The sequence below is a fragment of the Maribacter aurantiacus genome (assembly GCF_005780245.1).
Taxonomy (GTDB): domain Bacteria; phylum Bacteroidota; class Bacteroidia; order Flavobacteriales; family Flavobacteriaceae; genus Maribacter; species Maribacter flavus.
In genome coordinates, this window is record NZ_VBUK01000005.1 from 1 (window position 1) to 115343 (window position 115343).

General features: G+C 40.8%; 99 protein-coding genes (1 of these 99 running past the window's edge). 49 read left to right on the forward strand and 50 right to left on the reverse strand.

What is annotated here, in order from left to right:
• On the reverse strand, positions 1 to 3837 hold a 3837-nt coding region (locus FEK29_RS09855; protein ID WP_193554888.1), incomplete at its 3' end, for a PQQ-dependent sugar dehydrogenase.
• 492 nt (positions 3838 to 4329) lie between these two features.
• Between FEK29_RS09855 and FEK29_RS09860 the strand changes: the two genes are divergently transcribed.
• A complete protein-coding gene (locus FEK29_RS09860; RefSeq protein WP_138258270.1) occupies positions 4330 to 5430 on the forward strand; it encodes a GNAT family N-acetyltransferase in 1101 nt (366 codons plus the stop codon).
• A 72-nt stretch (positions 5431 to 5502) separates the two neighbouring features.
• Here FEK29_RS09860 and FEK29_RS09865 read toward each other — a convergent pair whose 3' ends face one another.
• The 17 genes from FEK29_RS09865 to FEK29_RS09945 all read right to left on the reverse strand — a co-directional run bounded on the left by FEK29_RS09865 (position 5503) and on the right by FEK29_RS09945 (position 27458).
• Positions 5503 to 6636 (reverse strand): glycosyltransferase family 4 protein, encoded by a 1134-nt coding sequence (locus tag FEK29_RS09865; protein ID WP_161595341.1) that lies wholly within the window; start codon positions 6634 to 6636, stop codon positions 5503 to 5505.
• Between the two features lie 10 nt (positions 6637 to 6646).
• On the reverse strand, positions 6647 to 7285 hold the full coding sequence (locus tag FEK29_RS09870) for a sugar transferase (RefSeq protein ID WP_138258272.1): 639 nt from the start codon (positions 7283 to 7285) through the stop codon (positions 6647 to 6649).
• A complete protein-coding gene (locus FEK29_RS09875; protein ID WP_138258273.1) occupies positions 7278 to 8345 on the reverse strand; it encodes a hypothetical protein in 1068 nt (355 codons plus the stop codon). Before FEK29_RS09875 ends, FEK29_RS09870 begins: the two co-directional genes overlap by 8 nt.
• 282 nt (positions 8346 to 8627) lie before the next feature.
• On the reverse strand, positions 8628 to 9809 hold the full coding sequence (locus tag FEK29_RS09880; RefSeq protein WP_138258274.1) for a glycosyltransferase family 4 protein: 1182 nt from the start codon (positions 9807 to 9809) through the stop codon (positions 8628 to 8630).
• Between the two features lie 9 nt (positions 9810 to 9818).
• Positions 9819 to 10970, reverse strand: coding sequence for a glycosyltransferase (locus tag FEK29_RS09885; protein WP_138258275.1), 1152 nt, complete (start codon positions 10968 to 10970; stop codon positions 9819 to 9821).
• Positions 10971 to 10978: 8 nt separating this feature from the next.
• The gene (locus FEK29_RS09890) at positions 10979 to 12055 is read right to left on the reverse strand and encodes a glycosyltransferase (RefSeq protein WP_138258276.1); all 1077 of its coding nucleotides are present in this window, start codon (positions 12053 to 12055) and stop codon (positions 10979 to 10981) included.
• Positions 12056 to 12104: 49 nt separating this feature from the next.
• Complete coding sequence (gene asnB / locus FEK29_RS09895; protein ID WP_138258277.1) at positions 12105 to 13955, reverse strand: asparagine synthase (glutamine-hydrolyzing); 1851 nt, start codon at positions 13953 to 13955, stop codon at positions 12105 to 12107.
• 84 nt (positions 13956 to 14039) lie between these two features.
• The gene (locus FEK29_RS09900; RefSeq protein WP_138258278.1) at positions 14040 to 15128 is read right to left on the reverse strand and encodes a glycosyltransferase family 4 protein; all 1089 of its coding nucleotides are present in this window, start codon (positions 15126 to 15128) and stop codon (positions 14040 to 14042) included.
• 78 nt (positions 15129 to 15206) lie between these two features.
• Entirely contained in the window at positions 15207 to 16175 is a 969-nt protein-coding gene (locus FEK29_RS09905) for an O-antigen ligase family protein (protein WP_161595342.1), read from the reverse strand.
• Between the two features lie 284 nt (positions 16176 to 16459).
• A complete protein-coding gene (locus tag FEK29_RS09910) occupies positions 16460 to 18208 on the reverse strand; it encodes a hypothetical protein (protein WP_138258280.1) in 1749 nt (582 codons plus the stop codon).
• A gap of 409 nt (positions 18209 to 18617) precedes the next feature.
• The gene (locus FEK29_RS09915) at positions 18618 to 19514 is read right to left on the reverse strand and encodes a glycosyltransferase family 2 protein (protein ID WP_138258281.1); all 897 of its coding nucleotides are present in this window, start codon (positions 19512 to 19514) and stop codon (positions 18618 to 18620) included.
• A 20-nt stretch (positions 19515 to 19534) separates the two neighbouring features.
• Positions 19535 to 20920, reverse strand: coding sequence for a lipopolysaccharide biosynthesis protein (locus FEK29_RS09920; RefSeq protein WP_138258282.1), 1386 nt, complete (start codon positions 20918 to 20920; stop codon positions 19535 to 19537).
• Positions 20921 to 21062: 142 nt separating this feature from the next.
• Entirely contained in the window at positions 21063 to 22085 is a 1023-nt protein-coding gene (locus tag FEK29_RS09925) for a glycosyltransferase (protein ID WP_138258283.1), read from the reverse strand.
• Between the two features lie 66 nt (positions 22086 to 22151).
• Positions 22152 to 23432, reverse strand: coding sequence for a nucleotide sugar dehydrogenase (locus FEK29_RS09930; protein WP_138258284.1), 1281 nt, complete (start codon positions 23430 to 23432; stop codon positions 22152 to 22154).
• 216 nt (positions 23433 to 23648) lie between these two features.
• The gene (locus FEK29_RS09935) at positions 23649 to 24650 is read right to left on the reverse strand and encodes an SDR family oxidoreductase (protein WP_138258285.1); all 1002 of its coding nucleotides are present in this window, start codon (positions 24648 to 24650) and stop codon (positions 23649 to 23651) included.
• Positions 24651 to 24779: 129 nt separating this feature from the next.
• Positions 24780 to 25805, reverse strand: coding sequence for an NAD-dependent epimerase (locus FEK29_RS09940; RefSeq protein ID WP_317129176.1), 1026 nt, complete (start codon positions 25803 to 25805; stop codon positions 24780 to 24782).
• A gap of 258 nt (positions 25806 to 26063) precedes the next feature.
• Entirely contained in the window at positions 26064 to 27458 is a 1395-nt protein-coding gene (locus FEK29_RS09945) for a nucleotide sugar dehydrogenase (RefSeq protein ID WP_138258287.1), read from the reverse strand.
• Between the two features lie 277 nt (positions 27459 to 27735).
• Here FEK29_RS09945 and FEK29_RS09950 point away from each other — a divergent pair, with 277 nt between their 5' ends.
• From FEK29_RS09950 to FEK29_RS09965, 4 genes are read left to right on the forward strand one after another with little or no spacing between them, the layout of a single operon-like run.
• A complete protein-coding gene (locus FEK29_RS09950) occupies positions 27736 to 28824 on the forward strand; it encodes a DegT/DnrJ/EryC1/StrS family aminotransferase (protein WP_138258470.1) in 1089 nt (362 codons plus the stop codon).
• Positions 28821 to 30764 carry a polysaccharide biosynthesis protein gene (locus FEK29_RS09955; RefSeq protein ID WP_138258288.1) on the forward strand — a complete coding sequence of 648 codons (1944 nt, stop codon included), beginning with the start codon at positions 28821 to 28823 and terminating at the stop codon, positions 30762 to 30764. Before FEK29_RS09950 ends, FEK29_RS09955 begins: the two co-directional genes overlap by 4 nt.
• A 44-nt stretch (positions 30765 to 30808) precedes the next feature.
• Complete coding sequence (locus tag FEK29_RS09960; protein ID WP_138258289.1) at positions 30809 to 31612, forward strand: polysaccharide biosynthesis/export family protein; 804 nt, start codon at positions 30809 to 30811, stop codon at positions 31610 to 31612.
• Between the two features lie 31 nt (positions 31613 to 31643).
• Positions 31644 to 34010 (forward strand): GumC family protein, encoded by a 2367-nt coding sequence (locus FEK29_RS09965; protein ID WP_138258290.1) that lies wholly within the window; start codon positions 31644 to 31646, stop codon positions 34008 to 34010.
• A 457-nt stretch (positions 34011 to 34467) separates the two neighbouring features.
• Here FEK29_RS09965 and FEK29_RS09970 read toward each other — a convergent pair whose 3' ends face one another.
• Positions 34468 to 35208 (reverse strand): tyrosine-protein phosphatase, encoded by a 741-nt coding sequence (locus tag FEK29_RS09970; RefSeq protein WP_138258291.1) that lies wholly within the window; start codon positions 35206 to 35208, stop codon positions 34468 to 34470.
• An 866-nt stretch (positions 35209 to 36074) separates the two neighbouring features.
• Here FEK29_RS09970 and FEK29_RS09975 point away from each other — a divergent pair.
• From FEK29_RS09975 to FEK29_RS10035, 13 genes are all read left to right on the forward strand, one after another.
• Positions 36075 to 37637 carry a protein adenylyltransferase SelO gene (locus FEK29_RS09975; protein ID WP_138258471.1) on the forward strand — a complete coding sequence of 521 codons (1563 nt, stop codon included), beginning with the start codon at positions 36075 to 36077 and terminating at the stop codon, positions 37635 to 37637.
• Between the two features lie 13 nt (positions 37638 to 37650).
• Positions 37651 to 37905: a peptide methionine sulfoxide reductase gene (locus FEK29_RS09980; protein ID WP_138258292.1), complete on the forward strand. Its 255-nt coding sequence runs from the start codon at positions 37651 to 37653 to the stop codon at positions 37903 to 37905.
• Positions 37906 to 38011: 106 nt separating this feature from the next.
• Entirely contained in the window at positions 38012 to 38515 is a 504-nt protein-coding gene (gene msrA / locus FEK29_RS09985) for a peptide-methionine (S)-S-oxide reductase MsrA (RefSeq protein WP_138258293.1), read from the forward strand.
• Positions 38516 to 38668: 153 nt separating this feature from the next.
• A complete protein-coding gene (locus tag FEK29_RS09990) occupies positions 38669 to 38878 on the forward strand; it encodes a hypothetical protein (protein ID WP_240042723.1) in 210 nt (69 codons plus the stop codon).
• Between the two features lie 111 nt (positions 38879 to 38989).
• Complete coding sequence (locus tag FEK29_RS09995) at positions 38990 to 39412, forward strand: HYC_CC_PP family protein (protein ID WP_138258295.1); 423 nt, start codon at positions 38990 to 38992, stop codon at positions 39410 to 39412.
• Positions 39413 to 39528: 116 nt separating this feature from the next.
• Positions 39529 to 43359 (forward strand): efflux RND transporter permease subunit, encoded by a 3831-nt coding sequence (locus tag FEK29_RS10000; protein WP_138258296.1) that lies wholly within the window; start codon positions 39529 to 39531, stop codon positions 43357 to 43359.
• Between the two features lie 93 nt (positions 43360 to 43452).
• Positions 43453 to 43797, forward strand: a complete 345-nt coding sequence (locus FEK29_RS10005; protein WP_138258297.1) for a four helix bundle protein — start codon at positions 43453 to 43455, stop codon at positions 43795 to 43797.
• Complete coding sequence (locus FEK29_RS10010; RefSeq protein WP_240042724.1) at positions 43794 to 45107, forward strand: TolC family protein; 1314 nt, start codon at positions 43794 to 43796, stop codon at positions 45105 to 45107. Before FEK29_RS10005 ends, FEK29_RS10010 begins: the two co-directional genes overlap by 4 nt.
• Before the next feature lie 16 nt (positions 45108 to 45123).
• A complete protein-coding gene (locus FEK29_RS10015; RefSeq protein WP_138258299.1) occupies positions 45124 to 45687 on the forward strand; it encodes a DUF3347 domain-containing protein in 564 nt (187 codons plus the stop codon).
• A gap of 7 nt (positions 45688 to 45694) precedes the next feature.
• Positions 45695 to 46924: a permease gene (locus tag FEK29_RS10020; RefSeq protein WP_138258300.1), complete on the forward strand. Its 1230-nt coding sequence runs from the start codon at positions 45695 to 45697 to the stop codon at positions 46922 to 46924.
• A gap of 176 nt (positions 46925 to 47100) precedes the next feature.
• Positions 47101 to 47814 carry a heavy-metal-associated domain-containing protein gene (locus tag FEK29_RS10025; protein ID WP_138258301.1) on the forward strand — a complete coding sequence of 238 codons (714 nt, stop codon included), beginning with the start codon at positions 47101 to 47103 and terminating at the stop codon, positions 47812 to 47814.
• A gap of 243 nt (positions 47815 to 48057) precedes the next feature.
• A complete protein-coding gene (locus tag FEK29_RS10030) occupies positions 48058 to 48405 on the forward strand; it encodes a four helix bundle protein (RefSeq protein ID WP_138258302.1) in 348 nt (115 codons plus the stop codon).
• Positions 48406 to 48507: 102 nt separating this feature from the next.
• A complete protein-coding gene (locus tag FEK29_RS10035) occupies positions 48508 to 50265 on the forward strand; it encodes an efflux RND transporter periplasmic adaptor subunit (RefSeq protein ID WP_138258303.1) in 1758 nt (585 codons plus the stop codon).
• A 300-nt stretch (positions 50266 to 50565) separates the two neighbouring features.
• Here the strand turns inward: FEK29_RS10035 and FEK29_RS10040 are convergent, their stop codons facing one another.
• On the reverse strand, positions 50566 to 50925 hold the full coding sequence (locus tag FEK29_RS10040; protein WP_138258304.1) for a helix-turn-helix domain-containing protein: 360 nt from the start codon (positions 50923 to 50925) through the stop codon (positions 50566 to 50568).
• 6 nt (positions 50926 to 50931) lie between these two features.
• Positions 50932 to 51156 (reverse strand): type II toxin-antitoxin system ParD family antitoxin, encoded by a 225-nt coding sequence (locus FEK29_RS10045; protein WP_138258305.1) that lies wholly within the window; start codon positions 51154 to 51156, stop codon positions 50932 to 50934.
• Positions 51157 to 51623: 467 nt separating this feature from the next.
• Here FEK29_RS10045 and FEK29_RS10050 point away from each other — a divergent pair, with 467 nt between their 5' ends.
• The 3 genes from FEK29_RS10050 to FEK29_RS10060 are packed head-to-tail and all read left to right on the forward strand — an operon-like array spanning position 51624 to position 54681.
• A complete protein-coding gene (locus FEK29_RS10050) occupies positions 51624 to 52355 on the forward strand; it encodes a DUF6088 family protein (protein WP_138258306.1) in 732 nt (243 codons plus the stop codon).
• The gene (locus FEK29_RS10055) at positions 52352 to 53329 is read left to right on the forward strand and encodes a nucleotidyl transferase AbiEii/AbiGii toxin family protein (protein ID WP_138258307.1); all 978 of its coding nucleotides are present in this window, start codon (positions 52352 to 52354) and stop codon (positions 53327 to 53329) included. The genes FEK29_RS10050 and FEK29_RS10055 overlap by 4 nt, the downstream gene beginning before the upstream one ends.
• 38 nt (positions 53330 to 53367) lie before the next feature.
• A complete protein-coding gene (locus FEK29_RS10060; RefSeq protein WP_138258308.1) occupies positions 53368 to 54681 on the forward strand; it encodes a protein kinase family protein in 1314 nt (437 codons plus the stop codon).
• Positions 54682 to 54869: 188 nt separating this feature from the next.
• On the opposite strand, the gene FEK29_RS10065 is transcribed toward FEK29_RS10060, so the two are convergent.
• The 9 genes from FEK29_RS10065 to mnmE form a co-directional block, all read right to left on the reverse strand.
• Entirely contained in the window at positions 54870 to 55325 is a 456-nt protein-coding gene (locus FEK29_RS10065; protein WP_138258309.1) for a DUF6730 family protein, read from the reverse strand.
• 4 nt (positions 55326 to 55329) lie between these two features.
• A complete protein-coding gene (locus FEK29_RS10070; protein ID WP_240042725.1) occupies positions 55330 to 56190 on the reverse strand; it encodes a relaxase/mobilization nuclease domain-containing protein in 861 nt (286 codons plus the stop codon).
• Between the two features lie 206 nt (positions 56191 to 56396).
• Entirely contained in the window at positions 56397 to 56492 is a 96-nt protein-coding gene (locus FEK29_RS18195) for a plasmid mobilization protein (RefSeq protein WP_394347772.1), read from the reverse strand.
• 156 nt (positions 56493 to 56648) lie between these two features.
• On the reverse strand, positions 56649 to 57512 hold the full coding sequence (locus FEK29_RS10080) for a toprim domain-containing protein (protein ID WP_138258311.1): 864 nt from the start codon (positions 57510 to 57512) through the stop codon (positions 56649 to 56651).
• Positions 57509 to 57796, reverse strand: a complete 288-nt coding sequence (locus tag FEK29_RS10085; RefSeq protein ID WP_138258312.1) for a helix-turn-helix transcriptional regulator — start codon at positions 57794 to 57796, stop codon at positions 57509 to 57511. The genes FEK29_RS10080 and FEK29_RS10085 overlap by 4 nt, the downstream gene beginning before the upstream one ends.
• Before the next feature lie 432 nt (positions 57797 to 58228).
• A complete protein-coding gene (locus FEK29_RS10090) occupies positions 58229 to 59065 on the reverse strand; it encodes an SGNH/GDSL hydrolase family protein (protein ID WP_138258313.1) in 837 nt (278 codons plus the stop codon).
• Between the two features lie 73 nt (positions 59066 to 59138).
• Complete coding sequence (locus FEK29_RS10095; RefSeq protein ID WP_138258314.1) at positions 59139 to 60386, reverse strand: hypothetical protein; 1248 nt, start codon at positions 60384 to 60386, stop codon at positions 59139 to 59141.
• Positions 60387 to 60663: 277 nt separating this feature from the next.
• Positions 60664 to 61803, reverse strand: a complete 1140-nt coding sequence (locus FEK29_RS10100; protein ID WP_138258315.1) for a site-specific integrase — start codon at positions 61801 to 61803, stop codon at positions 60664 to 60666.
• Between the two features lie 186 nt (positions 61804 to 61989).
• The gene (mnmE, locus tag FEK29_RS10105; RefSeq protein ID WP_138258316.1) at positions 61990 to 63396 is read right to left on the reverse strand and encodes a tRNA uridine-5-carboxymethylaminomethyl(34) synthesis GTPase MnmE; all 1407 of its coding nucleotides are present in this window, start codon (positions 63394 to 63396) and stop codon (positions 61990 to 61992) included.
• Between the two features lie 268 nt (positions 63397 to 63664).
• Here mnmE and FEK29_RS10110 point away from each other — a divergent pair, with 268 nt between their 5' ends.
• Together FEK29_RS10110 and FEK29_RS10115 are read left to right on the forward strand one after the other, a co-directional pair.
• Positions 63665 to 64099 carry a hypothetical protein gene (locus FEK29_RS10110; protein WP_205123415.1) on the forward strand — a complete coding sequence of 145 codons (435 nt, stop codon included), beginning with the start codon at positions 63665 to 63667 and terminating at the stop codon, positions 64097 to 64099.
• Positions 64100 to 64171: 72 nt separating this feature from the next.
• Positions 64172 to 64537: a DUF4870 domain-containing protein gene (locus FEK29_RS10115; RefSeq protein WP_138258318.1), complete on the forward strand. Its 366-nt coding sequence runs from the start codon at positions 64172 to 64174 to the stop codon at positions 64535 to 64537.
• A 66-nt stretch (positions 64538 to 64603) separates the two neighbouring features.
• On the opposite strand, the gene dnaN is transcribed toward FEK29_RS10115, so the two are convergent.
• Both dnaN and FEK29_RS10125 read right to left on the reverse strand, forming a co-directional pair.
• Positions 64604 to 65722: a DNA polymerase III subunit beta gene (dnaN, locus tag FEK29_RS10120; RefSeq protein WP_138258319.1), complete on the reverse strand. Its 1119-nt coding sequence runs from the start codon at positions 65720 to 65722 to the stop codon at positions 64604 to 64606.
• Between the two features lie 279 nt (positions 65723 to 66001).
• Positions 66002 to 66832, reverse strand: coding sequence for an SAM hydrolase/SAM-dependent halogenase family protein (locus tag FEK29_RS10125; protein WP_138258320.1), 831 nt, complete (start codon positions 66830 to 66832; stop codon positions 66002 to 66004).
• Positions 66833 to 66961: 129 nt separating this feature from the next.
• On the opposite strand from FEK29_RS10125, the gene FEK29_RS10130 reads away from it, so the two are divergent.
• Positions 66962 to 67915 carry a PhoH family protein gene (locus tag FEK29_RS10130; RefSeq protein WP_138258321.1) on the forward strand — a complete coding sequence of 318 codons (954 nt, stop codon included), beginning with the start codon at positions 66962 to 66964 and terminating at the stop codon, positions 67913 to 67915.
• A gap of 5 nt (positions 67916 to 67920) precedes the next feature.
• The gene (locus FEK29_RS10135; RefSeq protein WP_138258322.1) at positions 67921 to 68874 is read left to right on the forward strand and encodes a phosphoribosylaminoimidazolesuccinocarboxamide synthase; all 954 of its coding nucleotides are present in this window, start codon (positions 67921 to 67923) and stop codon (positions 68872 to 68874) included.
• Here the strand turns inward: FEK29_RS10135 and FEK29_RS10140 are convergent, their stop codons facing one another.
• The 3 genes from FEK29_RS10140 to FEK29_RS10150 all read right to left on the reverse strand — a co-directional run bounded on the left by FEK29_RS10140 (position 68875) and on the right by FEK29_RS10150 (position 73127).
• On the reverse strand, positions 68875 to 69525 hold the full coding sequence (locus FEK29_RS10140; RefSeq protein ID WP_138258323.1) for a 3'-5' exonuclease: 651 nt from the start codon (positions 69523 to 69525) through the stop codon (positions 68875 to 68877). It abuts the gene before it with no gap.
• Positions 69525 to 71441: a DUF294 nucleotidyltransferase-like domain-containing protein gene (locus FEK29_RS10145; protein ID WP_138258324.1), complete on the reverse strand. Its 1917-nt coding sequence runs from the start codon at positions 71439 to 71441 to the stop codon at positions 69525 to 69527. The genes FEK29_RS10140 and FEK29_RS10145 overlap by 1 nt, the downstream gene beginning before the upstream one ends.
• A 252-nt stretch (positions 71442 to 71693) precedes the next feature.
• Positions 71694 to 73127 (reverse strand): L-serine ammonia-lyase, encoded by a 1434-nt coding sequence (locus tag FEK29_RS10150; RefSeq protein WP_240042726.1) that lies wholly within the window; start codon positions 73125 to 73127, stop codon positions 71694 to 71696.
• Between the two features lie 201 nt (positions 73128 to 73328).
• On the opposite strand from FEK29_RS10150, the gene dnaK reads away from it, so the two are divergent.
• Positions 73329 to 75245, forward strand: a complete 1917-nt coding sequence (gene dnaK / locus FEK29_RS10155) for a molecular chaperone DnaK (RefSeq protein ID WP_138258325.1) — start codon at positions 73329 to 73331, stop codon at positions 75243 to 75245.
• 159 nt (positions 75246 to 75404) lie between these two features.
• Positions 75405 to 76307 carry a hypothetical protein gene (locus tag FEK29_RS10160; RefSeq protein WP_138258326.1) on the forward strand — a complete coding sequence of 301 codons (903 nt, stop codon included), beginning with the start codon at positions 75405 to 75407 and terminating at the stop codon, positions 76305 to 76307.
• A 13-nt stretch (positions 76308 to 76320) separates the two neighbouring features.
• Here the strand turns inward: FEK29_RS10160 and FEK29_RS10165 are convergent, their stop codons facing one another.
• A complete protein-coding gene (locus FEK29_RS10165) occupies positions 76321 to 76875 on the reverse strand; it encodes a GNAT family N-acetyltransferase (protein WP_138258327.1) in 555 nt (184 codons plus the stop codon).
• 1 nt (position 76876) lies between these two features.
• Positions 76877 to 77524: an alpha/beta hydrolase gene (locus FEK29_RS10170; RefSeq protein WP_138258328.1), complete on the reverse strand. Its 648-nt coding sequence runs from the start codon at positions 77522 to 77524 to the stop codon at positions 76877 to 76879.
• 61 nt (positions 77525 to 77585) lie between these two features.
• Between FEK29_RS10170 and FEK29_RS10175 the strand changes: the two genes are divergently transcribed.
• The 9 genes from FEK29_RS10175 (at position 77586) to FEK29_RS10215 (ending at position 87110) form a co-directional block, all read left to right on the forward strand.
• On the forward strand, positions 77586 to 78008 hold the full coding sequence (locus tag FEK29_RS10175; protein WP_138258329.1) for a PaaI family thioesterase: 423 nt from the start codon (positions 77586 to 77588) through the stop codon (positions 78006 to 78008).
• 1 nt (position 78009) lies between these two features.
• Entirely contained in the window at positions 78010 to 79116 is a 1107-nt protein-coding gene (locus FEK29_RS10180; protein ID WP_138258330.1) for a chorismate-binding protein, read from the forward strand.
• A 49-nt stretch (positions 79117 to 79165) separates the two neighbouring features.
• Entirely contained in the window at positions 79166 to 80926 is a 1761-nt protein-coding gene (menD, locus tag FEK29_RS10185; RefSeq protein ID WP_138258331.1) for a 2-succinyl-5-enolpyruvyl-6-hydroxy-3-cyclohexene-1-carboxylic-acid synthase, read from the forward strand.
• A 27-nt stretch (positions 80927 to 80953) separates the two neighbouring features.
• Positions 80954 to 81292: a DUF2853 family protein gene (locus FEK29_RS10190; RefSeq protein WP_138258332.1), complete on the forward strand. Its 339-nt coding sequence runs from the start codon at positions 80954 to 80956 to the stop codon at positions 81290 to 81292.
• Positions 81293 to 81396: 104 nt separating this feature from the next.
• Entirely contained in the window at positions 81397 to 82230 is an 834-nt protein-coding gene (locus tag FEK29_RS10195) for a CvfB family protein (RefSeq protein WP_138258333.1), read from the forward strand.
• 186 nt (positions 82231 to 82416) lie between these two features.
• Positions 82417 to 83019: an SPOR domain-containing protein gene (locus FEK29_RS10200; protein WP_138258334.1), complete on the forward strand. Its 603-nt coding sequence runs from the start codon at positions 82417 to 82419 to the stop codon at positions 83017 to 83019.
• Position 83020: 1 nt separating this feature from the next.
• Positions 83021 to 83929 carry a 1,4-dihydroxy-2-naphthoate octaprenyltransferase gene (gene menA / locus FEK29_RS10205; RefSeq protein ID WP_138258335.1) on the forward strand — a complete coding sequence of 303 codons (909 nt, stop codon included), beginning with the start codon at positions 83021 to 83023 and terminating at the stop codon, positions 83927 to 83929.
• Between the two features lie 34 nt (positions 83930 to 83963).
• Positions 83964 to 84728 (forward strand): LytR/AlgR family response regulator transcription factor, encoded by a 765-nt coding sequence (locus FEK29_RS10210; protein ID WP_138258336.1) that lies wholly within the window; start codon positions 83964 to 83966, stop codon positions 84726 to 84728.
• Positions 84729 to 85157: 429 nt separating this feature from the next.
• The gene (locus FEK29_RS10215) at positions 85158 to 87110 is read left to right on the forward strand and encodes a sensor histidine kinase (protein ID WP_240042727.1); all 1953 of its coding nucleotides are present in this window, start codon (positions 85158 to 85160) and stop codon (positions 87108 to 87110) included.
• 2 nt (positions 87111 to 87112) lie between these two features.
• Here the strand turns inward: FEK29_RS10215 and FEK29_RS10220 are convergent, their stop codons facing one another.
• A complete protein-coding gene (locus FEK29_RS10220) occupies positions 87113 to 87907 on the reverse strand; it encodes an SDR family oxidoreductase (protein ID WP_138258338.1) in 795 nt (264 codons plus the stop codon).
• A 94-nt stretch (positions 87908 to 88001) separates the two neighbouring features.
• Between FEK29_RS10220 and FEK29_RS10225 the strand changes: the two genes are divergently transcribed.
• From FEK29_RS10225 to FEK29_RS10260, 8 genes are all read left to right on the forward strand, one after another.
• On the forward strand, positions 88002 to 89054 hold the full coding sequence (locus tag FEK29_RS10225; RefSeq protein ID WP_138258339.1) for an o-succinylbenzoate synthase: 1053 nt from the start codon (positions 88002 to 88004) through the stop codon (positions 89052 to 89054).
• A complete protein-coding gene (locus tag FEK29_RS10230) occupies positions 89045 to 89992 on the forward strand; it encodes a CPBP family intramembrane glutamic endopeptidase (protein ID WP_138258340.1) in 948 nt (315 codons plus the stop codon). Before FEK29_RS10225 ends, FEK29_RS10230 begins: the two co-directional genes overlap by 10 nt.
• A 6-nt stretch (positions 89993 to 89998) precedes the next feature.
• Entirely contained in the window at positions 89999 to 91075 is a 1077-nt protein-coding gene (locus FEK29_RS10235) for an AMP-binding protein (RefSeq protein ID WP_138258341.1), read from the forward strand.
• 10 nt (positions 91076 to 91085) lie between these two features.
• Positions 91086 to 92435, forward strand: a complete 1350-nt coding sequence (locus FEK29_RS10240; RefSeq protein WP_138258342.1) for a M24 family metallopeptidase — start codon at positions 91086 to 91088, stop codon at positions 92433 to 92435.
• Positions 92436 to 92606: 171 nt separating this feature from the next.
• Positions 92607 to 94343 (forward strand): carboxypeptidase-like regulatory domain-containing protein, encoded by a 1737-nt coding sequence (locus FEK29_RS10245; protein ID WP_138258343.1) that lies wholly within the window; start codon positions 92607 to 92609, stop codon positions 94341 to 94343.
• Between the two features lie 86 nt (positions 94344 to 94429).
• Positions 94430 to 95305: a SusC/RagA family TonB-linked outer membrane protein gene (locus tag FEK29_RS10250; RefSeq protein WP_138258344.1), complete on the forward strand. Its 876-nt coding sequence runs from the start codon at positions 94430 to 94432 to the stop codon at positions 95303 to 95305.
• A 21-nt stretch (positions 95306 to 95326) separates the two neighbouring features.
• Positions 95327 to 96187, forward strand: a complete 861-nt coding sequence (locus FEK29_RS10255) for a hypothetical protein (protein ID WP_138258345.1) — start codon at positions 95327 to 95329, stop codon at positions 96185 to 96187.
• A gap of 7 nt (positions 96188 to 96194) precedes the next feature.
• On the forward strand, positions 96195 to 97346 hold the full coding sequence (locus FEK29_RS10260; protein WP_138258346.1) for a carboxypeptidase-like regulatory domain-containing protein: 1152 nt from the start codon (positions 96195 to 96197) through the stop codon (positions 97344 to 97346).
• Between the two features lie 9 nt (positions 97347 to 97355).
• Here FEK29_RS10260 and FEK29_RS10265 read toward each other — a convergent pair whose 3' ends face one another.
• Positions 97356 to 98984, reverse strand: coding sequence for an acyl-CoA carboxylase subunit beta (locus tag FEK29_RS10265; RefSeq protein ID WP_138258473.1), 1629 nt, complete (start codon positions 98982 to 98984; stop codon positions 97356 to 97358).
• A gap of 73 nt (positions 98985 to 99057) precedes the next feature.
• Here FEK29_RS10265 and FEK29_RS10270 point away from each other — a divergent pair, with 73 nt between their 5' ends.
• From FEK29_RS10270 to ettA, 3 genes are all read left to right on the forward strand, one after another.
• Positions 99058 to 100032: a Gfo/Idh/MocA family protein gene (locus tag FEK29_RS10270; protein WP_138258347.1), complete on the forward strand. Its 975-nt coding sequence runs from the start codon at positions 99058 to 99060 to the stop codon at positions 100030 to 100032.
• A gap of 78 nt (positions 100033 to 100110) precedes the next feature.
• Positions 100111 to 100287 (forward strand): CAL67264 family membrane protein, encoded by a 177-nt coding sequence (locus FEK29_RS10275; protein WP_240042728.1) that lies wholly within the window; start codon positions 100111 to 100113, stop codon positions 100285 to 100287.
• Positions 100288 to 100460: 173 nt separating this feature from the next.
• Positions 100461 to 102152 carry an energy-dependent translational throttle protein EttA gene (gene ettA / locus FEK29_RS10280; protein WP_138258349.1) on the forward strand — a complete coding sequence of 564 codons (1692 nt, stop codon included), beginning with the start codon at positions 100461 to 100463 and terminating at the stop codon, positions 102150 to 102152.
• A 63-nt stretch (positions 102153 to 102215) separates the two neighbouring features.
• Here the strand turns inward: ettA and FEK29_RS10285 are convergent, their stop codons facing one another.
• The 4 genes from FEK29_RS10285 to FEK29_RS10300 form a co-directional block, all read right to left on the reverse strand.
• Complete coding sequence (locus FEK29_RS10285; RefSeq protein ID WP_138258350.1) at positions 102216 to 103601, reverse strand: M16 family metallopeptidase; 1386 nt, start codon at positions 103599 to 103601, stop codon at positions 102216 to 102218.
• Positions 103601 to 105007: a M16 family metallopeptidase gene (locus FEK29_RS10290; protein ID WP_138258351.1), complete on the reverse strand. Its 1407-nt coding sequence runs from the start codon at positions 105005 to 105007 to the stop codon at positions 103601 to 103603. The genes FEK29_RS10285 and FEK29_RS10290 overlap by 1 nt, the downstream gene beginning before the upstream one ends.
• A 72-nt stretch (positions 105008 to 105079) precedes the next feature.
• Positions 105080 to 105898 (reverse strand): MBL fold metallo-hydrolase, encoded by an 819-nt coding sequence (locus FEK29_RS10295; protein WP_138258352.1) that lies wholly within the window; start codon positions 105896 to 105898, stop codon positions 105080 to 105082.
• Between the two features lie 12 nt (positions 105899 to 105910).
• Positions 105911 to 106369, reverse strand: coding sequence for a GNAT family N-acetyltransferase (locus FEK29_RS10300; RefSeq protein ID WP_138258353.1), 459 nt, complete (start codon positions 106367 to 106369; stop codon positions 105911 to 105913).
• Between the two features lie 169 nt (positions 106370 to 106538).
• Here FEK29_RS10300 and FEK29_RS10305 point away from each other — a divergent pair, with 169 nt between their 5' ends.
• Positions 106539 to 107426 carry a hypothetical protein gene (locus FEK29_RS10305; protein ID WP_138258354.1) on the forward strand — a complete coding sequence of 296 codons (888 nt, stop codon included), beginning with the start codon at positions 106539 to 106541 and terminating at the stop codon, positions 107424 to 107426.
• Between the two features lie 74 nt (positions 107427 to 107500).
• Here the strand turns inward: FEK29_RS10305 and fumC are convergent, their stop codons facing one another.
• Positions 107501 to 108898 (reverse strand): class II fumarate hydratase, encoded by a 1398-nt coding sequence (gene fumC, locus FEK29_RS10310; protein WP_138258355.1) that lies wholly within the window; start codon positions 108896 to 108898, stop codon positions 107501 to 107503.
• Between the two features lie 137 nt (positions 108899 to 109035).
• On the opposite strand from fumC, the gene FEK29_RS18050 reads away from it, so the two are divergent.
• Entirely contained in the window at positions 109036 to 109209 is a 174-nt protein-coding gene (locus FEK29_RS18050; RefSeq protein ID WP_162850213.1) for a hypothetical protein, read from the forward strand.
• Between the two features lie 61 nt (positions 109210 to 109270).
• Here FEK29_RS18050 and FEK29_RS10315 read toward each other — a convergent pair whose 3' ends face one another.
• From FEK29_RS10315 to FEK29_RS10340, 6 genes are all read right to left on the reverse strand, one after another.
• Complete coding sequence (locus FEK29_RS10315; protein ID WP_138258356.1) at positions 109271 to 111757, reverse strand: TonB-dependent receptor domain-containing protein; 2487 nt, start codon at positions 111755 to 111757, stop codon at positions 109271 to 109273.
• Between the two features lie 4 nt (positions 111758 to 111761).
• On the reverse strand, positions 111762 to 112274 hold the full coding sequence (locus FEK29_RS10320; protein ID WP_138258357.1) for a hypothetical protein: 513 nt from the start codon (positions 112272 to 112274) through the stop codon (positions 111762 to 111764).
• Positions 112275 to 112356: 82 nt separating this feature from the next.
• Positions 112357 to 112701: an arsenate reductase (glutaredoxin) gene (gene arsC / locus FEK29_RS10325; RefSeq protein ID WP_138258358.1), complete on the reverse strand. Its 345-nt coding sequence runs from the start codon at positions 112699 to 112701 to the stop codon at positions 112357 to 112359.
• 18 nt (positions 112702 to 112719) lie between these two features.
• Positions 112720 to 113818, reverse strand: a protein-coding gene (gene prfB, locus FEK29_RS10330; protein WP_138258474.1) for a peptide chain release factor 2 whose coding sequence is annotated in 2 segments (ribosomal slippage) — positions 112720 to 113754 and positions 113756 to 113818 — 1098 coding nt in all. Because the reading frame shifts where the segments join, the coding sequence is not laid out codon by codon here.
• Positions 113819 to 113883: 65 nt separating this feature from the next.
• Positions 113884 to 114750: a transglutaminase-like domain-containing protein gene (locus FEK29_RS10335; RefSeq protein WP_138258359.1), complete on the reverse strand. Its 867-nt coding sequence runs from the start codon at positions 114748 to 114750 to the stop codon at positions 113884 to 113886.
• Positions 114751 to 114781: 31 nt separating this feature from the next.
• Positions 114782 to 115343: the 3' portion of an alpha-E domain-containing protein gene (locus tag FEK29_RS10340; RefSeq protein WP_138258360.1), read on the reverse strand. It continues 386 nt past the right edge of the window; only the last 562 of its 948 coding nucleotides appear in the window; its start codon lies off the right edge, out of view; its stop codon occupies positions 114782 to 114784.

A 115343-nucleotide genomic window follows, 5' to 3' on the forward strand; every position in this document is an offset into this window, starting at 1 on the left:
GTCCCCGCCGTTGGAGGCCATGAGCCTGAAGTCCATGGGGTCCCTGCCGTAGTCGTCGTTGGCGCTGGTGATGGTGATCTGTTCCACGCGCCTTGGCTGAGGGAGGGTTATCTGTATCCAGCTCGGGCTTGCGGTGGTGGGTATTCCCCCCGCGTCGAGCCATTTGGAGTGGTCCCCCCGTGTACTTTTGTTGTCGAACGCCTTGTAGCGGTCCTCCGCGGGTATGAAGTCGTTCCTGGAGGTTATGGTGCCGCTTCCCACGGGCTCGGTAACGTCCGAGAGCTGGCCGTTGCAGTCGCCGCCTGAAGATGGTTCCTGCACCAGTACCGTTGCGCTTGCGGTGAAGCCGCCGTCATCGGTGGTCACGGTCACGGTGGTGCTCCCAGGGGCGATGGCCGTTACGTTGCCGTTGCCGTCCACTGTGGCTATGGTCCCGTCCGTGGATGACCAGGTGGCGCCCTTGTCGGTGGCGTTGGAGGGGGAGATGTCGGCAAGTAGCTGCAGGCTTGCCCCGGGCTCCAGTTGGAGGGAGGTGGGGGAGAGGCCTACGCCGGTAACGGCGACCGGCCCTGTTGGCGTGGCGTCGCACCCCAGCAGTTCGATCTCGGCGATCTGTGTCATTTCCACGTTCAGGCCGTTCTTGGTGACCTCCAGCCTGTAGGTCGTGTAGGTTCCCGGAGCGGAAAGGTCGAAGGTCCTTTTTTGGTATCGTTGAGCGAACTCCTCCCCGGACCACGAGCCGACCAGTTGGAAGTCCCCGCCGTTGGAGGCCATGAGCCTGAAGTCCATGGGGTCCCTGCCGTAGTCGTCGTTGGCGCTGGTGATGGTGAGCTGTTCCACGCGCCTTGGCTGAGGGAGGGCTATCTGTATCCAGCTCGGGCTTGCGGTGGTAGGTATTCCCCCGGCGTCGAGCCATTTGGAGTGGTCCCCCCGTGTACTTTTGTTGTCGAACGCCTTGTACCGGTCCTCCGCGGGAACGAAGTCGTTCCTGGAGGTGATGGTGCCGCTTCCCACGGGCTCGGTAACGTCCGAGGGCTGCCCGTTGCAGTCACCATCAGATGAAATGCCCATTGCGGTAAAAACCCATTTTACATCATTACCATTTAAGTTTTCCACAACCGCCACATTTCCATCCGCACCAGTACCAAGATAGTACCCTGAAAGTTTGCTAATAATAAAAAAAGAATCATTCCCGGCGGGAATTAGTTGCCATAACTGAGCATCCGTACCATTACCGGTATATTGCCAAACATTGGTATCAGGAAGGGTTGCTCCCATCGCTACGTCCAGGTATTTATCACTGTGCAAGGCCCTGAACATATAATATCCGTTTCCAGCATCCTCTAAAGCAAAATGCTGATTATCCAACTCGTTGTAACTTCCAATGGCAACATTTGCTTGATTGTTACCTCCACCATCGGGAACCTGTAGCGTCTCATTATTGGAATAATTTACAATTCTATAATCCCCATAATTTGGAGGTGATGAGGATACATCCATTTGGTTTATCCAATCCTCTATCAAAACGACCGCTTCTTCATGAATTTTATTTTTAGCTATTGGGGGCATCATGATTGCAGGATCATCAGAATTTATTCTATGGAACAATATTGATTTTGATGCGTCCCCAGCATATAGTATTTTCTCATCAGAAATTCCAAGTGGGGTATTAATTCCAGAAGTCAATAGTCCTGTCTCCTGCAAGCTATTGAATAACTGTAAATCAAATTGAGCCCTGTCCCCTGTGCCTCCTGGCCTATGACAGTAAGCACAATTGAGATCAAGATAGGATCTTGCTTTTTCATCAAGGGTAGCGCTTACATCATTGAGTGCTTTATAGGTTTGGTAGTTCTGAGTCCTGCTATCATCAATTACTTCGTTTAAGATGCCCAAATGACTAAGGGTAACCAATTGATTTGCGTTTACCCCTGTTTTTTCGTAGGTATAGGATGAGTTTAGGTAGCGTGTTCTTGGACCCAAAGTACCTCCTGTAGCGGGGTTATGACAGGCAACACAGTCTTGTGTGGAAGGATAGGTCCATTTTTGGGTTGAGATAGATCCATTTTCATTCCTAATTTCAATATTTTCGTCCAAACCAGTGGTCAGCAATATGGCGTCCGTTTCTTGGGCATTCCATTTATAAGTAGCGAAGTAAAAAGACCCGTCGCTTGCCCTGATTGAAAATCTAGTTTCCAATCTCTTGGTCAAAGAAGGGTTGTTTTCATCAACGGGAAGTTCAAAGTGTTTGATTAAAACAGTCCCGGTTGGAAATTCCCAATCGCCATTTTCCGAGAACTGCACCTGCTCATTTACTTGGTTATGGGTGCCATCATTTGGAATGACCATCCAGCGTTTCTTTTCGGCTCCATCGGACCAGAAGGGTTCAATGAGATCGTACGGAACAAGTCCTTCATTTGGCTCTAAGGTTTCCAAATTTGAAAAGGCACCGGTTTCCGAAAGAAGTTGCGGTAAATTACCTTGAAATGGCCCTCCTTGTGTTAATTTGTACAGTTTTACATTGTTGCCCTGACTTAATAAATAGAGTTCGCCCTGATGATCTTGTCCAAAGGAAATAATATTAGTTGGAGAAAATTGAGTGATTACTTCGTAGGACCCATCGTTTGGGTCTACGGCCCAAATTTCCTCGCCAACCCCATAATCCGCACATATATATTTTCCAAAGTATTGGGACATGGCTGAGCCTCTGTACACATATCCTCCAATTACTGCATTGGCATCCGTTCTTGGAAAAGTTAAAAGGGGAGATTCATGCGCCATGCCGTCCAAAAGGTTTACACAAGATGTTCCCCTATAATAATCTCCTTCGTAAACTGGCCAACCATAATTTTTTCCGGCAACTACCCTATTGATTTCCTCATGGCGAGCTTCACCTATTTCACCTATATATAAAGATCCAGTAAGCTTGTCCACGGTCATTCTATGGGGATTTCTATGGCCAATGGAATAATATTCCTCAAAGTGACTTCCGTCAGGGCTTGGAAATGGGTTATCATTGGGAATCCAATACCCAACACCGGAGACTTCATCGTCAAATCTTCCATCCGCTGTCAAGGTTCTTATAGGATTGTGGCTTTTATTTACATCCTGGTTCACATCCAGGCGTAGTACGCCTCCATCAAGATTGGTGGTGATATCCTGAGGTTTTGCATAGGCCGATTGATCCCCAGTAGCTAAATATAAAAATCCATCATTACCAAAGGTTAGTCCACCGCCCCTATGCGTAGAGCTGAACATACGTCTCTTTATCATAATTAGGTCATCCCCAGGAACTCGAGTAAGCGTGCCTGGGTCAACGGAAATTCGTTCCAAAATCAAAAAACCTCCCCAATAATCTTCCCTGTTACAGCCGAATCCGGAAACAAATGCATCTGGATAATTCCTTCCTTGTCCATCCTTTGTGGTGTAGTATAGATAAAAATAGTTTTTATTGGATTGCCCAAATTCAGGATGAATCGCCAATCCCAAAAAACCGCCGTCCCAAACAACGCCAACTTTACTCGAAAGGTCGGCCACCATATTTTTTTGAGTAACGTTGTCATTATTATCAAAATGGAATATCATTCCATTCCGTTGTGCTACAACTATAGTGTTTGAATTGGGTACCGTAGAAAAAGTCAATGGAGAATCAAAGGAAATATTTGGGAATGCAACTTGATACTTTTCGTCAGAGGCACTTTTATCTGGAAAGTTTCCGTTCAAAAAGGGTCCTACAGGTTCTGGAATCGTTAGGCCAGGTTCATAGAACAGGGGCGAAAAGCTTATATATAAACCAGAGATTGCCAGTACCGTTAGCATCCCCAAAATGATTTTTTTCATGTTTTTATTATTGTTGTTTTTCATAGCTCAGACCTGCTCCCTGCACCTTTCAGGCAGGTGCAATTATTCACATCATTTTTTCTTTCAAAAGTGTTCATGAATCTTCGATTCCACCATCTCGATAGCTATGTGAACATCTCCATGGGTATCAAGACTTGATATGGCTCATTTTATAGCGTTAGAATTTAGTTGGGGAACAGGGTCAAATTACCATAAATTTATGTTAATAACAATGGAACATAGCAATTAAAGTGAGGTTTATGCAACAGATTATTACTTCTTTTGATTGATAATCTTAGCTGGGAAGTTTTTTTGGCTTTTCCAATTACGGTTTAAAAGGAATTTAGAGATGGATATTGTAGTAATTGGCAACTATAGGTATCAATCTAAAGATCTGGATTGAAAAGATAGTATAAAAAATGGATTACTTTTGTGGGCGCAAGGGGCAATTCTTTTTACCTGTTGGCGTTTTAAAAGCAAAACTTTATTATTATGCAGTCCATAGAGACGTATACACTTCAAAATCATACTTTTAATAATTCAGAATCTATAAACATTTACAAGAACGCCTTAACGTTGTTGGAATGTGATAGTGCCTACTATTGTTATGAATTGTTGAATAGTGGGCAAAATGAGCATCAGGAATTGCAGTTTTTTCTTTTTGAATCAGCAGAACAGGAGACGTTGGCCGTAATGCCTATTTTTTTGAGAAAGGTTCTTATAAACGGTAAGGAAACCAGCTATTATGATGTAAGTAGCCCATGGGGATACAATGGTCCTTTTTTCAAAAGGGATATAAGTAGGGAAGATCGGATTGGTTTCTGGACAACTTTAGATGCTTGGTATAGGGAACACAAGGTAGTCTCTGAATTCCTACGATTTAATTTTTTCCGAAACTATGAGGACTATTCGGGAACCGCTGTACATACCCTTTTGAATGTAAAAGGCAATATTACGGATTGGGAGGCCTTTTGGTCCAATTTAAAATCAAACACAAGGAACCAATTCCGGAAGGCAGAAAAAACTGGCTTGGAGTTCGGATTGTTTTATGAAAACAACGATGAAGAAAAAATAAAGGATTTTTATAAAGTGTATATTGGCACCATGGATCGTAGGGATGCCATTGACTCCTTTTACCATCCGGTATCTTATTTTATCGAATTTTGGAAAGCCAATCCTAAAAAGTGTGCGATAGGATTGGTATATTTTGAAGGAAAACCTATTTCAGGAGAACTTTTTTTAATTTCTGAAAATACAATGTATTCGTTTCTTGGGGGTACGGATTCCGATTATTTCAAGCTAAGACCCAACGAATATTTGAAAATAAATGCCGTAAAATGGGCACACGGTGAAGGTATGGACTTTTATATGATCGGCGGTGGGCTTTCGAATGGCCCGGAGGATAAACTATACCAATACAAGAAAAAGTATTTTCCATTGGATGACGACATAGATTTTTACACAGGCCGAAAAATCATCTTGCCCGAAGCATATAAAGAATTGGTTGAAATGGCGAGTAAGGAGCCCGTGGGAAGTGAATGTCTGGAGCAAATTGAAACAGGTTTCTTTCCTAAGTACCGCTCCGTAAAATAGTCGTTGATACCCTTTTTGGGTATATGAACCTGGTACGGCTAGTTTTGTCTACCGGTAACTTAAAAGCACTATTTATAAGGCAATCAATTCCTCGTAGACTTTTAACGTATTCGAGGTCATTTTTTCTAGGGTAAAACATTCCAAAGCTTTTTCCTTGCCCTTGAGGGCCATGGAATTTCTCAAGGGGTCATTGGTTAGAACCTCGGTGAGTTGCTTGCCAAGCTGTTCCGAATCCTCCATAGGAAATATCATGCCATTCATGCCATGTGTTATTTGGTCCGAAGCTCCGTTTCCGTTAGATCGAATGGTACAGCAGCCACCCATCATGGCTTCTACGGCAACCAGCCCAAACGTATCCGATCTTGAGGGAAGCACGAATACATCGAACAATTGATAGAAGGGTTTGGGATCTTGAAAACCCAGCACTTTGAATTTTCCAGTTAGATGATATTCTTCCAATAGCCCGTCCAGCCAAGGTTTGTGTTTCGGGGTTTGATAATCCCCCACGATGACCACAAAGATTTTTTCCACCAGTTCCTTGGGCATAAAGGCTCCCAAGGCCTTTACCATGATATCCGTTCCCTTTTGTTGGGTAATACGACCAACGAGCCCTATGATGATTTTGTTCTTGGGTATGTCGTGTAATTGCCTCAATCTTTCCAGATTTTCCTTGGTTTCCGTTTCGGAAAAACGTTCGGAAATTCCGTGATAGACCATTCGTATACTTTCTGGGGGGGTATGCATTACGGTCTTTGTAAACTCTTTGGAACCTTCACTTACCGCAATGAGTAGGTTGGGATGTTTATAGCGGGCATTGGGTCTAATGGTATCCGCATGGACCGTAGAGGTGAATTTTTTTCCTAATAGCCAAGGTATGAAGGTTAAGTTGGGAGAATGGCAGTGTATCACATCCGCGTTGATTTTGTAAATCCAAAAGACGATTTGTACCAAGCTTTTTATGGAACCATAACCTTTGGTAAGCATACCTCCTTGAGGCTCTTTAAAATAGTGGAGTTGAATCCCCAAATTTGAAAACCGCTGTCTTAAGGAACTAAAGAAGGTATTGTCCTGGTCTTTTAGTTCCCTAAACCCACCTGTAACAATATGTACTTCATGCCCCTTGTTTACAAGTCCATCGGCCAGCTCGGCAATATTAGTGGCCAAGCCATCCTTACCAAATCGCATGACAATGAACAGTATTTTCATCGGTTTGCTTTTATAGGAGGCCTTTTTCCTTCCAATCATGTCGTTCCACATCCAAGTATTCCATGGCCGGGTTTGCGGTTGGGTCTACTTCAATGTCATCTGATTTTAGGACTTTTAAAATCGTTTTCCAAATAATTTTGGCATCCATGGCGAGGGTAATATTCTCACTATATTCCACGTCCTTCGCAAAGCGGTCTTCCCAGGTGATATAATTCCTTCCAGAAATTTGGGCAAGACCGGTTATGCCAGGGCGAATTGAAAAACGTTTTCGTTCCTCTTGGGTATAGTAGGGTTGGTATCGAATCAATAGGGGTCTTGGTCCAATCAGGCTCATTTCGCCCTTCATCACATTTATCAACTGAGGTAGTTCATCAATGGAGGTTTTTCGGATAAAGATACCCAAGGGGGTAAGCCGCTCCGTGTCGGATAGCAGATTGCCGTCTGCATCCTTTTTACTGTTCATGGTTTTTAATTTGATGACCGAAAAAATGCGTTCAAACCTGCCAGGCCTTGGTTGCAGAAAAAAGGGGTTTTCCCTAAAGCTCAGGGCCAACACGATAATTGTGACAAGCAAGATGGGGGATGCTATGATTAGCCCTAAAAGGGCCAATAAGAAATCCAGGGGTCTTTTAAAAAATTTCCTATACATGGTCACAAATATACTGCCATTCATTGATAGAATCCGCAATATAATCCAAATCATTTGGGCTATATCTAAAATCTACATGAATGTTCAGTAAGTACTTGTGGTTATATTTTATGGGGTTATTGTTCCAAAGTTCTGCGGGATAAATCGATTTTCCGATCAGATGTTTTTTTAACTGATCTAAGGCTTCCCGTTCCTTAAAGATAAAAAGGAGGCCAAAGGGTGTACCTTCCTTATAAGGTAAGCGCTGATAGCCTTTGACGGGGCCCAGCTTCCTGTTCAAATAGGCCAGGTTTTTATGCTTAAAACTGTTTACGTTTTTGAGCAGTAGTGATTTAATAATCTGTGCATGTTCCGTTGCAACAGGTATAATATCAAAATTCTCCCCTAGGTATAGTTCCCCGTTCATATATGTACTTAAAAACTCCGTTTTTTCTTTATGGGAGGTTGCTTTGGACTTTAAATCCATGGCTTTTTCTATGAGCTCCCAAGAAATGTTCATGGAGCTTTTGCTAATGGTGTCCATCGTAGGTGCCACTTTTGGAAATGGCAGATTGGAAAGGCTTTTTTTTGGTTTCCAGGCGATGCCGCCAAGGGGTATGGGAATGGTCTTTCGTAAGGAGGCGATACAGAAATCGGCACGGCTTTCCAAACAGCCTTGCGTAAGCCAACCGTGGGAGTGATCCTCAACGATTATAGGTCTTTTTCCCTTGGGATATATTACTTTTTTTAGGCCCCAATAATTTTGGACCAAAACCAAGTCATTGGAGGAAAATAGCGACCAGTCTAACTGCTCGTTTACATCAAAAGGGTTTATTTCGTAATAGCGAATGGTGCTGAATTCGTTTTCAAGCCATTTTTTTATTAATGGACAATAATAAATGGGTAACCAGATGTTGGAAACTTTATACTTTTCGCAGATGTGTTGGAAAATATACTTTAATGCGTATCTACCGGCATAGAAAAGCTCATGGTCTTCCATAAACGAGCCTTCAATTTGAGGGACTTCATTTAGTTGGGATTTTTGAAAGAAAGAACCGTAGCCTAAAATAGTATTCCGCATTGTGCAAAAAAATAATAAAATTATCCCAAGAACTACAAGAAATCGAGCAAATCCCTAATTTCTAGATGAATGGACATAGCCGTTTTCACTTTCGCAATCCTTCTGTACGTGACTCTACATTTAAAATTTAAGTATAACTCTGTAAATCATTTTCGAATAAAGAACGGGCGTTCGTATTTATCCAGTTTTAAAAAGTCCAGATGCAAAATTTATTTTGTTGAAGATTGAGCAATGGTAAGTCAATGATCTTTACTCCGAATGGAGAAACCCACTAATGTAGAATTACCGCAAGTCTTCCATCTCAATCTTTCGATATTCATTGAGTACTTCCTGCCAAACATATTCTCTGGGATATTTTTCCGCAATATGCTTTCGGCAATTGGTGGCCATTTTTTTCACCATATCCCTTTGTTTCAAAAAAATGCGCATGGCATTTTCTAAGGCAATTGAGTTTTGTGAAGGGATAATGGTTCCATTGAAATTCTCTATTATAATTTCATTACTCCCGTTGATATCGGTTACAATGGACGGCAGGCCCATAGCACCGGCTTCCAGTACCACATTGGGAAAACCCTCTCGATAACTTGGGAAGACAAAGCTATCGGAAGCGGCCAAAAAGGGCCGTACATCCCATTGATGTCCTGCTTCAATGATCTGCTTGTTACTTTTAATGACATTCCAAGTAGCTTTGGGCAGGAAATCAGATTCCCCCTCGTCAGAACCAACCAAGAGCAATTTTGCATCAGGATGTTGTTCGGACACCTTATTAAAAGCTACGACCAATTCGTTAAGGCCTTTATCATTGACCAATCTTCCTACAAATACAAATACAAAATCCCCAGGGAGTACCCCATAGTCCGCTCGCAGTTGTAAATTATCCTTACTTCCGTACATTTTTGGGTCAAAATGCTCAAGGTCCAATCCTCTTATACTGCCGTTGGCAATGACCTTAAGTGGTTTACTAGTCACCTTGTGCTGCTCCAAATCCTTTTTTACGCCTTGCCCTTCTGGGAAAATATGGGTGGCAAACCTACAGATTAAACGATCCGTGGTAATCAGCACTTTTCGCATCATACCCGTTTTTGTTGGAAAAATAAGACCGGTAAAGGAGTGGGCCCTTTTTGGTACCCTTGCTAAATATGCGGCCAACATGGATACTAAGCCTGCCTTTGGGGTCATACTATGGACCAAGAAGGGTTTTTCCTTTTTAAATGTTCTATAGAGCCTGTAAATGGATACTAGGTCCTTAATGGGGCTTATGGTTCTTTCAATTGGTATATACACGGATCGTATGCCTTCCTTTTCCACCAAAGGTTCCACTTCTTTGTTATAGGAACCAATGGTCATCATTTCATAATATTGGTTTAAAAATTTAAGCTGCCCGCCCAAAAAGGCATAGAGCGACCAGGATAGGGAGGCCGTGCGAATTATTTTTTTTCTAGTAGGAGATGGGTTTTTTGTCATAGTGGTTCATTAGGAAAGAATTACATCTGTATACGCCTGCAAAATAGGTTCCCTTTTAAAATCCTGTATACGTTCCTTTACACGGATCCTGCAACGCTCCAAGTATTCAGGATGCTCTAGGCAATAGGCAAGCCCTTTTTTCATGAGCTCCAAATCACCTACAGGTGTTAGGACGCCATAATCCGTAATCATAATATCATTTTTTCTTACATCTTTTAACTCCATAATTTCATCCGGGCCAGATTGGCAATTGGTCGTTAAAATAGGTAGTCCACAACACATGGCTTCCAATAGCACATTGGGGAAACCTTCGTGGTTTGAACCGAACATAAATAAATCTACGCTCTTTAAAAAGCGATAGGGGTTATTGTCAAAGCCTAAAAAGGTAACCCTTTTTTTCAGTTTTAAACTGGACACTAGTTGCTCCAATTTTTGTCTTAAAAAACCGTCGCCAAGAATATATAGGTGAACATCAGGGAATTTCTCAATTGCCCGGATGAGTAATTGATGGTTTTTACCCGCATCCATGCGACCTATAGTAACAATGTTGAAGGTACCGCTGTTAAAAAAATTGCCTTCAGCTGGAACCTTGTCAATCTTTTCAATATCAATAGGGTTATGTACAACCTGTATTATAGAAGCTTCAATATTGTAATTCTGGAATAGGTCATCCATATTGCCCTTGGAATTACAGATTATTCTGTCTGCCTTTGGGTACAATTTTTTTATCAGAATATTGTTGATTTTGGACTGTAGGTTTCCGTACCCATACTGTTGGCTAGGATGGGAACGTTCGCTAATGACCAATTGGTAACGATGATTCGTAAAATATCTGGAAAGTATGTTAATGTAGCTGGGTCTCGTTAATAGCGCGAAAGAGTGGGTAACTTGCAGATGCTTAAGCAATTGAGCATAACGATATGCCAAAAAAGGCAATTTTGCCAGTTTAAATAGACCATGTTCATCGCCTTTGGATTTTTCCAAAAAATGGATGGTTGTGTTTTTGGGTATATCATAGCTAATGGTCGTGTTCATCAACACCAAATGTACCTCAATCCCCTTCTTTTGAAGGTAGGGAAGCAGGTAGGAAACTACACGTTCCGCACCTCCACCGGCAAGAGAATAAATTAGGATGGCAACTATTATATTTTCTTTCTTCAACAAAAAATCTAAGATTCTAAAAGTTTTATAAAATGACTTTCGTATTGTTTAAGAATTAAGGATTTTTCAAACTTATTAAATACTGATTTAGACACTGATTCAGGATTAAATGTGCCTAAATCATTTAAAATTCTCAAAAAATCTTTCTCATCTTCCACTAAATAGCCATTAACGGAATGCTCAATAATTTCCTTTGTGCCTCCGGGAACATCAAATGCAATGGCGGGTGTTCCAACGGCACAGCTTTCTAAAAGGGCATTTGGAAACCCTTCGGTCAAAGATCCTTGAAGGAAAAAATCTGATTGCTCTAAGTAGTCAGAAACTTTATTGGTAAATGGTATGTGGTTTATATTCTTATAAATTCCATAATTCCTTGCCAAATCAAATAACTCATCTTTTAAAGGGCCATCCCCAATAATTGTATAGTTAAAGGGTTTATTGAATTGAGATAAAACTTTTAAAACTCTTTGATGGCCTTTAACTGCTACCAGGCGGCCTACAGTTATGAATCTGTATTTTTGAGATTTTGTCCTATTGTTTGTGACAAGCTCAAAATTGTCTGTAATGGGATTGTTTATAATGTGAATTTTTTCAATGGGAATTTTGAACAATCCCCGACAATCCATTGCCATATCCTCTGATTGACAAATAATGCTGTCCAATTTACTTAAAGCCATTTTTTCGAAATGATGGTACCAATCAAAAACAGGTTTAGATGTGAAAGACTTGTATATATTAACAATGGAAGTTTGTCTACCTACAAATATTATTTTTGGAAAAAGGACTGAAATCACCCCCAATATCACATTCACGTGCGCCAGTGTACCCATGACTATATTTGGTCGTCTTTTTCTTATATGTTTTACCAATTTGGGTATAGATCTGATTACCCTGTCGATTCCTAAAAAAGTAACCGTCATTTGTTCGGTGCTAAAATTTTCTTCTCCAGGACTTCCAATTATAAGAAGCTCGGAATCAAATTTATGTTCATCTATTTTAGCCGCTAAAAATGTTAAAATACGTTCTGCTCCTCCAGGGCTTAGGTTTGGAATTACGAATGTTATTTTAATTTTATTACTTGTCAAAATTTCTGAATAAAGGGAACCAAAAAAGATTCAGGTGATCATTGGGTTATTAAGATATTGAAATTGATTTACCGTTATTTGTTAACCATTGTCTCAAAACCAGTAATTTCCATATCACGGTGTAGTGGTTCCATTTACACTCCATATGCTCTTGTATTAATTTGGAGACTACTTTTGGGCGAATTCCAGGTATTTCGTTGAGATTTTGAATAGATAGTTCGGTGAGGACCAAGTCCTTTAAATCCTTACGAAACCAAACCTCCAAAGGCATACCAAAACCGGATTTGGGACGGTCAAAATACGCCTGGGGTACATGCTTGTACAAAATATCCTTTAAAATGCGTTTTTGTTTTCCGGGTTGGTATTTGAATTCGGTAGGGAGGCTTTGGGCCATTTCCACGACGCGGTAGTCCAAAAACGGTGATCGCGCTTCCAAGGAATAGGCCATGGTGGCTCGATCTACCTTGGTATTAATGTCCCAGGAAAGGTAGGTTTTTAAGTCCAAGTCTCCGGCACGTTCATAAATATCCTTTTTGTTGTGCATCAAATACCTAAGCTCTTTGAAATTATAGGGGTCTTTCTGTTCTTCGAGCCAAATTTCATTAGGTCTAAATAATGAGGTTAAATAAACGAAGTTTTCGTTTTTAGAACTAAAAACTTCCCCTATGGCCTTATGCCTAGAATTCGGGGATAACTTTAAGAGTTCTGAAATAGGTTTTCTAAAGATATAGGGTATTTTAAAGTAACTCTTCATTTTGTCAATCCGGGAATATCTATGATATCCTAGAAAAGCTTCGTCTGCACCATCTCCCGAAAGGGCCACGGTCACCTCTTTTTTGGTGTGTTTGGCCAATAGCATGGAGGGGATGGCCGAGGCATCGGCAAATGGTTCGTCGTAATAATAGCTAAAATTTTCAATAAGACTCAAACCCTCCCTGTAATCACACTCGATTACATGATGGTCTGTACCTAAATGATTAGCCACCTTTTGGGCATACTGACTTTCATCAAAACCGTCTTCATTGAATTTGACTGAAAACGTTTTTACTCTTTTATCGGCTCCTTTGCTAGCCAAAGCGGCAATTAAAGAAGAGTCGACACCTCCAGACAGGAATACCCCAAGCGGAACATCGGCAATCATACGATGTAACACCGCATCCGTCAATAGATTTTCAAGGTCTTTTGTTGCTTGTTCATAAGTGCCAGAATATTGGGGTGCGGTTGGATATGCGATGTCCCAATAGGCCCAAGACTTAAACGATTTGCTGCCTAGAGTATATGTAAAGGCATGGCCATCCTCCAATTTTTTCACCTCATTAAAAATAGAGTTTGGTAAGGGTACACTATTCCATCCCAAGTATTGTTCAATGGCTTCTTGGCTGATGCTTAATTGCTCGTTGAACAATTGTATAGACGAAATTTGACTGGCAAACTCAAATCCTTGTGGGGAAAGTTGGTAGTAAAATGGTTTTTGTCCCAGGCGGTCTTTGGCACCAAATAAGAGTTGTTTTTTTACATCATAGATGACAAAGGCGAACATCCCGTTAAAAAGCCGCACACAGTCTTGACCATATTCCAAGTAAGCCGCAGCAATGACCTCCGTATCACTGGTGGTCCTAAAGGCATATCCTTTATTGGATAAAATGGCCCGTATTTCCTTAAAATTATAGATTTCCCCATTAAAGACCAGGTGTACCTGTTCTTCATAACTGAAAGGTTGATTGGATCGAGCGTCCAAATCGATGATGGATAGGCGGTTATGACCAAAGTGAATTCCTCCATTTTGGGAATCAAAGCTTTGAACTCCCATTTGGTCCGGACCGCGAAACTGGGTGCGTTGCAATTTTTGTTGTATCTGTTCCTTGGTATAAGGGAGGGTAGTGCCGTAAATGCCACACATATATTTCTAATAGTTTAAGTTTTCAATTTGATTATGAAGTATAACGGGGCAACTGGTTTTGGATTGTATGACCTGCCCAAATAATTAAGAAATGGCATTTTGAATGACTTCCATCCAATTCTTGGCAATAGGTTCCATCTCATACTTTTGGGTCGATCTTATGGCATTTTCCCTAAATCTTTTTTGAAGCACATCTGAATGCATTAATTCCTCCATCTTGGTAGCTAAGGTATCCACATCGCCTACAGGTACCAAAAAGCCATTTTCACCGTCGGTAATCATGTCCGCCGGTCCATGGGGGCAATTGGTGGAGATACAGGGAAGTCCGAAATACAGGGCTTCCAATAAGGCGTTGGGAAAGCCTTCGTGCTCGGACGTAAATACAAATAGGGAGGCTTTTTTGTAATAGGAAGCCACATCTTTTTGGGCCCCTTTGAAACATACTTTGTCCTCAATTGCCAGTTCTTTGCTCAAGGCCTTGTATTTTTCCATGTTAGGCCCCTCACCTAAAAAAACGAGCTTCCAACCAGAGGTGTCAATTTTTGCAAAAGCACGAAGTAGAATGTCCTGTGCTTTACCATTCCGAAAAGCTCCAACATTTAAAATTTGATTCTCCCCAGACTTATCCAATTCTGACATTATTCTGTGAAAACCTTTTCCAACGGCATTGGGTATTATTTTAATTTTCTCCGATTTTGTTTTCTTACTGTAGTACTTTTTGTTGCCCGACGTTTGAACCACAAGGCCTTTACAAAAGGAATAACTGAAGTCTCGAAGGATTTCCTGAAATCTGGGCAGGGGATTCAGTTCATGGTTGGCACGTTCACTCACAAGGCAGGGGATATTCAGCCATTTACAGGCCCAAACGGCATAGATATTGGTTTGGGTCATAAAACTGATGACCACATCCGGTTTTTCCCTATTAAGATGTGAAATAAGTATTTTTATACGTTTTAACGCATCTTTTATTGAACTGAACTGATTTGTAGACGATTTGGAATAGGTAAGACAATAGTTGGTTTTTATATTAGGATTTAAAGGATAAAAGGATTCCGATTGGACCATGGTAATAATGGAAACTTCATGGTTCTTGACCCAATAGTTGGCCAAACCACTAACGGCCCGTTCCGCACCCCCAGAACGCAATCCGTAGATTATAAAGGATATTTTCATTTCAGAAATTTGAATAGTCTGGGTTTTAAATAATTCTTATGTTTGAGGGTTTAATTATATTCAGGAAAGGTTTTGATTTTATTTGTCTATTTGTTCTTTTGTTTGAAACTGTAACCACATTGTAAAAAATAAAACATAACCAGAATCAAAATAATTATGATTAGTTAGCAGAAAAAGCGATAGTCCTGTACTCATCAAGAATAAATGTGGCTGATTAAGAAAAATATCGTAAGAATTCTTAATTAGCATAATAAAGATTAAAATAAAGATTAAAAAAGCAAAAATACCCGCTTCGCCTATTACTTTTAAATAGGCATTATGAACACCAGCGGCTCCTCCTACGCCGTTACCACTAAAAGCTCCATAACCGTTACCGAAAATTGGTTGAGAATAAATAAATGGATAAAAATTCGCCCATGTTTCAGTACGGCCTCCTTCTTCTAATTTTGAGGTGTTTTTAGACTTACCTTCAAATATTTTTGTCATTGCATCAAGTCGAGCATTAGAATTTGGTAAAAAAGAATTGTAAGTTATTAAACCAATTAATAAAACTCCGCCAACTAACAGAGTTCTGATATTTTTAATTGATAAACGAATTGCAAGAACATTTATCAAAAGCCAAACAATGATAAATGTTCTTGAGAAAGTTAAAAAACCTACAATAGTAAATATAATTTGACCAATTAACTTCCAATTTTTATCCATACTAAAAGTAAGTCCGTATCCCATAATACAGATAAAACCAAGAGAATTGGGGTTTAAATAAAATCCACTGTAACGACTACCATCGGTTAATGGATTGTAAAAAATAAAAATCTGAAGGAACACGGTTAAGCAACCAATAATTAATATCAATAACAATTCAGATTTGCTGGTATCTCTTAAAACCTGGTAACCTCCAATTATTGTAATAAAATATTTGACAATTAATATGAGATAAGTCAGCGTGCTTTCTGTTATGAAAGTCTGATTTACTAGACTTCCGATGCCAAAATAAAATATTCCTAATATAAGTAGCCAACTATTGAATACTAAATTTCTCCTCAAGGTGAAATAAATTAGCATAAGTACATAAGAAAGGTAGCTAAGTGCACTTGAATATATGGGACTAATTTTTTCATATACCCAACCCGGTATATTGAGCATAATTAATAAGAGGGTGAGGTATTTTACTATTTTTAGAAGCACTATAAATGATATTAATTATTCAAATTTAAGCAATAGCCTCTCAAAGAAGAATGCATTTCAGATAAAATACCTAGATTACCATTCAAGACACAAAAAAAAGCTAAGATGTTAGTCTTAGCTTTTTTTTGTGTCTTGAAATAATTCTATTGAGTAAGATAATAAAAGAACGATTCAATATTCGAATATCCATTACCGTCTTCATCCCCATTAGAACTTTTTGATAAGTCACCGAAAACACTACGCTCCCATTCGTCTGCCATTCCATCATTATCGGTGTCGTAATTTGCAGGTCGAGCGGAGTTTTGTTTAGGAGGTACGCTCGTAAAACCAAAAACTCCATTTTTGTTAATATAAGAGTTAATCCAATTTTCATCTAGGCTGTCCCTATAAAGGCTATTGCCTACCTTGCTTAATACTTTATTTTCAATGGCTTGCTTTTCTTTTTCCCAATTAGAAATATAACTATTTCCTAAAACTCTTTGACTACTCTTAAAATCAAGTAATTCTTGATTATAATGATGTGCATTCGTTTCCATGGGTCCGGATATAAAGTTTCCTTCCACATAAATGGCTCCTGTATTTATGGGGTTATTATAGCCTTGACTGCCAAGTGTAATTACGTTGTAGTGATTTGGGTTTGACCCGAATGATTCATAAATGTTGGAAATTGCATCTACACGATTTCCCCAAGAAATAGCTAGACCACCTTCAAAACCATATATAATATTATTTATGAATTCTAAGGACTCTCCATTTGAGCCATAGCCAACCAAAATATTTCTATCTGTACATTCGGTTAAGAAATTATTTAAAAAAGATAAATTGAATACTCCTGGTCCTCGTAGACTGTTTTTATTTTGTTGGGTATTTTCACCTAATAGACAATTTTGTATAGTAATATTCTCAATTCTAATATCTTTTCCCTCACTAGAACAACTAATGTCCAAATTTTCATCTGATCCATGTGAAATTGAGCAATGGTCAATAATAATATTTCTTATATTGTAACCATTAGTTCCCCAATTTCGAATTCTAATTGCATCATCCGATTCAACTTGTGGTATATTAGTTCTAATTGTAAGATACCTAACAATTACATTTGAAGAATATATATCCAAAACTCCTCCCTTAATGGTTATTCCGGGATAAGGTGCTGTTTCGCCTGCAATAGTTATGTTTTCACGGGCTACATTTTCAGAATATTGGGTACTTCCAATCTGTAAATAAGAGTTCAATTGTATTGTGCCACCCACGTCAAAAACAACAATCCGTGGACCTTTGGTCAATAAAGCTTCTCGTAGACTGCCTGGACCACTATCATTAAGATTAGTCACATGGATTACTTGGCCTCCACGTCCTCCAGTGGTATATTTTCCAAAGCCTTCGGCTCCTGGAAAGGCTAATAATTCGCCCATATCGCTTGTGGAAATGGTTACTGTGGCTTCCTCTCTTGAAACTTCATTGTCAGATGTAATAACCTCCGTGGTATAGGTGAAGGAATCTTCAACCAAGACTTCTGCACTTTCTGAAGCAGTGGTTGTTTCTTCTGTTGTAGTTGTTTCCGGGTTCGTATCCACCGTTTGCGGAATGTAGGTCAAAGTATTATCGGCGTTGATAATGACCTCCCCATTTTTGGGTGTAGAGGTTTCAACAATGGTTACCTGGGCATCTCCGTTAAAATTGTCATTGTTCAAGACATCCATAACAATACTGGTCTGGCCGCTTCCAAGAAAAAAACGATCATCGACCAACAGCGCTATACTTTGCAGGTCGCCATCTTTGGCGATAACGTAATCCGATAAAAGGTCTGCATCTTTGGAGCAAGCTGTAACTAATAGAAGTAAAGAACTAAGCAAGCTCATCTTTTTTTGGGTGGGGTTTAAAAGAATCATAAGTAGGTTTAGAAAAAAGAGTTTATTATTGGGTTATACTATTTGGGACACAATGATAACGTTTAATTTTATCCAATCGTTTAAAAGCACTTTTTTTTCGATGAACTGCACTTTTTTTCCTTTTTCGATAAAATTTTTGATTCGAATGATCACTGGAAATCCATTTTAAAAAATCCAAGTAGCTACGCAAGTCAACGATGTCTTGGATCTTTACATCGAGGGATTTAACATTTTCTTTTCAATTTATTCGATGAAGTGCATACTTTTTTAAGTTTGAGGTTTTTTGGGATATCAAATCTTCGATTAAAACACATAGGTTTTTACAATAATGCGTAAATAAATTGAAATTTGTTTTTTACTGTTGAGAAGTGATCAAATTTTATAGAACTGATATATCTTATTCTTAAAATCAAATCACTTTTCGTAAAAGCCTTGGAAAGAAGAGAAGAAGAAAAATTAGGAGGCAGATCGTTTTTTTCGAAGTCCCCAGTTTGATGTTCGAATCTTTAACAAAAAAGGATGACCGGATAAAATTAAAGGCAATGTTACGGTAATGCGTTGTTGTTATAATTTCTTTTGTAGGTGCCTCTTTTAAATGATAATAGGACGTGTAAAAAATTACCTTTTGAATCTGTTTATAGGATTTTTTCTGGTGAATCATTCCAGTTTCAGAATACCAATAACGCCTATGGACCATGTTTACGCACAAAAAGTCGTATTCTGAATTGATTTTGTTCCAAGTCGCCGCTTCACTGATAAAACTGTTGGGATGCACATACATTTTAAATTCCTTAAGGACTTCGGTCCGCCAACAATGCCATTTTTCTCCCCCAATAGGCCGTTTTCTGTTTAAAACACGTTCTTCAAAACCAACCTGCCACATGTTTTTGGGCCAAGCCTCACCTACTAATTTTCCTGACTCATCTTCTACCAAGGTCCAAATAGCTCCAATAGATTTAGCGTCTCTTGTGCTCTCAATGGATTTCCATAATATATTTAAATCATGTAAAGTGTTCTTGCTAAAAGTATCATCGCTATCCGCAATTATGGTATAGGGGAGTCTACAAAGCATAAAACCTTCATTCACTGCATTAGACTTGCCTTTGTTTTGAGGCATTAGATGATATATGATTTTAAAATCCAATCCTTGGTTTTGCCATTGCTCAACTAGTTCCAAAGTGCCATCAGTGCTACCATCATCTACTATAATCCATTCAAAGCCCCTAAAGGTTTGCGCCTTTAAGGAATCATATACACGGGGCAGTTCCTTTATACGATTATATGTAGGGGTTAATACACTAAACATGCCTTTATTAATACATAATCTTAATTAAAAAATTGGTTTTGGAGTCTTTTTATAACATCCCTAAAATAAGAACTTGTCAAATAGAATGTGCCAAAATAAAAGATACCGGTTCCAACAATTATTTTTAGAGCGTACCAGAAAAAATTCAAGTAATTGATTGAGTTCATCTTAAATAAGTATTCTAATAAATATTTATTGGCGTATAAAGCCAATCCTGTCATAACCAATAGTTTTATGAAGCCTTTCAAATATTGACTAAAGGGTTTTTTAAAACCGCTATGGTAAACATAAATTGGACGCCATATTGCCACTATTAAAAGTATACTTACATTGGTACCTAAAAGTATCCCTGCAAGACCAAATTTTAAAGCAAAAATTATGGAAACTACAATATTTAGAATACCCTCTGTTATTGGGGCCCAGGTATCACTGTAAAGACCGTAGGCCTGTTTAAAAGCTTCGATTGGGTTTACTATCTGTCGCAAAAAGAAAATAGAGCAGAACAAGGCCACCACAAGCGAATCCAAAATATACTCTTGGCCCAACCACAATCCAATAAAGGGATTTATCAAAAGTAATATACAACTTACGCTAAATCCACCAATAAAAAAGCGTAGGGCCATCATTTCCCAAAGCACCTGATGGATGGATTTTTCATTGTTTTCGGCAACTAAATTGCCAATACTGGCCTTGCTCCCACCAAACAATTTCTCTATAAGAATTCCAATATTTAAAACTACCAATTCATAATTTCCAAAGAAGGCAACGCTTTGGGCATTAATAAAATAAAAAATCAAAATGTTGTCGGTACCTGAATTTAAGAACCCTCCCAATTTGTGTACACTTATTTGCTTTACCTTGGTTAGCAGCAAGGAACGTCTTTCAAATTCCTGTGGTTTCTGGAATAAGGAATCCTCCAATTTAAGCCATGGATATCTTTTATTAATAACCTTCCTTATTAGAAAGGCGAAGACAACTCCAGTAATCCACTCCAAGGTAATCCACATCCAAAAGTTATCAAGAAAAAAAACTACTGCCGATTGTAGTAGAATTTTGCAAATAGTAATGGTCTGGGAATACTTGGCAACGATATAATCCTTTTGGTCTGCCTGTACCAAGAAAATGTGATAATTAAAAAAATACCCAATCAGGGAACTGGCCAAAAAGGAAAAAAAGGCATAATAAATTAGCGCCAAATTGATACCTGTATCTTCAAAAATAAAGGGAAAAAAGAAGGAAAGTAGCACCCCTGCCAATAGTATCAATAAGCCAATTTTTTTATACAGGTTTCCTACAAAATTGATTATTTGGTTTACCTCCCTATGGTTATTGTTAAAAAGAGGCTTATAGAGTGCAAAACCAATGGCGGTGCCTATACCCAGTTCTGCAAGGTTCAAAAATGTCAAGAAGCTTCTTAAAGTGGCCGTTGTTCCTATAAACTCATCCCCGAGACCGTCTAAAAAAATTTTTCTAGAAAAAAATTGGACTAAGACAAAAAGCCCATGGAAAAAGAACCCAACTTTGGCATTTTTAATTGTGTGTGAGAGTCTAGACATGAAAAACCCTTAATAGTCGTAGTTGCAATTGGATTCTATGGTAATTGAAAACTCTAAAGACACCATAGATTCTTAGGGGGAGTTTTAAAACAAAAAACTTTTCAAAATTTGAAAAGTCTGTTGGAATAGTTAAAGACTCCATTTCCTTTGTTTGTTGCCTGATTTCTTGCCTAAGTGCCCTTCTAATTCTAAACTTGGGGTCAAGATGCGCATGAAGAAACAAAGGATTGAAGTGATTTATCAAACCACGAAGCAAATACTGTTGTGCTTTGGTACGTACCAAAGTATTATAGTGTTTTGTCTCGTTAACAATATGGTACAAGGCATCTTTCGCGTCCAATTTTTTTAGGGAATAGGCACTTCGGGTAATGCTTTCGTTTTCCGTATTGTACACATACAAAGATTCATTTAAGTATCCTTGTCTAGAGACCCTATTTATGGTATCAATGGTAAAAAAGACATCCTCGTTAATTTTACCGGGAATAAATTTTCTGTTTGCAATAAGGTTTCGGGAATAAAACCTTCTCCAGACAGAAAAGTTATTTGTGTTCAACAATCTTAGCATGGCATCAGGTTGCGACTCAACAAAGGAAATGGTTTTGATTTCTTTGCTCTTTTTATTTAAATCTCGACTATTTACAATACCACATTCAACAAGGTCTAGTTTATTTTCTATGCTAAAACCCAATAGGGTTTCTACCATTTTTGGCTTGATCCAATCATCGCTATCGACAAAAAGAACATAATCACCTTTAATGTTTTCTAGCCCTGTATTTCTAGCTTCGCTTTGACCTTTATTGGTTTGATGAAAAACTTTTATTCTATTATCATTTTTGGCTAATTTAATGCAAATTTCACCGCTTTCATCTGTGGATCCGTCATTGATCAACAGAATTTCCAAATTCGCATAGGTCTGTTCGATAATGCTCTTTACACAACGCTCCAGAAACTCGGAAACGTTGTAGACCGGCACAATGACAGAAACCAATGGATTCGTTATGTTTTTATCATCCATAAACTACATCTTTTTATCTGCCAACCCGATTCAAATTTGAAATGGGCAAAATTGTAAATGCTTGATTTAGAGTCTTCCGTCTACATGTTCCTTCAAAATACCCTTTACATCATAGACTACCCCATTGGGATTTAACAACCCTTTCAAATCCAGGTTCAAAAACTCCTTGTGGGCGACTGTCAAAACCACGGCGTCAAATTTCTCGTTGGGTAGGGTATTTGAAATATCCATTCCATATTCATGTACTACTTCCTCTGGGGAAGCCCAAGGGTCAAAAACCGTGACATCCGTGCCATAGCTTTTTAAGTTATTTATAACGTCTACTGCCTTGGTATTCCGTACATCGGGGCAATTTTCCTTAAAGGTGATGCCCAATACCAATATCTTGCTTTCCTTGATACGGATGTCCTTTTGTACCATCAGTTTTATAATTTCTGAGGCCACGTATTTACCCATGGTATCGTTCATACGTCGACCTGCCAAAATGATTTCAGGGTGGTAACCGTATTCCTGGGCCTTCTGGGCCAAATAATAAGGGTCAACGCCAATACAGTGGCCCCCCACCAAACCGGGTTTGAAGGGCAAAAAGTTCCATTTGGTCCCCGCAGCTTCCAAGACCTGATGGGTGTCAATGCCCATAAGATTGAAAATCTTCGCCAATTCATTCACGAAAGCAATGTTGATATCCCTTTGCGAGTTTTCAATCACCTTTGCCGCTTCCGCTACCTTGATGGTAGGCGCCAAATGCGTACCTGCCGTAATCACCGAGGCATAAAGGGCATCCACTTTCTTCCCTACCTCTGGGGTTGATCCAGAAGTAACCTTTAAGATTTTCTCCACCGTGTGTTCCTTATCGCCCGGATTGATCCGTTCCGGGGAGTAGCCGGCAAAGAAATCCGTATTGAAAACCAGGCCGCTTTCCTTTTCCAAAACGGGAATACACTCGTCTTCCGTAACCCCTGGGTACACGGTAGATTCATAGATGACCGTGTCCCCTTTTTTTAGCACTTTACCTACGGTTTCACTGGCCTTGTACAATGGTGTGAGAATGGGTCGGTTCGTGCGGTCCACCGGTGTAGGAACCGTTACAATGTAGTAGTTGCAATCTGCAATGTCCTCCGGTTTATTGGAGCAATAGAGACCGGTATCCATCGTTGGTTGCGCCACCAACACCTCCTGAAGAATATCGTCTTCCACCTCCAGGGTGCTGTCGTGACCGTTCATTAATTCCTTCACACGACCGGCATTGATATCAAACCCAACGACCGGGTATTTGGTGGCAAACAATCGGGCCAAGGGTAATCCTACGTAGCCCAGTCCTATAATGGCAATTTTAGTGTTGTTCATCTTTTGTCTATTTAGCTTTTAGCCATTGGCAGTTAGCTCTTGGCTTCTTTTCTTTGTTTATAAATAGCTATTGGCTGCTGGCCTTTAGCAATCCGTTTTTAGTTTTAACTATTGGTTATTCGTTGTTCCCTTCGCTTTCACTTCGACTCCGCTCAGTGACCGCGTTATACTCATTACACTATTTTTTATTTAAAACTAATTACTAAATACTAACATCTAGTTCCTTAAATTCTCCCAATACCAAGCCACAGCTTCCTTAAGTCCGGAATTGATGTCGTATTCCGGAGCGTAGCCTAATAGGTTTTTGGCTTTGTCTATGGAAGCCAGAGAGTGGGGAACATCCCCTTTCCGTTCCGGGCCATAGATGGTTTCCACATTTTTTATTTCTGCATCGTAGTCACTCAGGTATTCCTTTAAAAGGCTTACCAGTTCCTTTAAATCCGTACGTTCCCCAAAGGCGACATTGTAAACGGTATTGATCGCTTCGGGCTTGGTGCCCAGAATGGCGCGAATGTTCATCTGTACCACATTGTCTATATACGTAAAATCCCTGGAAAAAGACCCATCCCCATTGATTACGGGGGATTCGTGCTGCATCAATTGCATCACAAATTTAGGGATAACCGCGGCATAGGCGCCATTGGGATCTTGTCTACGACCAAAAACGTTGAAATAGCGGAGCCCAATGGTTTCCAACCCGTAGGTTTTGGCAAAGACATCGGCATACAGTTCGTTTACATATTTGGTAATGGCATAGGGGGACAATGGTTTTCCTATGATGTCCTCCACCTTGGGCATATTGGTAGAATCTCCGTAGGTAGAGGAACTGGCGGCATAGACCAAACGTTTTACTTGTTGGTCTCGGGCAGCTACCAACATATTCAAAAACCCGGACACATTGACCTCGTTACTGGTAATGGGGTCATTGATGGATCTTGGGACAGAACCCAAGGCAGCTTGATGCAGTACATAATCCATCCCCTTACAAGCCGTTTGACAGGTGTCCAAATCCCGGATATCACCTTCCAAAAGACTAAAATTTGAATTTTTTAGAAAGGGTTCAATATTTTCCCGTTTTCCAGTCGCAAAATTATCCAAACAACGAACCATATTGCCATTGTTTAACAAGGCTTCGCAGAGGTTGGAACCGATAAAACCGGCCCCACCGGTAACTAATATACGTAAAGAGGGGTCAACATTCAGGGATGTATGATTCATAAGGTAATTTTTTGTGGTGCAAAGATGTCATAACTTGTTAATAGCATCCTAATTTATTACTGTTAAATGAAGGAATTTTCGTTTAATCGATTTGAAAATGTATTATTTGTATCGGCAGCTAATCTAAAATCAACCTTTATAAAACTTCAGATACCAGTCAACAAAACGTTGTACTCCCAATTTTATTGGGGTATTGGGGCTATAATCGTAATCTTTAATTAAATCATCTACATTGGCCCACGTCTTTTCGACGTCCCCAGGCTGCATGGGCATCATTTCTTTTTGGGCTTCTTTTCCCAAGGTCTCCTCAATCGACATAATGAATTCCATTAATTTTACGGATTTACTGTTGCCTATATTATAGACTTTGTAACGTTCTTTTGGGGATATCTTCCTATCCAAGGAAGTTTCCAAGATACGAACCACAGCTTCCGTTATATCGTCGATATAGGTAAAGTCCCGTTCCAGTTTGCCATGGTTGAAGACTTTGATGGGTCTGTTGTTCCTGATGGCATCCGTAAACAAAAACATGGCCATATCCGGCCGGCCCCATGGGCCATAGACCGTAAAAAAGCGCAATCCTGTAGATTTGAATCCATACAAATGACTATAGGCATGGGCCAAAAGCTCATTGCTCTTTTTTGTGGCGGCATACAGACTCACGGGATGGTCCACGGCATCCGTGGTTTCAAAAGGAATTTTTTCGTTCAAACCATACACACTGGAACTGCTGGCATAGACCAAATGGTTTATGCCGTAATTCCTGCAGCATTCCAAAATGTTTAGGAAGCCCACGAGATTGCTGTCAACATACGCTTCTGGGTTTTCCAGGCTATAGCGTACCCCGGCCTGGGCGGCCAGGTTGCAAACAGTGTCAAATGCGTGCTTTTCAAATAAATGGGGCAGCCCTTCCCGATCTTCCAAGGCCATACGAACAAAGGAAAAATTGGGCTCATTGCTGCTTTGCATTTCATTTCCAAAGATTTCGGCCTCACTTCTTGCAATACCCAATTGTTCCAAACGGGCATATTTCAATCCCACATCATAGTAATCATTGATATTGTCCAAGCCTACAACGCTATGTCCTTTTTCCAATAGGGATTTCGACACAAAAAAACCTATAAACCCAGCGGCACCTGTAACTAAAATTTTCACACGTATAAATATTAATAATTATTTTACTCCTTATCTTTTTCGATCACCGCTTATAATCAATTGAAGCCCCTTATTCTTCCTTCCATTGGACATAAGCCTTGAGTTTTTTGGACCAAACCGTTTAGGAATGAGGTCTCTATCTTGGTTTGTCCTGAGCGTGGCCGAAGGACTGGACCTAACATTCCCAACTGAGGACGACCTAACATATCCTTTATCTTCATTGACTAAGGGATGAAAAATGGCTTAAGGTCTTCTTCATTATTCACCTATCTTGTAGTAGTTAAAACCTATTTCATTCATTAGGGCAGTGTCCAGGATTCTTCTGCCGTCAAATACGAAGGCCGGTTTTAGCATTTGATCATAAATTTTCTGCCAGTCGTAGGCTGTAAACTCGTCCCACTCCGTAAGTAGGGCAATGGCATGGGCCTCTTTGGTGGCAACGATAGGGTCTGAGGTTACCTTTAACAATCTTCTGTTTTCTTCAGGGGACCGGGTACCCAAATAGTCCAAATCGGCATAAATCCTATCTTCCTTGACCTTCGGGTCATAGACCAATAGTTCCGCATGTTCTTCCAGAAGGGCATCCGCGATGGCGATGGCGGGAGATTCTCGGGTATCGTTCGTATCCTTTTTAAAGGCCCAGCCATACAAAACGATTTTCTTTCCAGATACGGTGTTATATAATGTTGAAATGATTTTTCCCGCAAACCTTCTTTTTTGGTAGTCGTTGGCGATGATTACCTGCTCCCAATAATCGGCCACTTCGTTTAGGCCGTAGGAGCGTGCAATGTAGACCAGGTTTAGAATGTCCTTTTGAAAACAGGAGCCGCCAAAGCCCACGGAGGCATTCAAAAACTTGGGGCCTATCCTACTGTCAAAGCCAATGGCCCTGGAGATTTCCTGAACATTGGCATCCGTTTTCTCGCACAAGGCAGATATGGTGTTGATGGAGGATACCCGTTGCGCCAAAAAGGCATTGGCCACCAGTTTGGAAAGTTCCGAAGACCATACGTTAGTCTGTAAAATACGTTCCTTGGGCAGCCAGTGTTCATATACGGCACTTAAAGCATCCTTGGCTTCCTGTCCGGAGGGCGTGTCATTGCCACCAATGAGTACCCTATCCGCATGTAAAAGGTCTTCAATGGCCGTACCTTCCGCCAAAAATTCCGGGTTGGATAAAATTTCAAAGTGTACATCATTTCCTGTATTTTCCAGGATATTCTGTATGGCCTGCGCCGTACGTACCGGTAAGGTAGATTTTTCCACAACGATCTTGTCATCCTTGGCCACCTTGGCGATATTACGGGCACAAAGTTCTATATATTTTAAATCGGCCGCTTGGCCTTTGCCCTTACCATAGGTTTTGGTGGGTGTATTTACCGATATAAAGATCATTTGGGCCTCGTCTATGGCGGTATCGACATCCGTAGAGAAGAAGAGGTTCTTTCCCCGGCTTTCCGCTACGATTTCCTTAAGTCCCGGTTCATATATAGGTAAAGTATCCAGGTTTTCCGTGTTCCATTGGTCGATACGGTCCTTATTGATATCTACGACCGTTACCTGTATTTCTGGGCATTTGTTGGCAATTACGGACATGGTGGGTCCGCCCACATAGCCTGCTCCGATACAACAGATTTTTGTAATCGTTTTCATTTCCTGGTTTAGGGATTAAAAGACAAAGATGAAAAATAAAACAGGTTTTAAAAAGGGAAGACGTGCGAAAGAGACCAAATATCCCTTCACTTCGTTGAAAGGAAGGGTATATGGTTTTTAACCGATGAATTGTAAGCCTTAGACGAATTATGTCCTTAATTATCTTGATTGAGCACGATAATAGTTAATTTTGAAATCTATATTTGCAACCCTAAATTGTAACAACCATTTGAAAACCATTGCAACACCTACTAAAATTTGGCTTTCCTCTCCACATATGGGCGGAGACGAGTTGAATTATGTGCATGAAGCCTTTGAAACCAATTGGGTCGCCCCCTTGGGTCCCAATGTGGACGCTTTTGAGAGGTCCATTGAAAAGGAACTTGGAAACGCGGTTCACGTTGCCGCCCTAAGTTCAGGAACCGCTGCCATCCACCTTGGGTTGGAGCTGTTGGGCGTAGGTCCGGGGGATGAGGTGCTTTGTCAAAGCTTTACCTTTTCCGCTTCCGCCAATCCTATTTTATATCTAGGGGCACAACCTGTTTTTGTGGACAGTGAAACGGATACTTGGAACATGAGTCCGGAACTGCTGCGCGAAGCAATAGAAGACCGAATAAAGAATCACAGAAAACCAAAGGCCATTATAGCCGTCCATTTGTACGGCATGCCCTATAAAATTGAAAAGATTCGTTCCATTGCCGATGCCTTCGAAATCCCAATTTTAGAGGACAGCGCGGAGGCACTGGGTAGTTGGTATAAAGGTACTTCCTGTGGAACTTTTGGGGATGTAGGCATTCTATCCTTTAATGGCAACAAAATCATTACGACATCTGGGGGTGGCGCACTGGTCACAAGAAACAAAACCCTTAGGGACAAGGCCGTATTCTTGGCTACCCAGGCCCGGGACGAGGCTCCCCATTACCAACATAGCCATGTTGGGTATAATTACCGTATGAGCAATGTACTTGCAGGCATTGGCCGTGGCCAAATGGAGGTCTTGAAGGACCGGGTTTCGGCCAGGCGAAAGAATTATGAGTTTTACCTAAATTCATTGAGCTCACAAAATGAACTTTCTTTTTTACCGGAACCGAAAGATTATTTTTCCAATCGGTGGTTAAGTTGTATCTTAACATCCTGTTATGATATGCGAGAAACTTTGAGAATGGCGCTATTAGAGCAAAATATTGAATCTAGGCCATTATGGAAACCTCTTCATTTGCAACCCGTATTTAAGGATTCCAAGCAATATTTGGATGGTACTTCCGAAGTACTGTTCCAAAGAGGATTATGTCTTCCAAGCGGTTCCAATCTTTCCCAAGAGGATTTGGAGCGGGTATCGGAAACAATTAAAAACGCTTTATCATGATACAAAAATACATTACCTACAGTGCAGAGCGCTATGCTTCCAAGTGGTTGGTCCTGGCCATCGATTTGGCAACGATTGCCTTCGCGTTTGTATTGTCCTATCTGATCAGGTTCAATCTTACCTTGGATTTTCAGGTAGAGAACCTTCTCGTACAACTTCCCTTGGTATTGCTAACCGGTCTCATATCCTTTTTAATTGTTGGGTCTTACAAAGGGGTGGTACGGCATACGGGGGTCCGGGATGTCTACAATATTTTTAACGCTGTCTGCCTTTCCAGTATTCTGGTCATTTTTATAGTATTGGCGAACAGGGTTTTTGGTGTATTGAACCTATTCACCATACCCCTTTCCATTATTATCATCAATAGTCTGTTGACCTTTATTGGCCTTACGGCTTCCAGATTCGTTTTTAAATCCATTTATAGTACTATGAACCAAGGCACCAAGGCCTTTAAAAAAGTACTGATTTATGGTGCAGGAGACTCTGGGGTGTTGACCCACGGTGCCATTACCAACCACTCCCAAAGTGAATACAAGGTGGTGGGCTATATTGACCGCGATGTCAAAAAAATTGGAAAAAATATCAATGGCGTACCTGTTTTTGCCCGAAAGACGGTAACAAAGGACTTCATTGAAAAAAATAGCATTTCAGAAATCATCTTCTCCATACAGAATATCGATTCCTTAAAATTGAGAAAAACCGTGGAGGGATTGATGGATTTACCCGTGGTGGTTAAAATCGTTCCTCCCATTGAGAATTGGATCAATGGTGAATTGAAGGTTTCCCAAATCAAGCAGGTACAGATAGAGGATTTGTTGGATCGGGCACCCATAAAAATCAAGAATAGCAAAATTGAAATGGAATTGTTGAACAAAAGCATCATGGTTACCGGTGGTGCCGGTTCCATTGGTAGCGAGATCGTTCGTCAGATTTGTGCCTATTCCCCAAAGTCCCTCATCATAATCGATTCGGCGGAATCCGCCTTGTATGACCTACAGCAGGAGCTAAAGCAAAATGGCCATCATAATTTTATACCCATCGTAAGCGATATTCGAGACAAGAACCGGATGAACGCCCTTTTCTCGGAACACAAGCCCAATATGGTCTTTCATGCGGCCGCCTACAAACATGTGCCCTTGATGGAATACAATTCCTATGAGGCCATAAAAATCAATATTGCGGGTACTAAGACCATTGCCGATCTTTCCTTGATCCACGGCGTTGAAAAATTCGTATTTGTTTCTACGGATAAGGCAGTAAACCCCACGAACGTTATGGGAGCTTCCAAACGGATTGCGGAAATGTACATTAGTTGCATGCAAAAAGAGGAAAAGACCAAATTCATTACTACCCGATTTGGCAACGTTCTGGGATCCAATGGTTCCGTAATCCCATTATTTAGAAAACAGATAGAAATGGGAGGTCCCTTGACCCTTACCCACAAGGATATTACCCGATACTTTATGACCATACCGGAAGCATCCCAATTGGTATTGGAAGCCGGTGCCATGGGCGAAGGTGGGGAGATCTTTATCTTTGACATGGGTGAATCCGTCAAGATATACGACTTGGCCAAAAACATGATCAAACTTTCCGGTTTGCGCTACCCAGAAGATATCGATATCAAAATTACAGGATTAAGGCCCGGTGAAAAATTGTACGAGGAATTGTTGGCCAATGGTGAGAATACCATGCCTACCTATCATCAAAAAATCAAAATAAGCAAAGTACGGGAATTGGATTATGCCAAGGTACGTTCCCAGATTGACGAGTTGTGTATTACCAACATGTTCTTTAACGGAAATACCATTCAATTGATGAAGGAAATCGTCCCCGAATATGTATCCAAGAATTCCACCCTCTGTGAGTTTGATAAGAAACCTAAGGCCGAAGGAGAAAAGGAAAAAGCGAATCCAAACCTTAAAATTGTACAACCCTAACCTGCCGTTTTATTTACGGTTTATAAATTCACTTCACTTACATTATGTCAAAAATCTTTAATTTTTTTAGAGTCCCATTATGGTTCATTTTATCAGGGGCATTGATAACTTCCTGTGGTTCCAGAAAGGATATCGTTTATTTTCAGGACGCCCAGAATTACGAAACCATTGTTAGTGATAACAATCACAATTATAGCTTTAAGGTAGACGATATTGTACGTATCAACGTGTCTACTTTAGATCAGGCCGCAAGCGCCCCGTTCAACATTTTTATGGGGGTACAACCAGAAAGTGTTCTTCGCGGAAACAATGTAGGAGGCGTACAACCTAACCAGTTGGACTATATTGTAGACAAGAATGGTGAAATTGATTTCCCAGTACTTGGTCGGATCAAAATTTTGGGATTGACCCCTGAGGAAACCAGGGAATTGTTAAAGGAAAAATTGAAGCCCTATTTGAAAGATCCCATTATAAATATCCGCTTGGTCAATTTCACAGTTACCCTTTTAGGGGAGGTAAATAGACCGGGAACGTATCAGATAATTGGGGAGCAGGTGACCGTTTTGGAGGCTATCGGTTTAGCGGGAGACTTGACGATTAAGGGCAAAAGGGATAATGTTATGGTCGTTAGGGATTTCAATGGCACCAAAGTTTATACGCGCATCGATTTGACAAAAAAAGAGGCCTTAAACTCGCCGGTGTATTACTTGACCCAAAACGATGTGGTATACATAGAGCCCAACAGATCAGCGGTATCGCAATCCACCTTGGATAATAGGGCAGGGCTTGCCGTTTCCATTGCTTCCCTTCTAATAACTACCACCGTCATTATATTAACCAGAAATTAGAGCGTCCATTTAATAGCTTTCAAAGGAAACTATGACTTTTTCAAACAAAACCGAGGATTTAAAAAAAATAGTAACCACCTATACCAAGCATTGGAAGTGGTTTGTGCTCTGCGGTATTTTGGCATTGGTTATCGCCTATTTAAAAATACGATATACCATTCCCGAATATGCCGTGCAGTCCCAGATACAGATTGTTCAGGATAAGAATTCTACCAACGAGTTGAGCGTATTTCAAGACCTTGATATCATGGGTGGGAGTTCCAAGCAAGTGGAGGACGAGATTGAAATCCTGGCATCCCGTTCCAACTTTATTGAAGTAGTCAAGGAATTGGGTATCAACATGCAAGTAACGGCCTTAGGGAGTATCATAAATTCCGAGATTTACGGTAATCCGCCGTTTAAATTGAATTTTATAGCCGCGGACTCAATTGTTCATAATGCCCAATACGGATTTTTTATTGAACCTACCTCAGAAACGAATTTTTCCTTTAAAGAGCAGGAGGATGCACCTTCAAAAGTTTATTCCTATGGAAATGCAGTTCCTACACCCATAGGGGATATGATCATTACTCCCAATGTGAAGGACCCCAAAGGGATTATAGACAATGATTACTATGTTTCCATATCACCGGTGGAAAATGTAGCCCGTTCCTTAAAAGCGGCCGTTACGGTTGCCGCCACGGAAGAATTTTCCAATATATTGGACATTTCCATGATCAGTCCCATTCCTCAAAAAGCAAAGGATATTATTGATAAGTTGATTGAAATTTACAACCGAAACGATGTAGAGGAAAAAAAGCGAATTGCAGATGCCACCTCTGAGTTTATTAATAATAGGATCCAAATGATATCTGGGACGCTCACGTCCGTTGATGAAGATGCCCAGCAACTTTTAACCCAAAAGGGGATGACGGGTTCCGGTCTGGAAGTTGGGGCGGCCGTGCAGGTAAGTGCGGGTAGCCGGCAGAACTTGGAAAATGCCCGTGTTCAACTACAAATGGTCAGTGGGTTAAAGGAATATGTGGAAGGAGAAACAGGTTATGAGGAAATGCCTGTGGTAGATGTAGGCAATGGGGCTATTTCCCAAGCCACCATGCAGTACAATCAGTTGGTAGCGGAACGGAAGCGCTTGTTAAAAAGTGCGGATGAGCAAAACCCAATGATCGTTAATTTGGACGAACAATTAGATGGTCTCAAAAGTACCATGCAATCCAGTCTTTCCTCTTTGGAAAGGAACGTGGGAATGAACGTAAGTACCTTGCAAAGTCAGTTGGGAAGGATACAGGGAACAATTTATTCAGCACCCGAAAATCAACGGGAGTTGCGCAATATAACCCGTAAACAGGAAACTACGGAGTCGCTATACCTGTATCTGTTGCAGAAAAGGGAAGAATCACAGATTGCCTTTGCCTCTGCGGAGCCCAAATCAAATGTAATCGACAAGGCCTATATTGCCAGCCCTACTCCTGTAAAGCCCAAAACCACGATTACCTATTTAGCGGCATTAATGTTGGGAATGTTGGTTCCTTTTGGTGTCATTTATGGCAAGGACTTATTGGATACTAAAATCCACAATAAACACAATTTGGAGGATGTCACCAAGGATGTACCGGTATTGGGCGAACTCCCAAGATTGGGTAAAAAAGATGAAAAACTAATTGTAAAGGATGATCGATCCGTTTTGGCCGAGGCCTTGCGAATCTTAAGGACCAATTTGGATTACCTAATAAAATCAAAAACTGCGGTTGACAGTAAAAAGAACAATCGGATATTCATTAGTTCCAGTGTACCCGGTGAGGGAAAAACCTTTATTTCCACGAATTTGGCCATGATATTGGCGAGCACGAATAAAAAGGTATTGTTGATTGGTGCGGATATTCGAAACCCAAAGTTCTATTCCTTTTTTACTGGGGACTCCATCGATAAAATGAAAAGTACCAGTAAACATAAGGATGCCGGTCTTACCGAGTTTATTTTCAATGATAAAATTGAGATTAACGATATTATCAATCCTATGTTGGTACACCATAGTACCATCGATGTTATCTATTCTGGAAAGATTCCCCCCAACCCTGCGGAACTTTTAATGAGTTCCAGGGTAGGGGAACTTTTCGATACCGTTTCAGATATGTATGACTATGTTATTGTGGATACGGCTCCCTTAATGGTAGTGAGCGATACCTTGCTGATAACCCCGTATTCTGATTTCTTGATTTACGTAACCCGTGCGGGCATAACCGACAAAAATGCCGTTGAGTTTCCATTACAACTCAAAGCGGAAGGCAAATTGAAAAACCTTTCCTTTGTGGTGAACGATGTTAGCTTGGACAATCTGGGATATGGTGGAAAATATGGCTATGGCTATAGCAAGACCACAAAAAAATGGTGGAAGTTTTAAGTCGGTCTAGTTTTATAAATCGCCTAGCTCAGCTTAATAAGTATTGAAGAAATGAAAACACCCCGTTTTGAGGACTTAGTCCTCAAAACGGGGTGTTTTTTTATTGAAACTTGGAACTTTGAACTTGAAACTTTGAATTTGGTGCTTGAAATTTAGATTCCAATTGTCCGTTATTAGTCATGAGATGATTGTACCCTCGAGCGCAGTCGAGAGGTCATTAATCCTAATGTGCTCAAATTTACGTCTCAACTTTAGTTTATCTTGAGCATTGGGTGAAAAGAAAACATGTTTTCTTTGAACGCACCTTGCGCAGCAAAACGAAAGGCTCGAGGCGACATTGTTTTCAGTACAATTTGGGATTTGGGATTTGGAACTTGTTACTTGAATTTTAAAATTAATGAATATTGAATTTTATATCAATTTCTCCCTTTCATTAAAACTCCCAAAATTTCTGCTGTCATTTAAAATTGTAAGTAGTCCTTTCGATGATTGGCAATACTAAATCAATTGTTTGCTGCTTCAGTTCCATTTCCTTGAGCACTTTTAATTGTCTGGTGTTATGGATATCCGTCGCTATAAAGTCCAATAGGTTGTGGTTCAGTAACAACATGGCGGTTTTTTGGACCTCCTTGCCATAATACCCGGATAGGGACAAAATATTCAATTGCAAAAGCATGCCTTTATTTTTTAATTCCTCAAAGGACTTCTGTTTCCCATGGAGAAAATTATAGCGTTCCGGGTGGGCCAGAATGGTGTAAAGGCTCCTTGCGGAGATTTTCTCGACCATATCGAACAAATTCAAGGAAGGCTGTAAATAGGACATTTCAATAAGGATATAACTAGATGCCAAGGGCATGATGCGATTGTCCTCCAATTTACTCTCAAACCCGGCATCGATCATATGCTCTGCGGCAGCTTCTACACGAACGTGGTTGAAATCGTTCATTTTTAGACCATTTTTTAAAAGCACCAATGAATTATGGATGGTATCCGGCGTATTGGGATAATAATTTTCCATAATATGGGGTGTGCAGATAAAATCCGACACACCAAACTCACCAAAGCCTTTAATGAGCTCCAAGGAATCTTCCACTGTTTTTGCCCCGTCATCAATGCCTGGCAGTATGTGGTTGTGGATGTCCACAAAACCATTTAAATGGTCGATCAAAAAGTGCTTCTTTGTAAAAAAACTGAACATCTAACAGGTTAAGGATTTTTTTAAGGAATCGTTTTCTATTATTTATAATCGGTCCTTTAAATGTTTTAAGGGTCGAAGATATTTTATTTCTGGCAGCTAGTACAAAGAATCTTGTAGATTTTTAACCCGAAATATGCGTTAGGGGAGCGTCGTGAAGGTGAAAAGCGCAAAAAAGTAAACTACCACGGGGCAAGCCCACCAGGCATTCGCAGGAAGCAAATTTTTAATTTCGAGGCAAGCCTCGAAGTATTATACCCTTTTGCGGTGCCAATAAAGTAGTTTGGAAATTTTAGCACAGCACCGCTATGGTGAAATTGAAAACACAGCGTAGCTTTTTATTTTGAAGGGATTATTAGCTATAACAGCTTTTCTACTGCATAATGCGGGTTTAACTTCGTTTACGGACCTACAAATATTTAATCCATGTATTTGGTCATTGAAGTGGTTTAAACTTTTTCAAATTGGCTAAAAAATTGCAGAATTGCACCCATATTTTGTCTTTTTTTTGCTCCGTAGCCCTGCTATGCAGCTAAAAAAAGCCTTCCTCTGGGCATAATTCATTCAATTTTCGCTTCAATCCAAAAAGTTTAAATCACTTCATTTTTCTGTTGAGTTTTTAGCGTTTGCATAGTTAGAATCACGTACTAGATATTTAAAATTTGTAAATGCGATTCGAACTTTTATGTCCTAGGAAAATAAGGTCCTACCGAATTCGGTTCTGGATAATTTAAAAACATCGATTAATATCCTAACCGTACATTGTAAGTTTTTGTAATCCCTTAAGTCTAATCAAAAGTGCCATGCGGATATGTTTGCCAGCCTTGGTAATTTTGGTATATTGAGAATAGCATAGAATCATGATCGACATCAAACTGAATATACGGGATAAATTCAACAAAGAACTACCTTCAGACCCAAGGACAGATACGGCTCGACGTCAGGTAACGGAAGCTTGTTTTTCCTTTGTAAGGCCCAAGGAGCCCGGCAATCCTACGTTGCTTCATGTTAGTCCGGAAATGTTGGAGGCCATGGGACTGGATAGTTCCACAGCGGCTTCGGAAAAATTCTTAAAAGTGTTTTCAGGAGCAGAGGTACTCAAAAATACCCATCCGTACGCCATGTGCTATGGAGGGCATCAGTTTGGTAATTGGGCCGGACAGCTGGGCGATGGTAGGGCTATTAATCTCTGTGAGGTAGAAAGCGAAGAAAAGAAATGGGCTTTGCAACTAAAGGGAGCGGGGGAGACCCCGTACTCCAGATCGGCGGATGGGCTGGCCGTGCTACGTTCCTCCATTCGGGAATATTTGTGCAGTGAGGCCATGCATCATTTGGGAATTCCTACGACAAGGGCCTTATCGCTCATGCTAAGTGGCGACCAGGTCCTGCGGGATATGCTGTATGATGGTAACCCCCAATACGAAAAAGGCGCCATTGTCTGTCGGGTTGCGGAATCGTTTATTCGGTTCGGGAATTTTGAGATATTCACTTCCCGAGGAGATCATGACACCCTTAAAAAATTGGTCGATTTTACCATTACGCACCATTTTCCGCATTTGGGAGTGCCTTCTAAGGAAACCTATTTAAAATTTTTCCAAGAAGTGGTACATCGGAGTCTTGAAATGGTCATCCATTGGCAACGCGTAGGTTTTGTACATGGGGTGATGAATACGGATAATATGTCCATTCTGGGGCTTACCATCGATTATGGCCCTTACGGTTGGCTAGAGGGGTATGATCATGGTTGGACCCCCAATACTACGGACCGCACGTACAAGCGGTACCGCTTTGGGACACAACCACAAATCGTATTATGGAACCTTTTGCAATTGGCGAATGCCCTATATCCCTTGATCGAGGAGGCAGAACCCTTGGAAGATATTTTAATGGGGTATAGGAACGACCTTCCGCAAGCGTATCAAAACATGATGCAACAAAAACTGGGACTAACCACGGAACAGGAGGCAGATTCCCAATTGATAACCGATTTGGAAGCCGTGCTACAGGCTTCCGAAACCGATATGACCATATTCTTTCGGCAATTGGCGAACTATAAAGGGGAGGGAAGTATCCCGGGAATTGAAGTAGTACAGGAAGCCTTTTATTCCCCCAAGGAAATAGATGGCAAGATAAAGGAGCAATGGGACCAATGGTTTTTGAACTATTCCGAAAGGCTGAAAAATGAAAATTCGGCCAATGACAAACGAAAAAAAGCCATGGACAAGGTGAATCCAAAGTTTGTCTTGCGCAATTATATGGCCCAATTGGCCATTGATGCTGCAGATACGGGAGATTATTCCTTGATAGACGAGTTGTTTCAATTGCTAAAAAGGCCCTACGATGAACAACCCGAAAAGGAAAAATGGTTCGCCAAAAGACCGGATTGGGCCCGACATAAAGTCGGTTGTTCGATGCTCTCCTGCAGTTCCTAAAAAAAAACAGGCAATGGATTTCCAAAAATTTCCAGAGGGATACTCTACAGGAATGTATCAGTGTAAAAAATATGGTATAAGCAAGACTACCTTCAATAATGGAAAGTCCATTAAGCTATATGCCGAGGAATTGGGGGGAAGCGATTTTATAAGTATGAATTTCTATAGCACAAAGGAAAAAGAGTTGTTGAAACCTTGTGAAATGTCCAAAGCAAAGGTGGTAGATTTTTTAATTAAAGTAAAGCTTCTGAACACAATGGAATCATGAAAAAGGGGAAATCCTTTTCATATTGCCCAACAATTCTAAGAGGTATAAAATTTCAATATGGGACGTATCTTTGAGGGTAACCCGTAGTATCATAAAATAAAAATCAATGAACGAGTATAAAAAAGCGTATATAGCCGGAGGTTGTTTTTGGGGCATGGAGGATCTTTTCAGGAAGCGTCCCGGGGTAGTGGATACCGAGGTGGGCTATCAGGGAGGCGAGAACGAAAACCCCACTTATCATAATCATCCAGGCCATGCCGAAGGTATTGAGATTATCTATGATCCGGAGAAAACTTCGTTCAAGGAGTTGTTGGATTTTTTCTTTCGGATGCATGATCCCACCACGGTAAACAGGCAGGGCAACGATCGCGGTTCCAGTTACCGGTCGGCTATTTTCTATCAAAACGATACCGAAAAACAGAAAGCGGAGGAAGTCATTAAATTAGTGGATGAGTCGGGTAAATGGCCATCCAAAGTAGTGACCACCTTGGAGCCATGGACCACTTTTTGGCCTGCCGAAGAGTACCATCAAGACTATTTGGTAAAGAACCCCAATGGGTATACCTGTCATTTTGTTCGATTTGAGGATGGCGAGGCATTTTTAAAATAGCGAAACTGTGCGGTACGATTTCATGAAAAATTGGTTGAAAGGAACTGTTTTTCTTGCGTAATAGCTTAGTGATCCTAAATTCTAATATTTGGAAGTGGATATTTTGAAGAAAGTGATTATTTTTACTTTCAAAGTATGCTACATCACCTCATTGTGAATTGTACAAAAACCAACTTTGTTCTACTCACCGAATCCGGCTCCTACTTTGTAGAGTATCTTTTGGGCGAATTGGTGCTGTCCCCGTCCATATCCGAAGCATGGATTTTTAACGATGCTGATATTGCCAGAAAATTCCAGAATCGCTTGTTCGATACATTTAAGCTGTATACCTCTGTCAATAGTTTTATCGATATTGAAAATTAGAAAGTGCCTTCCCAAAAAAGGGACACTTTTTTCGATATCAATGCGTTATGGAACTAAACATTTCTTAAAGTCCGATTTCAAATTGGAAATTTTATAACTTTGCATTCGGTAATGAAAGCAAGCATTCATAAAATAGCGGCGATTGCAATGGCACTTTTGGTGTTTTTCTCCACAATGTCCTTCACGGTGGACATGCACTATTGTGGGGACCACTTGGTGGATTTCAGCTTGTCCAGTAATGTGGATACTTGCTTAATGAATGCCAAAATGACCAAGTCGCCCAGTGATTGTCCCATGATGGAAATGAAAATGGACTGCTGTTCTGACGTGGAAGTTGTCTTCGAAGGCCATGATGACTTAAAGTTGTCATTGGACCATTATTCCTTTGACCAACACGTATTCGTTGTTTCCTTTGTATATGCTTACATAAACCTATTTGAAGGTTTTGAGGCCGATGAGGTATATTTCAAGGATTATTCTCCACCCCCTTTAATACGGGATGTGCAGGTGCTGCACCAGACTTTTTTAATTTGATGTATTAGACGGTAGTCTACTGTTCTGGTAGACCGCAAGCCCAATGATAGCAATTCATTTGGGCCTAACGTGTTTTTTATCCGCACGTTTGAATCACTGTTTAATAATCAAATCGTATGCTGAACAAAGCAATAAAATTTCTGATTGAAAATAAGTTGGTAGCAACCTTGCTATTGATACTTTTTACAGGCTGGGGTATTGTCCATGCACCGTTTAATTGGAATATGGACCGGTTAGGTATCGGGATACCTAATAACCCTGTCGCGGTGGACGCTATCCCCGATATCGGCGAAAACCAACAAATCGTTTTCACCAGATGGGACGGTCGTTCCCCCCAGGATATCGAAGATCAGATTACCTATCCGTTGACCACTTCTTTATTGGGTATTCCGGGTGTTAGGACCATCCGGAGTTCGTCCATGTTCGGGTTTTCGAGCATCTATATCATTTTTGAGGAGGACATCGAGTTTTATTGGTCTCGGAGTAGGATTCTGGAAAAATTGAATTCCCTTCCCAACGGCCTATTGCCCGATGGAGTCAACCCTACCTTGGGACCGGATGCCACTGGTTTGGGGCAGATTTTTTGGTACACCTTGGAAGGTAGGGACAAGGACGGTAATGTTACGGGCGGATGGGATTTGCAGGAACTTCGCAGCATACAGGATTACTACGTAAAATATGCGCTGTCCTCTGCAAACGGAGTCAGCGAAGTGGCATCCATAGGCGGATATGTTCAGGAATATCAAGTGGATGTAGACCCGGAAAAAATGCGCCAGTACAATATTGGCCTGGCCGATGTTGTAAAAGCGGTCAAGGAAAACAATCAGGATATTGGTGCACAAACCTTGGAAATGAACAATGCGGAATACCTCATACGCGGTCTGGGCTATGTAAAATCCATTTCCGATATAGAAAATGCGGTGGTGGATTCCAAAGATTTTACATCCATCCGAATCAAGGATGTGGCCAGGGTGAGCCTGGGGCCTGCGCCTAGGCGCGGTATCCTGGACAAGGAAGGGGCCGAGGTCGTTGGGGGCGTAGTGGTAGCCCGCTATGGTGCCAATCCATTGAAGGTGATCAACAATGTCAAGGATCAAATTGCCGAATTAAGTACAGGTTTACCTTCAAAACAATTGGCGGATGGGCGCACCTCGCAAGTGACCATCGTCCCATTTTACGATCGTACGGAGCTCATTCTGGAAACTTTGGGTACGCTCAACGAAGCCCTTACCATGGAAATCCTGATAACCATTTTGGTCATCATCATTATGGTGTTCAACCTCAGGGCTTCCGTATTGATTTCGGGATTATTGCCCGTAGCGGTTTTGATGGTTTTCATTGCAATGAAGCTTTTCAATGTGGATGCCAACATCGTGGCACTTTCAGGTATTGCCATTGCCATTGGTACGATGGTGGATGTGGGTGTAATCTTGGCGGAGAACATGATCCGCCATATGGATGACAAGGACCTGCGGTTGAATTTGGATGGTAGACCCTATACATCAAATGAATTGATTTACAACGCCACGTCCGAAGTATCCGGTGCCATTGTCACGGCGGTAATGACCACTATAATTAGTTTCCTTCCTGTATTTACCATGGTAGGTGCAGAGGGTAAACTCTTCAGTCCCTTGGCTTTTACCAAAACAATGGCCCTTGCTGCGGCACTCGTAATCGCATTGTTTCTAATACCGCCTTTCGCGGCCACCTTTTTTAGAAAAAGAGAAGTGCAGGCGCGGTTAAAATATATTTTGAACGGCCTAGGTATCTGTTTTGGAATCATGGCCATCCTCTTTGGCTATTGGGTGGGATTGGCGCTTGTAGCTTTTGGCGGAATAGGACTGTATTATTTAGCAGGTAAAAAGGAAGATGTCCGTTTCAATTTTTTTAATCGGGATTTTTTACTCACCAAGAATTTGCTGAACACCTTGGTTGCCGTAATTGCCGTAGTGTTCCTTTTGGCCGAATACTGGCGACCGCTTGGTTTCGACCGCAGTTTGGTCATGAACTTAATTTTCGTTGGTGTGATTTGTTTTGGGGTGTTGGGTATTTTTTCATTACTCCGAAAATATTACGATCGTATCTTGAACTGGGCTTTGGAGAATAGGATGCCATTTTTAGCCATCCCTTCAACACTGCTGGTGCTTGGTTTCCTGATTATGCGGAATACGGGCAAGGAATTCATGCCCGCGCTCAACGAGGGTTCCTTCCTCTTAATGCCCACATCTTTGCCCCATGCGGGCGTTGCCGAAAACAAACGGGTATTACAACAGTTGGATATGGCCGTAGCGACTATCCCTGAAATAGAAACCGTGGTGGGGAAAGCCGGCCGTACCGAATCTGCCTTGGATCCTGCACCGCTTTCCATGTACGAGAACGTGATTCAGTACAAATCGGAATATATGCGAAACGCCTCTGGGGAACGCCAACGCTACAAAATAGATGATAATGACCGCTTTGTTTTAAGAGATGTGCGGATTAGTGGATTTGAAGATGCACAAATTGTTTATGATTGGGAGGAAGGGGTCTATTATAAAATGAACTCTGATGAAAAACTACCATCATCCGCACATCCTCACATCAATACATCAGATAATCTAATTCCCGATGCCGATGGTGAATATTTTCGCAATTGGCGATCTGAAATTCAAAGTCCGGATGACATCTGGAATGAAATCGTTCGGGTTACAAAATTCCCGGGAGTTACATCCGCACCAAAACTACAGCCCATAGAAACCCGCTTGGTCATGTTGCAAACGGGAATGCGTGCACCCATGGGCATTAAGGTAAAGGGACAGGACCTTCGGGAAATCGAAGCATTTGGCCTTCAGCTTGAAGAAATACTAAAACAGGCTGTAGGGGTGAAGCAACAGGCCGTATTCGCCGACCGAATTGTGGGGAAACCTTATTTGTTGGTAGATATTAAACGCGAGCAACTCGCCCGTTACGGTGCATCGATCATGGACGTTCAGGAAGTCCTACAAGTGGCCGTTGGCGGCATGCCCCTTACCCAAACGGTAGAAGGACGGGAACGCTACGCCGTTAGAGTTCGCTATCCGCGTGAGTTAAGGGGTAATCCAACAGATTTGGGCAATATTTATGTCCCTGTTGAAAATGGGAGTCCGGTTCCGATTGGCGAACTGGTGGACATTCGCTTTGAGCAAGGGCCACAGGTCATAAAGAGCGAGGACACGTTTTTGGTAGGCTACGTATTGTTCGACAAACTGGACGGTTTTGCGGAAGTGGATGTCGTGGAAAATGCCCAGACCTTGATTCAGGACAAAATAGAAAGTGGTGACCTGACCGTTCCCAAGGGCATCAGCTATAAATTTACGGGAACCTATGAAAATCAGTTGCGAGCCGAGAAAACCCTATCTATCGTGATTCCCTTGTGTTTGTTGATTATATTCCTTATCCTATACTTTCAGTTTAGATCGGTGACCACCTCATTGATGGTATTTACGGGTATTGCGATTGCCTTTGCCGGTGGTTTTGTCATGATTTGGCTCTATGGTCAGGATTGGTTTTTAAATTTCAGTTTTTTCGGTGAGAGCCTCCGTGAACTGTTCAACATCAAGACCATCAACCTGAGTGTTGCAGTATGGGTTGGGTTTATTGCACTCTTTGGAATCGCTACAGATGATGGTGTCGTAATGGCTACCTATCTTGACCAGTCTTTTGAAAAGGAAAGGCCCAGTGATATAAAGGGTGTGCGTAAAGCTACTTTGCAAGCTGCTGGAAAACGTATCCGCCCTTGTTTGATGACTACCGTAACGACCGTACTTGCATTATTGCCCGTGCTGACATCCACTGGAAAAGGAAGTGATATTATGATCCCGATGGCTATTCCCATCATGGGTGGGATGCTCATTGATGTAACCTCTTATTTCTTGTTACCGGTTCTTTATAGCTGGCGGGAGGAGGTGAAAGTGAAAAATGAAGTATAAAGAGTGAAGAATGAAAAATGAAAAATGAAAAATGAAAAATGAAAAATGAAAAGTGAATAATTTAAATGAAAACATAAAATCAAAACCTAGCGGATGGGAAAGAATGTTATAAAAGAAAAGAGTTTCGAATTTGGGGTGAAAATTGTGCGATTGTCCAAAGCACTTAATTCCCAAAGCGAACTTGTTATTTCCCGCCAACTGCTACGTAGTGGTACTGCGGTTGGGGCCTTGATTCGCGAAGCTGAGTTTGGCGAGAGCAAGGCAGACTTTGCCCATAAAATGAATATTTCACTAAAACAGGCCAATGAAACGTTGTACTGGCTTGATTTGCTTGTAGCGGCTGAATTACTAAATGAGGACAACGTTTGTGTGGAGAAATCCCTTTCCAAGGAAATCATTCCAATGTTGGTTTCCACTTTAAAAACGATTAGAAAATGAGTTCGGTAATTTTACAAAATTCAAAAATGACTGTTTCAAAAGGACTTAAGGGTACACTCACTTTTTGTCTGTCATTTTCACCCGTAAGCTTGAAACGGACCTTAGTTTTTAGCTTTTCACTTTTCCTTTTTCATTCAATAGTTGCACAGGATTTGCAATTCTATATTTTGGAAGCCGAAAGGAACAATCCCAATATTCAGGCTTTTGAGCTTAGGTATGACATTGCCAAGGAAAAGATCCGTGAGGTCAATGCATTGCCCAACACCTCTCTTAGTGCCGGATATTTTGTGAGTGAACCCGAAACAAGGACGGGCGCGCAACGGGCACGTTTTTCCATTTCCCAGATGTTACCTTGGTTCGGGACAATAACGGCACGTTCAAGCTATGCAAGCTCCATGGCGGAAACGGAATTTGTGGAAAAAGCCATTGCCAAACGGAAATTGGCCCTTTCGGTCGCACAATCCTACTATCAATTATATGCCATACAGGCGAAGCAGGAAATTTTGGACGAGAACATCCAATTGTTACAAACCTATGAACGATTGGCTTTGACATCAGTTGAAGTTGGCAAAGCATCTGCCGTGGATGTCCTGAAATTGCAGATGAGGCAAAATGAATTGCAGCAGGAAAAGGTAATACTAAAGGAAAATTATACGGCGGAGCAGGCAAGCTTTAATAGCCTTTTGAATCGGAAAGAGACCATCGCCGTGGAAGTCGTCCCGGAAATGACAATTCCCTTGGAAGATCCTATGTATGCTACGGAAAGTTTGACTCTCAATCCGGAATTGCTCAAATATGATAGGCTTTACGAATCTGTTGAACAATCGGAACTATTGAACCAGAAGGAAAGTGCACCAAATATTGGTTTTGGGTTGGATTACGTACCCGTTTCGGAACGGCCCGACATGACATTTAACGATAACGGTAAGGATATCATTATGCCCATGGTATCACTTTCGATACCTATTTTTAACAACCGTTTTACCTCGGTATCAAAACAGAACGAACTACGCCAAAAGGAAATCGAATTTCAGAGAACGGAACGATTGAACCTTCTGGAAGCGGCTTTGGCAAAGGCAACATCGGAACAAAATCAGGCACGGATAAAATTCAATACCCAAGAAAAAAACCTGGAACAGGCCCGCGATGCCGAGGAGATTCTGATAAAGAATTATGAAGCCGGAACAATCGATTTTAACGATGTGCTGGACATACAGGAATTACAGTTAAAATTTCAAATGAATCAGATTGAGTCGGTTCGTGCGTACTACCTTCAATCGGCCATCATCAACTATTTAATAAATCAATGATCTAAATTCAAAATCTATGAAATCAATACGTATTGAAAACGCAAAATCAAGAAAACCCATGGTAAATAGAACATTTTTCAAGACATTTTCGGCAATAGTGTCCTTAGCAGCGCTTGTTGCCTGCAAAAACGAACCAAAATCCAATGGTGAGACCCAGGTCAAAGAAGAGGCGAGTCAGGAGACGTCAGCGTTGTCGTTTAATGATAGCAAAGTGGGCAACCAATTTCAGCATTATATCCATCTTAAGACGGCACTTGTAAATTCGGATGCTGTGGAAGCACAATCGGGTGCCAAAATGCTGATGGAAAATACTGTGGATGCCGCTCTAAAGGAAATGTTGGCAAAAATTGCAGCATCGAACGAGATTGAGGATCAACGTGTCGTATTTTCAGAGGTAACCAAGAAAATCACGGAGATAGTGGATGCATCCATTTCTTCCGGCGAAGTCTATATGCAGTACTGCCCGATGGCATTTAACAATGAAGGAGGCTATTGGTTATCGACCGAAAAGGAGATTCGTAACCCTTATTTTGGGGATAGGATGCTCACATGTGGGAAGGTGACGGAAATTATCAAGTAACTTTTCAATGGATGATTTTTTACATAAGTGGGGCGAAGCCGCCTATACATCGACAGGGTTTTTCTGGATGGCTCTTTGGGCGTTTATCCTAGGATACATCATTAGCAGTATGATACAAATTTTTGTTACAGAAAAACGTATGCAGGAAACGATGGGGGAGAGCGAAGGCAAAGGCGTTTTGCTGGGCACATTCTTTGGTTTCATAAGTAGTTCGTGCAGTTTTGCCGCCTTGGCCAGTACAAAATCAATTTTTAAAAAAGGTGCCAGTTTTATTGCGTCCATTGCGTTTCTGCTAGCTTCTACCAATTTGGTCATAGAGCTGGGAATCATTATATCCATTTTTTTGGGATGGCAATTTGTAGTTGGGGAATATGTTGGCGGTTTGCTGTTGATTGCGATTAGTTGGATTCTAATCAAATTGATCAACCCCAAAAAACTCATTTCCAACGCAAGAAGGAATTTGGAGAGCATTGAGGATAAAGATGATAGTGACACTTCCAAGGATTGGAAAAAACAGATTCAAAAAGAGGATAGCTGGGCGCGGGTAGGTAAAAAATACAAAATGGAATGGCAGATGGTGTGGAAGGACGTGACCGTAGGTTTCACTATTGCAGGAATCGTAGCGGCCTTTATCCCAGATTCATTCTTCGAGACCCTTTTCATTAATAGTGGTCAAGGAAATAAGAAACTTTCATTTCTCGTAATTCTGGAACATATCGTAGTAGGACCCGTAGCGGCATTCCTCACATTTATTGGATCTATGGGCAACATACCTTTGGCAGCCCTATTATATGGAAAGGGTGTTAGCTTTGCAGGAGTCATGGCCTTTATTTTCAGTGATTTGGTTGTTTTTCCAGTATTGCGCATCAATGCAAAATACTATGGATGGAAAATGTCGTTTTTTATCCTGTTTTTATTGTTTACCGCGTTGATCGGCACCTCGTTGGCCCTATACTATGGTTTCGATGTATTGGGCATGCTGCCAGATCCGTCACAGGTAAAGATTCAGGATGCCGAGCATTTTAAAATAGATTACACCTTCTATTTGAACATCGCTTTTTTGGCCATTTCCGCCTATCTCATTTATTTGGGATTCTTTAAGAAAAAGGATGTGGAACATTCCATGAGCGAAATGGCACCCAAAAGCCCCTTGTTCGAAAAGACTTTGAAATATGCGGCCTTTATCTGCTATGCATGGCTTGCGGGGGGATTGATTATAAAATTTTTAATAACATAAAATGAAATGTGCCATAACAGGTCTTGATGTCCACTAAGATGTCCCGATAGCTATGGGGATGGCGAATTCGAAGATTATGAACATCCGTGTAAACAAACCAAAATGATGACAATAATTGCAATCCTGTGCTGAGCGTAGCCCAAGCATAACCTATGACCAACAATAAAAATAAATAGATGAAACATACGTACCATATACAAGGAATGACCTGTAACGGTTGCAGGACCCATGTTGAGGAGACGCTTTCAAAAATAGAAGGTGTTAGGAACGCTTCCGTCGATTTGGAAAAGGCCGAAGCAATTATTGAGATGGAGCATCATATCGATGTAAACACCTTACAAAAGTCACTTCCGGATAAATATAGCATTTCAGAAAGGCCAATGATAACGATGGCTGAAACAAGAATGGAAACAAAATCGAAACTGGAGCAGCTACGGCCGTTGTTTTTAATCTTGGGATATATAACCGTAGCCTCGATTCTACTCAATTACAATAGACCCAATTGGGAAGGGGCGATGCTTGATTTTATGGGGCTTTTCTACATTGTGTTCAGCTTTTTTAAGATGCTCGATCTTAAAGGGTTTCCCGATAGTTTTCGAATGTACGACCCCTTGGCAAAGGCCGTACCTTTTTATGCTTGGGTATACCCCTTTATAGAGACCATTTTAGGAGTATTGTTCTTGATGAGACTCTATGTGCCTTTTGCATTGATTGCCACACTGGTCGTTCTGGGAATTACAACGATAGGGGTCACGAGGACACTTTTGGATAAGAAATCCATACAATGCGCCTGTTTGGGAACGGCACTCAAATTGCCAATGACAGAGGCAACATTTATTGAAAATACCATTATGATCGTAATGGCCATAAGTATGTTAATCGGTCTTTAAAAAAGGATGGTTTGATGTGCGGATGGTTTGATTTGCGGATGGTTTGATGTGTGGATGGGTTTGATGTGTGGATGGTTTGATGGGGGGATTGTTTGATGTGTGGATTGTTTGATGTGCGGATGGTTGGATGTGCGGATGGGTTTGATGTGCGGATGGTTTGATGTGCGGATTGTTTGATGTGTGGATTGTTTGATGTGTGGATGGGTTTGATGTTATGATTGAAGGTTTAAGAATTATATAGGTATGAGAAAGAACGAGTTATTGGAAGTCACTTTTAAACTTGCTTTATTAATAATAGCCTATTCGGAGGAATTGGAGAAAGCTGGGAAGTACGTAATTGCCCGCCAGATTATGCGGTCTGGAACCTCCATAGGGGCCAACTCCAGGGAATCACAAGGTGCTGAAAGTAGAGCCGATTTCATTCATAAACTCAAAATTGCATATAAGGAAGCACAGGAAACGGAATATTGGTTATTACTATGCCAGGAATCCCAAACATATCCAAACCCGGATGAGGACCTGGTTTCCCATTTGAAATCCAGTTTAAAACTGATAGGTAAAATAATTTCAACTTCAAAAAAATCAAAATGAAACATCCATGGCATTTATTGACAACGATAAAATGATTGCATGGATGTTACATGCCTTTACGAATCGTAGCCGAAGTTTTGCCATTGAAAAACAATAAAAAACATGAAAAAATATGTCATTTATCTACTGATCTTGATATTGGGAATTGTTGCTGGGGGGTACTTTTTCTCCAATAGTAAGGAAAATACATCCGCCCATCCACCCATCAACGCATCAATTAATCAAGAAATGTGGACTTGCTCCATGCATCCCCAGATAATGCAACCGGAGCCGGGAGACTGTCCCATTTGTGGTATGGAACTCATACCGGCCGAAACAGGGCAAGATGGTCTGGCAGCCGGTCAATTTACCATGACCGCCAATGCCCTGGCCTTGGCCAATGTTCAGACTATGGTCATAGGCGCGACTTCTACGAATGTTAGCGGTACCATCAATCTGTCCGGCAACATAGCTGTCAATGAGGAGGCCATTGCCGTTCAGGCCAGTTATTTTGATGGAAGAATCGAAAAGTTGCATGTCAACTATGAAGGACAGGACATGGGCAAAGGAGAATTGTTGGCATCCATTTATGCTCCAGAATTGGTGGCTGCCCAACAGGAACTGTTGACCGCGGCATCCCTGAAAGGCTCACAGCCCCAACTATATCAGGCGGTCAGAAATAAGTTGAAGCTTTGGAAATTGACCGAAAAACAAATCGACGGTATTGAAAGTTCTGGAAAAGTAACGGAGTCTTTTCCCGTGTATGCAACGGTCTCGGGAACGGTTTCAGAAGTTATGAGTGCCGAAGGCGATTATGTCAAAAAGGGACAGCCCATTGTAAAATTGAGTGACTTAAGTACGGTCTGGGCAGAATTTGATGCGTATGAAAGTCAACTGTCAGTATTCAAAAAAGGGCAGAATATACGTATTACCACAAATGCATATCCAAATAAATCCTTTGATGGTAAAATAGCCTTTATAGATCCTATTTTGGACAATGCTACGAGAACAGTAACGGTTAGGGCCACTCTAAAGAATGAGGAGGACATTTTTAAACCTGGGATGTTCGTTTCGGGCGCAATCGAAGGTATTCATGGTGGAGAAAGTGAAACAGAACTATTGGTTCCAACATCCGCCATTATGTGGACCGGGGAACGCTCATTGGTCTATGTAAAGGTGAAAAAGGACGAACCCGTATTTGAGATGCGTGAAGTGATGTTGGGAACTAGAATCGGTGAGCAAATTCAAGTGACTTCTGGGTTGGAAGCTGGCGAGGAAATTGTCACCAACGGCACCTTTACGGTAGATGCCGCAGCCCAATTGCAGGGTAAAAGAAGTATGATGAACAAATTGGGCGGAAAATCAATGACGGGACATGAAGGCCATGCTGGAATGCAACAAAACATGGTTTTAAATAATCATAATGCCATGATGCCAATGAAATTTTCCGAGTCCTTTGAGAAAAATTTTAAAGAAGTTCTACCAATATACTTTAGGCTGAAGGACGCTCTTGTTGCCGGTAATACCGAACGGAGTTCCCTTGAAGCAAAAGCGATGAAAGACGCATTGCAGAATATCGATAATTCGGAATTGGGGAATATGGAAAAGGACCGTTTCGGCAAAATTACTGAAATGATAAAGGCAATTACCGTAAATCAGGATATAGAAAATCAACGAAGCCATTTCGTAATTCTAAATGAAAATATGGTAGCTATTGCTAGTAGCTTTAATTCCTTCGAAAAAACGCTTTACATCCAGCAATGTCCTATGGCGAATAGCAACAGGGGCGCTGTATGGTTGAGTATGGATAAGGATATTAAAAACCCCTATTTTGGGGATGCCATGTTGACCTGTGGAGCTGTAATAGATTCCCTAAAATAATTCAAGGGTAACCTATTTTTTTGAGGTGTTTGTTGATTTAAAAAGAGTACTTAGCTTATTTCCCGATACAGTATTTTTTGAACCCTTATAGCATCGGGCTTTAGAAGGGAAAGGTGTACCCGAGGTGTACTTATTTTTTAATCTTTTCCCGCGACTATTCGAAAATATTCCCGAGTAAAACTTTAACATTTTAAAGGTATGAAAATTGTCCGATTTTGAACCAAAAAGAGCCTTTATTTGAAATTGTAAATTTTGAATATGATGGATAAGTCAATGTTAGAAATTGGAAATACAAAACACTCATTGTAGAATAATATCGCCGTCAATGTTCAATTTTTGATGAAGGATTCTCGCATGCTTAAGAGTTATTTCTTTTTTGTCTTTTAAATAAGCACTTATTTTAGATTCGCTTGTGTTTAGAAGAGTGGCTAAATCTTTTCTTTTAAGGTTCATTTCCAGCATTCGCAACTCGATTACTTCTACCAAGCTTGACAATCCGATAGAGTAGTGGACTTCTTCATATTGTTCGATGATATTGCTGACCTCTAGAAATTCTTTGGTCAGTGGGTTTTCAAATGGGGTGTTATCATCTACAACTTTTATCAATTCCTCTAAGCGGAGGTTCGCCTTGACGTATTCTTTATGTGATGCTGTTGTCATAGGGAATTATGATTTTTTCTTGGAAGCGATAATAGCTTTTATAGTCTTTTCACTATCAGGACCTTCCCAGCCTTTTTTGATTTCTTTTCTTAAATTTTTGATTAGTGTTTCACGGTGAATACGGTGTAATCTGACAGCATCCCTTACCACTTCGCTCTTATTTTGATATTCACCAGACTTGATTAGATTGGTTATATAGTCCTGTTGTTTTTTATTGATAGTGATCTTCATTGCTATAGCTTTGAGGCATAAAGATACAATCAAATTCAATTTCCGATTTCATCTCTAAAACGTCTATTGATTATAATAAACGGGCGTTGGCAAGGTAAGGGCATGGAGCGTTTTTCTCGTTCCATGCGGTTATGCGCGGTGCCGAGGGTGTTGGAAAACCACAGGTTTTTCAGCTTCCGGAGGAACATGGATTTGCATGACGATTGCCTTTTTAATGTCAAGTTTTCTGCGCAAAAAACTTGACTTGTCGGCATTTATTTAAGTTTCGGAAGAAAGAATTGAATGGGTAGTTTGCGAATAAACTTAACTATACCCTAACCCTTTTACCTTGCGAGCGTTTTTTATAGCTCGCAAGGTAAAAGGGTTATATAAACAATGCAATTAAAGTTATCAGCACTTATTAAATATGTCCAGTTTTTTATTAAATAAACTGGACATTTTAAATACCTTTGTATAAATAGTTTCCAATGAAAACCTCTGAATACATTGAAGATAAGATTAATAAGTTGCCCAAAGGGTATGTATTCACCTATATGGATTTTATGAACGAGGTGACTAGGAGGGAAGCCATCATTAAACATCTGAATAGAATGGCTGCTGCTGGTAAGATAAACAAGCTATCCAAAGGTAAATACTTCAAGCCGCAAGAAACCGTATTTGGTACTTTGTTGCCAGACCAACACCAAATTGTAAAAGACTTGTTGGAGGAAGATGACAAACTTGTCGGATATATTACGGGGTATAGCGTTTACAATTCCCTGGGGCTTACCACGCAAGTAAGTAGCACGATACAGATAGGCAAACGGGAGATACGCCCCTCATTTAAAAGAGGTCGTTTTAGAATCTCGTTCATCAAACAAAAGAACACCATCAATAAGGAGAATATTCCTTTATTACGATTGTTGGATGCCATACGCCACATCAAGAAAATACCCGATACCACCATTGAGAAAAGTTGTATTCGATTAATGGCATTATTGCGGGAATTGAAAACTGACGAACAGATAAAACTGATGAAATTAGCTTTTAAGTATTCCCCTGCAACCAGAGCTTTATTAGGTGCATTGTTAAGCGAAATCAGTTGCAAGGCGGAGTCTGAACTAAGAGACCTTCAAGATAGTTTAAATCCAATAACGGTTTATAATCTCAATATTTCTGAAAAGGTGTTGTCAAATGCTAAATACTGGAATATAAAATGAAGCTGCACGAGAACGAACAACTTTTCAGGCAAGCGGTACAAGCAACCTCACAACGGATGGGTATTTTGGATATCTACATTGAAAAGGACTATTGGGTATGCTATGCCTTAAAACTAATATTTAATAGTGCAATCAAAGATGAAGTCATATTTAAGGGAGGTACGGCCTTGTCAAAGTGTTATAACTTCATAGAACGTTTTTCCGAGGATATTGATTTAGTCGTACTGCGCAGAGAAGGAGAAACAGGAAACCAACTAAAGACAAAGCTTAAAAAAATTACCAAGGAAATTACTGCGCCATTCGTAGAGGAGGAAATGGAAGGGATTACCAATAAATTGGGAATGATTCGAAAGATAGCCTATAACTACCCTAAAATATTCAAAGGGAATTACGGACAGGTACGGGATGCCATTGTCATAGAGGCCACATGGTTGGGATATTTTGAACCACATACAAAACGAGTCTTAAATACCTATATCTATGATATGATGAATGCTACTAATCAAAGGGCATTAGCAGAAGAATACGATCTATTACCCTTTGAAGCACTTGTTTTGGATTCTCGTAGGACACTTTGTGAAAAGATAATGAGCTTGGTACGGTTCTCACATACGGAAAACCCCATTACCGACTTGAATGCCAAAATTAGGCATGTGTACGATATTCATCAATTGTTGAAAGATGAAACGGTCCAAAATTTTTTCAATTCAGAAGATTTTGATACGATGCTCCTAAAAGTTGCCCATGATGATGTACAAAGTTTTAAGAACAACAATGAATGGTTACAATACCATCCGAAGGAAGCCTTGATTTTTAAAGAACCCGAAGAAACTTGGAACCAACTTAAAGATACCTATCAGAATGATTTTAAGTTTTTAGTTTATGGGGAGTTGCCAAAAGAAGAGGGTGTACTGGCCACGATTATTAATGTATCTAAACGATTGGTTCTTTTAAACTGGACTATTTCGCTTTAGAAATCCATAGATTTACTCAAAATATTACAACTAATTAGATGGAGTTACATACACATAAGAGATTAAATATTCTTTTCAAAAATCCATTTAGGACACTACTTCAAGTAAAAACGGGCCGAATTGTCAAGCAAATTAAAGATATGCCTGATAATTTGTTTTCGTCGCAAAGTGTTGATTATATTGTCAATGACCTTTTTGATGATTATAAAATTGGCGATTTACCAATCATTTTCTGGGAAAAAGGAACTACCAAAATATCTAACGTAAAGTTGACTTCACAAGATTTACCAAGTTCTTTTGATAGAGGTTTTAATGGCACGATTGAGCGTAAAAAAATCGACTTCTTTATACCAATTAGTGATGGCAGACACGACATAATGGTCTACAGGGGAGACAAGATAGACTATAATAAGCCCTTCGCGGGAGGTATGAGCTATTCTACCAAGTCTTTTAATCCAGTCGGAGTGCCTTACGTAATTGATGGCAACAAACTTCAATTTACATACATAGACCTTTGGCAAAATCCAGAAAAAACCAATGAAACCTTTTTTGATGACAAGAAAATTTTCAATGAATTTTATTTAGAGTTAAAAACTACAATTGAAGAGTATAATTTTAATTTGCCGAATGTTTTACGTTCACTTGTAAATCAAAGAATTGAAAAGTTAAAACGAGATCAGGAATATGAATCAAAGCTTGTCTTTCCTATAGTTAGTGACCCAAATTTAACCGATTTCTTTATTCCAAAAAAGGTTCTTAAGTCAAAGAAGATTCAACCTAAACCTAAAAAGATAACTCCGAATACTCCCACTTATGAGTGGTATATTACCGAAGATGACTTCACCCATATTCTAAAAATACTACATGATTGCGGCAAGATGTGGGAAAAATATCCAAGATTGTATATAGGTAGAGATGAAGAAACCTTAAGGGATCAATTGTTGTTTGTATTAGTTCCAAACATTATTGCTGTAGTTGCAGGGGAAGCCTATAATAAGAAAGGTAAAACAGACATTTCTATTAAGCATGAGAATACAAACCTATTCATAGGAGAATGCAAGATTTGGAAAGGACCTAAAACTCTTATTGAAACAATCAACCAAATTTTGAAATATTTGACATGGAGAGATTCCAAATCTGCTGTGCTCAACTTTGTGCCCAATGAGGATTTTTCTAATGTTTTAGATAGTGCTGAAAAAACAATTCTGCAACATCCAAATTATATTGGAAAGAATAAAGAGTATGAAAAAGGATGGTCTAATTATAGTTTTCGTTTATCAGAGAAATCTGATGTAATTATTACTATAGCTTTTCAATTTATACACACCCCAGAGCTTTATAGTAAGGAATAAATAATATTCATTTGAAGATTAGCTGTTTAGTTTAAAACGATGGACTTTTATTGGGACGTTAATTAATTCTAATTTCAAGCAAACATTGTGTCCCAAATCTTACCTAAAAACTTTGCGCATGGATCCTGTCCGGTTTTTGTAGTGATTCCGGCAGATTAGCGTAAAGCAAAAACCGGATAGGGCGCACCCTACTTTTTGCTTTGGGGTTCTAGCCATTTTTGGTAGAGTTCGCTGGCCTCTGGGCTGGCCTCGAAAAATGCCCTGAAATGCCCTACTGCTTTTTCCTCTCCCTGTCCATAAGCTTCTAGTTTTATATCTGAGATTCGAGAGACTTTATAAACGGAGAATCCAAATACCAGAAAGATAATTACCAAAAGACCCCAAAACAGCTTTATGGCCCATATCGGAAAGGTTATGGACTTTTTGATATAGTAGACCACATTGTCCATCAACTTATATTGATTTTCAATGACTTTCTTTTGGTCCTCATTATATCTCCTTAAGACAAAGTCAATATCCTTGGTGTCGGGTTTGATTTTATAGGTCATCAAAAAAGCTTTCATCTCTTCCAGACGACTGACCGAGTTTTCGAATTCCTTGATTTCTTCGGTCAACAACTCTGCTATTTCATCTAATTTTGCCATAGTTTTATATTTCAATTCCTAATCCTATTGTTTTTTTAACGGCTATCCTGAATGCTTTTTTAGTGATTGTTGTGACCAAGTTAGGCAATAAGCCTACGGTCTTTCCAAGCATCGCTACCGTGTTTTCTTTAGCTATTTTTTTGGCAATATTTTTATCAAACCCGATTCGCTCCGCTATTCGCCCCATTGACATGGAACGATGTACTTCACTTCCTTTCAGGTTTTGTCCTTTGTATTCAAAGCGGAAGCCCCGTAGCTGATTTGATTTACTTATGCTTGGAACAACCTTTACATCATTTTGTTTCATATACCTTATATATTGATCAAAATCCTTGGGCTTCATTTCGGTAATAACCTTTTCATGGATTTGCTTTATTTCTTGGCGTACATTCTTCACTTCATTAAGTTTTTCTTGTTGCACTTCCCTTACCGTGGTCAAACCCATTTGTTGGGCAACCTTTTCGGCGGCCTGTTGGCTCCGTTTCCCGATATAGTTGTCTTTGTATGCTTTCCCATCAAAACCGATGCGGTTTACGTATAAATGGATATGCCGATGACTTTTATCCTGATGTACAAAGGCAATTGCCTGTCGTTCCTTTAGTTTCATTTCCTTGATGAACCTTTCCGTAATTTCCTTTAGTTCTTTTTCTTTTAATTCCTTTCCATCCTCTATGGTGGGACTAAGCACGAAACTCAAGGTGTTCTTTTTGCATCGATGGTTTTGAGTTTGAATAAGTTTGAATTCCTGTGTTAGCTCTTTGGGGTTGTCCCCTGCCAGATGTTCACGATAGACCACCTTGGCATCTTTCTCCTCGTTCCACCCATAACCCAAGGAAGCTCCCGTATGAGATATGGATTTTCCCATGCCTATCATTTCTTGAAATTGTATAGATGTTTCCGTATTTCACTTGCTAATTCTATTACTTCATCAGCTAATTTCGGATTCCGTTTTCGGTACATATTCCCGATACGTTTAAAGTTGACCTGATATTTTACGAGTAATTTGTACACATCGATTTGTTCATCGGAAAACCGTTCGACAATCCTATGGTCAAATGCGGCACGCCGGCATTATTCACTTATGGAAAGTCCGCTCTTTTTCGCCTTGATCTTGAGCAGCTTCTTCTCATAAATGGAACATCGAAATTGTACAAACTCCTTTTTCACTTAGGGTTTTATTTAGTCTTTTTCAATCGAAATACCTTTTACTAAAGCATATATTGGAAACTCATTTAACAGTTTCTACCCTTTTGCGACCAACGGGAGCAAAAGCAAGATTTGTCATGACAATGACACATCTTGAATTCTCACTCAGACGCATTTCTACAACTTCTTTCCGATTTCTATATTTCTTCGTATCCACATCTCATTTATATCTTTGAAATCTTTATAGAAATAAGATTTATCGATGCATCCTTTATGGTTTTGCATCAACCAATTTGTCGCTTCTTTTCCTGCATTATCATTGTCGAGATACAGTTTCACATACTTGAACATTTCTATGTGTTTCATGGCTTTTTTAAGAAAGGAAAGCGAGTTTAAAATGAGAAAGGACATGTTCCCGTGACAGAAGTTGGTGACCGTTAAAAAATCGAACATTCCCTCCGTCACCACTAACTGCATACCTCCGTTTGAAAAAGAGGTAATGTCCTTTGGGGAAGACGAACTCTTGTAGTACCTATTTCGAAGTTCCCAACCCCCGGAATCGTTCTGCAACCCGATACCGAAATAGTGGTTTCCTTTTCGGGAGTAATGGACTTCCTTACAGTATTTATTTGCGGTGTCCAGTGTTATATTCCGCTCTTTTAAATAAACTTTAAGTCCATAGTGCCAAATAGGATTGGCACTTTTGACAATCAATTTATCGTTTGATGGCGGGACAAAAGGTTGCGGGTGAAAAGAAAGAGAGGTCGGTACGTCCGACAAAAAGTCCAGGGCTTCCCGAAGACGGCAGTCGTAAAACCGGACGACTAAATCGAGAACATTTCCCCCAAAACCTGCTCCATGGTCGAACCATAGGTTCTTGATTTTCGACACCTTGAAAGAGGCATGGGTTTCTGGCCGGAACGGACTTAGAAACCAAGCTTCTTTCTCCGTCTCCCTTTTCGGAAAGTGTCCGGCCTTTGCCATCGTTTTTACGACACAAATGGCACGAACCTTTTCCCAGCGTATCTGTTCCCTTTTCATCTGCGCCTATTTTTAAAAGTGTAGTTGAGGGCTTCGGTCTCGATTTCCGAATTTGACTTTCTTCCGTTCTGTAAGAGCCATGCATTGAGTTTGGCCTTTTCAAAGAACAGCATCTTTCCATTGGGTTTTGAGTGCGGTATGTTTCCAGAGGCCGTTAATTTATACAGATAGCTTCTTGATATTCCGGTATAATCACAGGTTTCCTCAAAGGTGAGTACTTCCTTATTGGCTATTAAAAGCCGTTCCAAGCGATCGAGTCGTTCAAGGATTAAAAAATTGTCCATTGTTTTCCTATTTAGGGTTGCTAAATGAACAAAAGCGCTTTTGTTTTCTATTGAAGAATTCTTGTGATAAAGGTAAAATAAAGGAAGAGGGAGGGCTAGACTTTTCGATTTAAGTTATTCACAAAAATCTGATATGCAATAAGTTATATAAAATTAATTCAAATGAAACTATATGTAATGTAGTATTTCAGATTTGGTTTCAAATGGCTTCAAATGGTATCATTTGATTTTTTTCGAAAATGGCAGAATTTTGAGTTATTAACAATTAAAGATTGCTCAATGTGAAAAACCTGGTTTTAAAAGGGTAGATTATATTGTTTTAGGAGCAGTACACTACAAAATAGTTGTTTGAAGAAACTTTGCATTCTTCTATTGAATGATGTCTTATAAATGATCTAATTCAAAGAACCTGCCAAATTAAATAAACATGTTTTACTTAGGTTTTTCAATATGAAAATATCCACCAGCTTCGTTTAGTTTTTCGATATTCTTAAATACAATACCACTTATAAATCGAGATTTTGAGGTATCCATATTTATCAAACTGACTATGGAGTCTTTCTGTACGAATCCATCGAAGTCTTCAATTAAAGGTCCAAAAATTTCCTTGTCCAGAGGTTTACTCTTTTTTTTGGTTATTGTAGAAAAAAGTACACTTGCCGTAATATATGAGCCGAGTGGTGTAGGATGTAAATTATCTTCTCGATAAAGTTCCCAACCTGTCCTTTCATTGGAAACAGCTTTCCATGTTTCGCTCACTGGGGCTAATAAAATCTTGAGTTCTCTGGCAATTTTCATGTATGAGTAGTCCAGCATTAGGCCATCTTGCTTTGGGGCATTTTTTCTTGGATACAGTGAAATAATTATGGTTTGGGCACCAGTTTTTCTAATTAGTGAATCGAATTCCCTAACGCTGTTGTAGAATGAAAAACTTTCCCTTACTCTTGGAAAACCATTGATTGAATAATTTTCCCCTAATGTACTCTGTTCATTAAGCACTACGAAATCCCAGTCCATGGAATTTAGGATTTGCACTATTCTGCCATCGTTCAAATGATCCTGCAGGGTATAACCGCCATATGCTAATAGTTTAGTTTTTAATCTAAAGCCATTTTCAGAGGCGATAAACTCAAGCATTTTTGGCATGTTGTTAAAATAGATACTACTGTTACCAATTAGTAGAATGTTGAAGCTTTCTTTTTGAGACTGATTACAACATATTAGGAGAGAAGTAACGGCCAATGTAAATGCTAACTTTATTTTTTTCATCTTGGATTCTTTCCTGAATTGGAACGTGTCGAAATGAATTAAGGCACCCTAATTATAATTAGCTTTGAACTAATCATTCTACGCTAATTTCAAATTTTCGTGCGTTGTTCTTTTTGTCCTCTAATACTACCTCGTAGATTCCGGATTTCAAAGCGAGATTAGTTAGATCTGTTCTATTTTCAATTTCAACTATATCAATGGGAATAGCATTATTGATATCTTCACCTTTTTTATAGGCTAGAACCATAACAGGAAAAGATAAATCTACGTCCCTGATATCCAAGGATATTGGTTTATTACCATTTTTAAATAACCAGTTGGGCCTTCCTTTCACAATTTTAGTTCTCGGATGGAAAACCGCCAAGTCTGTCCATCGTTTTGAACGCTCGTTTCTCAACGGCTTTCTGTTTTTATCGATTATCACCGACGGCTCATCAATATCTAGTATGTTTATAATAGGATGGTTTAATTCAGGTAAACTTTTTTCGCTGTACTTTACCTGGTCAATAGTTAAGGGGTCTATTCCAGTATATTCCTTTAAACGAGCCGCCATTGCTTTTTCCCAACGATCATGAACTCCTTCGTAAACATGGTCGAAACCACAATGAATCAGAAATTTTTCATTAGGTCTTTTTTGAATCTCTTTTTGAATGTTTTTCGCCTGCTCGATTTCTCTGGGTTTCCCATCAGAATCAGTGGTCTGTTCGTACGGGAATATATAGAAACCTATTTCGAGGGCTCTACGAACTAAATCTCCAAACTGTGGATCTTTTGTATAATAACCCGTTTCTTGCGTTGGATACCCTCTTTTCATTAATAAGGAATCCATGTATTCTCCATTCCCTAAAGTCTCAAAACCTATGTTAGTGTAACCGATATCAAATAATTCTTTAAGAAGTGATTTGGTGAACACTCTATGTGACGAATTGTGGTGCGCTTCGTTAATGATGACAACTTGATTTGATTTTGCTGACTCAGTTATATAATTAACAGCATCAAGAACATTTGAGCTTTCGCTGATGTAAAGTTTCTTTATAGAATCCAACTGCATTTCTGTATAGCGTTTCTCGGAAGTGCCCATTGCCAAGTCCCAATGTTTTAAGGCGTTTTGATAATCTCCTTTGCTGGCAAATGATTGGGACGACATTTGATATTTCCAAGGTGTAGTGTCATTTTCGATGTCATTCTTGATTTCCGAACTAAAGAGGTAAGGGTTTTCAAATGTAATTTTTTCGAAAGTTCTATTATCTTTTTTACAGCCTACAAACAAAATTAGTAGTAGGCCAACAAAGTTTAGATGTAAAATATTTTTGGTTAACATAACTTATCTACCTATTTAATCCAAATATAACTAAATATTTAGTTAAAACTAATTGTTTAGTTCAAAATTTGGAGAATAAATGATTAAGGGAATCCCATTTCAAATTTTATGGATCTTGTCATCAATCCCTTTCAATTTATTTGCAGAGATGTAGCATTAAACAGCCGTTTTAATTACTCACTAGAAGATGTTAAGAAATTATTTTAATTGGTCTTATTTTTAGTCTCATAATTGAAAGTTTTATAAAACTCCTTATATAGCCAATAGGCATGCCGTTTTATGCTGTAATGTTCATCTCCAATTCAGGAATCATGTTAGCCGCTGCTTTCATTTTCTCATCTATAATTTTGGTATAGATTTCGGTTGTGCGAATTTCCCTATGACCCAATCGTTTGGAAACGGTGTAAATATCCGCTCCGTTTTCTAACAGCAATACGGCATTCGTGTGTCTTGCACTATGGAAAGTAATATGTTTAGTTATTCCAGCCCGCATGCACCAAGAAAGGATTTGCGCATTGAAATGTGCACCATATTTAAGGCCTTTAAATACCTTGTCGTTAGGGTTTTTTCGGTAACCGAGCAATTTTCTTGCCTGTGCAGAAATATAAAGGTATTCCAATCCGTCGGTTTTCTTCTGGCGGAAAATAACCCGTGCGCCTTGGTCTTCGTCCCTGACTTCAGACCATTTTAATTTGGCAATGTCGCTCCATCGCAGTCCGGTAAGACAACTAAAAATAAAAGCATTTTTTAAAACAGGGTATTTACAGTAGGCGTGAGACAATGCCTGTAATTCAGAATGGGTAAGATATTCTCGTACTGATTCCGCTTGCTCAAAGCTTTTAATAGACTTGACCACATCATGCTGTACATAGCTTTCCGTATAGGCCTCCCGCAATGCCGCCCTGAATTTATTGAAATAGGTGTATTTTGAATTTTGGGATAGGGGAGTGCCTCCTTTTGTTTTGGCTTTGGTATCTAAATATTTCTTGAAGTCTTTCACGAAATCGGAATCTACGTCTTTAAGTTGTACATGCTCGGAGCAAAATTTTTCGATATGTTTTAATGCAGCATCCCAATTGCCATAATTGGCATTACTTTCGTAACGTTCATCTTTCATGCGCCGGAAGAAGTCTAAAAAGGTAATCTGCCCTTTCTTTTCATTCTTCATTTGGTATTTGCCTTTTATGAAATCTGCTCTTCGGATAGTAAGGATATTTTCTGCCAATTGCAGTGCTTCCTTGTTCTTTCTTTTCTCCTCTGCATTTTGAGGCTTTTCAAAAACATATAGCTTTAAATATTCAAAAGTTCTGATGTGCTTTTTAGTCCCGTTTTTGCCCATTCGGCTTCCGCCATAGAATTCAAGATAAAGACTTGCTCTTCCATTTTTCAGTTTCTTTTGTCTCAATGTGATTTTCATACCGTTCAATTTTAGTGAGGTGTACTTTTGGTACACCTTTTTGTTAAAATCGGTTACGAGGTGTACCAGAGGTGTACTAAAAGTATGAAAATGGGTAGAAAACGGAAAATAAACGGAGATAAAAAATTTTGTAACTATTTGATTTGCAATCAAATGAAATCATATGAGACCAAATGAAACCAGGACTTACTTACCGATACAGAAATTGGCAAAAATATTTCCCAATAACTCGTCATTGGTTACTTCCCCGGTTATTTCCCCAAGGTGATAAAGGGTTTCCTTTACATCGATGGCCATAAGGTCGCTTGAGAGCTCCTCCGTTAGGCCCATCTGGACTTTTTCGATGGACTCCAAGGCCCTTAATAGGGAGTCGTAATGGCGGCTATTGGTTATGATGGTCTCATTGTTTCGTAAAGCCCCGGTATTTACAAAATTCAACAATCGGTTTTGCAAATCCTCTACTCCTTTTCCCGTTTTTGCCGATATAAAATGGACTTCCTGCAATGTTTCGCCAATACTGGAAATTTCATTCTCCGTTAGCATATCGGATTTATTAAGCAACAGCAAAAAGGGTTTCGAAGGACTTTTACTTCGGATTTTTTCTGCTTCGGCCTGGATTTGTCGGAGTTTTTCATCCAAGGAAGTACCTGAATGTAAAGTGCTACCGTCCACTAGAAGAATTACGACCTGTGACTGTTCAATTTTTTCGAACGTCTTTTTAATGCCTATACTCTCTACGATATCCTCTGTTTCACGTATGCCTGCCGTATCGATAAACCGAAAACCTATTCCGCCAATATTGATTTCATCCTCTATACTATCCCTCGTAGTACCCGCAATATCCGAAACGATCGCTCGCTCCTCGTTGAGCAGTGCATTCAACAACGTAGATTTGCCCACGTTCGGTTCCCCTACAATGGCCACGGGGATGCCATTTTTGATAACATTGCCCACGGCAAAGGAATTTACGAGTCTTTTCAATACTTCCTGAATCCTGTTCACCAAGGATTTGAATTGGGTACGGTCTGCAAACTCAACATCCTCTTCGGCAAAGTCGAGTTCCAATTCTATCAAGGAAGCAAAGTTCAACAGTTGTTCGCGTAATTTCTGGATTTCGTTACTGAACCCGCCCCGCATCTGTTGCATGGCGATATGATGGTTGGCTTCATTGTCGGAGGCAATAAGGTCGGCCACGGCTTCGGCCTGACTCAAATCCATTTTGCCGTTCAAAAAGGCCTGTAAGGTGAACTCTCCTGCTTCTGCCATTCGGCAGCCGTTTCGTAAAAAAAGCTGAATGATTTCCTGCTGAATGTAGGGCGACCCGTGACAGGATATTTCAGCAACGTTTTCGCCGGTGTAGGAATTGGGACCTTTAAAGACGGAAACAAGGACTTCATCCAGAATCTTGTTGCCATCAACAATGTGCCCCAAATGAATGGTATGAGTTTTTTGTGTCTCCAGGTTTTTACCGCTAACGGATTTGAATAGCTTGGAGGTAATGGTAATCGCTTCTTTTCCTGAAACCCTAATAACGGCAATGGCTCCAGCCCCTGAGGCGGTCGCTAACGCTACTATGGTCTCATCTCTTTTCATTCGTTTAAAATTAGGTCAATGGACTGATTATTAAATACTTAATTTTGTAAAAGTACTAAACTTGCTATACCAAATCCCTGGCTAAGGGTTTCATGCCGCAAAAATAATCAATTAAAAAGTAGTCTTGCCTTGATTTTTAAATGACGCTTTTTATTAGTACATTCAAATAACGGCATTAATGAACACAACTATGAAATGAGCCATAACAAGTCTTGATACCCATCGAGATGTCCCGATAGCTATCGGGATGGCTAATTAAAGCTGACCTATGAAAAACAAAAAAAATAAACAGATGAAAATCGGATTTACATGCATTCTCTTAGTATTTACCTCCCTATTTTCCGTGTACGCGCAGGAGGCAACAATGCCAACCGAATCCGTTTTGGAAAGGGAGCGGCAAAAGGAATTAAAGGAAGTTAAGCGAAAGGTCGATAAAAGGGAAAAAAAGGAAAAAAAGGAAGCGCGTCTTGAAAAAGAGGCGGAAGAAGCGGAAAAGCTAAAGAAAAAAATAGCATCCACGGAAAAGGGTATTTCCAAAATGGAAAAACAGCTGCAATCCATTCAGGAGAAAATGGAAAAGGACCTACAAAAAGGGAAGCTCTCCCCAAATGATATTGAAAAACTGAACAAGAAAATAGAAAAGTTGAATACGAAGCTCCTGAAGGAGGGCAAAAAACTGGAAAAGCTGGAACGGAAGAAATAGGGACACGCATTGTAACAAATCCGCTTTTTAAGCGTCCTATAGGTAATTATCCATCTTAAAATCAATCAAAAAATGGAAGTAGTAAATCAAAATATAGCTTTACGGGAGGATAGGAACCTTTTGGTGGTTGCACATCTAAGTCAGTATCTGGATTACATTACAGGTTTTGGCGGACTCATTGTTCCTTTGGTATTATGGTTAAGTACAAAGGATTCCGTTATTGGAATGAACGAACATGGTAAGGCCATTATCAATCTGCAGCTCAGTCTAATTCTTTATGTTATCATTGGAATACCAGCTATTTTGCTTTTAGGGGCCGGTATCCTACTTTTGGTCTTTGCTGGAATCCTATCTTTTGTAATGCCGATAGTAAATGCGGTCAAAGCTGCCAACGGCGAAGCCCCCAGTCATTTTGGGACGATACGAATTATATCATAATAAAATAAAAAGAATAAAAAAGGGAGCCAAACTTGGCTCCCTTTTTAGTTTCCATGTTTTTTGGAATCAGTTGTTCAGCATCACCGGCATGACCAACATGGTTACATTCTCACCTTCGTCCAAACCGTCAATAGGCGTTAAGATTCCAGCGCGATTCGGTAAGCTCATTTCAAGGGCAACCTCATCCGAGCCCAGATTGTTCAACATCTCTATCAAAAATCGGGAATTGAACCCTATCTGCATATCGTCTCCCTGATAGGAACAGGTCAACCGTTCTTCGGCCTTATTGGAATAATCGAGGTCCTCTGCGGAAATATTCAATTCGGCCCCGGCAATCTTAAGCCTGATTTGGTGCGTTGTCTTATTTGAGAATATGGAAACCCTTTTGACCGAGCTCAAAAACTGGTTTCTTGCTATGGTCAATTTGTTAGGGTTTTCCTTGGGGATTACCGCTTCGTAATTGGGGTATTTACCATCGATCAAACGACAAATCAGTTCCGTATCGTCAAACGTAAATTTGGCATTGCTTTCGTTGTATTCGATAAGGACATCGGATTCGCTTCCTGCCAAAATTCCCTTTAATAGGGTAAGCGGCTTTTTGGGCATGATGAATTCCGCAACTTCGGAAGCCGAAACGTCTTCCCGTTGGTATTTTACCAATTTATGGGCATCAGTGGCCACAAAGGTTAGGTTCTCCGTAGAAAACTGAAAAAATACCCCGCTCATAACCGGACGTAAATCGTCGTTGCCCGCTGCAAAAATCGTTTTATTGATGGCGGTTGCAAGAATATCGCCCAACAAGGTAGTTGAACTTGGGTTTGTAAGCTCTACGGCTTTTGGGAACTCGGCACCATCGGCATAGGCCAAGGCATATTTACCGTGGTTGGAACTGATTTCCACCGTGTTGTTATCCGCCACGATAAAGGTCAGCGGTTGTTCCGGAAAGGTCTTTAAAGTTTCCAATAGCAATCTTGCCGGAACCGCTATGGTTCCTTCATTGTCTGAATCCACGTTCAAAACGGAACTCATGGTGGTCTCCAGGTCCGAGGCAGAAACCGTTAGTTTATCCTTGTTCAAATCGAACAGGAAATTGTCCAAAATAGGCAGGGTATTGCTATTGTTTATTACACCACCCAATATTTGAAGTTGCTTTAATAAATACGTACTGGAGACAATAAATTTCATTGGTCGTTCTATGTTTTGTTTCAATCCGAAAAGCCCTATAAACCTAAAGGAAAATGCCGATTAGGTTGGCGCTTTTGCTATCAAACAAAGATATTTTAAATGCTTATTTATCGGAAACAAACTTATCAACAGTCGGGCAAGGCTACCTATAACTTTATTTTCCCGTTTTATGGGGGTTGACTAGGCGTTTTGGCTAAAAATGGGGACGGAGTTATTAACTAAATACATCTATGAAAGGCCGATTAAGAAAATCTTTGGGCAAGACGTCGGCTTATCGGATTATAAAAAATCGATCATGATAGTGTCCCTATAATCAAGCCCCAAAAGGGTGGATGCCCCACCCACCGTTTTAAGGTTGCTTTTGTAAATGGCGAGTTCTATATAATCCGATGAATTGAAAAGCGCCAACAAATCGCCGTCACCCTTTTGTTTGCTTTTTTCAACGGAAAAATCAATGATGTCGTTATAGGCCTTGTGTATTTTTTTGATTTTGTGGTTCCGTACCAAAAGCTCAAACTCACGTCCTTTTCTATAGGCCTCAAAAAGATGTTTTTGGATATTGGTCACAACGTTGCCGTAGTTGTCTATATAAATGACACTTCCAATAATTTTCTTGCCATCGTCCACGATTCGCGGCATGAATTCCCGCAAATCCTTGAGATCGTTGAAAGGCTTGCCCACGACCTCCAATGTGCCGCCCCGGGCGATATGGCACGCTACCTGAACGAAGACACTTAGCACCGGAAAGGAACCGTGCAAGGAATCGGGAATTTTGATCTCTACGACTTTATCCGGTTTGATTTCTGAAGTTATAAGTCCAATGACACCTGTATTCGCACTGACAAAATAGTGGCCGTTGATTAGAACCACAATGTGCTGGTTTTCTTGGGTGGCCTCTGAGTCTACGCCCACTATATGAATGGAGCCTTTGGGAAAACTATTGTAGGAGTTTTTTAGGATGTAGGCGCATTCCTGAATATTGAACGGTGCAACGTCATGGGAAATATCAACAATTTTGGCATCGGGCAATTCGCTGTAAATAGAACCTTTTAACACCCCAACAAAGTGGTCTTTCAGTCCAAAATCGGTTGTAAGGGTAATGATTGCCATGCAGCAATGTTGATATGTTTTTGGTTAGCCAAACTTAATTTTTGCTTAAATTTGATATACAAAATTAAACAAAAAAATAGCCGAGCGAAATTAAACTTGGCCCAATTAAAATCTTCAAAATCCCACTGTTTGAACGAAATCATATTAGAACTCACAGAAGTAAGTCCAAGAGAGTTTTTTGGGCAACAAAATGAAAATATAGAACTACTTAAAAAGTATTTTCCCAAATTAAAAATAGTTGCCCGTGGCAACAAAATAAAGGCCTACGGGGACGAGGACCAACTTGAGGAATTCGATAAGCGTTTTGATATGCTTACGGAGCATTTCATCAAGTACAATAAACTGGACGAAAATAGCATTGAGCGCGTACTTACCAGTGGCGATTCCAAGGATTACACAGGGCCGGAGAACAGCGGTGAAACGCTGGTACACGGTGTAAGTGGCAGGTTGATCAAGGCACAGACTGTCAATCAGCGTAGGTTGGTGGATGCGGCCAGAAAGAACGATATGGTTTTTGCCATTGGGCCTGCCGGAACAGGGAAAACCTACACCGGAGTGGCACTTGCGGTAAAGGCATTGAAGGAAAAGCAGGTACGTAGGATCATCCTGACCAGACCTGCGGTGGAAGCAGGGGAGAACCTTGGGTTTTTACCGGGTGACCTAAAGGAAAAACTGGATCCCTACATGCAGCCCTTGTATGATGCGCTCAGGGATATGATCCCGGCGGAAAAGTTGGCCCATTACATCGAAAACGGTACCATACAGATTGCTCCCATGGCCTTTATGCGCGGGCGGACCTTGGATGATGCCTTTGTAATTTTGGACGAGGCCCAGAACACCACGCACGCACAGATGAAAATGTTCTTGACGCGTATGGGTCGTAATGCCAAATTTTTGTTGACCGGTGATCCAGGGCAGATAGACTTGCCCAGAAGGACCATATCCGGATTAAAGGAGGCTTTATTGATTCTGCAAAATGTAGAAGGCATAGAAATTATTTATTTGGACGATAAGGACGTCATTCGCCATAAATTGGTCAAGAAGGTCATTGAGGCGTACAAAACCATTGAACATCAAAATTAAAGGGCATGCAGAATACCATTTTTGATACCAATTTCAAATTCCCCGGACAAAAAAGTGTTTACAAAGGAAAGGTGCGGGAAGTCTATGCCCTTGAGGACGACCGATTGATTATGATCGCCACGGACAGACTGTCCGCCTTTGATGTGGTAATGCCCAAAGGTATTCCCTTCAAGGGTCAGATTCTGAACCAAATAGCTACCAAAATGATGGCGTCAACAGCGGATATTGTACCAAATTGGCTGACCGCTACCCCTGATCCAAATGTAGCCATTGGCCATGCCTGTGAGCCTTTCAAGGTAGAAATGGTCATAAGGGGCTACATGTCCGGTCACGCGGCCAGGGAATACAAAGCTGGTAAAAGAATGCTTTGTGGGGTCCCCATGCCAGAAGGTCTTAAGGAAAACGATCCGTTTCCCAAGCCGATAATAACTCCGGCCACCAAGGCCGAAATGGGCGATCATGATGAGGATATTTCCAAGGAGGATATTATAAAAAGGGGCATCGTTTCCAAAGCCGATTACGAAGTACTTGAAAAATATACCCAGGCACTTTTTCAACGGGGAACGGAAATAGCTGCCAAAAGAGGTCTAATTTTGGTGGATACCAAATACGAATTCGGAAAGACCAAGGATGGCACTATTGTGCTTATTGATGAGATACACACCCCAGATTCTTCCCGGTACTTTTATGCGGAAGGATATCAGGAAAGACAGGATAAAAATGAGCCCCAAAAGCAATTGTCCAAGGAATTTGTAAGGCAGTGGCTTATTTCCAATGGTTTTCAAGGGTTGGAGGGGCAAAAAGTTCCTGAAATGTCGGACGAATATATTACCTCAGTTTCTGAAAGGTATATCGAACTTTACGAAAACATTACGGGCGAGTCCTTTCAAAAGGCCGATACTTCCAATATCCACGAACGGATTGAAGGAAATATTTTGGACTATTTGAAAAATTCCTAATCATTTCAAATTCCTTAAGGACAGTTCCTTTTTTTCCTTGATTTTTACAAGGATTTTTAGAAATGCTAGAGCGGTTATATAGGCATCGCCCAAAGCCGTGTGTCTATCCTTTTTGGATATCAAGAATTTCTCGGCCAAATCATCCAGGGAATAGTGCTCCTTCGGTTGTACGAGATAGGATTTTAGGAGCGTTTTTTTATACAAAACGCCTGTATCCAAAGGGGTGTTTTTTAATTTGGGAAGTCCCAATCTTTTGAGCGCGCTATTGATCATGCCTATGTCAAAACCCGCGTGATGTGCCACAATAATATGGTTTTCCACATAGCCCAGAAATTTTTTCATCGCCACTTCCTCTGAAATGCAATCTTGCTGTCCATTCCTAAGGATACCATGGATAGGGACGCTTTCTTTATTGAAGGTTTCCTGTGATATGTACACATCTAGGATATCGTCGACATTGATACGATTGCCCTGTATTTTCAAGGCACCAATGGAAAGGATACGGTCGTTTGTCTTGTCAAAGCCTGTGGTTTCCGTATCCAAAACCACAAAGGTGAGCTTGTTGAAGTCCTTCTCCAAGGGCCGTTTGAAGGACTTTACGTACACCTGCCAGTAGTCAGGGTATTTTGAGGAACGATCAAATATGCCCATCAGCCCAAAATATTGGAAACCTTAAAGCGAATGGAAATTACATCCTGTATTTCCTTGATGGCCTTAAAGGTTCGTTTTAACTTCATTTTTTCCTCCTTTGTCAAGGATTCCAACTCGATATACCTGCCGGAGTCGTGGTGGAGCAAGCCCTGTTTTGTTCTAAATTTCAAAAGTGCTTTGGTGGCGTAGGAACAGGCCAAATAGAGGTCTTGATTGTTCGGTTCCAACTCTGCCAATTTTTCATAGCGTTCCCACGTATTGCTGATTCCTTTGACAGAATGTGAAAGGATGAGTACGCGTGCCGCATCGATGAGCGGTCGTAACGCCCTGTTCTTTAAGTCGAAGAAGTCCTTGTGCTGTCCGTCCTGTTCCACTAAAAAAGACCTAAAAAAACCGGATGGGGATGGACTCTGTAAGGCCCCGTTGGCAATATGAACCAAGAAAATCGGGTATTTCTTGACGTTCGAAAAAATATAGTCGGACATTTCGTTCAACAATTCCCTGTGCCCATATGCCAAACTATAATCAAAAAAAATGGAGGACATCAAAACCTCGTTGGGGCCGGGATTAATGATCCAATAGGATATTTTGTTCTTCCATTCCTTGAGGCTCAGGCACCATTTGGGATTGGATGCCATCATATCCGCCGGGCAATACTCATATCCAATTTTGTTAAGTCCTTTGGTCACTTTTTTGGAAAGTTCCAAAAAATAGGTCGTAGTCTTTGGCAATGCTTCTTCGGGCACATCTTCAAAAACCAGTGCATTGTCCTGATCGGTATGGAGCAATTGTTCGCCTCGTCCCTGACTGCCCAATGCCAGCCACGCAAACTGTACCGGTGGCGGTGTCTTCATTTTCTCCAAGGAAAGCCTTATTACCTGTTTGATACAGGTATCGTTCAGTTCAGAAATAATCTTGGAGGTCAGTGCCATGGGTAGGTTTTGGTCCAAATAGCCTCTTAAAAGCATCATGATACTTTTACGAAGTTCCTTTACTTGGTTTATTTTTTTGGCCCTTTTGATGGCCTTTACGATTACGGCCGGATTGTCTCCCAGCGATACCATTATGTCGTTTTTCGAAATAATTCCTACGGATTTACTGTTGGAAGTTCCATCCTTGGTCAAAATAAGGTGGCTTATATCATTTTTCATCATGGCCATTTGGGCCTGTGCAATCGTCATTTTCTCTGGATAGGTAATTAGCGGAGCGGACATAATGTTCCTAACGCTGGCGGTAATGGGAAACGTTCCCGTCACAACCTTGTTTCTTAAATCCTTATCCGTAACGATGCCCACGGGAAGATTGTTCTCGCAGACCAATATGGATCCGATGCGGTTTTTTGTCATTCGTTCCGCAGCCTTTTGTATGGTGGTGTTAGGTCCGCAGGTTATTAATTTTTTGGAATAGCGGATGGGCTGAAAATCATCGATGACCAAGTTTCCTTGGGCATTGAGGCTTGTCGATATTCCCGATTTTTCCAGTTTACGCGATTGGTAGGGATTTCGTAGATTGGATGCAAAACTTTCGGTAAGAAAATTGGAAACCCGCTGGTTGGATTCTGATATGGGCCTAAAAACGGCGATGGGTATCGCATAGAGAATCGATTCTTCGTAGGCCCGGGCCTCCAGTTTGTAATTCTCCTTGGCAATAAGGGGTCTAAGACCAAAAATATCGCCTTCGTCACAATAATCGGTAATGGATTTTACATTTGGATTCGTGAGCTCTATGGCCCCTTTATGCACCACATAGAAATGGGGATGTGCTTCCTCTTCAAAGGAGAACACCAAACTTCCCTTTTCCTTATAAATGATGGAAACCTGTTGGGATAGTTCCCCCAAAAGATCTGTATCCATGATATTAAATGGCGGATAGTTTTTTAGAAAATCGGCAACCCGTTCAGAAATTAAGTTTTTCATCTGTTTATTTTTATGATTTGTCATAGGTCAGAAGTAATTCGCCAATGACCATTTACTCACGAAGGTTGTCTATTTTCAAAACAAGTGTTCGTGAACCCTGGGTTTCAGGGGGTATCAAGAATTGTTATGGCTCATTTCAATCGTTTAAAATAAGGTTAACAGATGGATTTTTAAATATTTCCTTTTGTAGAGGTATTTAATTTGTCATAATAAATACCTCGATGAGGGTTTCATGTCCCGCATAATTTGTTTTTAACAATCGCTTAGGAATACACCAACGGCCAATCCGCCTTCGGAGGTTTCCTTGTATTTGGAACTCATATCCTTGGCGGTTTCCCACATGGTCTGGACTACTTTGTCCAAGGGGACCTTGGCTTCGGCCGGATCGGAACCCAAGGCCAATTCCGCGGCATTTATGGCCTTGATGGCCCCCATAGAGTTTCGTTCTATACAGGGGATTTGAACCAATCCGCCAATTGGGTCACATGTTAGACCTAGGTGATGTTCCATGGCAATTTCCGCGGCCATCAAAACTTGTTCCGGAGTTCCACCTAGTAGTTCGGTAAGAGCACCAGCGGCCATTGCCGAGGAAACCCCAATTTCCGCCTGGCAACCGCCCATGGCTGCAGAAATGGTCGCCCCTTTTTTGAAGATGCTGCCTATTTCCCCCGCAACCAACAAGAACTGTTTTATATGTTCAAAATTCCCCGCGTGGTTTTCAATGACCATATAATACATAAGGACTGCGGGGATTACCCCAGCACTGCCGTTGGTAGGTGCGGTAACCACCCTTCCCAAGGAGGCGTTTACTTCATTGACGCTCAAGGCGAAACAACTTACCCATTGCAGGATTTGCCTGAATTTTACCTCTGTCTGTCGGATGGATTGCAGCCATTCTTCCGGATTGGAGTAGGGCAGGTCCCCTTTCAGGTTTTCATGCAGTTCGAAGGCCCTTCGTTTTACATTGAGACCCCCGGGCAGTTTTCCTTCGGTGTGGCAGCCAAGGTACATACACTCCAGCATGGTGTTCCAAACCCGATTTATCTGATGGTCGATTTCATCATCGGATCGTAAGGACCGTTCATTCTCCAAAACAATTTGGGAGATGGATTTTGATTCTTTTTGGCAGATTAGCAATAATTCCTGTCCATTTTCCATGGGATAGGGAAAGCTGTTAAAAACACTGTTCTTTCTTTTGGCATTTTTACGTTCCTCCACGACAACGAAACCTCCACCAATGGAATAATAGGTTTTGGCGGTCTTTTTTCCATCGGCCAAAATCGCCTCAAACTTTAAACCGTTCGCATGGAAGGGAAGGAACTTTTTATGGAAAACGATGTCTTTTTCCGGGTCAAAATCCAAAGTTTTACTTCCCCCAAAATTCAACTTTCGGGTACTTTTTACATCTTGGACATATGTCTGAATGTTTTCTATGGCAATCGTTTCCGGATCGGTGCCCAATAGCCCTAAAATAATGGCATAATCCGTGGCATGGCCTTTCCCTGTTAACGAAAGGGAACCATAGAAATGGACAGAAATGGAAGCTACTTTTTCAAATTTGCCTTCTTCCCTTAGCTCCAGGATCCAACGTTCCGCGGCTCGCCAAGGTCCCAAGGTATGGGAGCTGGATGGGCCTATGCCTATTTTGAGCATGTCAAAAATGCTTATGCTTTCTCTTTGTTCCATTATCTTTTAAAAAGTCGAATACTAATGTACAAAGTTAGATCGAGGTGTAAATTGTTTTTCCATTTTGAATTCACTCCAAACCCAATCATTCGGGTTCAAAAACAAATAAATGACATCCTGTCAGTTTTTGTCCCTTGGCATATTGTTTGTCATTTAAAGGTTGATTGAAAAATTAAGCACTTAAATTTTAAAACATATACAATGAGTAAGATTATTGGAATAGATTTGGGTACTACCAACTCCTGTGTCTCCGTGATGGAGGGTAATGAGCCAGTAGTAATTCCAAACGCAGAAGGAAAAAGAACAACACCGTCGGTCATAGCTTTTGTGGAGGGCGGTGAAATCAAGGTTGGAGACCCTGCAAAAAGGCAGGCAGTAACCAATCCGCATAAGACCATTTACTCCATAAAGCGTTTTATGGGGAACAAGTTCTCCGAATCTGAGAAAGAAGCTAAAAGGGTCCCTTACAAAGTAACCAAAGGTGATAACGATACGCCCAGGGTAGATATCGATGGTCGTTTGTATACGCCTCAGGAACTATCGGCCATGATTCTTCAAAAAATGAAGAAAACCGCCGAGGATTATTTGGGTCAGGATGTTACAAGGGCCGTTATTACGGTACCTGCTTACTTTAACGATTCCCAAAGACAGGCCACCAAAGAAGCGGGAGAAATTGCCGGACTTACCGTGGAGCGAATCATTAACGAACCTACGGCTGCCTCTTTGGCCTATGGTCTTGACAAAAAGGACACCGACCAGAAAATTGTGGTTTTCGACTTTGGAGGTGGAACACATGACGTTTCCATACTAGAACTGGGTGATGGCGTTTTTGAAGTTTTGGCTACCGATGGGGATACCCACTTGGGTGGTGATGACGTGGACCAAAAGATAATCGATTGGTTGGCAGAGGAATTCAAGGCCGAAGAAGGCTTGGACCTACGTGACGACTCCATGGCACTTCAAAGATTGCGTGAGGCAGCGGAGAAAGCCAAAATTGAATTGTCCTCCTCTTCCCAAACGGAAATCAACTTGCCATACGTAACCGCCACGGCTACGGGACCTAAGCACTTGGTGCGTACCTTGACAAAATCCAAATTTGAGCAATTGATAGCGGATTTGGTCAAAAGAACCATTGAGCCATGTGAAAAGGCATTGAAATCTGCCGGACTTTCAAAAAGCGATATCGATGAAATCATTTTGGTAGGTGGTTCCACAAGGATACCGGCCGTTCAGGAAGCTGTGGAAAAATTCTTTGGAAAGAAACCTTCCAAAGGGGTAAACCCAGATGAGGTGGTTGCCATTGGTGCCGCAATTCAAGGTGGTGTATTGACAGGAGACGTAAAAGATGTGTTGTTGTTGGATGTTACGCCATTATCCCTAGGTATCGAGACCATGGGTAGCGTTATGACAAAATTGATAGAGGCGAATACTACGATTCCTACCAAGAAATCCCAAGTGTTCTCCACCGCCGCTGATAATCAGCCATCCGTTGAAATACACGTGTTACAAGGGGAAAGACCCATGGCGGCCGATAACAAGACCATTGGTAAGTTCCATTTGGACGGGATACCACCTGCACCAAGGGGAACTCCTCAAATAGAAGTAACCTTTGACATAGATGCCAATGGTATCATCAAGGTTTCCGCGACCGACAAGGCCACAGGAAAATCACAAGATATAAGAATTGAGGCATCTTCCGGATTGACAGAGGAGGAAATCAAAAAGATGAAGGCCGAAGCTGAGGCGAATGCCGAAAGCGATAAAAAAGCGAAGGAAAAGGCCGATAAATTGAACGAGGCCGATGGCATGATTTTCCAGACCGAAAAGCAGTTGGCCGAGTTTGGCGATAAACTGTCCGCGGACAAGAAAAAACCGATCGAGGATGCGTTGGCGGAGTTAAAAACGGCTTATGAATCCAAAGATTTGGCCGTAATCACACCGGCTTTGGATAAAATCAACGAGGCTTGGAAAGTAGCTTCTGAAGAGATGTACAAGGCACAGGCCGAAGCGCAACAAGGTGGAGGAAGTGCTGCCCAAGGCGAACCTACTGCTGATAGTAGCGGTAGCGCAACCGAAGGCGATAACGTTGAGGACGTAGACTTCGAAGAAGTCAAGTAGCCTGTCCTGAGCGTAGCCGAAGGGTAGACTTCGAAGAAGTCAAGTAACGTAGATATATTTTTTAATATCATACTATCAAGAAAAGGAGCGATAATCATCGCTCCTTTTTTATTTTGGAATGTAATTTGTTTGGGGAGGTAATTGAGTTAATTTTGTACTATGGTAAAAAACTATCCCCATATATTCTTTTTGGTTTTATTGGCTTTGCCCACCACTTCCTTTACCCAGGAGATACGAATCTTTACGGTATCGGATTTTGATTTGAAGGATAGCGTCAAAACCTGTCTTGTCAGTACAAAATATGGTAAGGAGGAGTATGATTTCAATCAGAGGGGGTTGCTTACCAAATCGGTTACCAGATATAATGAATCGGACTATGACGTAGTCTATTACAAATATCAGGACAGCCTTTTGGTCGAAAAACGGTCCGAAACCTACCGGGACAATAAATTCGACCCAGGAACTTCCATAGCGCACTTTTTTAAACTGGATACCATCGGGCAAACAAAGATTACAGAGAACATCATCTCTTATGATAAGGAGTTTTTGGACCAATATATCTACACCTATGACGATAAGGGCGATCTGACCAAAATTGTTAGGACCAACGATGAAGGCACGGATGAAACACAGGTGGAATACAAGAAATACAAAGGCGAGTATACCATCACCTATTTACTGAACGATGTACCCTTAAAATCGATACGGACTTCCTTTCAGACAAAAAATGGGGAGAAGCAAAAAATCTTACTTACCAAGGAATTTTTAAAAGGAGAGGCCACCAAGGCCTACGAGGAAGTATTTGGACCCAATGGGAAATTGTTGGCCAAACAGGAGTTTGAATATGATTTGGAGACCAAAAAGTTCGTCCCTACCGTAAGGACCACCTTTGAATATGATACAAACGGTATGTTGGTACAGGAAATTAAAAGGGGCGAAACTATTTTGGATAAAAAGGAGTATATCTATCAATACGATAGGGAGGGGGAAGGTAATTGGGTGAAGCAAATCGTAACCCCAGAAAATACCTATACAACCCGGAAAATCACCTATTACGAATGAGGTGTCCGGGAATCTACAAAACCTTACGCTGTTCCCATTCCTCCCTCAAAAGCCCGTAACAGCAGGTGTTTCTTTTAAACCCGTCCAATAGGTAGACATCCTTTCTAAGAATACCTTCCAGTTTGCATCCCAATTTTTCGACCGCTCTTCTGGATTTTAAGTTTCTTTCGTCTACCCGAAACTCTACTTTCTCAAAATCCATGTCCACAAAGGCATGGTGTAGCATGAGCCGTTTCATTTCCCTGTTCAGACCCGTTCCTTGAAATTCGTTCCCGATCCATGTGGAACCAATATGAAGAACTTTGTTTTTCCAATGTATATTCATATACCGGGTACTGCCCGCGTATCTGTGTACGGCCTTATCAAAAATGATAAAGGGAATGCCCAACTTTTGTGCCTGTTGCTCCAAGGCCATAAGCACGTAATTCTTGAGGGCTTCCGGGGTTTCGATATCGGAAGGGGAGTATTGGACCAGTTTCTTTTGGGAAGCAATGGGAAGGAGGTTTTCATAGTTCTCCAAAGTCAATGGGGATAGTTTCACCCGGTCGTTTTCCAAAACAATCTCCATATTAATAGGCAAAGGAATTAATGATTTCTTTTTTCAGTTCGTGGCCACCGTTAAAAGTAATTTGTTTTGCGGTACCCTGAAAAAGTTGGCCTAATTTTTCGGTTTCCTCTTCCAGTCTTTTGGCGTTGATGTATTCGTCTTCTGTACCAACCACGGAATACACGGCTGTAGCATCCGTTATCAATCTTTCAAAATCGGTCGCTTTCAATTCATCGGGGATACCCCCCGCGTATAAAATCAACTTGGAACATTTTAGGTTTGTTTTTGCCAAAAGTCGTGTTGCAACGGATACCCCTTGCGAAAACCCGAAGACGATTAATTGGCAATGACTCGGGATGTTTTCGGATTCCAAAACCTTGCCTACATAATTGAGGACATTTTGGGTTTCTTGCTCCTTGTCCACCCGTGTCAACCAACTTGCTCCCACATGCCTATATTTTCCGTTCAAATAATACTTTGAAGGCGCCTGGGGCGCGATTATATAGTTTTGGTCACTATCCAAATCCTCGAAATATCTCAAAAAGTATTTGCTTAGAAAACCTATGCCATGAAAGGCCAACCAAACATTTTTGGTTTTGGGCCCCAGATCATTCAGGGTTTCATAGGAATTGGTATGTTGGTATTGGACATTTTTTATTGTGGTCTGCATAAATCCATGGTGTCTATTCCTGCCTCTTGGTGTTCTATTGCTTAATTTTACAAAAAAAAGCATGGGCGAACACAAAGATAAGATACTTGAGGTCTGCAACAACTCCTCAAAGAATACCCTCATGGAAACCTTGAACATTTCGTATGTAGATGTAGGGGAGGATTTTCTAATTGCTAAAATGCCGGTAAACCCAAGGGTGCATCAACCGGACGGGGTACTCCACGGAGGTGCTATGGTAGCATTGGCCGAAAGTGTAGGGAGTATGGCCTCCTATATATTTTTGAATGCAGCGGAGTTCTTTGTTAGGGGAATCGAGATTTCCGCCAACCACGTTAAAAGTGTGAAGGAGGGCTTTGTGTATGCGAAGGCTTCATTTATCCATAAGGGGAGGACTACGCAGGTTTGGGATATTCGCATAACGAACGAGGAGGACCAATTGATATCGGTCTGTAAACTCACCACGATTGCCCTTCCAAAGAAGTAAGATGGCGTATCCAATTTTAAAAAGGGCCCAAGGTCAATTGGAGCAAGGTCTCCCTTTCGTGATTTATAAAAAACCGAAAGAATTTGAAATTAAGGGTGTTTTTCAGCGGGATACACAACTCCATTCCGTTACCGATTTTACCGAAAGTGGTTTTGTATTTGCCCCATTCGATACTGTGCAAAGTCCGATTCTAATACAATGCGATGAAGTCCTTTCCGAAGTTTTTGGCACCGGGAATATGAGTACGACTAAAACCCCTCTGAAAAAGGAAGTTGGAGCATCCGAATCCTATGAAAGAATGGTTTCCAGGGCCATCGAAGCTATAAAATCAGGCCAACTGGAAAAGGTGGTGCTTTCAAGAAAAAAGGAGGTGCGTGTTGTCGCCTCCGCACTGGCCATTTTTCAACGTCTGGTACATGCTTATGAAAATGCCCTTTGCTATTTATGGCATCACCCAAAAATCGGGACATGGTTGGGCGCTACCCCGGAAATTCTATTAAAGAGTAGGGGAAATTCCTTTGTAACCATGTCCTTGGCGGGAACGCAAATGGTACGGGAGGAAGTGGGAATGCCCAAATGGGGCAAGAAGGAACTGCACGAACAGCAGTTGGTGACGGATTATATAGCGACGGCTTTACAGGACACTACTACCGACTTAAAAATTGGGGATTTGGAGTCCGTCCGGGCGGGGCAACTATGGCATTTAAGGACCAAGATTTCGGGTCGTTTCGAAAGGGAAAAGCTTAGCACCTTGATAAGGGCGTTACATCCTACACCTGCGGTTTGTGGCATTCCAACCGAAAGGGCAAAAAAATTCATTTTGGAGAACGAGCATTATGACCGAATGTTCTATACGGGATACTTGGGGGAACTCAACCTGAAAAATGAAGTGGAACGAAGCACAAACCCTCGGAATACGGAACAAAAAGCATATCGTTCCGTGTTGGAATCGACGGAACTTTTTGTCAATCTGCGCTGCATGCAACTGGACGGCACGGCTGCAAGTATTTTTGTTGGGGGTGGAATAACCTCAGATTCAGATCCTTGGAAGGAATGGGAGGAGACAGAAAATAAAAGCCAGACCATTTTAAAGGTACTCTTGGATTAAGTGCTTCACAATTGGTTTTTGAAGCCCATAGGTCTTAATTTTGTAGTTGATGAAGTACTCCAACATACCCGTGGCCCAATCAATTGTTGGGCATTGTAAAGTCAATGGGATTAATAATATAATCATTTCGCCCGGTTCCAGAAATGCACCGTTAACCTTATCTTTTACAGAGAATCCTTTTTTTGATTGTTTTAGCATCGTTGATGAGCGATGTGCCGCATTTTTCGCATTGGGTATGGCCCAGAATTTGCAACGGCCCGTGGCTTTGGTCTGTACTTCGGGGAGTGCGCTGTTGAATTACTATCCTGCCATTGCCGAAGCTTTCTACAGTGAAATTCCCCTAGTGGTTATTTCGGCGGATAGGCCCTCCTATAAAATTGATATTGGCGATGGTCAGACCATCCGTCAGGACCATGTATATGACAGGCACATTGGCTATTCGGCAAATCTAAAGCAAGACCTTATCCACGCGACGGGAAGAATTACAAGATACCGACCCGAGTGGTTGGAGGGTAAGGATTTAAAGACGGAACAGGAACTTGTGGATACCTTTAATCATGGCGAACTGAACAAGGCATTTTCCATAGCGATCCAAAATAAGCTTCCCGTACATGTGAACGTTCCGTTTGAGGAACCTTTGTACGATCTTGAAGAAATGGATTTGATGCTTCCCGATGTCATTCCGGCTCCTATGCAAAATCCATTGAACCTTCCTGATGAGGTTTTGAATAGCTGGAACAATGCCGAAAAAAAGATGGTATTGGTGGGAGTAAACCATCCAAATTCCATTTCAAAGGATGTGTTGGATACCTTGGGAAAAGACGCGTCAGTCTTGGTTTTTACCGAAACGACCTCCAATATCCATCACCCAAATTTTTTTAACAGCATTGATTCCATTTTAGCGCCCATTGAATTAAGTGGTTCAAAGCATATCTTATTCGAAGACCTAAGACCTGATGTGCTGATCACAGTCGGTGGACATGTAGTCTCCAAAAAAATAAAAGCGTTTTTAAGGGAATATACCCCAAAGTACCATTGGCATGTAGGTGCCACCAAGGCAAATGATACCTTCTTTTGTTTGGGTAAACACTTTGAATTTTCGGTGAATGATTTTTTCGGCAAATTATACGACCAGAATGGTAAAAAGTCTTCTCCTTATTTTGAAAAATGGAACCGCGTAAAGTTGCAGTATATGAAAGGGCGGAAATCGTATTTGAATAAGATTCCTTATTCGGATTTTCTTGTATTTGATAAGCTATTACATTCAATTCCTAAATACTATCAGTTGCAGTTGGCGAACAGCTCAACCATACGGTATACGCAGCTTTTTGAATTGGACCCTACGCTACAGGTGTTTTGTAACAGGGGTACCAGTGGTATTGACGGCAGTACGTCCACGGCAATGGGTGCATCGGTATATAATGAATCGCCCACGTTATTGATAACGGGCGACCTTAGTTTTTTCTATGATAGCAATGCCCTATGGAATGACTATGTAAGGTCAGATTTTAGAATTATACTGATAAACAATGGGGGAGCAGGAATCTTTCGGATACTCCCTGGCAGGAAGGATACCGAGGCGTACGAACGTTTTTTTGAGACCAAGCATGCGCTGAAAGCTTCCCATTTGTGTGAAATGTTCCATGTTGGTTATAGTACCGCGGACGACGGGAACAGTTTGGAACAGGCGTTGGAGGATTTCTACAAACCTTCCGACTTTCCAAAGCTTTTGGAAGTACATACCCCTAGACTTATCAATAATAAAATTTTGACGGATTATTTTCATTTCATATCTTGTAGGGAATATTAACTATTAATTAAATAAGACACTAAAATTATGAGTAAAAGAGACGAGCTTATTGAAAAATATGCAGCCGACATCAAGGATAAATTCGGTGAGACTGCAGACATGGATTTGCTTACCAAAGTAACCGTTGGTTTAGGGCCATCAATTTACAACCTTGACGCCTCCAAAGTGTCTGGAGGTGACGAAAAGGAACTTGAAACGGTAAAGAACAACTACCTGATAAAGAAATTGGGACTAAGTGACGGTCCTCAATTAATGGAGGCCATCAAATCCGTTTTGGATAAATATGGTTCATCCAATAAGAACAAGCATAGAGCTGTTGTATATTACATGCTATGTAAGCATTTCAATAAGGCATCCGTTTATTAATAGATAGAATAGTAAAGTATTAAAAAAGCTGCTTCCTTTGGGGCAGCTTTTTTATTTACGACATTGTTTAATTGCCCCGTTATTTATTGTACTAACTTTGCAACATGATAGAAATAGGAAGAAAAAATGTCTTAAAAATTCTTAGGGATACCAGTGTAGGACTGTTTCTTGGAGACGATGAAGGCAATGATGTATTGTTGCCAAATAAATATGTGCCTGAATCCTACGAGATCGGAGAACAAATAGAGGTGTTCTGTTATTTGGATTATGATGAAAGACCCATAGCCACTACCTTGGAGCCGGATATTATGTTAGGGGAGTTTCGATTGCTTCAGGTTGCCGAAGTCAATGAATTTGGTGCCTTTATGGATTGGGGCTTGGAGAAACACCTGTTAGTGCCTTTTAGGGAACAACGAAGCAAAATGAAGCAAGGCCAGTGGTACGTGGTACATTGTTATTTAGACGAAAAGACGGGCCGTTTGGTCGCATCCAATAAACTGGATAAATTTTTGAACAATGAAAACCTAAATCTAAAGGAGTGGGAGGAAGTGGATTTGGTCATTATACGTCAAACCGAGTTAGGCTGGGAAGTCATTGTGAACGAAAAGCACAAAGGTTTGGTATATTTCAACGAAGTCTTCAAATCGGTCAATATTGGGGACGTGATACCGGGTTGCGTGAAAAAAATAAGGAAGGACAATAAATTGGATATATCCTTACAGCCCCTTGGGACAAAGGTTCTTGAGCCGGCCGCCAATAAAATCTACAGTGTATTGAAGGAAAAGGGAGGCTTTTTGCCCTTGCACGATAAATCAGACCCAGAAGATATTATGGACATGTTTCAAATGAGCAAGAAAACCTTTAAGAAGGGTTTGGGGACCTTGTATAAGGAAAGAAAGGTTGCCTTGGAGAAGGACGGTATACGTTTGGCCCAATAGGCTGTAATTGTGGGTTGTAGTAAGTAAACGCTTGGTGTTCAATTTTTTATCAGAAAATTGTCACCTTATTTTTTGTGTAGTTTGCCGTTAGTCCTATTTTTGTTCCATTACAGAGTTAGAAGTATAATTCGAACTCTTTTATTTGTTAAATTTAAGGTAGTTTTTTAGACCAAAATACTTCATCATATGCCCTTTATCGAAGAAAGCGATCTTTTAGAGTTGCATAAAGACATAGATAAGGCCCAAATAATCAATGAGCGCCTTCTAGATCAAATAAAATTTAAAAACAAGGAGCTTAAACGCAGTAAAATACAGCGAAATATTTTCGCGGGGATTACGGCTTTTTTCTTGATAGGAGGGTTGGCCCTTACTTCTTTTACGGCTGGTCTAAATACCTCAAATTCGTTGGACAAACAAAACAATAATTTATTGGTATCCATAGATAGTTTGGATGCTATAAAAACCCGTATCGACAATTTAAAAGCTCAAAATGATGAGCTAAGCTTGGTAAAGGAGTTTTATTTGGCGAAACAATTCCTAGAGAAGGAAAAAATATATTCGGTGCAGGTTAAGTCCTTTGTAGACAACAATGTAACACTAGCTTCTGAAGCCTTGACCAATACCTTATTTGTAAAAACGAATCCTTTTTATTCCTATTCCTTGGGAACTTTCGAGACTTTGGAAGAGGCCAGATCGTTTAGGCAGCAACTGGTAAACCTTGGTTTTGAGGACGCCTTTGTGGCATCTTACAAAGAAGGGAAAAGAATTCAAATAGAAGATCCATATTAGAGTGACCCAGTTTAAGGCGTGGATAAACGCCGCAAGGTTAAGAACCCTTCCATTATCGGTGTCAGGTATATTAGTTGGTGCTACCTTGGCCTCGTACTTTGGCCACTCCAGCCCACTTATTTTTTGGTTGGCCATTTTGACCACCATAGGTTTTCAGATTACTTCAAACTTTGCCAACGATTATGGTGATGGCGTAAAAGGCACGGACAACGAAAATAGGATCGGTCCCAAGCGTGCACTACAAAGCGGGCTATTGACCCAAGGTTCTTTGAAAAAAGGAATCCTTATATCCATTATAATTGATTTATTATTAATATTGGCATTGCTTTATTTTTCATTTGGCATTAAGGAAATAGTATGGGGACTGCTTTTTCTACTTTTGGGTGTGCTGAGTATTTGGGCAGCGGTGAGATATACCGTTGGTAAAAATGCATATGGCTATCAGGGATTGGGAGATGTTTTTGTATTCCTCTTTTTTGGATTATTGTCTGTTATAGGTAGCATGTTTTTGTTCGTCAAGACTATTTTTTGGATTTCCTTTCTGCCCGCGATTACGGTAGGCCTTTTAAGCGTTGGAGTCCTAAACCTGAATAATTTGAGGGACCATGCGTCTGATGAGGATTCCGGCAAGATTACGATGATCGTTAAGATTGGCTTTAAAAAAGGGAAATTTTACCATTTTACCATTTTAATACTAGCTTTCATTTCATGGTCGGCCTTTATACTAGTGACCGCTACGGAATGGAAACATGGGATAAGTTTATTGGCCTTTGTTCCAATTTTTATTCATATGGTCACGGTGTGGTACAATAAATCTCCTGCAATGTTGGACCCGGAACTCAAGAAGGTCGCCTTGAGTACCTTTGCGCTGGCATTGCTCTTTTATTTTAGTTATTACAATTTTTTGTAGTTTTGAACGTTAACCCACTAAACAATTTACAATTTTGGAACAACCTATTAAAATACTAATCGTAGAGGACAACGTAATCATCGCAGATGATATGCAGTCCATGTTGGAGGAAATTGGGTATGAAATTGTAGATAATGTTATCGTTTATGAGCAAGCTGTTGAGGTTCTTAAGACAAAACAGGTAGACCTTGTCCTGATTGACATTATTCTTGCCTCCGATAAAACAGGAATCGACCTAGGGAAACATATTAGAGAAAACTATGACATCCCTTTTATTTTCGTAACCTCAAACTCGGACAGGGCTACTGTAGAAAACGCCAAAACGGTTAAACCCAATGGTTATTTGGTAAAACCCTTTGAGCAGCAAGATTTGTACACTTCCATAGAAATAGCCCTTTCGAATTTTATCTATGGTAAACAGGCTTCAGGTAAGACTACCAATAATTTGGAAGAATCCAACGAGGATGTCCCCATGAGCAATTCGATTCTAAAGGATTCCATTTTTGTTAAAAAACAGCATCTTTATTATAGAATTCAATTTGGTGATATCCAATTTATAAAGGCCGATAATGTCTATTTAGAGGTAAATACTGCGGACAAAAAGTTCTTGGTACGCTCTCCCCTTAAGGATTATTTGGAAAAATTACCTCAGAACAAGTTTTACAGAGCTCATAAATCGTATATCGTAAATGTAGACCATATAGATGCTATCAATTCAAAGGATATTATGATAAACAATACCTTGATTCCTATTTCAAAGGATTTTAAGGAGCTTATCATTTCAGCTATGAATTCTTAGAATTTTCATTAGGATTTAATCATATTCATAGTTCCGTTTATCGATAAAGTGTATAAAAAATCGGTTGAAATGGCATGATTGTCGTTTAACTGCATCTTCACAACAAAAAATCGACATTATACAACATTAAATCAGGACCGGCCCTTCTAAGTAATATTTTTGTAATAATAAGATATTCCGCAATACGATTTTTCTAATGATTGTTGGGAAATAGTTATTGTGAATTCTCTTTGGGATATAGATTTATGTCTTTGGTGGGATTTTTAAACATGCGGATATCTACTAAAATTACTTGAATTGATGGGGTTTACGGCGTAAATTGTTAGGACAGAAATAAAAATTATTTCAGTTGCATTTGTATAGATTAGCAGAACGAATATCGCAATACGTCTATTACCTTCTTTTGAGCATGATATGAAAAGAGGTTTTTTGGTACTATTATTAGGTGTATTTTTTCTTCTGTTTACCTCTTTGGAGGTAAACGCACAGGATGTACCATTACAAGGCGAGAATTATTTTGAGCAGTTCAAGCAACTTCCGGATTCCGATAGCCGAATCGATTTTTTCTTTGATACTTCCAACAGGTATAACCAAAATTCCGCTTACGACTGGTTGGATGCCGTTAATGTTTATTTGAACAGTTCCCAAAAGACCAGCGATAGTACTTCCGTGTCCGATTATCAATTGATCCAGTCGAAAATATACTATGATTTGGGTGATTATGACAAGAGTTTGGCCATTGTCAAAGAATTGTTCGATGACATGGAAGAATATCCCATGGAAAAGAAAGCGCACATTCTCAATATCATGGACGATGACTATTCCAAGTTGGAACTTTATGATAAACAGATTGAAATCAGAAGGTTTAAAAGGGAATTTGGACTCACCGACAATGTTTCGTTTTATGATATCTATTCAAGTCTAGGTCAGCATAGAAAGGCTATGGAAGACTATATGACCGAGGAAAAAAAGAACTTGGAAGATGGCGATTTTTATGCCCAGGCGGTCTACAACAATAACATTGGAAATTACCTGCGACTGGATAAATCTACCCCCACGGCATTGGGTTATTTTAAAAAGGCAAAGGCTTTGATAGATGTCTATTTTAGCGATATCATCAACACAAAGACTGAAAATCAAATAAACGAGGGCAATCATTTAAAGGGCGTAATCGTTGGAAATATTGGAAAATGTTATGTGCAACTAAAGGAATATCAAAAGGCTATCCCTTATTTGGAAGAGAGTATTGAGCTTATCAATAAATACAATACGGGGAAGGTTTCCACAGAACTGGTAGAAAACACCTTGGAAATTGCAGAATGTTACCTTCAATTGAACAATTTCGAAAAAGCCACGGACTACCTAAGTAATGACCTCGCCCCAAAAAAGATTAGGAACGTCATCAAAAGAAATAGACTTTACGCTTCCTATTATGACAGGACCGGAGACTATAAAAGCGCCAACGAGTATTTAAAGCAGAATAATAGGATACGAGATTCCTTGGACGATAATGACACCAACATCAAAAGTCAGCAATTGGAGTCGGTTCTAAAGCAGGACTTGGAGAATTCCAGAAAGATGGTGGAAGCCCAAAAGGCCGACTTGGAGAAATCCAGAAACGAGATTATCGAAAAGGACGAGAAAATCAGTCTTGTTTTTATTTCCTTGATTTTTACCCTTTTAGGATTTTCAGGGCTGGTATATGCCTACTTGAAAAGTATAAAGAACCAGCGATTGATTGCGGAGCAAAAACATTTTATAGAAAATTCCCTCATTGAAAAGGATTCGCTCTTAAAAGAGATACATCACAGGGTAAAGAACAATCTTCAAATGGTATCCAGCTTGTTGAGCCTACAGACCAAGAATACAAAAAGCAAGGCGGCCATTGAGGCTTTGGAAGAAGGAAAAAGTAGGGTAAAGGCCATGGCCTTGATACATCAAAAACTATATCAGAACGAAGATCTTTCCGTTATTGAAATGCAGGGCTATATTGAAAGTCTGATCAATAGCGTACAATCGGTCTATAAAAAAGGTGGGCATAATATTAATATCACAATCGATGCGGAAGGTGTAGAGCTGGATATTGACCGGGCCATACCCTTTGGACTCATGTTGAACGAATTGGTGTCCAATTCGTTCAAATATGCCTTTCCGAACGATGAGGAGAACGGTAAAATCTACATTCACGTGCGTAAGACGCAAGGGCAGGAAGGATTTTTTGAATATACCGATAACGGTGTGGGCTTACCGGAAGATTCAGAAGAAAGGGCGAATTCCTCCATGGGTATCCGTTTGATGAATCGTTTGGCCAATCAGCTGCAGACGACCCTAAATACCGACCGAACCGCCAAAGGGGTTCGTTTTTGGTTTCACTTCAAGTAGGATTACCTTACCTTACTTTTCAAAACGAGTTTGTGCAATAATTTTGGGAAAAACCGTTTCAAGTATACTCCAAATCTTTCTTTTCCCCCAATATAGACTTCGAATTTTTCAGCAATGATCGCCTCGATTATTTTTTGCGCACATACCGTTGGGGAAATCCCGTTTTTGGTGGCATCATCCTCCGTATTGGAAGAACTTCCATCACCAACCAAAGCATTTTTCGCTACGTTGGTCTGTACGAAACCAGGGCAAATCAATGTTACCAAGATTCCGTCTTTTGCATGTTCCATTCGTAAGGCATCGAAGAAACCATGCAAGGCATGTTTCGCCCCGCAATAACCGGATCGGTAGGGTGAGGAAAATTTGCCCATTAAACTTGTTACGGTGGCAAAATGACCCGACTTTTTCTCTGTAAAGTGGGGGAGCAAGCATCGGGTTAACTGTATCGTTCCCAGATAGTTGATATTGATTAGGTTCTGATATACTTTAAAGGCGGTGTCTTTTATCAAAGAACGTTGACTGATGCCCCCGTTATTTATCAAAATATCTATTTTGTCGAAGCACGAAATCGCTTTTTTGGGCATGGTTTCCAGTTCGGCCAAGTTTGCCAAATCCAACGGGAGAACGGCAACGTTTTCGGGAAATTTGCAATTCTTTTTGACGCGTTCCAGTTCAGTTTCCCTTCGGGCCGATAGGATCGTTTTGGCCCCAAGATCATTCAACTGGTACGCCAACGCTTCCCCAATACCGGAAGAGGCACCCGTAATCCAGACAACTTTATTTTTTATACCGCCCATACAACTTTATTGAAAGTCAAAATATAGCTAAATTTGAAGAATTCGACTAGGATACCTATGGGGTATTTTATGTTGGAAAGTTTCAAGAACCCCCATGAAGGCCACCTTTAAAAAATACGTACTCAATTTTAAGACTCCTAGCGGGACGTCCAGAGGGGTTTTAAGGACCAAGGAGACATGGTTCGTGGTGCTGGAACACGGGGAAAAAAAGGGAATAGGGGAGTGCGGATTATTTAAGGGCCTAAGTTACGACGATGTTCCGGGCTATGAGGAAAAGTGTAAATGGGTGGAGCGGAACATTCAAATGGGCAAGTCGGCCTTATTGACGGAACTTAGGGATTTTCCCAGTATCCAATTTGGTTTGGAACAAGCTTTTATTTCCTTGGAAAGGAAAAATCCGTTTACCCTTTTTAATACACCATTTCTACTTGAAAATAAACCAATTCCAATCAATGGGCTTATTTGGATGGGTGATGCCGATTACATGAAGGCTCAGATCAGCGAGAAATTGGAACAAGGTTTTTCCTGTATAAAAATGAAAATTGGGGCCATCGATTTTGAGGTCGAATTGGCACTATTGGAAACTATACGAAAGGATTTTTCTTCCGATGAAATTGAGCTCAGGGTAGACGCCAATGGCGCTTTTACTCCTGACGAGGCCTTAAAGAAACTCGGGGCCCTAGCGGAGTTTCAGTTGCACTCCATTGAGCAACCCATTAAACAGGGAAATTGGAGGGCCATGCGGGAGCTCTGTAAGCGAACCCCGTTGCCCATTGCGTTGGACGAGGAACTGATCGGTATTACTGAGATTTCGAAAAAAAAGGAACTTTTGGACACCATTAAGCCCCAATATATAATTTTAAAACCTAGTTTGGTAGGTGGGTTTGCGGGTAGCCAGGAATGGATAGATTTGGCCGAAAAGGGGGGAATTGGGTGGTGGATTACCAGTGCCTTGGAGAGCAATATTGGATTGAACGCCATTGCGCAATGGACCGCTTCCTTAGAGAACAAAATGCCCCAGGGCTTGGGAACGGGGTCCCTGTTCACTAATAATTTTGAGAGTCCGCTGGTCGTAAAAAATGGCGGATTGTATTACGAAAAACATAAAAATTGGGAAGCAAATTTAATTGAACAAATATGTACATAGAACAGGCGTATAAGGGTTTAAGTGAAAGTTGGAGGTTTATACTAGGGGTGTTTGTGGTATTTGGGGCTTGGCAGATTTTTGGCGGCATTCCTTTACTAGTAGCTCTTATTGCATCCGATGCAGCAGGGACGCTGGTGACGGGGGATTTGGGAAGTATGTCCGAAGCCTTGGGTTCCAATACCTTTTTGTTTTTGATGTTGCTCACTTTTGCTATTGGATTGGTTTGTTTGTTGGCCTACGTAGCACTGGTACACAAACAGTCGGTTACTTCTTTAACGACTTCCCGAAAGAAAATAGATTGGAGCCGAATTTTTTACGCATTCGGACTTTGGGCATCCATTTCCATAGCATTGATATTTCTCGATATATGGTTGGCACCAGAAGATTATGCCTTTAATTTCAAATTGGTTCCATTTCTAATTTTGGCTGCTATTTCAATCATTTTTATTCCGATACAGACCAGTATGGAAGAATATTTTATGCGTGGCTATTTGATGCAGGGACTTGGAATCTTGACCAAAAATAGATGGTTTCCCCTAGTTTTTACCTCGCTACTATTTGGAATGTTACATATCTTCAATCCAGAAGTTGAAAAGCTGGGATACGGTATTCTCGTATTCTATATCGGGACAGGGTTTTTTCTGGGCATTCTTACCCTAATGGATGAAGGTTTGGAATTGGCCCTTGGTTTTCATGCTGCTAATAATTTAACGGCTGCCTTGTTGGTCACCGCGGATTGGACGGCTTTTCAGACAGATTCCGTTTATCGGGATATTTCTAATCCGGTATTGGGATGGGACGTTTTGGTGCCTGTATTTGTAATATTTCCCTTGTTGCTATGGTTGTTTTCAAAAAAATACAAATGGAGGAATTGGAAAGAGCGCTTGACAGGCAAGGTGTTGACACGTGAGGAATTTTTGTCCCAAGAAAATGGGTAGATTTATATGACCGAGTCCTTGGTACATCCTAATTTTAAATTAAACGGGAAAGCAGTTTCCGGAGATGGACTATGGGAAGTTGCACATCGTTTTATCAAGGAAGGGCAGGCGTATCAGGAAAGTGTTGGTCGGTTTCTATTGGATTGGCTATCGGCATCGGCAAAAATCCATGTAAACACATCGGGTTCCACAGGAAAACCAAAAAAAATAGAGCTCCTAAAAAACCACATGCGAAACAGTGCACTTGCCACAGGGGCGTTTTTCAATTTAAAATCGGGAGATACCTGTTTGTTGTGTTTGTCCTGTGACTATATTGCCGGCAAAATGATGCTCGTACGCGCTATGTTATTGGGGCTGGATGTTTATATAGCAGAGCCCACTGCCACACCTTTACAACACATTGGTTATCCTCAAACATTTCGTTTTTGCGCTATGGTACCCTTACAGGTGCAAGCTTCGCTGGACGCTTTGGAGCGCATAGAGACCTTGATTATCGGGGGTGCATCGGTGTCGAACGCACTTAAGAAAGAACTGCTTCCCAAGAAAACACGTTGTTTTGAAACCTATGGAATGACGGAAACTATTACCCACGTGGCCATAAGGGAATTATCGGAAGCATCCAGGAACCCCTTTCGGGCATTGCCAAATGTACATTTCTCTTTGGATGATAGGGAATGTTTGGTGATAGACGCGCCTAAAATCGCTTCGAACAAAATAGTCACCAATGATCAGGTGGCATTGGTATCGGACACCGAATTTCTTTGGTTGGGCCGATTTGACAATGTCATAAATTCCGGTGGGGTAAAATTGTTTCCGGAAGCCATAGAGGAGAAATTGAGCACGTATCTGCAAGATGCCTGTATCGTTGCTGGAATTGAGGATGAACGTCTGGGGCAAAAATTGGTATTGGTCATGGAATCGGATTCCACACAAAAAATTGATTTGGACCTCTTCAAGGAAATAAAAACGCTGGCGCCCTACGAACGACCAAAAGAAATCTATTATCTTCCTACTTTTATAAGAACCAAGAACGGGAAAATTCAGAGAGAATTCACCCTTCAAAAAGCAATTAATAATCAATAATCCATTTTTTATGCGAAGCATTTTATTCCTTTTAGTATTCACTTTCGTTATAAGAGTTCAAGCACAATATATCCTGCCAGAAAGAGAACGAGCGACCGTAATCGACGAACTGTTGGATGAGCGATTTAATAACCTTTTGCCAAAACTCATGGACGAGGCCAATATTGATATGTGGGTGGTCATCTCAAGGGAATACAATGAGGATCCTGTCCTACGGACGATGTTGCCCGCCACTTGGCTCAATGCCAGGAGACGAACGATTCTACTGTTCTATAGAGATAAGGCCAACAATAAAATTGAAAAATTGGCGGTAGCCCGATACAACGTAGGGAAAAATATTGAATCGGCATGGGACAAGGAGACCCAGCCGGACCAATGGAAACGATTGATGGAATTGATTTCGGAACGAAACCCAAAGCAAATAGGCCTTAACTATTCCAAGGATCATAATATTGCGGACGGACTGGACAAGACCGATTATGATGAATTCATAGCCAATTTGCCAAAGAAGTTTCATTCAAAAGTAGTATCCGCGGAACAATTGGCCGTACGCTGGATCGAAACTAGAACGGAACGCGAAATGGTCATTTACAATCAGTTGGTGGACATTACCCACGATATCATCGCTGAAGCCTTTTCTGAAAAAGTAATTACCCCGGGTATAACCACGACTTCTGATGTTGTCTGGTGGATGCGCCAAAAGGTTACGGATCTAGGTTTGGAAACATGGTTTCATCCTACGGTGGACGTGCAAAGGAGCAATAACACAGGTGAAAATTCCGAATTTTATTCGTTTTCCAATAAACCGGACGAAATGGCCATCTTGCCCGGAGATTTATTACATTGTGATTTTGGAATAACATATCTGAGATTAAATACGGATTGTCAGGAATTGGCCTATGTACTAAAACCGGAAGAAAAGCAGGCTCCCGATTTTCTGGTCAATGGTTTAAAGGATGGCAATAGGGTACAGGATTTCCTGACCCAAAATATGATTGCCGGGAGAACCGGAAATGAGATTCTTATGAAATCACTTGCCGAAGCAAAGGCAGCCGGATTAAGACCATCCATTTATACACATCCTTTGGGAATGTATGGACATTCGGCCGGTACAACGATAGGAATGTGGGATGCCCAGGGCGGTGTGATGAAGGATGATGGGGAAAACTATCCCTTGAATCCCAATACAGTGTATGCCATTGAACTCAATACGACCATTACGATTCCAGAATGGAAACGGGACATACGCATCATGTTGGAGGAAGCAGGATTCTATGGAAAGGATGGTTTCAGATATGTTAATGGTAGGCAAACCGAACTTTTACTCATTCCCAGGGTAAAAGGGCATCAAGGGAATTGATGCTACATTACTATTTTCACTGGGCAAAAAAATACAAAGTAGAATATCGATTGATTTAATAGTAATACTATTGATATTGGGATTATTGCTGTTAACAATGTGTTAATAGTTAAATCTTTTCATCGGCTGTATTGATTTATTAGTAACTTTTATACACTAAATCAATACATTATGAAAAAATTGCTTCTTTTTTTCTGCATTATTCCATTGATGTCATTTGCGCAACAAGTGGATTCTAAAATTATTAAGGGAATTGTAAAAGATAATTCCGCTCCAATGGCAAACGTTGCCATAACGACATCGGCTACGCAAAACGCGGTGTACACGGATAAGGATGGTAAGTACAGTATAGGAGTTGTTTCAGGTGAGACCTTGACTTTTTCCTATACCGGCATGGAACCGGTAGAAATCATGGTCGAGGATGTAACCCGTATCCTGAATATTACCATGTATCCGAAAATAGAGCAGCTAGAAGAGGTGACGGTCACAAAAAGTGGTCGAAAATCACAAGAAGACTTACAAAAGGAATATGCCACGAACAAACGTTTGATTAAAACGGCTTATGGAATCTTGGATGCGGATAGGGCCCCAGGTCGTATCATGATGCTTAACGAGAATGATATAATGCCTATTGGAATCTGTATCCTGGATGTTGTTAGAAACGAATTTCCAGGTGTTATTGTAAATGGAGACTGTTATAATGGAGGTGACATTATTATTCGGGGTGTGGGGTCTATATCATTTGATGCGGCGGCAATCTATGATATAGATGGGCAAATTTTCACAAACACCCCAATTTGGGTGGACGTGAACAACATCAAGAGGCTGGCCATCCTTAACAATTTCGCTACGGCCACAAAGTATGGCGGACTTGCCTCTGGCGGGGTAGTGGTTATCAACACGGTCTCCGGTACACAGTACCCCAAAACCCTAGTGGACCAGGCCAGGCTACGCAACAACTTTTATGACCACGGAGCTGTTAGTCAGCAAAGTCTTATGAAAAATGCTCCGGAATACCTAAAGGAGCTCCATGCCAGTACGACGGATGATGCGGCGGAAACGGTTTTCGGGAACTACCTGTCCAAATATTCCGGGTCGTACTATTTTTTGGTGGATAGTTACCGGTTCTTCATGGAGCGTGGAAACGAAACCTTTGCGGAGGCTTTAATCCGGGAGAATTTTGGGCGTTTCAATGATAACTCCGTGGCCCTGAAATCCCTGGCCTATGTCCATGACAGTTTCGAGGAATATGGAAAGGCCAATGAGCTATATAAGGAAGTTTTTATATTACGGCCGCATTATGCACAGTCCTACCTTGATTTGGCCAAGAGCTACAGGCATATTGGCGACTATCAAAAAGCGATGGGCCTTCACACACGCTATGAATATCTGTTGGAGAACGGATTCATGAGCGATGAGCAAGGGGAATTTACAGGTCTTATGGACAGGGAGCTGAATAACCTCATTGCCCTAAAGGGCGGGGATTTGATTTCCAAGAAGAACCTAAGGAAGTATGCCCTGGAGGACGATTTCAAGGGAACGCGCCTGGTATTCGAATGGGCGGATGGCGAGGCGGAGTTCGACCTTCAGTTCGTGAACCCGGAGAACCAATATTTCAAGTGGCAACACAGCCTTAAGGACGATGCCGATCGCATAAGGGACGAAAAGAAGGTGGGATACTCCGTTACGGAATATTTGATAGACGATTCGTTGCCCGGCACCTGGAAGGTGAACCTGAACTATTTGGGCAACAAGAGCCTTACGCCTACCTATCTGAAGGCGACGGTCTACCATAATTATGGCAGCGCCTCCCAACGTATGGAAACAAAGGTGTTCAAGTTGTCGACAAGGGAAGTGAACCAGGAATTGTTCGCCCTAAACATTAGCTCTGATATTGTATCAAGGTAAGATTTGATTTGAACATTAAACAACCTTTTTATATTACAAGTACTATCATAGATGTAACACATGTGGATAATTTTAAAACTACGGTCATGAAAAACGCTAAGCTTACTACATTATTTCTGTTATTATTGTCCTGTTCATTGGGCTGGGCACAAAACCTTCGGGAAATTTCTGGTAAAGTATCAGATAGTTCGGGCCCTTTGGAAGATGTTAGGATAAGCATTAAGGATAAGGTTGATTCCAAAACATTTTCAAGTTTGGACGGGAGCTATACCATAAAAGCTCAAACTGGCGATATACTCTTGTTTACATATGCAGGAATGAAGACCGTTTCTATTCAAATCGAGGATGTTACACGTTTTATTAATCCTATCATGTACCCATATGTGAATCAATTGGATGAGGTAATCGTGGAAAGCAGTAACAGAATATCTGCAAATGTGATGGCCCAAAGATATTTTGAGCGCAGAAATGGTATCCAAAGTGCCTACGGCTTTATTGATGGGGATAGGACCGCAGGAAACATACTATTTTTGGAGCAAGAAGATATAATGCCGGTAAACCTTGGGTTGGCAAATCTTTTGCAAAACAGGTTTCCAGGAGTTTCAACAGGTATTTTACAAAATCTTGCAAGCGGGGTGCCCGTATTTTTGATGAGAGGAGCCTCAATGACCGCTGCGCCGCAACCTGCGATATTTGATGTTGATGGCCAAGTTTTTACAAATTTTCCCAATTGGCTTGACATAGGAAACATTAAACGTATTGCCATAATTACAAGTTTGTCCATGACCGTTAAATACGGGTCTTTGGGCTCTGGTGGTGTCGTTGTTATCAATACATTTTCGGGACCACCGACTCCTGAATCCCATTCAAAAAAATATTTGGGTAATAGCGAGTTTTATGAGGGGGATGCCGTAGGTATGGACGTTATACAAAATAATTGGCCTGAATACAAAAAGTCATAATATGCAAGTACATCATTGGAAATGGCAAAATCCTTGTATGGAGAATGGTCACAAACATATGGCAGTGCACCTTATTTTATTCTAAATGCCCAACACTTTTTTGCAACTGAAATGAATGATCCGGAATTTGCACAACAAATAGTTAATGAGCATTATACTGAGTTTCAAAATAATCCGGTTCTTTTAAAAGCTTTGGCTTATCAATACGAAGTGCAAGGTGAAAGGAAGAAAGCAAATGACATTTATAAGGAAATTTTCCTGTTAAGGCCTCATTATGCACAAAGCTACTTGGATATGGCAAGGAGTTATAGGGATTTGGGCCAATTTAATCAAGCGGCGGCCATTCATGCCAGATACAACTACCTATTGGATGAAGGTTTTATGGAAGCGGATATTCAAAGTGTACAAGAGATTATGTCCACGGAATTCAATAATCTTTTATCCATGGAGAATGTTTTGGTTGAGAGACAATTAAACAATGAGTCTAATTTGGAAAAACCTCTAAAAAAAGGTAAGCGGCTGGTATTTGAATGGAACGATGGTGAGGCTGAATTTGAACTGCAATTTGTTAGTCCAGTGGGACAATCCCATGTTTGGAAACATACTTTACAGGACAATGGTGACCTTATAGAAAGGGAGAAAAAATATGGTTTTTCCACTATGAAAGTTACTATAGATGAGGATTTGCCCGGTACTTGGGTGGTGAATGCAAAATATTTAGGAAATAAAAGTTTGACACCAACATACTTGAAGGCAACTATCTACAGTGAATATGGTAATGATAAGCAGCAAAAGGAAGTAAAACTGTTTCCCCTTCAGTTAAAAGAGGTAAATCAAACACTGTTTAGTGTTTCTAATGCCAAAGGAGTTGCTCTAAATTAATTGAAATTTGGATATTATTTGTTTTAAAAAATTGTCCCTTGTCCTTTTTTTCGCCCTGTTTCATGCAGGTTTTGCGCAAAGAGATTACAAGGGACAAACGTTTGACGCAAAAACAGGAGAACCCGTTCCTTATGTGAATATTGGTATTTTGGATAAGGGCGTAGGTACCGTATCGGATGAAAATGGGATTTTTCATCTTCCCTTGGAGACTTCAAAATATGGTAATGGGGATTACATCCAAATATCTTGTTTGGGTTATGAAACAATTCGGATACCCGTATCAAAAATTGAGTTTGAATACAACGAATATCCAAAACTAATCTTGAATCCAGCAGAAATTAGTTTGGATGAGGTTGAGGTAACAAATACTACCTTGGTTCCAATAAAGGAATATATTGGCTATCAAAACAACGGTTCTCCAAGTTTGGGTTATTGGAAGGATAATGTGGCATTGGGAGGGGAATTGGCCACTAAAATTAGAACTTCAAAAGGACCGAGGCAATTGAATTCCCTTGAATTTGAAGTGTGGAGTAATCCATCTGATAGTATCTTAATCCGTATTAACGTATATGATAGTGACGGTCCACTGGGACGGCCGTTAACCAATTTGAACAAATCCGGCAAGGATATCCTCAAGGCACTTAAAAAAGGTCGGGGATTTAAGGATGTAGATTTGGAACCCTTTGCTATTCATGTAACCGATGACTTTTACATATCGCTGGAACTATTAAAAGTATATGGCGACAATGAAATTGATTTGGTTTTGGCCGCTGCGGACAGTGATTATGGTTCCTATCGGAAATACACTAGTCAGGACAAATGGCAAAAGGTAAGCGATGTCAATATGGCCTATTATTTGGAAACATCCCCATATGTTTCCCAAGAAAAGGCGAAGCGATATGAAGTCAAGGTAGAGAAAGCTAGAAGAAAATTACGCATGTTATCAGGTTTTGCGATTCACAATGGGTCCATGCTTGCCGATGTAACCGTTAAAAACCAGCGTACTAGGGAAACCACAAAAACGGATGATTCGGGTAGATATGTCATCCATGCAGAAAAAAAGGATGTCATTATGTTTTCCAAGGAAGGTTATAAAAATATGATTCTGGAGGTAAGCGAACAGCAATTTGCCAATGCTCTCATGCGCCAAATTGATTGAATTATATCCTTAAACCTGCAACAAACCCATATTAAATGGTTTTTCAATAGGCGCATGATTGGCAGCCTCAATGCCCATGGATATCCATTTACGTGTGTCTTTTGGGTCTATAACGGCATCGGTCCAGAGACGTGAAGCAGCGTAATACGGTGACACCTGATCATCATAGCGCTTCTTTATTTTGTCGAATAAGGCTTTCTCCTTTTTCTCGGTGATTGTTTCGCCTTTCTTTTTTAAGGAGGCCGTTTCAATTTGCAGTAATACCTTTGCTGCCGAATTACCGCTCATTACCGCCAATTCCGCACTGGGCCAGGCTACGATCAATCTGGGGTCGTAAGCTTTTCCGCACATGGCATAATTACCGGCACCGTAGCTGTTTCCAATAACGACCGTAAATTTTGGTACGATGGAATTACTGACGGCATTCACCATTTTTGCCCCGTCCTTTATAATGCCTCCGTGCTCACTCTTGCTGCCCACCATAAATCCGGTAACATCCTGTAGAAACACCAAGGGTATTTTTTTCTGGTTGCAATTGGCGATAAATCGGGTGGCTTTATCTGCAGAATCGGAATAGATGACGCCCCCAAACTGCATTTCACCCTTTCCGTTTTTCACCACCTTGCGTTGGTTGGCAACAATACCTACGGCCCACCCGTCAATTCGGGCATAGCCTGTAATAATGGTCTGTCCGTAGCCATCCTTGTACGGTTCAAATTGAGAATCGTCCACCAATCGCTTGATGATTTCCATCATATCATATTGCTCGGTTCTGGAACCGGGTAGTATTCCATAAATATCTTCAGGGTTTTCTTTTGGTTTTATAGCTTTGGAACGGTTGAATCCGGCCAGTGGAAAATCCCCAATTTTGTCCATGATGTTCTTGATGGTATCCAAGGCATCCTTATCGTCCTTGGATTTGTAATCGGTAACCCCACTAATTTCGCAATGTGTCGTAGCACCTCCCAAGGTTTCGTTATCGATACTCTCCCCAATGGCCGCCTTTACCAAGTAACTACCGGCTAGAAAAATACTTCCTGTTTTGTCAACAATTAAGGCTTCATCGCTCATGATGGGCAAATACGCGCCACCGGCCACACAGCTGCCCATAACGGCCGATATCTGGGTAATACCCATGCTGCTCATGATCGCATTGTTCCTGAAGATGCGCCCAAAGTGTTCTTTATCGGGAAAAATTTCATCCTGCATGGGCAAATAAACCCCTGCGCTATCTACCAAATAAATAATAGGAAGTTTATTCTCTATGGCTATTTCCTGAGCCCGAAGGTTTTTCTTGGCAGTAATGGGAAACCATGCTCCGGCCTTTACCGTTGCATCATTGGCGACCACGATGCATAGTATCTTCTTTATATATCCGATGGTGACTATGACCCCACCTGAAGGGCATCCTCCATGTTCCTCGTACATGCCTTCCCCGGCAAATGCTCCAATTTCAATCTGTTCGGATTTTGGATCTAATAAATAGGCAATTCGCTCTCGAGCGGTTAATTTTCCCTGTTCGTGTTGTTTTGCAATTTTCGCATTTCCGCCGCCAAGTTGAACCTGGGCAAGCTTTTTCCGTAATTCGGATAATAGGAGTTTATTTTTATCCTCGTTTTGATTGAATTTAAGGTCCATTCTGTCCGTTTTCATTTCTTAGGCTAAAGATAAGGAGTTAAATTTGGGTAAATTGTAAACAAAATATAAAAGTATGGTAAGATGGGGTATTGTAGGTGCCGGTAAAATAGCACATTCGTTTTCAAAGGATTTAGCCTTGGTTTCCGGAGGTAAACTTACAGCTGTAGGTTCTAGAAGTCTTGAAAGGGCTAAGAAATTTGCTGAGGAATATGGGGCTCCCCATGTATTTGGGAGTTATGATGCTCTTTTTGAAAGTGATACGGTTGACGTTATATATATCGCTACGCCGCATACGTATCATGCCGAGGTGGCCATCAGTGCAATGGAGGCAGGTAAACATGTACTTTGTGAAAAGCCTATGGGTGTTAACAAGTCGGAAGTAGAGCGAATGATAGAAGCTGCCAAAAAGAACAAGGTATTCTTAATGGAGGCCCTTTGGTCCCGATTCAACCCCACTATAAATGCCGTTAAGGAACTTGTTGACTCAGGTGAGATAGGGGATGTTGGATACCTATATTCAGATTTTGCATTTTATGCCTTAGATCGCGATGAAAAGGGACGATTGCTCAATCCTGAATTGGCCGGCGGTTCTTTATTGGATATAGGCATATACCCAATTTTTTTAGCATATTTAATGCTTGGAATGCCTGCCGATATCTTGGCGAAAGTTCATTTTCATGAAACGGGTGTAGAAAAACAATGTAGTATGATTTTCGACTATCACAATGCACACGCTATGTTATATAGCGGACTAACTTCCGACTCAGAAATGAAAAGTGAAATTTCGGGAAACAAAGGGTCGGTTTTTATCAATCCAAGGTGGCACGAAGCTACCAGTTACACGTTGGTCAAGGATGGGGAAACAAAGACCTTGGAATTACCTAAAATAGGGAAGGGATATGCACATGAAATCGAAGAAGTACATAAGTGTTTACAAGCCGGCAAGTTGGAAAGCGATTTATGGAGCCATCAAAATAGTTTGGACCTGATTTATTTGATGGATACCATACGACAGAAAACAGACATTAAATTCCCTTTTGAATTATAATAATCAGATTTAAAATTGGAAAGGCATATTAAAAATTACGATATTTGATGTTCGCTTAAAACTTAAGGAAAGATGGGAATGAACAAGAACACTGTGTTGGCATGGGCCACTTTTATCATGATTTTGGTCGGGTTGATTTTAATAGCTCTTGGAGCTTTTCGATATAATGAAGTTGCAGGATGGGGCTTTGCTTCGGTCGGCATAGGATTTTTTGCCATTGCCTGGGTTTTTAATGCCCTAAAAGGAAGGGTTTAGGTTTACATGTGATGAGTTAAGAGTTCAAAGTTCTGAGTTTTATTTTTTTTGAAAAAAGCAAAAAGCTAATGTATACAACTGTTTTTTCTTTAGCCAACAACCAACAACCAACAACCAACAACCAACAACCAACAACGACTTACTATTCACTAACAACTAACTTATAGATTTTTATGTCTGACGATAAGAAGGTCATTTTCTCAATGTCCGGTGTGACCAAAACGTTCAAAACGGCCAATACTCCTGTTTTAAAGGATATTTACTTGAGTTTCTTTTACGGTGCCAAAATCGGGATTTTGGGACTTAATGGTTCCGGAAAATCCACGTTGCTTAAAATCATCGCCGGCAAGGACAAGAATTTCCAGGGGGATGTGGTCTTTTCACCAGGTTACAATGTGGGTTATTTGGAACAGGAACCTGAATTGGACGATAACAAGACCGTCTTGGAAGTGGTAAAGGAAGGTGTAGCGGAAACGGTGGCTATTCTGGATGAATATAATAAAATCAACGACATGTTCGGCCTTCCAGAGGTGTATGAGGACGCCGATAAAATGCAGAAGTTGATGGACAAGCAGGCCGCACTTCAGGATAAGATAGATGCTTCCAACGCTTGGGAATTGGACACCAAGCTGGAGATTGCCATGGATGCACTCAGAACCCCTGAGGGCGATAAGAAAATAGGAGTATTGTCAGGAGGGGAAAGAAGAAGGGTAGCGCTGTGCCGATTGCTGCTTCAGGAACCCGAAATTCTTTTGTTGGATGAGCCTACCAACCATTTGGATGCAGAATCCGTACACTGGTTGGAACATCATTTGGCCCAATATAAAGGTACGGTCATTGCCGTGACCCACGACCGATATTTCTTGGACAATGTGGCCGGTTGGATCTTGGAATTGGATAGGGGGGAAGGTATCCCTTGGAAAGGAAACTATTCCTCTTGGTTGGATCAAAAATCAAAACGCTTGGCCCAAGAAAGCAAAACGGCCTCCAAACGCCAGAAGACCCTGGAGCGAGAGTTGGAATGGGTACGGCAAGGTGTTAAGGGCAGACAGACCAAACAGAAGGCCCGACTCAATAATTACGATAAGTTGATGAGCCAGGACCAAAAACAACTGGACGAGAAACTAGAAATCTATATTCCCAATGGCCCTCGTTTGGGAACGAATGTGATTGAAGCAAAAGGTGTTAGCAAGGCATATGGCGACAAACTATTATATGAAGATCTAAACTTTAGGTTACCGCAAGCCGGAATTGTGGGAATCATAGGTCCCAACGGAGCAGGTAAGACCACCATTTTTAGGATGATAATGGGTGAGGAAACCCCTGATAAAGGTGAATTTGTGGTTGGCGATACTGCAAAGATTGCCTACGTGGATCAAAGTCATTCCAATATTGACCCCGAAAAAACTATCTGGCAAAATTTCAGTGACGAGCAGGAATTGATCATGATGGGGGGAAGACAGGTAAATTCTAGGGCCTATTTAAGTCGGTTCAACTTTTCCGGAAGCGAACAGAACAAAAAGGTAAACATGTTGTCCGGTGGGGAACGAAACCGACTGCACTTGGCCATGACCCTCAAAGAGGAAGGAAACGTGCTGTTGTTGGATGAACCTACGAACGATTTGGATGTAAATACCTTAAGGGCCTTGGAAGAAGGTTTGGAGAACTTTGCAGGTTGTGCCGTGGTGATATCCCACGATAGGTGGTTCCTAGACCGTATCTGTACCCACATCCTGGCCTTTGAAGGGAACTCACAGGTTTATTTCTTTGAAGGTTCCTTTTCTGATTATGAGGAAAATAAGAAGAAACGACTTGGAGGTGATTTAATGCCGAAGCGAATCAAGTATAAAAAATTGATTCGTTAGAACTCTCATTGACATACTTATTTAAGACCTGTCAGGTTTTCAAAACCTGACAGGTCTATTTTGTTACTTCTTCAACGGTTTTTGAACCGTTTCCATCACTTGGTCCTGTATTTTGGCCTTATCTCCTACGACGATCAAGGTCATATTTTCCGGCTTGATATACTTTTGGGTCATTTCCTGTACCTTTTCAGGGGTAATGGCATGCATGTTCTGAACTTTATTGGTCAAAAAGGACTCGTCAAGATCGTGCGTATCCAAAAATATCAATTGGCCAATGATACCATTGGGTGTTGAGTTCTGAAGCACGTAGATACCGGACTCATAATTAATGATACCATCCAATTCTTCCTGGGTTGGGGGTTCATCCTGCAAGCGTTTGATTTCTTTTTGTATTTCGGCCAAGGAAGCACCTGTGTGTTCGGTAGTTACATCCGCGGATTCGTACCAAACGCCACTCTTGTAATTGGTGTCCAAACTACTATAAGGTGAATACGTATATCCCTTGTCCTCACGGATATTGCTTGTTATCCTGGAAGCAAAGGAACCTCCCAGAATGGAATTGGTAACATCCAATGCCACAAAATCGGCATCCGAAGGGCCAACCGTGGGGAGTCCATAGTATATGGTAGATTGGGGAGCATCGGGTCTGTCAATGATTTTTATCTCATTGGCGGTTACGGGTTCCGCCACGTTGTATTGGGCCTCCGTACCTTTTTTCCAATCGCCCAAGGCACTTTCCACCGCTGTTTTGACTTCATCGGCGTTAAAATTACCGGCCACATAGACCGTAGTCCTCAAGGCACCAAAATGGTTGTCATAAAAGGACTTAATATCGGCAACGGTATAGGAATCTATCAATTCATCCGTTGGATATATCCTTCCGTACGGATGGTTAGGGTAAATTGTAGCGTAAAAGTCCCTGTTTGCCTGTGCCTGGGGTCGGGATAATTGTACCGAAAGGTCCCGTTTCATGTTATCCTTTAACCTGTCCAGTTCACTTTCCGGGAATTTAGGGTTTCGAAGGACATCGGCCATTACTTTTATCGCTTCCGGGGCGAATTCATACAGTACGGAACTGCTTATGGACGAAGTGTGTAACCCAACGCCAATGTTCAGGTTTCCACCCATTCCAGCCATTTCGTCGGCAATTTGCTTGCTCGTTTTCGTGATGCTTCCCTCCTCCAGCAAATCGGCCAAAAGATCGCTCAACCAGACCTGGTTTTCGTTCTCATCGATATTCCCAGTCTTTATACTGAAGCGGATCGTAGCTTTTGGAATAGATCCGTATGGAATCATTACCAATTCTAGTCCGTTGTCAAAGGAAACAATTTCTTTTTTAGGTAAGGTGAAATTTTTAGGTTCGCCTCCTTTTGGGGGCATCTCTTTTTCCTGTGCCCAAACTCCCATGGAGAATGTTAATGCAACAATAAATAAAATGGAACGCTTCATTAGGATTGTGTTTTATCGTTATCTGCCAAAAGGGGATTTACCCTTAGCACGGTTCTATTTGTTTTGGTCAAAAATTCGTCAATGGTTTTCTTGACGATTTCTGGGGTAATTTCCTTAAAGGAATCCTCCAAGGTATTTATCCTTTGAGGGTTGTCATCAAATAATGCAAAGGAAGCAAGTAGGTCTGCACGGCCCAAACCAAAAGTTCCGCCAATGTCATCATAGAGTTGTGACCTGATTTTAACGATGGCCCGATCTATTGTGGGTTGGTCTATGGAATCCTTTAGTCCGTTCATGACTTCATCAATGGCCATCAAAATTTCTTCTTCCGATGTATCCGTATCATAGGTAAGGTCGTACATCCAAAGCATGGGACCTTGGTAATTGAACATATTGCCCAAGTAGTTGATGCCGCCGCTCACGTTTGACGTAAACCCTTTTTCCTTTTCCAGTTTTTGGGCCAAAAGGCTGTTGTCTCCCTGAACCAAAATTTGGTCCAAAAGGCCCATGGCAAAATATTCCGGCGAGTTTCTTTCCGGCATATGATAGGCTAGGGCTATGGCCGGTTTATTGGCCAAGGGATCATCCTTTACAAAGGTTTTTTCCTCCGTTTGTTTTGGCTCTGAAATATCCGGTTTTGCTGGTAGATCCGATGCAGGAATATCTCCAAAATATTTTTGAATCCAAGCCTTGGTCTCTTCTGTTTCAAAATCACCCACCACGGAAAGTGCCGCATTGTTGGGAGCGTAATAGGTCTTAAAGAAACTCGATACATCTTCCAGATTGGCGGCGTCCAAATCTTCCAGGTCCCCATAAAAGTTGTGTGCATTGTACCAATTCGAATTGGCATATTGTGGCATATCCAACCATGGGAATCCGCCATACGGCTGATTTAGAACGTTTACTTTCACCTCGTTTTTTACCACACCTTGTTGGTTGGTCAGGTTTTCCTGGGTGATGTCCAAACCTCGCATTCGGTCCGCTTCTGCCCATAGCATGGTCTCCAATTTATGGGAAGGGACAATTTCAAAGTAGTTGGTAAAGTCAAATCTGGTTGAACCGTTAAGGACGCCTCCGTTTTCCTGAACGAGTTTTATGAATTCCATTTTCCCCAAATTTTTGGAGCCTTGGAACATCATGTGTTCAAAAAGGTGGGCGAATCCGGTCCTATCCTTCGGTTCTATCCGAAACCCGATGTTGTAGTACACCGCCACGATGGCCGTTGGCGAGGTTTTGTCCTGCGAAAGGATTACCTTGAGTCCGTTGTCCAAGGTGTAATATTCTACGGGTACCTTGAATTGTGCCATTTTCTGACTATCGGCATCCTTCTTTTCTTCTTGATTTTGACAACCAAGTATGCAAAGAAATAATACAGGAAGTAGAAACATTCCGAATTTTAATTTCATACAGTTTTATTTTAGTCGATTAAACAATTTTCATTTAGTAAGACTCATTTCTTACTGTGATGTTACATTTTATCAATATTCTTCATTTGGGTACCAATCCAATTGGACCACTTCAATATCGGCATTGCCGGCGTTTACCAGTTCCTTGAATTTTGAAACATCGCTTACATCTGGTCTGCCCCTGTAATGATAAGGGTAAACTTCTGCTGGTTTAAAATCCAAAACGGCCGAGGCGGCATTCTCCACCGTCATCGTATACGGCAGGTTCATACAAACAAAGGCCTTATCTATATTTTGAAGGTTTCGCATTTCAGGAATGTCCTCAGTGTCCCCGGAAAAATAAACGCGTTCATCCCCCAAGGTGAGGACATAACCGTTGCCCCTACCTTTTACATGAAAATCCTTGGCCTCTTCTCGCAAGTTGTACATGGGGATTGCCTCAATTTTTATACCTTCCAGCGCTGCAGTTTCACCGTTATTCAAAATTTTCAACTGTGGATGGAATGCTTCCGGAAGTTGGTCGGCTACGGCTTGCGGGACTACGATGGCAACATTGTCCGTATTCAGTTCCTGTAAGGTTTCCACATTGAGATGGTCGCCATGGATATCGGTTATTAATAGTAGATTAGGCTCATTTTGACCTTCAAAAGCTTTCGCCCCTCCGGTAGGGTCCACATAAATGGTGACACCGTTCCATTCGAGTACTGTTGTGGCGTGTTCAATAGGGACAACCTTTAAATTGTCCAATACTTGGGATGGAGATTGGGGTGGAATGTTTGCTTCAGAATTATATGCTGGTACAGCATCAACATCTTTCCCTTTCTTGTCCTTACAAGAAAACAAAAGGGTTGCCGAAAAAAATAGTATCGTAAGTAAATTTCTCTTTTTCATAATATGATTTAATTAAAGTAATAGTTCCATTTTTATATCGGATCGTGCATAGGGAGAATTGTTTTCCAGAATCACTTCCCTAAACCCAAACTTTCTGTATATGTGAAGCGCCGGATTCAGTTTGGTGCTGGAATATAGTTCAATACGCTCCCATTGGTTACGCTTTCCCAAAGCGATGGCGTGCGCCAACATCCGTTGGCCGATTTTTAAACTTTGGTATTCCATATCCACCGCCATTTTTCCCAATTCGTAGATTCCGGTCCCCTTTTTCAATAGGGAGTAGCAGCTCACGGGTTTTTGGTTCCAAAGACCTATGAATATGAGTCCTCCTTTATCCAGGATATGTGTCTGACAATCGTTGAGAAGTTCATGGTCTTTATCCTCCACATAAAAAAATCGCTCTAGCCATGCCAGATTTAAGTCCCTAAAAATATCCTTGTATTTCGGCTCAAAAGCAATGATTTCCAGCATTATATTTGAAATCGTGGTATGCTTAAAAGTATTAAAAGTACATAGTCTTTGAAAACGGATTTAAAATTATTTAACATTAAAAAATCTAAAATCCGCATCCGTACGTATATAGAGTGATACAAACAAACACTTTAGTTGAAAATCAACAAGATTAATTAAATATTACATTATGACCGAAACAAAAAATAACAATGGTTTGAAAGTCCTAGCGGCTTTATTGGGTGTAGTGCTCTTAGGTACTATTATCTACACTGTAAGTCTTTATCAGGATAAGAAAAAGACTGAAACCGTTCTAACCAAGGAGAAGGAATTGGTGGTTGAGGACTTGAATAGCTTAAAATCCGAATACGATAAGGCTATTTTAGAAAGTAACGCTACCAATGAGGAATTGGTTACGGCTAGGGATAATATTGCAAAATATATCGATTCCGTAAAAACAATGAAAGCCGATATTTCCGCTTTGTCAAGATATAGAAGACAAGTGGATGTACTTAAGGCCGAAAGAGAGCAGTTGTTGAAACAAGTGGATTCTTTAACCCGATCCAACACGATGATTGCCATGCAACGTGACAGTACGTATGTTGAGTTAGAAAAACAAACAGTTTTCAATGATTCTTTGGTTGTGCAGAACACGCAACTGGCCGATGCCGTTGCCAAAGGTTCCGCTTTGAATCTTTCAAAATTTAATGTAGATGCCGTAAAAGAGCGTAATAGTGGTAAATTGGTCTCAACGCAAAGAGCCAGGGCTACTGATAAATTTAAGATCTGTTTCACGGTTGCCGATAACGTTATCGCCCAAGCCGGTGATAGGGAATTTTATTTAGAGGTATTGGATCCCCAAGGAAATGTTATGGGCGAAAGTTTCTCCAAGACAAACGATGAAGGTGCTTCCATTACTTACAGTAAGGCTACGGAATTCTATTACGAAAACAAGGCTTTGGATGTTTGTGATTACATTAACAAACCAGCTAGTGATTTCCAAGATGGAAACTATATGGTGAATGTGTATGATGATAAGCTTAAATTATTGGGAACTTCCAAGTTCGCTTTAAAATAATAGAACACTATCCATTACATATATAAAAAGGGCGGTCTTTCGTAGACCGCCCTTTTCATTTTCTACAACAATTTTTATTTAAGACTTCCTACCATATCTTCAGGTTTTACCCATTCATCATATTCTTCGGCGGTTACATAACCTAGATTCACGGCTTCCTCTTTTAAGGTGGTTCCGTTTTTGTGGGCCGTATTCGCTATTTCGGCCGCTTTGTAATATCCTATCTTTGTGTTCAAGGCTGTAACCAACATCAAGGAGTTGTTCAAGAGTTGCTTGATGACACTACGATTCGGCTCAATGCCAGAGGCACAGTGTTCCTCAAAACTTATGCAGGCATCCCCCAATAGTTGGGCGGACTGTAAAATATTCGCCGCCATCATTGGCTTGAATACGTTCAATTCATAATGTCCTTGTGTACCTCCAACCCCAATGGCAACATCGTTGCCCATTACTTGGGCACATACCATGGTCATTGCCTCACATTGTGTAGGGTTTACCTTGCCCGGCATAATAGAACTACCTGGTTCGTTCGCCGGAATGATTATTTCCCCTATTCCCGATCTTGGTCCCGATGCCATCATTCGTATGTCGTTTGCAATTTTGTTCAACGAAACCGCCAATTGCTTCAGTGCCCCATGGCTCTCAACAATAGCGTCGTGTGCGGCCAGGGCCTCAAATTTGTTTTCTGCGGTTTTAAAGGGTAAACTGGTAAAATCTGCAATGTATTTGGCTACTAGTACGTCATAGCCTTCGGGTGTGTTCAGTCCGGTACCAACGGCGGTTCCTCCCAAGGCAAGTTCGCTCAAGTGGTCCAAGGTGTTGTTCAATGCCTTTAGCCCATGGTCCAATTGGGAAACATATCCTGAAAATTCCTGCCCAAGGGTTAGGGGAGTGGCATCCATCAAATGTGTCCGACCAATTTTAACAACATCCTTAAATTCCTTTGCTTTTTTATCCAAGGTATCCCTTAATCGCTTTACTCCGGGAACGGTTACCTCCACGATTTTTTTATACGCCGCAATGTGCATGCCCGTTGGGAAGGTATCGTTTGAAGATTGGGATTTATTGACATCATCGTTGGGTTGAATGGTCTTTTCACCTTCCCCGATGACCTTTCCCGCAATTTCATGGGCCCTGTTGGCAATCACTTCGTTCACGTTCATATTACTTTGGGTGCCAGAACCTGTTTGCCAAATTACCAATGGAAATTGTTCATCATGTTTACCAGCCAAAATTTCATCACAGACTTGGGAAATTAGGTCTCTTTTTGCTTCGGACAATACGCCTAACTCGCAATTGGCATATGCGGCCGACTTTTTCAAATACGCAAAACCGTAAACTATATCCAATGGCATGGATGCCGAAGGTCCAATTTTAAAATTATTACGGGAACGTTCCGTTTGTGCCCCCCAATACTTATCCTTGGGCACTTGTACTTCGCCCATAGTGTCTTTTTCTATTCTGTAATTCATGATGTTAAATATTTTGAATAACAAATTTAGGGGTTTGCCCAATTTTTTGGACTTCAATGCCTATTAAATATTTTTTTAAGTTTGACTTGGAAAATGTATCATTTTCAAAGTATCTTTGGAACATAAAACGAAGTATCATGTTTGAATTTGACCAATATTTAGGATTTCTAGCTTTTTTGACCATACTTACCATAGGATTTTGGTTAATGATATTCTTGTTGACTTTTGTAGTACCATATTGGTTGTTTGGAAATATTCGTGAGCTTTTGAAGGAAAGACGTGAAAAGAAAAAAGCCGCAAGACAGGCTTAAAATATAGTAATTAAAAAGGGGAAGCAAAATGCTTCCCCTTTTTTTTGTATTCGTTTCTCCATTAACTTCCAAATTCTTCATCGTCTCCGGAGTCGTCCCTTTGCTGTCTTCTTTCACGCTGCTTTTGCTGGTTAATTCGATATACAAAAGAAAGATTGAATTGCCTTACCCGCCATTGAAATTCACTATCTGAAGTAAACGTAGGAGTCTGTGTGAAAGACATACGCTTTCTTGAGTTTAATAAATCGCTAACATTAAAGGCTATGGTGCCATTGTCTTTTAGAATGTCCTTACTAAATGCCAGATTTATGGAAAAAATGCCTTCGTTTTCTGTTTGGGCATTGTTTGTGGGGCCCCGATAGAAGGCGTTTGTTTGCCAATCAATTTTTCCTGGTAATGTAACCTTGGAACTAAATCTAGAAAACCAGCTCGTGTTTTTGGCGCCAAAATCTACACCATTAAATATACCGCTGGAATTAAACTGGAAAAAGTTAAAACTTCCGTTGATTCTCCACCATTTAAAGGGGTTGTAAAGTATGCCAACTTCTCCACCTATTCGCTCATTGGTTGAAAGATTAATGGGCAAAGAGCGTATAATTGCGATACCATCTGTTGTAAGTTGACCTGTTTCTTCTTGGATTCTTTCAAAGGAATTTGTCTCTTTTTGATAATACACAGAAGTTGTAAGTGTAATTTTTTCCCATCTTTTTAGATATCCTATATCATAGGCATTAGCAAAGGCTGGATCCAAATCAGGATTACCTTGAAAAATATTTGTTCTACTGGAAAACGAGGGAAATGGGTTTATGAAGAATCCCCTAGGTCTATTGATACGTCGATTATAACCCAAAGATATATTTTCGTTTTCGGCTAGTTCATAAATAAGGTTCAAAGTAGGGAAAAGGCCCAAATAATTCTTGTTGAAATCCAAATCAATTTCCGGTCCCAAAATTTCCCGTAATGTTTCAATATCTACGCCGGTTACTTGACCTTTTAACTGTGTGTTTTCCAGTCTTAGACCAGCAAGAAATGAAAATTTACCGTATTTGTTCCCATATTGGGTATACAGCGCATTTACGTTTTGATTAAAGATAAAACGGTTTGTCAAGCCAGGATTGGGTTCAAAAACACCAGTATCAGGATTACGTTGCTCCAAGGCGAAGTCATTGTCGTTTTCCTCAAAATTACCTCTATAGCCCGCCTCAAATTGTGCATCTCCCATAGGAAGTACATAATCAACCTGTACCAGTACTTCATTTTGTAATTCAATCTGATCTATGTTTTGAGCATCAATAATGGAATCCGTAGGAAAAAATTGGTCTTCACTAATTATGATGGGTTTTATCTCCTCATCAAAGGAATATTGAAAGTCAGCCGTTAATTTATGTCCTTCATCATTAAAATTATTGTTGTAATTAAGTGAAAGTTGATAGCTCTTTTCATCCTCTAATTCAATTTCCCTTCTTAAAGTTCTGCTATCAATATTTGTACCTATGAAACGTGTTGTATTATTATCCGTAACATCTTCTCCATCGTTCAACCTTCCAAAGCCACTAATGGTTAATGAAGATTGATCTGTTAGAAAGTATTCTATTCCTAAATTGGCATTAAATCCGCTATTGTTTCTATTTATATCCCTATCCTCGATAATTCGGTCAAAGGCACCATTAAAATAGGTGTTGTCAAAAAAGCCGTTTCCGGGACCTTTGTTATACCTATAGCCTATAGTAGTAAAAATATTGAAGTTGTCCGTACGAAGGTTTAGGTTTGGAGTAATGGAAAACGCGTCTGGATAGCCTACAGTTGTATTTATGGTACCATTAAATCCACGGGTCTTTTCTTTCTTTAAAACGATATTTAAAATACCGGCGGTGCCTTCTGCATCATATCTCGCGGATGGGCTCGTAATCACCTCCACTTTTTCAATAGCATCAGCAGGTAGCTGTCTAAGTGCATCCGTGGAACCAAAGCCCGCAAGGGCGGAAGGTCTACCATTGATTAATATCCTTACGTTTCCATTTCCTCTAAGGGCTATGGCACCATCTACATCCACCGTAACGGAAGGAATGTTATCCAAGGCATCACTTATGGTCGCACCACTATTCGTTAAATCCTTTCCTACATTATATACCTTTTTGTCCAAGCGTACCTCTACGGTGGTGCGTTCTCCAACTAACTCTACTTCGTTCAGTTGTGCAACATCCAGCGCAAGTTTAATGGTACCTAAATCCGTGGATTTGGTAAAATTTTGATTGGGAAACTCCTTTGATTTATAAGAGATATATTCTATTCGTGCATTGTATCTTCCAGGACCTACTTCTACAGAAAATTTACCGTTGATATCCGTAATTCCGCCCGTAACCCGTTCTGGATTATCAACACTTTGTAGTACCAAAGTTGCATATTCCAAAGGTTGGTTATTTTCTTCATCTAGAACCGTACCTGTAATCGTTACAGGAGATCGACCGTTCCCTGGGCCTCCTTCTGGTCTTTGACTTATAACTTGTAAAGTGAATAATAGTAGGAGTAAAGGGAAAAGTTTTCTCATAGGTTTAGTTTTTGTCTTTCTTTCGTTGTTTCTTTTTTTCTTTTTTATTCTTTTTTATGGTTTTGTCCACTCCGTTTTTTTGGAGTTCTACAAATGCCTCATATTTTTCTAGAGGTAAACTTGCTTTTAATTCTTCATCCTGCCGCTGCGTAATCTTATCATAGACCTCACGCATTTTTTCAGGTGGAAGTTTTAATATTTGTGCCTCAATTCTTTCCTGAACGTATTTTTTCAATATTGAACTTAGAATGGCACTTTCAAAATCGTTCAATTGCAAGGCCTCTGTAATGGAGGGCATTTCACCGTCTACCAATTCTTCGGCCGTCTTGGGCTTTACCTCTTCGGGAGTTTCTTGGGCCTGTGGTATGGCACTTCGTCCTCTTCCATATCCATAACCCCTACCATAACCATATCCTCCCATACCATTTCCAAACTGGGCGTATATTTCTACACCAGCGAATAGAAATAGGGTCAATGTGATAATGCTTAAGCGATTCCATTTCTTTGTACTATTCATAATGTTTGATTTTGAAATTGAACTTTGGTTTAAGTCGCTTTGGTTAATTATTTGTTAATAGTTTCCGCGATTTTAAGGAACCTTAAGAAATCAGGGTCTTAATATTTTCTGGTGGCCTACCTATTACCGCCGTGTTGTTTTTTATAACTATCGGTCTTTCAATGAGTTTTGGGTTCTCTATCATGGCATCTAGGATTTCTTCTTCGGTCAAAAGACGATTTTTATAGTTCTCTTTCCATATTGTCTCGTTTTTACGGACCAAATTCTCCGCCGAGATACCCAAACACTGAAGAACTTGTCGCAGTTCCTCCTTTGAGGGAACATCCTCCAGATATTTAACTACTTCAAACTCCTTGCCAGAATCCTCCAATATTTCCAGACCCTCCCTGGATTTTCTACATCTGGGATTGTGATAAATTTTAATCATTGTTAAAATATAATGTGTTTATTCTTCCTCTTTTTGTCCCATCATCATAAGGTAGGCCTTTAAAAAAGCATCTATCTCCCCATCCATGACCGCATCCACGTTGCCTGTTTCTTCAGCAGTTCGCACATCCTTGACCAATTTATAGGGGTGCATTACGTAATTCCGTATTTGCGAACCCCATTCTATTTTCATTTTGGAAGACTCTATTTCCTGACGGGCCTCCATCTTTTTCCGCAGTTCTATTTCGTAAAGTTGGGACTTCAACATTTTCATTGCGGTGGCCCTATTGTCATGCTGACTTCTGGAGTCCGAACATGAAATTTGTATGCCTGTGGGATGGTGCACCAATTGCACCTTTGTCTCGACTTTGTTCACGTTCTGTCCTCCCGCGCCACTAGATCTTGCCGTGGTGATCGTGATATCGGCCGGATTTACGTCTATCTCTATACTGTCGTCCACCAAAGGATACACATAGATAGAAACAAAAGAGGTGTGTCTTTTGGCGTTACTGTCAAACGGGGAAATTCGTACCAATCTGTGAACACCGTTCTCACCTTTTAGCCATCCAAACGCATATTCACCATCAATTTCCAAGGTGACCGTTTTAATACCGGCAACGTCACCTTCCTGAAAGTTCAGTTCCTTTACCTTGTATCTATTTTTTTCGGCCCACATCATGTACATCCGCATTAACATGGAGGCCCAATCGCAACTCTCGGTACCGCCCGCACCTGCGGTTATCTGCAGTACAGCGGGAAGTTCATCACCCTCTTCGGAAAGCATATTCTTGAACTCCATTTTTTCCAAGGAATTCAAGGCTTTTTCATATTGAGTTTCTACTTCTTCCTCCGATACTTCCCCTTCCTGAAGGAACTCAATAAGCACTTCCAGATCGGTTACCAATGTCTTGGCGGCATTGAAGTCATCCACCCATTGCTTTTTGGACTGGATGTATTTCATTTGTGCCTGTGCCTCTTGGGGATTGTCCCAAAAATCGGGTGCCAAGGTCTTTTCCTGCTCGTTCTCTATTTCAATAAGTTTGGCATCGATGTCAAAGATACCTCCTTAACGCACCAAGGCGATCAATAAGACCTTTATAATGGTCTGTAGTTACTATCATCTGAGATAATTTTCGGTAAAAATACTATTCTTTTTTACCAAATTTGATATAGTTTGTTCCGATTATTGCTGTATGAGGCGTTGCTGATTTTTAACGACAACGGAATACGTAGTTTTATGGTTCTCGGCCGAATGGATTACGCGCTTCTCCGGTAAACAATCCATAGAATCCTTGCCATGGCAGATTTTGATGTAATCGGCATTGACCACCCTATTGTTGGTAGGGTCAAATCCCAACCAACCGTAACCAGGGACAAAGGCTTCCGCCCAAGCATGTATTTGCCCATCGCCAAGGCATCCGTTCTCATGATTTAAAAAGCCCGATACATATCTACAAGGTATTTTATTGTATCGGCCCATGGTACAGAAAAGATGTGCCAGGTCTTTGGAATTGCCCAATTTTAAGACCTGGATTGTCTCCATTCTAGACGTGCCCTCAGGTCCTCCCGATACAAATTGGAACTGGGAATGTATCCAAAAGTTCAACTTTACAAGGTTTTCAAAAATTCCCTTATTTGGGTCGAACTGGTAGCTACCATTTTTGTTCTTGGGTAATCCCGTTAGTGGGGTTGCCCGTAAAAAACGCTCAAAGTGCACCTGAAATTTGAGGGAGCCGATTTCCTCTAGTGTGTTTAGAATATCCTCGGACTTCGTTGGCTCGGGCATTTGTAGCAGGGAAGTACGTACTCTAAAGGTAGCTTTAAAGGAAATTTGGCTGAACGCCTTTTTTGGGTGCACCTTAATGGTTTTAAATCCAAAACCGTTTATTGATAATTGGTTCACACAGTGGGTGGAGTTTGAAAAATCGAATTCCAGTATCTCTTGGAACTCGTTTTCCATGGGGATTATCAGGAATTGCCAATACCCTTCGGCCACCTCATTTTCAAAAGTAGTATTGGATTCGTACAGAATGGTATGCTCTTTCCACATCTTGGATGTAAAAATAGCCTATTTGTAGACATTAATAGTTGAAAAACTCTTCGTCTACCTTATTGCTGATTTCCTCCAGACTTTTGAGAATACTTTCTATAAAGGATTTTATATCCTTTTCAATTTCCTCTATGTATTTGAATTCATATTCGGATCGAACGCGGCCAATCAGAAACGCTGTGGATTCCTTATTGTATTTTCTTTCTGGGTTTAGAATTTTCACATGCTCGTAAAACTGGTTCAAAGCATTCATGACGGATCTGGGGCAATTGGGGTTCAAAATGAGGAATTCCAAGGTGGATATGCTAGTAGGCGGTTTTTTATAGTACCTGCGCATCATGTCATAGGACTCCGCACATTTCAGTAGTGTGGTCCATTCAAAACTTTTCCGAAAACCATCCTCAAAATCGCTCTGGGACAATAATGCGTCGTTATATTTGGAATTGATCATACGGGTAATCTGTGTCGCCCTTTCAATATTTACGCCCATCATGATGATAGCGTAAACGGAATCGTGCAATAGCGTACCCCTAATTTTACCCCTAAGTATGGCACTCATTTCCGTCACATTGGTCGTGAAATCATGGAGCCCG

Coding starts and splice junctions, on each gene's coding strand:
- FEK29_RS10050 (WP_138258306.1), top strand. CDS start 51,624: ATGAAAACCTCTGAATACATTGAAGATAAGATTAATAAGTTGCCCAAA.
- FEK29_RS10165 (WP_138258327.1), bottom strand. CDS start 76,875: ATGGAGATTGTTTTGGAAAACGACCGGGTGAAACTATCCCCATTGACT.
- FEK29_RS10060 (WP_138258308.1), top strand. CDS start 53,368: ATGGAGTTACATACACATAAGAGATTAAATATTCTTTTCAAAAATCCA.
- FEK29_RS10090 (WP_138258313.1), bottom strand. CDS start 59,065: ATGAAAAAAATAAAGTTAGCATTTACATTGGCCGTTACTTCTCTCCTA.
- FEK29_RS10265 (WP_138258473.1), bottom strand. CDS start 98,984: ATGGACCTTAAATTCAATCAAAACGAGGATAAAAATAAACTCCTATTA.
- FEK29_RS09870 (WP_138258272.1), bottom strand. CDS start 7,285: ATGTATAGGAAATTTTTTAAAAGACCCCTGGATTTCTTATTGGCCCTT.
- FEK29_RS09945 (WP_138258287.1), bottom strand. CDS start 27,458: ATGAAAACGATTACAAAAATCTGTTGTATCGGAGCAGGCTATGTGGGC.
- FEK29_RS10195 (WP_138258333.1), top strand. CDS start 81,397: ATGATAGAAATAGGAAGAAAAAATGTCTTAAAAATTCTTAGGGATACC.
- FEK29_RS10300 (WP_138258353.1), bottom strand. CDS start 106,369: ATGCTGGAAATCATTGCTTTTGAGCCGAAATACAAGGATATTTTTAGG.
- dnaN (WP_138258319.1), bottom strand. CDS start 65,722: ATGAAATTTATTGTCTCCAGTACGTATTTATTAAAGCAACTTCAAATA.
- FEK29_RS10180 (WP_138258330.1), top strand. CDS start 78,010: ATGGCGTATCCAATTTTAAAAAGGGCCCAAGGTCAATTGGAGCAAGGT.
- FEK29_RS10140 (WP_138258323.1), bottom strand. CDS start 69,525: ATGGGCATATTTGATCGTTCCTCAAAATACCCTGACTACTGGCAGGTG.
- dnaK (WP_138258325.1), top strand. CDS start 73,329: ATGAGTAAGATTATTGGAATAGATTTGGGTACTACCAACTCCTGTGTC.
- FEK29_RS10045 (WP_138258305.1), bottom strand. CDS start 51,156: ATGAAGATCACTATCAATAAAAAACAACAGGACTATATAACCAATCTA.
- FEK29_RS10020 (WP_138258300.1), top strand. CDS start 45,695: ATGGATGATTTTTTACATAAGTGGGGCGAAGCCGCCTATACATCGACA.
- FEK29_RS09965 (WP_138258290.1), top strand. CDS start 31,644: ATGACTTTTTCAAACAAAACCGAGGATTTAAAAAAAATAGTAACCACC.
- msrA (WP_138258293.1), top strand. CDS start 38,012: ATGAACGAGTATAAAAAAGCGTATATAGCCGGAGGTTGTTTTTGGGGC.
- fumC (WP_138258355.1), bottom strand. CDS start 108,898: ATGAATTACAGAATAGAAAAAGACACTATGGGCGAAGTACAAGTGCCC.
- FEK29_RS10115 (WP_138258318.1), top strand. CDS start 64,172: ATGGAAGTAGTAAATCAAAATATAGCTTTACGGGAGGATAGGAACCTT.
- FEK29_RS10015 (WP_138258299.1), top strand. CDS start 45,124: ATGAAATCAATACGTATTGAAAACGCAAAATCAAGAAAACCCATGGTA.
- FEK29_RS10030 (WP_138258302.1), top strand. CDS start 48,058: ATGAGAAAGAACGAGTTATTGGAAGTCACTTTTAAACTTGCTTTATTA.
- FEK29_RS09970 (WP_138258291.1), bottom strand. CDS start 35,208: ATGTTCAGTTTTTTTACAAAGAAGCACTTTTTGATCGACCATTTAAAT.
- FEK29_RS09875 (WP_138258273.1), bottom strand. CDS start 8,345: ATGCGGAATACTATTTTAGGCTACGGTTCTTTCTTTCAAAAATCCCAA.
- FEK29_RS10010 (WP_240042724.1), top strand. CDS start 43,794: ATGAGTTCGGTAATTTTACAAAATTCAAAAATGACTGTTTCAAAAGGA.
- ettA (WP_138258349.1), top strand. CDS start 100,461: ATGTCTGACGATAAGAAGGTCATTTTCTCAATGTCCGGTGTGACCAAA.
- FEK29_RS09955 (WP_138258288.1), top strand. CDS start 28,821: ATGATACAAAAATACATTACCTACAGTGCAGAGCGCTATGCTTCCAAG.
- FEK29_RS10285 (WP_138258350.1), bottom strand. CDS start 103,601: ATGAAGCGTTCCATTTTATTTATTGTTGCATTAACATTCTCCATGGGA.
- FEK29_RS10085 (WP_138258312.1), bottom strand. CDS start 57,796: ATGGACAATTTTTTAATCCTTGAACGACTCGATCGCTTGGAACGGCTT.
- FEK29_RS10035 (WP_138258303.1), top strand. CDS start 48,508: ATGAAAAAATATGTCATTTATCTACTGATCTTGATATTGGGAATTGTT.
- FEK29_RS10225 (WP_138258339.1), top strand. CDS start 88,002: ATGAAGGCCACCTTTAAAAAATACGTACTCAATTTTAAGACTCCTAGC.
- FEK29_RS09935 (WP_138258285.1), bottom strand. CDS start 24,650: ATGAATCATACATCCCTGAATGTTGACCCCTCTTTACGTATATTAGTT.
- FEK29_RS10230 (WP_138258340.1), top strand. CDS start 89,045: ATGTACATAGAACAGGCGTATAAGGGTTTAAGTGAAAGTTGGAGGTTT.
- FEK29_RS10040 (WP_138258304.1), bottom strand. CDS start 50,925: ATGACAACAGCATCACATAAAGAATACGTCAAGGCGAACCTCCGCTTA.
- arsC (WP_138258358.1), bottom strand. CDS start 112,701: ATGATTAAAATTTATCACAATCCCAGATGTAGAAAATCCAGGGAGGGT.
- FEK29_RS09930 (WP_138258284.1), bottom strand. CDS start 23,432: ATGAACAACACTAAAATTGCCATTATAGGACTGGGCTACGTAGGATTA.
- FEK29_RS10175 (WP_138258329.1), top strand. CDS start 77,586: ATGGGCGAACACAAAGATAAGATACTTGAGGTCTGCAACAACTCCTCA.
- FEK29_RS10160 (WP_138258326.1), top strand. CDS start 75,405: ATGGTAAAAAACTATCCCCATATATTCTTTTTGGTTTTATTGGCTTTG.
- FEK29_RS09960 (WP_138258289.1), top strand. CDS start 30,809: ATGTCAAAAATCTTTAATTTTTTTAGAGTCCCATTATGGTTCATTTTA.
- FEK29_RS09995 (WP_138258295.1), top strand. CDS start 38,990: ATGAAAGCAAGCATTCATAAAATAGCGGCGATTGCAATGGCACTTTTG.
- FEK29_RS10025 (WP_138258301.1), top strand. CDS start 47,101: ATGAAACATACGTACCATATACAAGGAATGACCTGTAACGGTTGCAGG.
- FEK29_RS10305 (WP_138258354.1), top strand. CDS start 106,539: ATGACCGAAACAAAAAATAACAATGGTTTGAAAGTCCTAGCGGCTTTA.
- FEK29_RS09980 (WP_138258292.1), top strand. CDS start 37,651: ATGGATTTCCAAAAATTTCCAGAGGGATACTCTACAGGAATGTATCAG.
- FEK29_RS10055 (WP_138258307.1), top strand. CDS start 52,352: ATGAAGCTGCACGAGAACGAACAACTTTTCAGGCAAGCGGTACAAGCA.
- FEK29_RS18050 (WP_162850213.1), top strand. CDS start 109,036: ATGTTTGAATTTGACCAATATTTAGGATTTCTAGCTTTTTTGACCATA.
- FEK29_RS10320 (WP_138258357.1), bottom strand. CDS start 112,274: ATGAATAGTACAAAGAAATGGAATCGCTTAAGCATTATCACATTGACC.
- FEK29_RS10235 (WP_138258341.1), top strand. CDS start 89,999: ATGACCGAGTCCTTGGTACATCCTAATTTTAAATTAAACGGGAAAGCA.
- FEK29_RS10100 (WP_138258315.1), bottom strand. CDS start 61,803: ATGAAAATCACATTGAGACAAAAGAAACTGAAAAATGGAAGAGCAAGT.
- FEK29_RS10080 (WP_138258311.1), bottom strand. CDS start 57,512: ATGAAAAGGGAACAGATACGCTGGGAAAAGGTTCGTGCCATTTGTGTC.
- FEK29_RS10065 (WP_138258309.1), bottom strand. CDS start 55,325: ATGGCAAAATTAGATGAAATAGCAGAGTTGTTGACCGAAGAAATCAAG.
- FEK29_RS09900 (WP_138258278.1), bottom strand. CDS start 15,128: ATGAAAATATCCTTTATAATCTACGGATTGCGTTCTGGGGGTGCGGAA.
- FEK29_RS10000 (WP_138258296.1), top strand. CDS start 39,529: ATGCTGAACAAAGCAATAAAATTTCTGATTGAAAATAAGTTGGTAGCA.
- asnB (WP_138258277.1), bottom strand. CDS start 13,955: ATGTGTGGCATTTACGGCACTACCCTCCCTTATACCAAGGAACAGATA.
- FEK29_RS10315 (WP_138258356.1), bottom strand. CDS start 111,757: ATGAGAAAACTTTTCCCTTTACTCCTACTATTATTCACTTTACAAGTT.
- FEK29_RS10240 (WP_138258342.1), top strand. CDS start 91,086: ATGCGAAGCATTTTATTCCTTTTAGTATTCACTTTCGTTATAAGAGTT.
- FEK29_RS09880 (WP_138258274.1), bottom strand. CDS start 9,809: ATGACAAAAAACCCATCTCCTACTAGAAAAAAAATAATTCGCACGGCC.
- FEK29_RS10275 (WP_240042728.1), top strand. CDS start 100,111: ATGAACAAGAACACTGTGTTGGCATGGGCCACTTTTATCATGATTTTG.
- FEK29_RS10290 (WP_138258351.1), bottom strand. CDS start 105,007: ATGAAATTAAAATTCGGAATGTTTCTACTTCCTGTATTATTTCTTTGC.
- FEK29_RS10110 (WP_205123415.1), top strand. CDS start 63,665: ATGAAAAACAAAAAAAATAAACAGATGAAAATCGGATTTACATGCATT.
- FEK29_RS10135 (WP_138258322.1), top strand. CDS start 67,921: ATGCAGAATACCATTTTTGATACCAATTTCAAATTCCCCGGACAAAAA.
- FEK29_RS10005 (WP_138258297.1), top strand. CDS start 43,453: ATGGGAAAGAATGTTATAAAAGAAAAGAGTTTCGAATTTGGGGTGAAA.
- FEK29_RS10335 (WP_138258359.1), bottom strand. CDS start 114,750: ATGTGGAAAGAGCATACCATTCTGTACGAATCCAATACTACTTTTGAA.
- FEK29_RS10145 (WP_138258324.1), bottom strand. CDS start 71,441: ATGAAAAACTTAATTTCTGAACGGGTTGCCGATTTTCTAAAAAACTAT.
- FEK29_RS10095 (WP_138258314.1), bottom strand. CDS start 60,386: ATGTTAACCAAAAATATTTTACATCTAAACTTTGTTGGCCTACTACTA.
- mnmE (WP_138258316.1), bottom strand. CDS start 63,396: ATGAAAAGAGATGAGACCATAGTAGCGTTAGCGACCGCCTCAGGGGCT.
- FEK29_RS10245 (WP_138258343.1), top strand. CDS start 92,607: ATGAAAAAATTGCTTCTTTTTTTCTGCATTATTCCATTGATGTCATTT.
- FEK29_RS10295 (WP_138258352.1), bottom strand. CDS start 105,898: ATGAAAAAGAGAAATTTACTTACGATACTATTTTTTTCGGCAACCCTT.
- FEK29_RS10220 (WP_138258338.1), bottom strand. CDS start 87,907: ATGGGCGGTATAAAAAATAAAGTTGTCTGGATTACGGGTGCCTCTTCC.
- FEK29_RS10250 (WP_138258344.1), top strand. CDS start 94,430: ATGAAAAACGCTAAGCTTACTACATTATTTCTGTTATTATTGTCCTGT.
- menD (WP_138258331.1), top strand. CDS start 79,166: ATGAAGTACTCCAACATACCCGTGGCCCAATCAATTGTTGGGCATTGT.
- FEK29_RS09925 (WP_138258283.1), bottom strand. CDS start 22,085: ATGGATGATAAAAACATAACGAATCCATTGGTTTCTGTCATTGTGCCG.
- FEK29_RS10125 (WP_138258320.1), bottom strand. CDS start 66,832: ATGGCAATCATTACCCTTACAACCGATTTTGGACTGAAAGACCACTTT.
- FEK29_RS09915 (WP_138258281.1), bottom strand. CDS start 19,514: ATGTTTAGTGTATTAACCCCTACATATAATCGTATAAAGGAACTGCCC.
- FEK29_RS09865 (WP_161595341.1), bottom strand. CDS start 6,636: ATGAAAATACTGTTCATTGTCATGCGATTTGGTAAGGATGGCTTGGCC.
- FEK29_RS10255 (WP_138258345.1), top strand. CDS start 95,327: ATGGCAAAATCCTTGTATGGAGAATGGTCACAAACATATGGCAGTGCA.
- FEK29_RS10190 (WP_138258332.1), top strand. CDS start 80,954: ATGAGTAAAAGAGACGAGCTTATTGAAAAATATGCAGCCGACATCAAG.
- FEK29_RS10270 (WP_138258347.1), top strand. CDS start 99,058: ATGGTAAGATGGGGTATTGTAGGTGCCGGTAAAATAGCACATTCGTTT.
- FEK29_RS10150 (WP_240042726.1), bottom strand. CDS start 73,127: ATGGAACAAAGAGAAAGCATAAGCATTTTTGACATGCTCAAAATAGGC.
- FEK29_RS09860 (WP_138258270.1), top strand. CDS start 4,330: ATGCAGTCCATAGAGACGTATACACTTCAAAATCATACTTTTAATAAT.
- FEK29_RS10200 (WP_138258334.1), top strand. CDS start 82,417: ATGCCCTTTATCGAAGAAAGCGATCTTTTAGAGTTGCATAAAGACATA.
- FEK29_RS10070 (WP_240042725.1), bottom strand. CDS start 56,190: ATGGGAAAATCCATATCTCATACGGGAGCTTCCTTGGGTTATGGGTGG.
- FEK29_RS09950 (WP_138258470.1), top strand. CDS start 27,736: ATGGGCGGAGACGAGTTGAATTATGTGCATGAAGCCTTTGAAACCAAT.
- FEK29_RS10170 (WP_138258328.1), bottom strand. CDS start 77,524: ATGCAGACCACAATAAAAAATGTCCAATACCAACATACCAATTCCTAT.
- FEK29_RS09910 (WP_138258280.1), bottom strand. CDS start 18,208: ATGATTCTTTTAAACCCCACCCAAAAAAAGATGAGCTTGCTTAGTTCT.